The following is a 114,761-nucleotide window of genomic DNA, read 5'->3' as shown; positions in this document are numbered from 1 at the left end:
CGGTCTGGCGGTCCAGCTCACGGTCCACCTCACGGCCGCGCTCCCGCAGCTCGTCGGTGGGCAGCATCAGGCCGAGCGCGGCGCCCACGTACTCCAAGGCGGCGACGGCGGCCTGCGGGTACGCGGCCTCGGCGAGGTAGTGCGGCACATGCAGCGAGTAGCCGGTGGTCCCGTGGCCCTTCTCGTCCAGCCGCAGCTCGAGCAACTGGCTGACTCCGGAGACCATCCGGGCCTGGGGGCTCCAGGTGGACAGGCCGGCCACCAGCTCCTCCTGGTTGCCGTGGGCCGTCACGCCCAGCGGACGGGTGTGGGGCACGGGCATGGGCACGGCGTCCACCAGGGCCACGAGCTTGACGTCGAGCTTCTCCACGAGGAACAGCACGGAGGCCACGAAACGCTCCCACTGGTAGTCCGGTTCGGGTCCGGACAGCAACAGGAAGGGCCGGCCCAGGGAGTCGGAGACCAGATGGAGCTGGAGGCGTGGGGACTGGTAGTCGCGGAAGCGCTCGCCGTCGAAGGTGATCTGCGGACGGCGGGACCGGTAGTCGATCAGCTGGTCCGCGTCGAAGCTGGCCAGCAGTTTGTGCTCCAGCGAATCGACCAGCGTGTCCCGGACCTGTTCGGCCAGGTGGCCGGCGTTCAGGTGTCCTCCGAAGACCGCCAGCATGCCCAGCCCGCGCAACGCCGTGGCTCCGTCGAATCCCCCGGCCAACAGGTCACGGCCGGCCGGTTCGAGGGTGAACAGCGTGGTGGGGTCCTGCATGGTACGTCCTTCCGTGCCTGGCGGCCTTGATGGTCCTGATGCTTGCCTTGGTGAGTCCAACGTACTGGTGGCGTGGGCTATTCCACGCCAGGTGCGCCGCGGGGCGGCCGGAGGCCCCCCGTGGATAGGATCATGGCAGAGCCACCACGACCACTGTCCCCCACCCCGATCGAGGAGAACCACTCCCGTGCCCATGATCAATGACTTCAGCCCCGTCCTGACCGCCATCACCCCGGCCCAGTCCCAGCACCGCAGCCAGGACTCCTCGGCCCTGGTGATCGGCGTCAGCTCCACGGACGAGGGGCCCGTGCTGCTGCCCAACCCGCTGCCCGATGCCGGCGCCCGCGCCCTGGCCGACTCCCTCGAGGCCTTGGGGGTCACGGGTGCCGCCGACGAGGTGGTGCGGATCCCGGGGTTGGATCGACTGCCGTTCCCGCTCCTGGTGCTCACCGGGGTCGGGAGGATCACGGGCGAGCCCGGGGCCGGTGTCTCCCACGAGGCCCTGCGCCGTGCCGCCGGCGCGGCCGTACGGCAGCTCTCCGGCACCCGGAGCGTGACCCTCGGCCTGCCGGCCGAGACGCCCGAGCTGCTGGCCGCGGTCGCCGAGGGAGCCGCGCTGGCCGCCTACTCCTTCACGGCCTTCCGCTCGGCCGACGCCCGGCAGAAGGCGAAGAACCCGGTGGAGGGCGCCGCCGTCGTGACCTCCCTGAAGCCCAAGGTGACCGGACCGGTCCTGAAGCGGGCCGCGGCCGTGGCCCGTGCCGTGCGTGCCACCCGTGACCTCGTCAACACCCCGCCCTCCCACCTGTTCCCCGCGTCCTTCGCCGAGGAGGTGTCCCAGGCCATGCAGCCGCTGGCCGTGAAGGTCACCGTCTGGGACGAGAGGCGGCTGGAGAAGGAGGGCTTCGGGGGCCTGCTCAACGTCGGCATGGGCTCCTCCCGCCCGCCGCGGTTGGTCAAGCTCGAGTACACGCCCGCCAAGGGCGCCCGCCGCGCCCCGCACGTCGCGTTGGTCGGCAAGGGCATCACCTTCGACTCGGGCGGACTGTCCCTGAAGCCGCCCACGTCCATGACCACCATGAAGTCGGACATGGCGGGCGCGGCCACCGTGGCCTCCGTGGTCGCGGCCGCGGCCGAGCTCGAGCTCCCCGTCAAGGTCACCGGCTGGCTGTGCATGGCCGAGAACATGCCCTCCGCCACCGCCCAGCGCCCCTCGGACGTCATCACGATCTACGGCGGCAAGACGGTCGAGGTCATGAACACGGATGCCGAGGGCCGTCTCGTCCTGGCGGACGGATTGGTGGCCGCCACGGACGAGACCCCGGATGCCGTCATCGACGTGGCCACCCTGACGGGCGCCCAGATGATCGCCCTGGGCAGCCGGACCACCGGGGTCCTGGGCACCGAGGCCCTGCGGGACGAGATCGTGAGCGCCTCCGACGCCAGCGGGGAGGCCGCCTGGGCCATGCCGATCCCCGAGAACCAGCGCGCGTCCCTGGACTCGACCATCGCTGACATCTCCAACGTGGGCGACCGGTTCGGCGGCATGCTGACGGCCGCCGCCTTCCTGCGCGACTTCGTGGACGCCGGCCGCACGCCCGCCGAGGCCAAGGACGCCCCGACCCCGTGGGCCCACCTGGACATCGCCGGCCCGTCCTTCAACGACTCCGGTGCCTACGGGTACACGCCGAAGGACGCCACCGGGGTCATGGTCCGGACCCTGGTGACCTACCTGGAGGGCCGCGCGGGGCAGGAGGGCCCAAAGTAGAAGCCAGCGGCGCCGTACGGCTAAGGTAAAACCGAGGCATCACCACCAACCCGAAGGGTGACGGAGAACCCGGCACCCGATTGTGAGGAGCACCATCGTGGCCGACACGGCAACCGCCCAGGAATTCGACGTACTCATCCTCGGCGGTGGATCCGCCGGGTACGCAGCCGCCCTCCGCTCGGTCCAGTACGGGATGAGCGTCGGGCTGGTGGAGAAGGCCAAGCTCGGCGGCACCTGCCTGCACACGGGGTGCATCCCCACCAAGGCGTACCTGCACGCCGCCGAACTGGCGGACGAGGCCCGGACCTCCTCGAAGTACGGCATCCACACCACCCTCGACTCCATCGACATGGCCGGTGTACGGGACTTCAAGGACGGCGTCGTCGCCGGCAAGTTCAAGGGCCTGAGCGGCCTGCTCAAGATGAAGAAGGTCAACGTCATCGAGGGCGAGGGCAAGCTGGTCTCGCAGAACCAGATCGAGGTGGACGGGACCCGCTACACGGGCAAGAACATCATCCTGGCCTCCGGTTCCGAGTCCAAGACCTTCGGCCTGCCGATCGGCGGCAACATCATGACCTCGACGGAGGCCCTGCAGCTGGACCGCACCCCGAAGTCCGCCATCATCCTGGGCGGTGGCGTCATCGGCTCCGAGTTCGCCTCGGCCTGGCACTCCTTCGGTGTGGACGTCACCATCATCGAAGGCCTCGACCACCTCGTGCCGAACGAGGACCCGGAGGTCATCAAGGTCCTGGAGCGGGAGTTCAAGAAGAAGGGCATCAAGTCCAACCTCGGCACCTTCTTCGAGAAGGTCGAGGAGACCGGGGACGGCGTCAAGGTCACCCTGGCCGACGGCAAGGAGTTCACGGCGGAGGTCTGCCTCGTGGCCGTGGGCCGCGGGCCCGTCACCGCCGGGCTGGGCTATGAGGACCAGGGCATCACCCTGGACCGGGGCTTCGTGATCACCAACGAGCGCCTGCACACCGGGGTCGGCAACATCTACGCGATCGGTGACATCGTCCCAGGCGTGCAGCTGGCCCACCGCGGCTACCAGCAGGGTCATTTCGTGGCCGAGGAGATCGCCGGTAACAACCCCATCATCGTCGAGGACATCAACATCCCGAAGGTCACCTTCACCGATCCGGAGATCATGTCCGTGGGCTACTCGGAGCCGAAGGCCAAGGAGAAGTTCGGCGAGTCCAACGTGGAGACCACCACGTACAACCTGGCCGGCAACGGCAAGTCCTCCATCCTGGGCACGGGCGGCATCATCAAGATGGTGCGGCAGAAGAACGGCCCGATCGTCGGGGTGCACGGCATCGGCAAGCGCATCAGCGAGCAGATCGGCGAATCCCAGCTGATCGTCAACTGGGAGGCCTACCCGGAGGACGTGGCCGCCTTCGTCCACGCCCACCCCACCCAGAACGAGTCCCTTGGCGAAGCCGCGATGGCCCTCAACGGCCACCCGCTGCACGGCTGAGACCACCGAGACCACTACACAACCGTCAGGCCGGCGGGAAGCCGGCACGCACTTGAGGAGAAACGGGACGCCATGTCTGAAACCGTGAACCTGCCGGCCCTGGGTGAATCCGTCACCGAGGGCACCGTCACCCGCTGGCTGAAGGAGGTCGGCGACGAGGTCGCCGTCGACGAGCCGTTGGTGGAGGTCTCCACCGACAAGGTGGACACCGAGATCCCGTCCCCCGTGGCCGGCATTCTCGAGGAGATCCTCGTCCAGGAGGACGAGACCGTCGAGGTCGACGCCCCCCTGGCCAAGATCGGCTCCGGCTCCGGTGGCGGCTCGTCTGACGACGCTCCGGCTGCCGCCGAGGCCGAGGAGGAGACCCAGGAGGACGAGGCCAAGCAGGAGGCGCCGGCTGAGCAGGAGCCCGCCGAGGCCTCGGACAACGACGAGACCGGCGACAGCAGCACGGACGGACAGGAGCTGTCCTCCGAACAGGTGGCCGCCGAGGATGCCGAGGAGCAGGGCACCGGCGATTCCACCGAGGTCACCCTACCGGCGCTGGGCGAATCCGTGACCGAGGGCACCGTCACGCGCTGGCTCAAGGAGATCGGTGACGACGTGGAGGTCGATGAGCCGCTGCTCGAGGTCTCCACCGACAAGGTCGACACCGAGATCCCGTCCCCCGTGGCCGGCAAGCTCGTGGAGATCAAGGTCCAGGAGGACGAGACCGTGGAGGTCGGCGCCGTGCTGGCCCTGGTCGGGTCCGGATCGGCCGCCCCTGCGGGTGAGGACAAGCCGGCCGAGAAGCCTGCTGCCCAGGAGAAGGAGGCCGAGGAGAAGCCCGCCGAGAAGCCTGCTGCCCAGGAAAGGGAAGCTGAGGAGAAGCCGGCCGAGAAGCCCGCTGCCGAGGAGAAGCAGGCTGAGGAGAAGCCTGCTGCCGAGGAGAAGCCCGCCGAGCAGGCGTCCTCCGCACCGACCCCCGCTCCCGCCGGAGCAGCCCCGGGCGAGGGCTATGTCACCCCGCTCGTGCGCCGCCTGGCCCAGCAGAACGACGTGGACCTGTCCACGGTGGTGGGCACCGGTGTCGGTGGCCGCATCCGCAAGCAGGACGTCCTGGTGGCCGCCGAGGCCGCCAAGGCGCGCCAGTCCGGCTCGAACGCTCCCGCCGCCGCCCCGGCAGCGGGTGCGGCAGGCGCTGCCCCGGCCCCGGCCGCCGCCTCCACGGTGGACCCGGGCAAGCGTGGAACCACGGAGAAGGCGCCGCGCATCCGGCAGACCATCGCCCGGCGCATGCGCGAATCCCTGGACGTCTCGGCCCAGCTGACCCAGGTGCACGAGATCGACATGACCCGGGTGGTGGCGCTGCGCGGCAAGGCCAAGACCGGCTTCCAGCAGAAGAACGGCGTCAAGCTGACGTACCTGCCGTTCATCACCCTGGCCGTGACCGAGGCGTTGAAGCAGCATCCGAAGCTGAACGCCGAGTTCAACGCCGAGACCTCGGAGATCACCTATCACGACTCCGAGGACATCGCGATCGCGGTGGACACCGAGAAGGGCCTGTTCGTCCCGGTCATCAAGGACACCGGTTCGCTGAACCTCTCCGGGATCGCCGGCAAGATCGCCGACGTGGCGGACCGGACCCGCAACAACAAGATCTCCCCGGACGAGCTGTCCGGTGGGACCTTCTCGATCACCAACTTCGGCTCGGTCGGTGCCCTGTTCGACACCCCGATCATCAACCAGCCGAACGTGGCGATCCTCGGGGTCGGCACCATCGTCAAGCGGCCCATGGTCATCACCGACCAGGAGGGCAATGACACCATCGCCATCCGCCACATGATGTACCTGAGCCTGACCTACGACCACCGCCTGGTGGACGGGGCAGACGCCGGCCGCTTCCTGCAGACCGTCAAGGCGCGTCTGGAAGCCGGCGAGTTCGCCCACGAGTTGGGGGTCTGAATCCATGGCGGTCGTCACCGCGATCATCATCGCCATCCACATCATCTCCGCCGCCGCGATCGTCGGCGGGTGGCTGGCCCACTTCAAGAACCCGACCGTCACCAAGTCCCAGTGGTACGGCACGTGGGGCATGCTGGCCTCCGGCCTGCTGCTGGCCGGCCTCGCCGAGATGGGTGACGATCCGGTGAACCACATCAAGATCGGCGTCAAGCTGGTCATCGGCCTCTGCGTCTTCGTGACCGCGCTGCTGGCACGGCGCAAGGAGAACAAGGGCGAGCCGGTGTCCACCGGCCTGGCCCATGCCACGGGCGGGATGGCGCTGGTCAACATCCTCGTGGCCGTGCTGTGGCAGGACTACTCCTGATCCACCTCAGTACGCACCGCTGACGGCGGCCGACCGGATCCCGGTCGGCCGCCGTCTGGCGTCACGGCTCGATCCGGTGCACCCGCCATCCCTCCCCCGTCCGCCGGAGGTGGACGGTGAGGCGTTCGACCAACGGCCCCTCGGAGGCCGCCACGGCGTCCCCGGACGAGCTGACGGTCCGGTAGGGGCCGATCCGCGACTCCACCGGCGCGGAGGCGTGCCGCGGGTCCTGAAGGGTGACGTCGCCTGTCACCCGGGTCCGAAGGTCGAGCCCCTGGAAGCGGAGGTCCCGGTCCGCCAGCTGCTGCTGCAGGGCCGCGTCGGCGGCGAAGGCCGGTGAGTCGGGCAGGCTGTAGGCCGCCAGCTGTCCGTGGTCCAAGGAGGTGAGCGCCTCGGCACGGGCCGGGCCCAGGGCCGCGACCGCCGCTCGCACCTCCTCCGTCGCCTCCGCCGTCACCTCCGCCGGACCCCCAGTCACTGCCCCCGGGTCCGCGGCGGGCGCGGTCTCCGGCGTCGCCCTGGCGTCCGCGTGCGGGGGCGCCGCGCTCGGCGGGTCATCTGGGCCGAGGAACCCCACGGCACCCCAGGCCAGGGCTGCCGCCACCACGGCCGCCGCCCCGGTCAGCACTCGGCGGCGCCGCCCCCGCGCCTGCGCCCGCCGGGACACCGTAGGGGCACGACGGCGGGTGGGCAGCTCCCGGGCGACCTCCGCGGCGGCGCCGGGATACAGGTCCAGGGGTTGCGGGTCAGCCCAGCGGTAGGCGGCGACCGCGAAGTGCTCGGCCCCGGGCCGGCGCTGCGGATCCTCGCCCAACCCGGCCTCCAGCAGGTCGACCACGTCGCCGGGGACCTCCGGGAGGATCATCGGCAGGGGCGCCCGGGACGCCGTCCGGGACGGCGCCCTCCCGGTCAGGGCGTACCAGCCGACCGCCGCCAGCGAGTAGAGGTCGGCCGCCGGGTCCAGTCGCCCCGGCCCGCCGTCGTCGTACAGCTCCGGCGCGGAGAAGCCCGGGGTCCCGAGACGGTGCTCGGCGCCACCCAGGACGCGGGAGGAGCCCAGGTCGGCCAGCGCCGGGCGCCCCTGGACGGTGAAGAGGATGTTGCCCGGTGACACGTCGCCGTGGACCACACCGCGGGCGTGGAGCACCTGCAGAGCCTGCGCCATGGGGACCAGGACCGTGACCACCTGCCCCAGCGGCAGGGGTCCGGCGGCGCGGACCAGGGAGCCCAGTGAACCGCCGGCGTGGTACTCGCTGAGCAGGCCGGGCCCGGCATCCGTCTCCACCACGCCCAGGGGACGCACCACATGCTCATGACGCAGGTCCCCCACGGCCCGCATCTCCGTCTGCAGCACGGACACGGGCCCCGCGGCCCGCCGCTGCGGGATCTTCAGGGCGGCCTGGGTCCCCTCGGCGTCGGTCACGAGCCACACGGTGGAGTTGGCACCCCGGCCCAGTTCCCGCACCACCTCCCACCCCGGGACGTCAGGCGGCGGCGTCGTCGTCTGCATCTGTTCCCCCTCCGGCAACCGGTCGTGTCTCCTCCCCTCCATCCTGCCGCCCTTCAGGGAGGCCCGCTGCGATTATCCACAGGCCTCCCCGGCAGGGCATAGAGTGAGGCCATGCCCGAAACGACCATGCCGCCGTTCCGCGTCCTGGGCCTGTCCCCGGACACCGTCGACTACCGAGCGGCGTGGGAACTCCAGCAGGAGCTCCACGCCCGGGTCGTCGAGGGGGTCTCCCCCGGTGCCATCCTCTTCCTCGAGCACACCGCCGTGTACACCGCCGGAAAGCGCACGGAGCCTGCCGACCTTCCGGACGACGGCTCCCCGGTGGTGGACGTGGACCGCGGTGGCAAGCTCACGTGGCACGGGCCGGGGCAACTGGTCTGCTATCCCGTGGTCCGGCTGGCGGATCCGGCGGCCGTCAAGGAGTACGTCTGGTTCCTGGAGGAGGCCCTCATCCGGACGCTGGCCGGCCTCGGCCTGACCGGCGAACGCGTGGACGGACGCTCCGGCGTCTGGATCCTCGGCGGCACGGACGCGGCCGGCCGGACCGTCCCGGACCGCAAGATCGCCGCCATCGGGCTACGCGTCAACCACGGGGTCTCGATGCACGGCTTCGCCCTGAACTGCAGCAACTCCCTGGCGCCCTACGAGCACATCGTGGCCTGCGGCATCACCGACGCCGGCTCCACCACCATCTCGGCCGAGCTCGGCCGCACCGTCACCCCGGCTGAGGCGCTGGCCACGGTCCGGGAGCACCTGGCCGCGCTGGCCCCCGGCCATCTCGCGCCGGTCGCACCGACCCTGTTGGCGGACGCCGCCGGCGACTCCCCCACCCCGAACCCCCTGCGGAAGGAAACACTTCAGTGAGCGCATCCCCTGACGGCCGCCGACTCCTGCGCGTCGAGGCCCGCAACGCCGAGGTTCCGGTCGAACGCAAGCCGGACTGGATCAAGGCCAAGGTCGACATCGGGCCCGAGTACATCAACCTCAAGAACAAGGTGAAGTCCTCCGGTCTGCACACCGTGTGTGAGGAGGCCGGCTGCCCCAACATCTTCGAGTGCTGGGAGGACCGCGAGGCCACCTTCCTCATCGGCGGCGACACCTGCACCCGCCGGTGCGGCTTCTGCGACATCGCCACCGGCAAGCCGCAGCCCCTGGACCTCGACGAGCCCCGCCGCGTGGCCGAGAACATCCGGGAGATGAACCTGCGCTACACCACGGTCACGGGCGTGGCACGGGACGACCAGAAGGACGGGGCCGCCTGGCTCTTCGCCGAGACGATCCGCAAGGTCCACGAGCTCAACCCCAACACGGGCATCGAGATCCTGCCCCCTGACTTCGGGGCCGATCCCGAGCTGGTCCAGGTGGTCTTCGACGCCCGCCCGGAGGTCTTCGCGCACAACCTCGAGACCGTTCCGCGGATCTTCAAGGCGATCCGGCCGGCCTTCACCTATGACAAGTCCCTGCGGGTGCTGAACATGGCCAAGGCGGACGGGCTCGTCACGAAGTCCAACCTGATCCTGGGCATGGGCGAGGAGGACCACGAGATCGACCAGGCCCTCGTGGACCTGCACGAGGCCGGCTGCGACATCATCACGGTGACGCAGTATGTGCGCCCCTCCAAGCTGCACCACCCGATCGACCGGTGGGTGAAGCCGGAGGAGTTCGTGCACTGGTCCGAGCGCGCCGAGCAGATCGGCTTCGCCGGCGTCATGGCCGGGCCGCTGGTGCGGTCCTCCTACCGCGCCGGACGCCTCTACGCCACCGCCATGCGCAAGCTGGGCCGTCAGATGCCCGCGAACCTGTCCCACATCGAGGAGTCCGGCTCCACCCGGCAGGAGGCGGCCTCGCTGCTCGCTGGCCGGTAGACTGGAGTCACTATGGTCCAGAGCAAAGATTCCGCAGCATCCTCGTCCGCATCGACCCGCGCCAAGCTGAAGGCCGTCAAGGCCGAGCAGCGGGAACGGCGCCTCCAGGACAAGGTCCGGACGAAGGAGACCAAGGCCGAGACCAAGGCCCGGAAGAAGGCCACCAAGAAGCCCGGTGTCTTCAAGCAGCTCCGCGACGTCTTCTCCATGACCCGCGCCCACGACCCGAAGGTCGTGCTGTGGATGGCCCTGGCGTTCGTGGCCGTCCTGGTCATCGGACTCGTCGTGGGCCTGTTGCTGGACAACTGGATCACGTGGCTGCTCATCGCCATCCCCTTCGGCCTGCTGGCCGCGGTGGTCATCATGAATCGCAGGGCCGAGAAGGCGGCGTTCGCGCGCATCGACGGGCGCCCCGGTGCGGCCGGCGCCGCGCTGTCCACGCTCCGCCGTGGCTGGATCATCCCCGAGCAGCCGGTGGCGGTCAGCCCGAAGACGCAGGACGCGGTCTTCCGCGCCGTCGGGCGTCCCGGCGTCGTCCTCGTCACCGAGGGCCCCACCAGCCGGGTGCGGCCGCTCGTGGAGAAGGAGCGCAGGAACATGCAGCGGTTCCTGCCGAACGTGCCGATCCAGGTGTTGGCCACGGGGCACGGCGATGACCAGGTCGAGCTGCATGAGCTGTCCAAGACCCTGAAGCGGATGAAGAAGACCCTCACCAAGCAGGAGGTCCAGGCGGTCGACAAGCGGCTGAACTCCCTGGGGTCCACGAAGATGCCGATCCCCAAGGGCATCGACCCCTACCGCGCGCGACCGGACCGCAAGGCCATGCGCGGGCGCTGAGGACGGCGCTACATCCGGATCAGCACGGTGCCGGCCGCCCGGTCGTGCAGTCCCCGGCCATCAGCGTCGATCATGAAGGGCGTCACCACCAGGCACCACAGGCCCGTGCGGATCAGGGTCTTCACGGGCCCGGCCATGGCGCCGCCCACCCGGACCACCTGGATCCCGGCGATCCGCTTGCCCACGGTGGTGCCCAACAGGCTCACCAGGACCACCTGCAGCAGGACGTAGAACCCGAGGGTCACGAGGGGGTGTCCCTCGAACCACACGGTGCTGATGAACAGGGCGATGAACCAGTCGATCAGGACCGCGAGGATCCGGCGGCCCCATCCGGCCATGGAGGTCGGGCCGCTCTCGGCCAGCCCCAGCCGTTCGCCGGGCCAGCGCCCGACCGCGTTCGGCCGCGCGGAGCCACCGACCCAGCCGGCCATGTCCCGGCGGGTGACCAAGGGGTCCTCGGCCCCCCGCCTGCCGGAGGGGCGTCGGGAACCGGACGCGCCGTCGTCGCCGGCGCCGGGGGGATTCTGAGGGGTTCGTGCCACCGCTTCACTCTACCGAGTCCGGGGCCGGGCCCCGGCCGGGGATCGGACACGTTACACGCCGGAAACACATCTGTCACCGTCGGGATACGGCACCTCGATAGAGTAGGCGCATTACCGAACCCCGAGGAGCACATCCAGATGTTCACCACCGCCCAGGACGTCCTGCAGTTCATCCAGGACGAGGACGTCGTCTTCGTCGATGTCCGATTCACCGACCTGCCAGGCGTCCAGCAGCACTTCAACCTTCCGGCGAAGGCGGTGGACGAGGAGTTCTTCGTGGAGGGCCAGCTGTTCGACGGCTCCTCCATCCGCGGCTTCCAGGGGATCGCCGAATCGGACATGCAGCTGATCCCGGATGTGGCCACGGCCTACCTGGACCCGTTCCGCGTGGAGAAGACCCTCGTCATGAGCTTCTCGATCGTGAACCCGCGCACGGGTGAGCCCTACCACCGCGATCCGCGGGGCGTGGCCCAGAAGGCGGAGGAGTACCTCGCCTCGACCGGCATCGCCGACACCGCCAACTTCGCCTCCGAGGCCGAGTTCTTCATCTTCGAGGACGTCCGGTATCAGTCCACGCCGAACCACAGCTTCTACTCCGTCGACTCGGACGAGGCCTGGTGGAACACGGGCCGGAAGGAGGAGGGCGGCAACCTGGGCCACAAGACCCCCGTCAAGGGCGGCTACTTCCCCGTCTCCCCGGTGGACAAGCAGGCCGACCTGCGCGACGCGATCTGCGTGGCCCTGGACGAGGTCGGCCTCGAGGTCGAACGCTCCCACCACGAGGTCGGCGCCGCCGGCCAGGCCGAGATCAACTACAAGTTCAACACGCTGACCCACGCTGCGGACGACCTGATGAAGTTCAAGTACGTGGTCAAGAACACCGCGGAGGCCTTCGGCAAGACCGCGACGTTCATGCCGAAGCCGGTCTTCGGGGACAACGGCTCGGGCATGCACTGCCACCAGTCCCTGTGGAACGCCGGCGAGCCGCTGTTCTACGACGAGAAGGGCTACGCCAACCTCTCGGACACCGCCCGCTGGTACATCGGTGGCCTCCTCAAGCACGCCTCCGCCATCCTGGCCTTCACCAACCCCACGGTGAACTCCTACCGCCGGCTGGTGAAGGGCTTCGAGGCCCCCATCAACATGGTCTACTCCCAGGGCAACCGCTCCGCCGCCATCCGCATCCCGATCACCGGCTCCAACCCCAAGGCCAAGCGCCTGGAGTTCCGCGCGCCGGACCCCTCCGGCAACCCCTACCTGGCCTTCGCCGCCCAGCTCATGGCCGGCCTGGACGGCATCCGCAACCGGATCGAGCCGGCCGAGCCGATCGACAAGGACCTGTACGAACTGCCCGCCGAGGAGGCCGCGTCCATCCAGAAGGCACCGGCCTCCCTGGAGGAGGCCCTGCGCGCCCTGGAGGAGGACCACGAGTTCCTGCTCGCCGGCGACGTCTTCACGGAGGACCTCATCGAGGCCTGGATCGAGTACAAGCGGGAGAACGAGATCCTCCCGCTGTCCATCCGGCCGAACCCCTACGAGTTCGAGCTCTACTACGGCGTGTGACGCCCGACGACGGCCCCTGACGGTGACGCTCCGACGTCACCGTCAGGGGCTGTCGCCTTCCCCGGCGCGAACGGTGGATGGCGGGGGAATATCCGGGCTGTCCCGGAGGCTGTGCCTCAGGAGAACCCCGTCTGTACAAGCCCTGTGAAAGGTGCCCGCGTGAGCTATCCGCTGTCCATCCTCGACCTGTCCACCGTGTTGCCGGGACAACCTGTCGCCCAGGCGGTGGCCGCCAGCGTCGAACTGGCGCAGCAGGCGGAGGAACAGGGCTTCCGCCGGATCTGGTTCGCAGAGCACCACAACTTCCCCTCCATCGCCTCCTCAGCCACCTCCGTGCTGATCGGGCACGTGGCCGATCAGACCTCGTCGATCCGGCTGGGGGCCGGCGGCATCATGCTGCCGAACCACTCCCCCCTGGTGATCGCCGAGCAGTTCGGCACGCTGGCCGAGATCCACCCGGGCCGGATCGACCTCGGCTTGGGACGTGCCCCCGGGACGGACCAGCGCACCATGATGGCCCTGCGCCGGGACCCCTCCGCGGCGGACACGTTCCCCCGGGACGTCAAGGAGCTGGCGGGCTACCTGAAGGGCGAGAGCCTCATCCCGGGCGTGGACGCCTTCCCCGGCAGCGGGACGAACGTGCCGCTGTTCGTGCTCGGCTCCTCCCAGTACGGCGCCCAGCTCGCGGCGGCCCTGGGCCTGGGCTACTCCTTCGCCTCACACTTCGCGCCCCAGATGCTGGAGCACGCCGCGCGCCTCTACCGGGAGTCCTTCGAGCCGTCCGAGGACTACCCGGAGCCCCACTTCATCGCCGCACTCAACGTGATCGCGGCGGACACCGAGGCGGAGGCGCACGCCCAGCTGGAGATCGCCCACCGCCACCGCATCCGGCAGATGCTCGGACGGGGCCGCGACCTGTCCGAGGAGGACGTGACCATGCTGCTGCACTCCGCCGGCGGCGAGCAGGTGCTGTCCATGATGAAGTACACCGCCGTGGGCACCATCGACACGGTCAGGACCTACCTCGACGAGTTCCGTGAGCGCGTCAAGGCGGATGAGCTCATCATCACCAACGCCGCCCCGGACCTGGCGGCCCGGCACCGCACCCTGGAGCTACTGGGCGAGCACGTCATCCGGCGCTGAGTCCGCGGACCGGAAGGTGACGATTCCATTGCGATCCTGCCGCCCTCTGACCTGAGGGTTCTCCGGTCCGGCGTCGTCGGGAGAGGGTGGGTGCATGAGACGTGCCCCGTTGCTCGCTGTGAGCCTGATGTCCCTCACGGCCCTGTCCCTGGTCGGCTGCGCCGGAAACCAGCCCCCTGCCGACGACAGCCCCGTCCCGCAGCAGACCGGACCCACGGTGGAACCGGACTGGGAGACGGTGGACGAAGAGCGCTTCGCACGCTCGCCCGGCTCCGGGGTCTACGTGTTCGAATCCCCCACCGGCAACCTCGCCTGTGGCATCGATCCGGAGGGGTCCACCGGGTTCCTGGCCGGATGCCACGCCCGTGACGTGGTGGAGAACCTCCCCTCCTGCGACGACCCCGAGGCCGACGGCCCCTGGACCGCCATCACCCGCGAGGGGACGGCGGAGGCCGGGTGCCAGCGCGAGGGGGTCTTCTTCGCCCCGGAGGCCCGGACGCTCGACTACGGCCAGGCCCTGCAGGTCGGCGAGGTCCGCTGCGAGTCCTCGGAGGACGGCGTGGCCTGCTCCTGGGCGGACGGCCCGGGGTTCACCGCCTCCCGGGCGGCGTTCACCCCCACGGACTGAGTGCATCCGGTCGGGCCGGCCCGGCCGGGACGGCATGCGCCGCTCAGGACCCGTAGAAGTGCTTCTCGAAGACCTGCCGCGCGTGGCGGGTGGACCGTAGGTAGTCCTCCTCCAGCTGGGCGGCCTGACCGAGCTCGTAGCCGCACCAACGGGCCACGGCCTCCAGGTCCTGACGCTTGGTCGGCAGCGTGTCCGAGGGCTTGCCGGACCAGACGATGTTCCCGGCGCGGATCCGGGTGGCCAGATGCCAGGCCCGGTCCAGCACCTCGGCGTCCTCGGCCGGCAGGATCCCCTCCTGGGCGAGGGCCTTCAGCGCGTCCATGGTGGAGGTCGTCCGGAGGCTCGCATGCTCCGCCGCGTGCTGCAGCTGCAGGGTCTGGACCAGCCATTCGACGTCCGTCAGCCCGCCACGGCCCAGCTTCAGGTGCCGGGCCGGATCGGCGCCACGTGGCAGCCGTTCGGCCTCCACCCGGGCCTTGATGCGGCGGATCTCCCGGATGGACGCCGCCCCGGGGTCCGACGCGTAGCGCACCGAGTCCGCCCAGGAGGTGAACTCCTCGGCCAGGTCCGCGCTACCGGCCACCGGGCGGGCCTTCAACAGGGCCTGGACCTCCCAGATCTCGGCCCAGCGGCGGTAGTACTCCCGGTAGGAGTCCAGCGACCGCACGAGCGGTCCCTTCTTGCCCTCCGGCCGCAGGTCCGCGTCCATCACCAGCGGACGTTCGCCCAGCACCGGAGGACGGCAGGGCTTCGTCATCAGTGAGGTGACCAGCTTGGACAACTCCACCGCCTGGCGCTGGGCCGCGTCCTGGTCCGCCCCCGCCCGGGGCCGGTGCACGAACAGCACGTCCAGGTCGGACCCGTAGCCGATCTCCCGCCCGCCCTGGCGTCCCATGGCCACCACCAGGACGTCCGTCAGCTCCTCGGGGCTGCCCGAGGGGTCCGCCCGGTGGTCCGGATGACCGAACAGCGAGTTCTCCGCCACGTGCAGGGCCCCGAGCACGGCGGCGCGGTCCGCGTCCGAGAGCGCCCGACCCACGGCGTCCTGGTCCAGCAGCCCGGAGGCGTCCGCGATGGCGGTGCGCAGGATCTCCCGCTGCCGGATCAACCGGATCTGACGGATGGCCTCGTCCTGCTCGGGGTGCCGGGACATCTTCGCCCGGATCTCCTGCCACTGGGACTCGAAGGGCATCGGCACCAGGTCCCGGTCCCGGCCCAGCCACGCGGCCGCCTCGGGCCGGTGCTCCAGCATGTCCGAGATGTAGGAGGACAGGGAGAGGATCTGGCAGAGCCGCTCGGCCGCCGCCGAGGAGTCCCGGAGCATGCCCAGGAACCAGGGGGAGGAGCCCAGCGACTCCGAGAGCCGCCGGAAGCCGAGCAGGCCGCCGTCCGGGTTGGGACCGCTGGCGAGCCAGCCGAGCATCACCGGCAGGAGCTGGCGCTGGAGCGCTGATCGGCGCGAGACGCCGACGGTGAGGGCCTCGATGTGCTGGACCGCGCCGGCCGGATCGAGGTAGCCCAGGGCGGCGAGTCGCTGGCGGACCGCCTCCGGGGTCAGCTTCGCCTCGTCCGCGGAGAGCGCGGCGGTGGTGGACAGCAGCGGACGGTAGAAGATCCTCTCGTGCAGCGCGCGGACCGTCTTGCGGGTGCGCTTCCACAGGGAGGTCAGCCCGTCGGCGTCAGAGGGGCCGGGCTCACCGGGGCCCTTCGCCGCCCGGGCCAGCACCCAGAGCGCATGGGCCTTGTCCGGCATCAGGTGGGTGCGCCGCAGGTGCACGAGCTGGATGCGGTGCTCCAGCAGCCGCAGGTAGCGGTAGGCGGCGGCGAGGGACTCCGCGTCCTTGCGCCCGATGTAGGACCGCTCCTCCAGCGCGCGGATGGCCTCCAGCGTGTTCCGCACCCGCACGGACTCCTCGGTCTTGCCGTGCACCAGCTGCAGCAGCTGGACGGTGAACTCCACGTCCCGCAGCCCCCCGGCCCCGAGCTTGATCTCCCGGTCCCGGTTCTGGTGGGCGATGTTGTCCAGGACCCGCCCGCGCATCCCCTGCACCGAGGCGACGAACCCCTCGCGCTCGGAGCTGGTCCACACCAGGGGCCAGATGGTCTCGACGTACTCCGTGCCCAGGTCCGGATCGCCGGCGATGGGGCGGGCCTTGAGCAGCGCCTGGAACTCCCAGGTGTGCGCCCAGCGCCGGTAGTACTCGGCGTGGGACTCCACCGTCCGGGACAGGGCCCCGTCCTTGCCCTCCGGGCGCAGGTTCGCGTCGATCTCCCACAACCCCTGCTCGGGTGCCGCGGCCGTGGCGTACTTCGAGATCCCCGAGGCGAGGGCGGAGGCGATCGAGGCCGCCCGGTGGTCGTCTCCCAGGACGGAGTCGTGGACGAAGATGACGTCAACATCCGAGATGTAGTTCAACTCCCGCGCCCCGCACTTGCCCATCCCGATGACGGCCAGGCCCACCCGGGCGGTGTCAGGGCCGAACTGCTCGACGGCGTCCGCACGGGACGCGGCGAGGCCCGCCTCGATCGCGGCGCCGGCCAGATCGGCCAGCCAGGCGGACACCGCCGGTTCGGCCGCCCGCGGGTCCGCGGCGGTCACGTCCTGGATGGCCAGGGCCGTGAGCTGGCGGCGGTAGGCGATCCGCAGCGCGGCGGCTGCCTCCCTGCCGCGCAGGGTGGACACGGGACGCGCCTCGGCCGGGTCCGCCCCGACGGACTCCAGCAGCAGCGCACGCAGCCGCGACGGGTCCGCTGCCAGCCCCTCCGGGCCCAGTACGGGGGCGGAGGCGGCGGCCGCGGCCGGATCGGTGAGCAGGTCAACGTGGTCCGGGCGGCGGATGAGGAACTCCCCCAGCGCCTCGGAGGTGCCGAGCAGGCGGGCCAGGGCGAGGGAGCCCGGGGCGTCCCCGAGCACCTGCGCCACGGCGGGGGCCCGTTCCAGCAGCCGGACGAGCAGGATCAGCGCCTGGTCGGGGTCCGGTGCCCGGGCGAGGATCCTGACCAGCTCGTCCCGGTCGAGGCCCTCGAGCTCGTCAGAGGCCAGGAGCTCGCGGGCCCGGGACCAGTCCGCGAAGCCGGCGCTGACGAGCGTCCTGCGCCCGGGACCGGCCTGATCCGCTGTGGGTGCCATGCCGCCTCAGAGGATGCCGAGGTTGCGCTGCAGCTCGAATGGCGTGACCTCGACCCGGTACTCGTCCCACTCCTGGCGCTTGTTCCGCAGGAAGTTCTCGAAGACCGTCTCCCCCAGCACCTCGGCCACGAACTCGGACTCCTCCATGGCCCGCAGGGCGTCATGGAGGGTCCCGGGCAGGGAATGATGGCCCAGCGCCCGGCGCTCCATGGAGGTCAGCGCGCTGATGTCCTCGGCAGCGGCCTCCGGCAGCTCGTACTCCTCCTCGATGCCCTTCAGCCCCGCCGCCAGAAGCACCGCGTAGGTCAGGTACGGGTTGGCCGAGGCGTCGACCCCCCGGTACTCGACGCGGGCGGACCCGGCCTTGTCCGGCTTGTACAGGGGCACCCGGACCAGCGCCGAGCGGTTGTTGTGCCCCCAGGACACGTACGAGGGGGCCTCTCCCCCGCCCCAGAGCCGCTTGTAGGAGTTCACGAACTGGTTGGTGATGGCCGTGACCTCCACGCTGTGGTGCAGCAGCCCGGCGATGAACCGGCGCCCCGTGGTGGAGAGGTGGAACTCCGCGCTGGGTTCGAAGAAGGCGTTCGAGTCCCCCTCGAACAGGGAGAAGTGGGTGTGCATGCCGGAGCCGGCATGCTCGCCGAACGGCTTGGGCATGAAGGTGGCGTAGTTGCCCTGGAGCTGGGCCACCTCCTTGATGACCGTCCGGAAGGTCATGATGTTGTCCGCCGTCTGCAGGGCGTCCGCGTACCGCAGGTCGATCTCGTTCTGTCCCGGACCGGACTCGTGGTGGCTGAACTCCACCGAGATGCCGATCGCCTCCAGCATGTTGACCGCGTGCCGGCGGAAGTCCGTGGCCACGCCGCCGGGTTCGTGGTCGAAGTAGCCGGCCTGGTCCACGGGGACCGGCTGGCCGTCGGGCCCCAGGTCCTTGGACTTCAGCAGGTAGAACTCGATCTCCGGGTGGGTGTAGAACGTGAAGCCCATGTCCGCGGCCCGGGACAGCTGGCGGCGCAGCACCTGGCGGGGATCCGCCGCGGAGGGCTCGCCGTCCGGGGTGAGCACGTCGCAGAACATCCGTGAGGTCGGTTCCTCCTCGCCCCGCCAGGGCAGGATCTGGAACGTCGAGGGATCGGGCTGCAGCAGCATGTCGGATTCGAAGATGCGGGTGTAGCCGTCGATCGAGGACCCGTCGAACCCCAGCCCCTCGGCGAAGGCCCCCTCGACCTCCGCCGGGGCCAGCGCCACGGACTTCAAGGTCCCGGTGACGTCGGTGAACCACAGCCGGACGAAGCGCACGTCCCGGTCCTCGATGGTCCTGAGGACAAACTCCTGTTGGCGATCCATGGTCTCCACTGTAGTGCGAGCGGCACGGCAACCGGCGTCCGACGGGCCGCTAGACTGCCGCCATGGCTGAGAATGAAACCGCGCCGTACGCCGCCCCGGCCCCGGCCCGCTACCGCACCGCGCACCTGCAACAGGCCAAGGACGAGGGCCGGAGGTTCGCCATGCTGACGGCCTACGACTTCCAGATGGCCCAGATCTTCGATGCGGCGGGCCTCGAGACCGTCCTGGTGGGCGACTCGGCGGCCAACAACATGATGGGCCACGCCACCACGCTGCCGATCACCCTGGACGAGATGATCGTCTTCGCCGGCTCCGTGGTCCGCGGCACCCGGCGGGCCATGGTCCTGTGCGACCTGCCCTTCGGCTCCTACGAGCTCTCGGCCCAGCAGGCGACCGAGAGCGCCATCCGGCTGGTCAAGGAGGCCGGGGTCCACGCCGTGAAGATGGAGGGCGGGGAGCGCTACGCCGAGCACGTGAGGATGATGACGGATGCCGGGGTGCCCGTGATGGCGCACATCGGCTTCACCCCGCAGTCGGAGAACGTCCTGGGCGGCTACCGCGTCCAGGGCCGCGGTTCAGACGCGGCCGAGTCCATGATCCGTGAGGCCACCGTCCTGCAGGACGCCGGGGCCTTCGCGGTCCTGATGGAGATGGTCCCCTCGGACATCGCCCGCCGGGTGGATGAGGCCCTGCGCGTGCCCACGGTGGGGATCGGTGCCGGGGGCGCCACCACGGGGCAGGTGCTGGTGTGGCAGGACATGCTGGGGCTGCGGGAGGGGAGGATGCCGCGGTTCGTCAAGCAGTACGCCGACCTGCGCACCGAGGTCTCCCAGGCCGTCACCGCCTACCGCCGCGACGTCCTCGAGGGGTCCTTCCCCGCCCCGGAGCACGGCTTCGAGTCCTAGGCGACTCAGTCGTTGGCGTCCTCGTCCGCCTCGTCCCAGCGCTCGTTGTTGGCCTGCACCTGGGCGATTGCCTGTTCGGCCTCCGCCCGGGAGGCATAGGGGCCCAGCAGCCTCGACCAGTCCGACTGCGGGCCCTCCTCGACCTGGTGACTCACCACGTTGTACCAGTATTCACTCATGCGCCCACCCTAACCGGCGGGGTCCACGGCGGCGATAGGATCGGGGTATGTCCCAGAACGCCGCGCAGCAGACCACCGCCCGTCCCGCCAGCCACAACGGGCCGGCCCCCGAGGGCCCGTCCCGTGGCGAGCCCGGCTCGAAGGCACCGCTGGGCACCCTGGTGCCGGGCGTCGTCGCCCCCCAGCTGGCCGTTCCCGCACACATCGAGCGGCCGGAGTACGTCGGCCGGGCCACGGCCGATGAGGGCAACGGCTCTGACGTCTACGATGCCGAGGGCGTGGAGAAGATCCGGGCCGCCGGGCGCATCGCCGCCCAGGCCATGGAGGAGGCGGCCCGGCACATCGCGCCGGGTGTGACGACGGCGGCCCTGGACCGGATAGCGCACGAGTTCATCTGCGACCACGGGGCCTATCCCTCCTGCCTGGGATACAAGGGCTTCCCCAAGGCCATCTGCACCTCGCTGAACGAGGTGATCTGCCACGGCATCCCGGACGACACGGTCCTGGAGGACGGGGACATCGTCAACCTGGACATCACGGCGTACCTGGAGGGCCACCACGGCGACCACAACATGACCTACCTGGTCGGCACCGTGGACGAGGAGTCCCGCCTGCTGGTGGAACGCACCCACGAGGCCATGATGCGCGGGATCAAGGCGGTCAAGCCCGGGCGCGAGATCAACGTGATCGGCCGCGCGATCGAGTCCTACGCCAAGCGCTTCGGCTACGGCGTGGTGCGCGACTTCATCGGCCACGGGGTGGGGCGCGAGTTCCACTCCGGCCTGGTCATCCCGCACTACGACGCCGCGCCCGCGCACAACACGGTGATGGTCCCCGGCATGGTCTTCACGATCGAGCCGATGATCACCCTCGGCACCATCCGATGGGATATGTGGGAGGACGACTGGACCGTGGTGACGCGGGACCGGAAGCGCACCGCCCAGTTCGAGCACACCCTGGTGGTCACCGACGACGGAGCCGAGATCCTGACGCTGCCCTGACCGGCCCCGACCCGGCCGGCCGTACCCCACCCACCGACCACACCTCCCGGGAGCACACCATGGCGAAGAAGACCACCGACCCGGCCGCCGGCCTGTTCACCACCCTGGGGGTGGACATCGGCGGCACCGGGATGAAGGGCGGGATCGTCCAGCTGGGCGAGGGCCCGAAGACCGGACGGCTGGTGGGTGACCGCTTCCGCATCCCCACGCCGCAACCGGCCGTCCCCGAGGCCGTGGCCTCCGTGCTGACCGAGATCGTGGGGGAACTGGACACCCGTCCGGGCGCGCCGTCCCGGACCCTGCCCGTGGGCATCGACTTCCCGGCCGTCATCCACCAGGGGGTCTGCCTCACGGCCACCAACATGGACGCCTCCTGGATCGGCACCGACGTGGACGGCCTGTTCTCCGAGGCGTTGAAGCGACCCGCGTCCACCGTGAACGACGCGGACGCCGCCGGCCTGGCCGAGGTGCGCTACGGCGCCGGCAAGGGGGTGCAGGGCACGGTCCTGGTCATCACCCTGGGCACAGGGATCGGGGCGGGGCTGTTCCGTGACGGCGAGCTGGTCCCCAACCTCGAGCTCGGCACCATCGAACTCGACGGCGCCGTGGCCGAGACCCGCGCCTCCGCCGCGGCCCGCGAACGCGACGGACTGGACTGGCCGGCCTACGCCGAACGGCTCCAGCGGTACTTCTCGTACGTGGAGCGCATCTTCTACCCCGACCTGATCATCGTGGGCGGCGGCATCTCCAAGCGACCGGACGACTACCTGCCGCTGCTTGACCTGCGCTCCCCGATCGTCCCGGCCGCCCTGAAGAACAACGCCGGCATCGTCGGGGCCGCGCTCTGGGCCACCGATCCGGTGGCCGGCACCGCGACCCGGCAGGCCCTGCTCGGCACCGCCCGGAAGGCCGCCGATCAGGCGATGGCGCAGTGGTCGGTGGATGACGGAACGGATCCGGCGACGGTCGTCCGGCAGGCGGACCAGGCCATCCGTGCCTCCGGCCGGGCGGAGTAGCCCTGTACCGGACGCGGTGACCGATGGCGGCTCCGGCTTCCCCTCCGGAGCCGCCATCGGCAGTCTCGTTGCCCCGTGGGGCCTTCCGCCTCAGCGGGTGAAGAGCCTCGGCTGCAGGGCTCTGATCGCGGCCTCCGGCTGGTGACCGGCCGACCGCAGGTCCTCGACCGCGCGGGCGAAGTCGTCCAGCGAGTCGAACGCCTGGTAGACGGACGCGAACCGCAGGTAGGCCACCTGGTCCAGGCGGCGCAGCGGATCCAGGATCGCGAGCCCCACCTCGTGGGCGTCCACCTCGGCGTTGCCCGTGGCCCGGATGGTCTCCTCGACCTCCTGCGCCAGCATCGCGAGGTCGTCACTGGTGACCGGCCGTCCCTGGCACGCTTTCCGGACGCCGTTGATGACCTTCGACCGGTCGAAGGGCTCTGCCACCCCGGACCGCTTGACGACCGTCAGCGCCGTGGTCTCCATGGTGGTGAAGCGTTTCCCGCAGGACTGGCACTGGCGGCGCCGGCGGATGGCCGAGCCGTCGTCCAGCGAGCGGGAGTCCACCACCCGGGAGTCCTCGTGCCGGCAGAAGGGGCAATGCATCAGTCCCTGACGCTCCCTTCAGCCGATGTGCTCACGGTCCATCATAAACCCACATATGGCGTAATAACAATCGTGTGATTACCAGATGTAGTGGTTTCACTCGAGGCAGGCCGGGCCCAGCAGCACCTTGAGGTCGCCGAAGAGGGCCGGGTTGGGGCTCACCCGGAAGTCGGCCCCCAGCTGCATGACCTCCATGGTGCGGGTCCCCGTGAGCTTGAGCCGCACCTCGGTGGTGCCGGGGTGGGTCTTGAGCACGTCTCCCAGCGCGGAGACCACGGTCTCGTTGGCCTTGAAGGCCGGCAGGGTGAGGGAGACCGGGCCGGAGTGTCCGTCGGACAGGTCCGGGATGGTCAGTTCCTGGGCGCTCAGCGAGATCGAGCCGTCGTCGCGGCGCTGCACCCGGCCCTTGACGGCCACCACGAGGTCCTGCGCCAGCATCGTGGCGATCGGGGCATAGGCCTTGCCGAAGAACATCACGTCCATGGAGCCGCCCAGGTCCTCGATCTCCGTGCGCGCGTAGGCGTTGCCGGAACTCTTGGCGATGCGCCGCTCGAGGTTGGTGATGAGCCCCGCGATGGTGACCATGGCACCGTCGGAGGGGCCGTCGTCGGACAGGATATGGGTGATGGAGATGTCCGCGTGCTGGGCCAGCACGCCGTCGAGGCCCTGCAGGGGGTGGTCGGAGACGTAGAGGCCGAGCATCTCGCGCTCGAAGGTGAGCTTGTCGTTCTTGTCCCACTCCGGCATGTCCGGGACCTCGATGCCGAATCCGGCGTCTCCGGCGTCCCCGCCCTCCTCCTCGAGCAGGGAGAAGAAGTCGAACTGGTTGTTGGCCTCCTGGCGCTTCTGGGACACCGCGGCGTCCACGGCCTCCTCGTGCACCGCCAGCAGGGCCCGGCGGGCGTAGCCCAGGGAGTCGAAGCCGCCGGCCTTGATGAGCGACTCGATGGTGCGCTTGTTGCACACCACCGCGGGGACCTTCTTGAAGAAGTCCTGGAAGGAGGCGAAGGCCCCCTTCTCCTCACGGGACGAGACCATCCCGGCCACGGCGTTGGCGCCGACGTTGCGGACCGCGCCCATGCCGAAGCGGATGTCCTTGCCGACCGAGGTGAAGTACAGGGAGGACTCGTTGACGTCCGGCGGCAGCACCGAGATGCCCATCCGTCGGCACTCGTTGAGGTACATGGCCATCTTGTCCTTGTCATCCCCCACGGAGGTGAGCAGGGCGGCCATGTACTCGGCCGGGTAGTGCGCCTTGAGGTAGGCGGTCCAGTAGGACACCAGCCCGTAGGCGGCGGAGTGGGCCTTGTTGAAGGCGTAGTCGGAGAACGGCAGCAGGATGTCCCACAGGGCCTTCACGGCGGCCTCCGAGTACCCGTGGTCCACCATGCCCTGGTGGAACCCCGCGTACTGCTTGTCCAGCTCCGACTTCTTCTTCTTGCCCATGGCGCGGCGCAGGATGTCCGCCTGGCCGAGCGAGAAGCCGGCGACCTTCTGGGCGATGGCCATGACCTGCTCCTGGTACACGATCAGGCCGTAGGTGGTGCCCAGGATCTCGGCGAGCGGTTCCTCGAGCTCCGGGTGGATCGGGGTGATCTCCTGCTGGCCGTTCTTGCGCAGCGCGTAGTTCGTGTGCGAGTTCGCGCCCATGGGGCCCGGCCGGTAGAGGGCGATGGTGGCCGAGATGTCCTCGAAGTTGTCCGGCTTCATCATCTTCAACAGCGCCCGCATGGGGCCGCCGTCCAGCTGGAACACGCCCAGGGTGTCGCCCCGGGCCAGCAGCTCATAGGAGGGCTGGTCGTCGAACGTGAGGGACTCCAGGTCCAGGGTGAAGTCCTGGTTCATCTGGATGTTCTCGATCGCGTCCGAGATGATCGTCAGGTTCCTCAGTCCGAGGAAGTCCATCTTGATCAGCCCGAGCCCCTCCGCCGTGGGGTAGTCGAACTGGGTGATGACCTGCCCGTCCTGCAGGCGGCGCATGATCGGGATGACGTCGATGATCGGCTCGGAGGACATGATCACGCCGGCGGCGTGCACGCCCCACTGCCGCTTCAGGCCCTCCACGCCCTTGGCGGTCTCGAAGACCTTGCCGGCGTCCGGATCGGTCGAGACGAGCTCGCGGAACTCCCCGGCCTCGCCGTAGCGGGAGGACTTCTTGTCCTCGATCTCGTTGAGGGGGATGTCCTTGGCCATCACGGCCGGCGGCAGCGCCTTGGTGAGGGTCTCCCCCATGGAGAACGGGAAGCCCATCACGCGGGCGGAGTCCTTGAGGGCCTGCTTGGTCTTGATGGTGCCGTAGGTGACGATCATGGACACGCGCTCGTCACCGTACTTCTCGGTGACGTAGTCGATCACCTCGGAGCGGCGGCGGTCATCGAAGTCGACGTCGAAGTCGGGCATGGACACGCGGTCAGGGTTCAGGAACCGCTCGAAGATCAGCCCGTGCGCCAGGGGGTCCAGCTCGGTGATCTTCAGGGCGTAGGCCACCATGGAGCCGGCGCCGGAGCCGCGGCCGGGGCCCACCCGGATGCCGTGGTCCTTGGCCCAGTTGATGAAGTCGGCCACCACGAGGAAGTAGCCGGGGAAGCCCATCGAGATGATGACGTCCAGCTCGTAGTCGGCCTGCTTGCGCACGTGGGAGGGGACGCCGTCGGGATAGCGGTGTGCCAGCCCGGTGGCGACCTCCTTGGTCAGCCAGCTCGTCTCGTCCTCGCCCGGCGGGCAGGGGAACTTGGGCATGTAGTTGGCTTCGGTGTTGAAGGACACCTCGCACTGTTCGGCGATCAGCAGGGTGTTGTCACAGGCCTCCGGGAACTCGGAGAACAGGTCCCGCATCTGCCGCGGCGACTTCAGGTAGAACTCGGTCCCGGAGAAGGCGAAGCGCGAGCCGCCCTGGTCATAGGTCGGTTCGAGCAGCGTGGACCCGGACTGGATGGCCAGCAGCGCCTCGTGCGGCTTGGCGTCGTGCTCGTGGGTGTAGTGCAGGTCGTTGGTGGCCAGCAGCGGCAGGTTCAGGTCCTTGGACAGCTTGAGCAGGTCGTTCACGACCCGCTTCTCCAGGTCCAGGCCGTGGAACATCAGCTCGCAGTAGAAGTTCTCCTTGCCGAAGATGTCCTGGAACTCGGCGGCGGCCTCGCGGGCCTCGTGGTACTGGCCCAGCCGCAGGCGGGTCTGGATCTCCCCCGAGGGGCAGCCCGTGGTGCCGATCAGCCCTTCGGAGTACGTGGAGAGCAGCTCGCGGTCGATGCGCGGCCACTTGGCGTAGGCGGCGTCCAGGGAGGCGATCGACCCGGCGCGGAACAGGTTGTGCATGCCCGTGTTGTTCTTGGACAGCAGGGTCATGTGGGTGATGGCGCCGCCGCCGGAGACGTCGTCCCCGCGCTGGTGCTGCTCGCCCCACCGCACCTTGGTCTTGTCCGTGCGGTGCTGCTGGCCGGGGGTCAGGTAGGCCTCGAGGCCGATGATCGGCTTGATGCCGGCATCGGTGGCCTTCTTCCAGAAGTCGAAGGCCCCGAAGAGGTAGCCGTGGTCCGTGATGGCGATGGAGTCCATGCCGAGCCGCTCGGTCTCGGCGAACAGCTCGGTCAGCTTGGCCGCTCCGTCCAGCATGGAATACTCCGTGTGGGTGTGCAGGTGTGCGAACCCGCCGTCCTTGGCTGCGTCCCGGGTACTCTGCGCTGTGGCGGTCATGCTCTGCTTCTTCCCTACTGCTCGTTCTGCCGGTCAACCACCCTAGTCACTCGCCGCGCAACACGCCCAGCGCATAGTCCAGGTCCTGGGGGTAGGGGCTCTCGTAGTGCACCCACTGCCCCGTGACCGGGTGGGGGAAGCCCAGGCGGTGGGCGTGCAGCCACTGCCGCGTCAGGCCGAGTTCGGCCGCCAGCCTCGGGTCCGCGCCGTAGGTCAGGTCCCCGGCGCAGGGGTGGCGGAGGGCGGAGAAGTGCACGCGGATCTGGTGCGTCCGGCCGGTCTCCAGGGTGACCTCCACCAGGGTCGCCCGGCCGAAGGCCTCCAGCGTCTGGTAATGGGTCACGGAGTTGCGGCCGCCCTCCAGCACCGCGAACCTCCAGTCGTGACCCGGGTGGCGGCCGATGGGCGCGTCGATGGTCCCGTTCAGCGGGTCCGGCAGGCCCTGCACCACCGCGTGGTAGGTCTTCTGCGGGGTCCGGTCCCGGAAGGCGTCCTTGAGCACGGTGTAGGCCCGTTCGGACTTGGCGACCACCATGATGCCGGAGGTCCCCACGTCCAGCCGGTGCACGATCCCCTGCCGTTCGGGGGCACCCGAGGTCGAGATCCGGTAGCCGGCGCCGGCCAGCCCCCCGACCACGGTGGGCCCGAGCCATCCCGGTGACGGGTGCGCCGCCACCCCGACCGGCTTGTCCACGACCACATAGTCCGAGTCGTCGGCCAGGATTCTCAGGTCCTCCACGATCTCCACCTTCACGTCCAGCGGGTTGGGCTCCTCGGGGATCTCGACCACGAGTTCGGTGCCGGCCACCACCCGGGCGGACTTCGGCACCGGCTGTCCGGGCGTCCGGTCCCCCGCCGGCCGTTGCCTCACGTGCCCCGCCGCGCACCAGCCCGCGGCCTTGGTGCGGGAGACCCCGAGGGCGGTGGCCACCACGGCGTCCACCCGGCGGCCCAGGTCCGGGCCCTGGGGCACGACGACGGCCGGGCCGGGTTCAGGCGTCGAGGTCACGGCCCGGCCCGGTGGGCTTGTCGGCGGTCTTCTCCGGCACCTCGCGGGTGCCGTCGAGCTGGTATCCGGTGAACATGAGCAACACGATGCCGATCATGGAGCACACGATCAGCGAGTCGGCGATGTTGAAGATGGCGAAGTTCGGCAGCGCGATGAAGTCCACCACGTGCCCCACGCCGAAGCCCGGCGGGCGGAGGAGCCGGTCCGTGAGGTTTCCCAGGACACCGCCGAGCAGGCCGCCCAGCGCCACGGCCCAGACGGCGGAGCGGACCCGGAACAGCAGGACCACCACGAAGACCGCCACCGCCGCCTGGATGATGGTGAAGATCCAGGTGTGCTCCTCGCCGATGGAGAAGGCCGCCCCGGGGTTGCGGATGAAGTGCCACCGCAGCACCGGCGCCAGGACGTCCGTGACCTGGCCCTCCGTCATGGTGGTCTCCACCCAGCGCTTGGTCAGCTGGTCCGCGATGTATCCCACGGCGAACACCACCACGGCGATCCAGGCCCGGTGGCGCCTCGGGCCCGAGCGGGGTCCACCCTGCTGCGCGTCGTCTCGGCTGGGCTCGGTTTGGCTCACGCGGGCAGTCCTTCGGTGCGGTCCGGCGCCGGGCCGGGGTCGGTGGTGACAGCGGCGGGCCGGCCATGGTGTCTCACCATGGCCGGCCCGGTTCTGTGCTCGTGGGGTGTCGCGCGGCCCGCGGGCCGCCGGCGATCAATTCGAGGCGGCAGCCTCGTCCTGGATCGGACCCTGGTTCTGCAGGTCGCGCAGCTGGCCCTCGATATAGGCCTTCAGCCGGGCGCGGTAGTCGCGTTCGAAGCCCTTGAGCTGCTCGACCTTGCGCTCGAGCACCGACTTCTTCTCCTCGAGCTCGGCCAGGGTCTTGCGGGACTTCTCCTGCGCGTCGTTGACCAGGCCGGTGGCCTCGTTCTGGGCCTCCTCGATGATCTGCTCGCGCTTGGTCTGGCCCTCGGCCACGTAGTCGTCATGCAGCTTCTGTGCCATGGCCAGCACGCCGGCGGCGGAGGTGGCGGTGGCGCCATGGGCCGCGGGGGCCTCGGGCGTGGCGGCGGCCGGCTGGGCTGCCGTGGTCCCGGTGGTCGCCGCGGGCTCGGTCACGACCGGCTCGGACTTCGCGGCCGGGACGGAGGGTGCGGCGGCGGTGGCCTGCGGCGCCTGGTCCGCGTCCTCGGGGGACTCGGTGGCGGTCGCGGAGTCGGTGGCGGTCGCCGGCTCGGTGGCAGCCTCCTCCGTCACGCCTGCCTCGGAGTCCGCGGCGGGCTCCGAGGTGCCGTCGGCGGACACGGGTGCGGGGACGGCGGACGCGCCGGCCTCGCCGGACTGCAGCTCCGACACCTTGCGGCGCAGCTCGTCGTTCTCCTGGTTCAGGCGACGCAGTTCGACGACGATCTCGTCGAGGAAATCGTCCACCTCGTCCTGATCGTAGCCTTCACGGAACTTGGTCGGCTGGAACCGCTTGTTGACAACATCTTCCGGCGTCAGAGCCATGTGGTCACCCCAATACGTATTCGGTCTGCCCCTCGACGGGGCAACGGTCTTCTTTGCGGTGCCGAGCTGCCCACGGCAGGCCCGGGCCACACTGGTGATCAGGCTACCATCAGCCCAACGCGCCGACGGCAAGGGCCGCGACCACGGACTTGAGCAGCACGACGACGACGAACAGGATCAGGAACGCCACGTCGATGCCGATCCCCCCGAGGTTCACGGGCGGGATCTTGGACCGCAACCACCGCAGGGGCGGGTCGGTGACGGAGTAGACGGTGTGCGCCACGAGCAGCAGGATTCCCTGGGGGCGCCAGGAGCGGGCGAAGGACTGCACCACGTCGAAGACGATCCGGATCAGCAACAGGAACTGCACCAGGGCCAGCACGAGGTAGATGAGGGAGAAGATCAGGGTCACGGCGGCCTATTCCACACCGGGTTCCGGGCGGGTCCTGCCCGCCCGTCCGGTATCAGCTCTGGTTGAAGAAGTGCGCCTGGTCCTCGGCGCCCGAGGTGTCCTCGCCCAGGACCTGGACGGTGGCGGGGGTGAGCAGGAACACCTTGTTGGTGACGCGCTCGATGGCGCCGTGCAGGCCGAACACCAGGCCGGCGGAGAAGTCCACCAGTCGCTTGGCGTCGGATTCGCTCATGTCCGTCACGTTCATGATGACGGGGATGCCCCCGCGGAACGACTCGCCGATGAGCTTGGCATCGTTGTAGGAACGGGGGTGGACTGTGGTGATCTGACGCACGGCGGTGGCCTCTTCCCGGGACTGGGTGGCCCGCTTGATGGGGGTGACGGGCGCGCGGTACTCGCGTTCGGCAGGCTGGGGCTGGGCCGCGCGCACCGGCTGGGGGCGCTCGTCCCGAGCCTCGTCCTCCCACGCTCCGGACTCCTCGGCCGGCTCGGCTGCGGCGTGCCGATCGGCGCGCTCCTGCCGGCGGTCGTGCTCAGCGGCCCGCTGCTCTTCCTCGTACTGCTCGTCGCCATCGGCGAGCCCGAGATAGATCATGGTCTTCTTCAGTGCACCAGCCATCGAAAATCCTCACCGTGTGGAAAGCGCCCGGGGAACTCCCGGCCCTGCGTCATCCGCCTCGAAGCAGACACCTTCGAGGTTAACCCACGTCGGGGCGCGGCCCGAGGACATCGGTACCGATCCGAAGGTGTGTCGCCCCCGCCGCCACGGCCTCCTCCAGGTCCTGGCTCATCCCCGCCGAGATCCAGCCGGCCTCCGGGTGCCGGGCGACCAGGGTGGCGGAGATCTCCCGGAGTCGTTGGAAGGACAGCGTCGGGTCCAGCCCCAGCGGTGCCACGGCCATGAGGCCCCGCAGTGCCAGCCCCTCGGCGTCGGCGATCTGATCCGCCAGGGCCATCACCTCGTCCGACTGCGCCCCGCCCCGGGCCCCGATGCCCTCCGGCCGCTGCTGCGCCGGGCGGGGGTCCAGGTCCACCTGGATGAGGCAGTCGAGGTCCCGGCGGGGCGGGGTTCCCGCCTCCCGGCGGCGCGCCTGCTCACGGACCATGGCCGCGGACAGGGCGCTCACGAGTGCCTCCCGGTCCACCGAGTGCACCGCGGCGGCGTACCGCACCACGTACTTGGCCTTGTTGGACTGCAGCTGGCCGATGAAGTGCCAGTCCAGGCCCGACGGGGCGTCCACCTCAGCCGCCTTGGCGCGCGCCTCCTGGTCCCGGTTCTCCCCCACGTCCTGGACGCCGAGCGCGGCCAGCCGCCGGACGTCCTCGGCCGGGTGGAACTTGGTGACCACGATGAGCGTGGGAGGGTCCGTACGGTCCGCTGCCGCCACCGAGCGGTCGATCCGTACCCGGACCTCCTCGAGTCGTCGTGCCAGGTCGGCCGTGCGGTCGTCCATCCCCATCCCCTCAGTCATCAGAAGTCGTCGTCCTGCCCTGTGACCACCCTACGGAGTGCGCCACACCAGCCCCACGAAGCGTCCCCGCCCCGGGGCCCGGCGGTGGGAGAAGACGCGGTGGTCCTCCAGGGTGCAGACTGCGCTGCGGTGGACCGTGACACCGAGCCCCGTCAGGACGGCTTCGGCACCGGCCGGCAGGTCCAGCGCCGGGGTCCCCCACGAGGTGGTCGAGCCCGTGGCCGGGATCCGTGCGACCCCGTCCGCCCGCATCGAGGCGGGCACCTCGTAGCAACGGCCACAGATCCCCGGCCCGATCCAGGCGTGCAGGTCTCCGGGCCCGTCGCCCGCGCCGTCCTGCCGCAGGCGGGCCACCGTGCTCTGGAGCACCCCGTCCAGCAGCCCCTGCCGCCCGGCATGGGCCACGGCCGTGGGGCCGGCGTACTCCTGCTGCCCCGCGGGCCGTGAGACCAGGACCACGGGGAGGCAGTCGGCCACCATGATCGCCAGCGGGTCCCGTCCGGTGCCGCTGACGAGGGCGTCGGCCTCTCGCGGGGCCGTCTCGGTGCCCCACCCGCGGCCGAGCGACGGCACCACCCGCGCCGAGTGGACCTGCGTCAGATACTCGGTGCTGCCGCGCCGCACGCCCATGGCGTCCTCGAGACGGTGCCGCGCCGCCGCCGCGGCGGCAGGGCCCGACGGCGGTCCCGCTGCCGCCTCGCCCGACCCGCCGCCGCTGACATGGAAGGCGAGGTTGCCGGCGTCGATCCCGGTGAAGGCCACGTGCAGGCCGTCACCGGGCTCGGTCCGCCACAGGAACGGGGACTGACCCGGGGGGTGCAGCAACGCCGTGGTCCTGCCGCCTACTTCAGGAAGTCCGGCACGTCGAGATCATCCCGGCCGTCACGGCCGGATCCGGAGCCGTCCGGCTCGACCACGGTCGGCAGGTCCTGCTGGGCCGGCTCGGCCTGGTAGCCGGAGGTCTCGGCGGCCGGTGCGGTCTCCGGGCGCGCCGGGACCTGGCGGCCCGGCACGGGCTGGTTCGGCACCGGCTGGTTCGGGACCTGCGCGCCGCCCTGCTGCGAGCCCGGCAGGCTGGCCTGCTGGCCCTGCGGCTTCGTGCCGGTGTTGAAGCCGCCGGCCGGGGCCGAGGTGGCGTCCACCTGGTCGAAGCCGGCCGCGATGACGGTGATGCGGGCCTCGTCTCCGAGGGCGTCGTCGATGACCGCGCCGAAGATGATGTTCGCCTCCGGGTGCGCCACCTCCTGGACGAGCCGGGCGGCCTCGTTGATCTCGAACAGGCCGAGGTCGGAGCCGCCCTGGATGGACAGCAGCACGCCGTGGGCGCCGTCGATGGAGGCCTCGAGCAGGGGGGAGGCGATGGCGAGCTCCGCGGCCTTGACGGCCCGGTCCTCGCCCTGTGCCGAACCGATGCCCATCAGGGCCGAGCCCGCACCCTGCATCACGGACTTCACGTCCGCGAAGTCCAGGTTGATCAGGCCCGGGGTGGTGATCAGGTCGGTGATGCCCTGCACGCCGGACAGCAGCACCTGGTCCGCGGACTTGAACGCATCCAGCACGGACACGTTGCGGTCCGAGATGGACAGCAGGCGGTCGTTCGGGATCACGATCAGGGTGTCGACCTCGTCACGCAGGCCGTCGATGCCGGATTCGGCCGAGGTCGCGCGGCGGCGGCCCTCGAAGGTGAACGGGCGGGTGACCACGCCGATGGTCAGCGCACCCAGCGAGCGGGCGATGCGGGCGACGACGGGCGCGCCGCCCGTGCCGGTGCCGCCACCCTCGCCGGCGGTCACGAAGACCATGTCCGCTCCGCGCAGGACCTCCTCGATCTCCTCGGCGTGGTCCTCAGCGGCCTGCCGTCCGACCTCGGGGTTCGCGCCGGCACCCAGGCCGCGGGTGAGTTCCCGGCCGACGTCCAGCTTGACGTCGGCATCACTCATGAGCAGCGCCTGGGCGTCCGTGTTGATGGCGATGAACTCCACGCCGCGGAGTCCGACGTCGATCATGCGGTTGACGGCGTTCACGCCGGCGCCGCCGATGCCGACGACCTTGATGACGGCCAGGTAGTTCTGGGGTGCTGCCACAGTAGATGTCCCTTGCTCGGTTGGCTTAACGTTCAGGTTGAAGGTTAGTGTTATGTCAACCTGTCTTCTGGGTGAAACGTTATGGTGCCGGCGGCGATCGTGCAAAGACCGGCCCGGGGTGTGTCGTTTTTCAACGGGTCACGGGGCGGTCCGGGGTGGAGACGTCGAACTCGCGGATGGGGGCCTGCTCGTCCTCGGGCACCTTCAGCAGGGCCTGAAGGACCTGCGCCTTGCGGGGCCCCTGCTCCGGGTTGCCCCACAGCACCGTCCGGCCGTCCGTCAGGGTCAGGGTCACGGAGTCGACCGTCTCGGCGGAGGCGGACTCCATCCGCGTCCGGATCGATTCCGGCAGGGTGCCGAGCACCGAGGTGATGGCGTCGAACACCTCCGGGTCCCTGACATCCTCGGCGCTCGCGACGCTGGGCAGGTGGTAGTCGGCCGCGCGGTCCCGCGGCAGGGTCGCCAGTGGCGTGCCGGTCGCCGAGTACAGGATCCGGTCCGCACCGTCGTGGACCATGGCCACCGGCTCATGCTCCACCACCTCCACGGACAGGTCGTGGGGCGGCTCGGCGTGGACCCGGACCGTGTCCACCGCCGGCTCCTCCGCCAGGAGCTCCTCCACCGTCCGTTGGCCGACCTGCGGCAGGGGGCGGTCCCGGACGGGCTGCAGCAGCTCCACCGCCCGGTCACGGGACAGCAGGTCGGTGCCGGAGACCGTGACGGTGGTGATCGCCAGCACCGGGGAGAAGTACAGGACCGCGCTGAGCACGGCCAGCAGTGCCACCAGTCCGGCGCCGCTGATCCACCACACCCTGCGGTGACGCCGGCGGGCCTGGCCGTGGGTCTCGGGGAATTCGAGGACGTTGTCCGCGGGGGTGTCGCCCGGCTGTCCGGTCTCGCTCATGGACGCCCCGCGGGTGCCGCCAGGGCGTCCAGGATGGCCCCGCCCTGGACCGTGACGTCCCCGGCCCCCATGGTCAGGATCACGTCGCCGGGCCGCACCGGACCCAGCAGCGATTCCACGGCCGCCGCCGCGTCCTGCGGCACGAGCGTGGATCCGGGCAGCGGGGTGCGCACGCGGCGGGCGATGAGGGATGAGTCGACGCCCGGGATCGGTTCCTCACGGGCCGCGTACACGGGCAGGACCCGCACGCCGTCCGCCGCGGAGAGCGCGTCGGCGAAGCCCTCCGCGAAGTCCCGGGTCCGGGTGAACAGGTGGGGCTGGAACAGGACGTGCAGCCGGTGTCCCCCGGCCACCGACCGGCCGGCGGCGATCGCGGCGGCCACCTCGGTCGGGTGGTGGGCATAGTCGTCGAAGACGCGCACCCCCGCCGCCTGGCCGCGGTACTCGAAGCGGCGGGCGGTGCCGCGGAAACCCTCCAGCCCGCGGGCGGCGGCGGCGTCGTCCAGTCCGGCATGGTGGGCGGCCAGGAGCACGGCGGCGGCGTTGAGCGCATTGTGCAGTCCGGGCACGGCCAGGGTGAGGGCCGTGGTCGTGCCGTCCCGCCAGCGGTAGGTGACGCGTTGACCGGTGCCACCGTCCAGGCCGGCCGGGGTGCTGTCCACCAGCACCAGGTCGTCGGCCCGGGTGGGGTCCGAGCCGTAGGTGGCGACCCGGGGGGCCGAGGCGCCGGCTGCCCGCGCCGCCCGGGCCCAGTCCGCGGCGTCGCGCGCTCCGGCGTCGTCCGCGCAGGCCACCAGGACGCCGTCGGCCGGCAGCAGGTCGATGAAGTCCCGGAACACCTGGATGACGGCGTCCTCGGAACCGTAGAAGTCCAGGTGGTCGGCCTCCACATTGGTCAGGACCGCGATCTCGGGGCGGTAGTTCAGCAGGGTGCCGTCCGATTCGTCGGCCTCGGCGATGAACCACTCCCCCGCCCCGGCCGTGGCGTTCGTCCCGAGGCCGGCGACGGCGGCACCGACGGCGAAGGTGGGGTCTGCCCCGGCCCGGGTGAAGGTCATGGCGGCCATGGAGGAGGTGGTGGTCTTGCCGTGGGTGCCGGCCACGGCCAGGACCCGGAGCCCGGTCATGGCAGCGGCCAGTCCCTCGGAGCGGTGGAGGACGGGCAGGCCGCGGCCCACCGCGGCGTCGTACTCGGGGTTGCCCGGCCCGGCGATCGAGGAGGCGATCACCGTGTCCACGGCTCCCCCACCGTCCTCGGCGAGCCGGTCCAGGTGGGCGGCGTCATAGCCCACGAAGACCGTGGCCCCCGCGGCCTCGAGGTCTCGCATGACCGGCAGGTCCTTGGCATCGGTCCCGGAGATGCGGGTCCCCCGCTGCTGCATGATCCGGGCGATCCCGGAGACGCCCACGCCGCCCAGGCCGAGGAAGTGGACGCGGCCCAGGCCGGTCGGGTCCTGGTCTGGGGTGCGGGATGCCCCGTGGGTCGCTGGGTGGTTCACTGGTGGTCTCCCGAGGGGTCGCTGGTGGGCTGGGGGCGGCCGGCGGCCTGCAGCACCAGCCGGGCCATGGTGCGGTCGGCGTCGCGGACGCCGAGTCGTCCGGCCGCGGCGGACATGGACCGCAGGCGGTCCCCGTCGAGGGCCAGGGGGATCAGCTCGCGGCCGATCCACTCGGGCGTGAAGGCCTCGTCCCGGACCGTGAGGGCGCCGCCGGCCGCCACGAGTCCCCGCGCGTTGAGCGCCTGCTCGCCGTTGCCGACGGGCAGGGGCACCAGGACGGCCGGCAGCCCGACGGCGGCCAGTTCGTGGACCGTGCCGGACCCGGCCCGGGCCACGATGAGGTCCGCGGCCGCATAGGCCTGTTCCATCCCGTCCAGGTATTCCAGCTGGTGGTACCCGCCGGAGGTGGCCGCGGCCCCGTCCGGGCCGAGCACCTGCTTGTCCCGTCCGGTCAGGTGCAGCACCTGCAGCCCGGCCGTGGCGAGGGCCGGCAGGGCCCCGGCGATGGCGCGGTTGAGGTTCAGCGCGCCGGAGGAGCCGCCGGTCACCACCACGGTGGTGGCGGACTCGTCCAGCCCGAGGGCACGGCGGGCCCGGCCGCGGGCGGCGGGCCGGTCCAGGGTGGAGATCTCCCGGCGCATGGGCATGCCGACGCAGCGGGCGCCCGCCAACGCCGTCTCCGGGAAGGCGGTGGCCACCACGGCGGCACGGCGTGCCCCGAGCCGGTTGGCCAGTCCGGCTCGGACGTTGGCCTCGTGGATCACCAGCGGGATGCCGCGGCGCACCGCGGCCAGGTAGACCGGGGTGGAGACGTACCCCCCCACCCCCACCACGACGTCGGCCCCTCGCCTCTCGAGGATGGCCCCGGCCTGGGTGACGGCCCGGCGCAGTCGCACGGGCAGCCGCACCAGGTCCATGGTGGGCCGGCGCGGCATGGGCACCCGGTCGATGGTGTCGAGCTCGAATCCGGCGGCCGGCACGAGCCGGGTCTCCAGGCCGGTGGTGGTGCCGACCATGGTGCACCGCACCGACTCGGCCGGGTGCAGGTCCTGCAGCGCGCGGGCGATGGCCAGCATCGGGCTGACGTGGCCGGCCGTGCCGCCCCCGGCGAGGACCACGCGCAGTGGTTCTGTCTCGGTCATGCGGTGCCTCCTGCGGCCCGGGTGGGCCGGCTGGGTGTGGGATGGGGCTCCGTGCGCTCGGCTCGGGACTCCAGGCGCTGCCGGCGGGCGAAGGACAGCACGATCCCCACGCCGGACAGCACCAGGGTCAGGGCGGAGCCGCCGTAGGAGATGAACGGCAGCGGGACGCCGATGACGGGCAGCAGCCCGGTGACCATCGCGATGTTGATGAAGGCCTGGCCGATGATCCAGGCCAGGATGCCCCCGGTGGTGATCTTGACGAACAACGAGGTGGAGCGGCGGGCCACCCGGAACATGCCGACGGCGAGCCCGGCGAAGAGCCCGAGCACGAGCAGGGTGCCGACCAGGCCCAGTTCCTCGCCCAGGATGGTGAAGATGAAGTCGTTCTCCGCCTCCGGGATGTAGCTCCACTTCTGGCGGGACTGGCCCAGCCCTACCCCCCACCAGCCGCCGGAGGCGAGGGCGAACATGCCGTGCTGCGGCTGGTAGCAGGGGTCGGTCGGGAATCCGCATTCGCCGAGCCAGGCCTGGATGCGCACCGCCCGGTTGGCCGAGGTCAGGGCCAGGACCACCGCCGCCACGGCGCCGATGCCGCCGGCCACCAGGAAGTACCGCAGCCTGGTGCCGGCCAGGAAGAGCACCGCGGCCATGATCAGCATGATCACCATGGCGGTGCCCAGGTCCCGGCCCAGCATGATCAGGCCCAGCAGGACGGCCCCCACCGGGAACAGCACCGGCACGACGGCGTGCTTCAGCTGGCCGATCAACGCGGCCTTGCGCTCGAGCACGACCCCGGCCCACAGGGCCAGCGCCAGCTTGGCGGCCTCGGAGGGCTGGGCCGTGAAGCCCCCGATCTTCAGCCAGTTCCGGTTGCCGTTGACCTCGTGCCCGAGGGGTGTCAGCACGAGCGCCAGCAGGATCACGGCGATGACGATCGCCGGCCAGCCCAGCCTCCGCAGCCGCTCGGGCCCCAACCGGGACAGCACGAGCATCATTCCGAGGCCGAGGACACCGAAGATCCCCTGGCGGATGAACAGGTCGTAGGAGCCGGAGGTCTCCCCGATGTTCTCCACCGAGGAGGAGGACAGCACCATGACCAGGCCGATCACGGTCAGGGCCACGGCGCAGCCGAGGATCAGGTAGAAGGAGGTGCCGGCGGAGTCCCGGCCCTCCAGGAACGACCAGCACCGTTCCCACCAGCGGGCCACCCTCGAGGGGGTGCGCTTCCGCGCGGACCCGGCCCTGGCTGGACCCCGGGTGCGGCCCGACGGCCGGAGGGGGGTGGTCACCATGCACGGGCTCCTTAGCTGCCCAGCCCCTTGGTGTCCATGAGGCGGGCGACGGCGTTGATAAAGGCGTCTCCACGGTCGGCGTAGGAGACGAACTGGTCCATGGACGCCGCAGCCGGCGCCATCAACACGACGTCTCCGGGCCGGGCCACCGCATCGGCGTCACGGACGGCTGCGGCCATGGCCAGGTGGCCGTCCGAGGGGTCCTCACCAGTGTCCCGCACCGCCGTGGACAGAACCGGGACGTCCGGCGCGTGTCGTTGAAGCGCAGCTGTGAGTTCGCTGGGATCTGCCCCGATCAGCACGACCGCGCGCAGCCGGGCGGCGTGCCGGGCCACGAGCTCGTCATAGCTCACGCCCTTGGGCAGCCCGCCGGCGATCCACACCACGTGGCTGAAGGACCCCAGCGAGGCGTCGGCGGCGTGCGGGTTGGTGGCCTTGGAGTCGTTGATCCACATCACGTCCTCGGCCCGGGCCACGAGCTGGATCCGGTGGTCCCCGGGCCGGTAGGCGCGCAGCCCGTCCCGCACGGCCTCCGGCGGGACGCCGATCGCCCGGACCAGGCCGGCCGCGGCGAGGGCGTTGGCCACCTGGTGCTGCGGGGCGATCGGGCCGAGGTCCTCGAGGTGGCCCAGTTCCAGCGCCTGGTGGGCCCGGTTCGTCAGGAACGCCCGGTCCACGAGGATCCCGTCCACCACCCCGAGCATGGACAGCCCGGGGGTGTCCGTGGCGAACGAGACGGCCCGGCAGCCCTCCTGGACGTCCGCCTGCTCCACCATCCGCAGGGTCAGCGGCTGGTCCTCGTTGAACAGGCAGGCCACCCGGGTGTGCTCGTAGACCTTGGCCTTGTCCGCGCAGTACGCCTCGAAGGACCCGTGCCAGTCCACGTGGTCCTCGGCGATGTTGAGCACCGCAGAGGCCGCCGGTTCGATGTGGTGGGTCCAGTGCAGCTGGAAGCTGGAGAGCTCCACCGCGATGGTGTCCCAGCCCTCCGGGTCGCGGATCGCGTCCAGGATGGGGGTGCCGACGTTGCCGCAGGCGATGGCCCGCTGCCCGGCCGCCAGCAGCATGGACTCGACCATGCCGACGGTGGTGGTCTTGCCGTTGGTCCCCGTCACCACGAGCCAGTCGGCGGTCGGGCGGCCGGCCCGCTCGCGGACGCGCCAGGCCAGTTCCACGTCACCCCAGATGGGGATCCCGGCGGCTGCCGCGGCGGCCAGCAGGGGCTGGTCGGGCCGCCATCCCGGGGAGGTGACGATCAGTTCGGGGGCCGAGCCGCCGACGTCGGGCACCGTGGCCGTGTGCTGTCCGCCCAGGAGCACGTCCTGGACGCCGACGATCTTCAGGGTGTCCGCCTTGCCGCGGGTGTCCGGGGTGTCCTGTCCGTCCACCGCCACCACCGCGGCGCCGAGTTCGGCCAGGGTGTCCGCCGCGGAGAAGCCGGACAGACCGAGCCCGGTGACGACCACGCGCAGCCCGGTCCAGTCGGCGTCCCAGGAGGTGAGTCCCGCCAGGCGGTCGGTCCCGGTCACTGGGAGAGCACCCAGTCGGCGTAGAACAGGGCGATGCCGGTGCCGACGCAGAGCAGGCCGATCAGCCAGAACCGGACCACCACGGTCACCTCGGCCCAGCCCTTGAGTTCGAAGTGGTGCTGCAGCGGGGCCATCAGGAAGACCCGCTTGCCGCCGGAGACCTTGAAGTAGCCGACCTGGATGATGACGGAGAGGGTGATCAGGACCATGAGCCCGGCCAGGATGATGACCAGCAGCTCGGTGCGGGAGAGGATGGCGAAGCCGGCCAGGGCGCCGCCGAGGGCCAGGGAACCGGTGTCTCCCATGAAGATCTTGGCCGGGGACGTGTTCCACCACAGGAAGCCGATGAGGGCGCCCGTGAGGATGGCCGCCAACACGGCCAGGTCCATCGGGTCGCGGACCGCGTAGCAGCCGGCGCCGCCACTGGTGACGCCGCAGTGCTGGTTGGCCTGGAACACGGTGATCAGCATGTAGGCACCGGTGATCATGGCGGTAGCGCCCGTGGCCAGTCCGTCCAGCCCGTCGGTCAGGTTGACGGCGTTGGTGGTGGCCGTGGTGATCACGTTGGACCAGACGACGAACAGGATGATCCCGAGCACGGGGCCCGCGAACGCGAGGTCCAGGGGCAGGTCCCGGACGAAGGAGATGGCCGTGGAGGCGGGAGTCAGGCCGCGCTCGTTGGGGAAGTTCAGCGCCAGCACCGCGAAGGCCGTGCCGACCACGGCCTGCAGGATGATCTTGGCCCAGGGGGTCAGCCCCAGGGACCGCTGGTTGGAGATCTTGGTGAAGTCGTCCAGGAAACCCACGAACCCCATGCCGACCATGAGCAGCAGCAGCACCATGGCGGAGGAAGTGGGACCGGCGTTCGCCAGCTGCATCCCGCCCATGATCCAGTGGGTGAGGAAGTAGGCGATCACGGTGGCCACCACGAAGACAGTGCCGCCCATGGTGGGGGTGCCGCGCTTGGTCTTGTGGGTGGTGGGCCCGTCGTCCCGGATGAACTGTCCGTACCCCTGGCGCACCAGGAATTTGATGAACAGCGGGGTCCCGATGAGGGTCAGCACCAGCCCGAGGAGGGCACCGATCAACAGGCCTATCACTGGCTCTGCTCCTTCCGGTCCGCGGGGGCGGGGACCTCCGCCGGTCCCGGCTCGGCCGGTCCACATGCTATCTGATCGCCCAACTCGCCCAGTCCGGCGCCGTTGGAGGACTTGAACAGCACGATGTCGCCGGGGGCCATCTTGGCCTGGAGCAGCTGTGCCGCGGCGTCGAGGTCCTCGGCGAAGTCGACCTCCTCGCCCCAGGAGCCCTCGTTGACCGCCGAGGTGTAGAGGGGGCGGGCCCCGCGGCCGACGACGAGCAGCTGGCCGATGTTCAGGCGCACCACGGCGGTGCCGATCGCCGTGTGCTCGCGGATGCGGTCCTCGCCGAGTTCGAGCATCTCCCCCAGGACCGCCCACGTGCGCCGCCCGGTGGAGCGGCCCATCACGGCCAGGGTCTGCAGGGCGGCCCGCATGGACTCGGGGTTCGCGTTGTAGGCGTCGTTGATGACGGTGATGCCGTCCGCACGGTCGGTGCGCTCCATCCGGCGGCGGCTGGTGGCCCCGGCTCCGTTCAGGACCGCGGCGATGGCCTCGGGGTCCAGTCCGGCGGCGGCGGCGGCCGCTGCGGCCGCCGTGATGTTCGAGGCGTGGTGACGGCCGATCAGCCCCGATGTGACGTGGTGGGACGCGGCGCCGGTGCCGGCACCGACCTTCAGCTCGAACACGGGGTGTTCCTCGCCGTCCGTGGTCAGGGAGTCGGCGAGGGCGGAGCAGCTCGCGGTGCCCTCGGCCAGCCCGGCGTCCACGAGGGGGAAGGTGCCCTCCTCCACGGAGAACCACACGACCTTCCCGCGGGTCCGGTCCGCCATCGCGGCCACCCGGGGGTCGTCCCGGTTGAGCACGGCCACGCCGTCCGCCGGCAGCGCCTCCACGAGCTCGCCCTTGGTCCGGGCGATGTTCTCCACCCCGCCGAACTTGCCCGAGTGGGCCGAACCGACCATCAGGACCACGCCGATGTCCGGTTGGACCATGGCGGAGAGGTACTCGATGTTGCCGATCTCGTCCGCGCCCATCTCGATGACGAGGTACCGGGTCTCGAGGGCGGCACGGAAGACCGTCAGCGGCACGCCCACCTCCCCGTTGTAGGAGTTCTGGGGGGCCACGGTGGGTCCGACGGTGGAGAGGATGGCCGCCAGCAGGTCCTTGGTGGTGGTCTTGCCGGCCGAGCCGGTGATCCCGATGACCGTGGTGGGCGAGTGCTCGCGGATCCTCTCCACGATGTATGCGGCCAGCCGGCCCATGGCCGGCACCACGTCCGCCACGATGACCGCGGGGTCCGGCCGGCCCTGCGCGTCCAGCGTCTCGCGCTCGGCGAGGATGAGCGTGGCCCCGGACGCGCGGGCGGCGGCGATGAAGTCGTGCCCATCGGCGTGCTCGCCCGGTTTGGCGATGAACAGGGTCCCGGCGGAGACCTCACGGGAGTCGGTGGTGGCGGCGTCGACCGTGGAGGCGGGGCTGACGGTGGCGGTGAGGATGCCGCCCGTGGCCTCGGCGACGGCTGCTGCGGAGAGTTCGATCATGACCCGTCAACTTTACGTCCACGCCCATGAGAATCTGATGAGGGGGCGGCCCCGTGCCGCGCCACGGCCGCGCGCAGCTCGACCCGGTCATCCAGGGGCACGTCCACGCCGCCCATGTCCTGCACGGTCTCATGGCCGCGGCCGGCCAGCAGGATGGTGTCCGCCGGTGTGGCCAAGGACACGGCCAGCTCGATGGCGTCCTGGCGCGGCGCGGACTCGTGGACCCGGACCGTCCGGCCGGCGGCGGCGGCCTGCTCGGCGCCCTCGCGGACCCCCGCGAGGACCTCCGCGCGGATCCCGGAGGGCTCCTCCTGGTGGGCATCGTCATCCGTGACGATCACGACGTCGGCCCACCGGGCCGCGATGCGCCCCATCACCGGGCGCTTGGCCCGGTCCCGGTCCCCCGTGGCCCCGAACACGAGGATGGTCCGCCCCGCGGTGTTCCCGGCGGCCCGGCGGGCGTCCTGCACCGACTCCAGGGCGCGTTCCATCCCGTCCGGGTTGTGGGCGAAGTCCACGATGGCGTCCGGGGCGTGGGCCACCACCTCCATGCGCCCGGGCACGGCGGTGGCGAAGGGCCCCTGACCCACGGGGGCGTCCAGCAACGCGGACAGTGCAGCCCAGTCGGAGTAGGGCAGCGATTCGAGGACCATCACGGCGGCCAGGGCCGCATTGGCCACGTTGAAGCGCCCCGGCAGCCCGGTGGAGGTCCGGATGACACGGCCGCTGGGGGCATGGCGCAGGGTGAAGCGGTGCCCGAGCCCGTCGGCCTCCAGGTGGGTGACCGCCCAGTCCGTCCCGGTCACGGGGTCCCCGCCGTGGTCCGCGGCGGGTCCGAGCGACAGGGTGGATACGGGGCAGCCTGCCGCGGCGGCCATCCGCGTCCCCCAGGTGGCGCCGTCCGCGTCCGGTGCGTCCGGTCCCCCGTCCACCGTGATGACGGCCCGTCCGGACCGGCGGGCGCTGAACAGGCCGGCCTTGGCGGCGAAGTACTCCTCCATGGAGCCGTGCAGGTCCAGGTGGTCCTGCGTCAGGTTGGTGAATCCGGACACCGCGAAGTGCAGCCCGGCGATCCTCCGGTAGGTGATGGCGTGGGAGGAGACCTCCATGGCCGCCGCGCCCACCTTTTCCTGGCGCATGAGTGCCATCAGGGCGTGCAGCTGGGTGGATTCCGGGGTGGTCAGCGTGCTGGGGACCGTGCGGTGTCCGGCCCGGATCTCGATGGTGCCGATCAGGCCCGTCGTCTCCCCCCAGGCCTGGAGCAGGGAGGTGATGAAGTAGCTGGTGGTCGTCTTCCCGTTGGTCCCGGTGACCCCGTACATCCGCGGGCCGACCCCCGCGTTGCGGTGGATGGCGGCGGCGGCCGGCCCCACGGCGTCGCGCACCTGGTCGACCACCAGCACCGGGGTGCCGGGCGGCAGGCCGGTGGCCAGCTCGGCCCCCCGGGGGTCCGTCAGCAGGCCGGCGGCCCCGGCGGCGACGACGGCCCCCGCGAACTCCGCCCCGTGCCGGTTGGCCCCCGGCACGCCGACGTAGAGGTCCCCCGGGCGCACCGCCCGGGAGTCCATCGCGATCCCCACCGGTCCGGCCCCGGTGGGCCACCCTCCGGCGGTGCCGGTGAGGTCGACCGGCTGGCCGGCACGGTTCAAGGCCTCGACCAGGTCGTTCCAGTCCAGCGGTTGAGTGTGGTCCGGCCGGAAGGCAGCATCCTGCTCGGCGGGTGTCAGCGGTGTGGTCATGTCTGCCTCTTACCAGGGCCGCTTCTGCGGTTCGTCCGGGAAGACGTCGTAGTGCTGTGGTTCCTGATCCTGCGGCGGCACGTTGTACTTGGTCAGCAGGTAGGTCAGCATCTCGGCGGCGGTGTCCTCCACCTCCCAGTTCTTCCAGTTCCCCTGGGGGCGGTGCACGGAGATGGCGACCACGAACTGGGGGTCGTCCAACGGGGCGACGCCGGCGAACGAGGTGGTGTAGCCGTTGTAACCGCCCACGCCGGCGGCCTCGCCGGTGCCGGTCTTGCCGCCCACGCGGTAGCCGGGGACCTTGCCGGTCTGGGCGGTTCCCTGCTGGACGACGCCCTCGAGCAGCTTGAGCATCTGCTGCGAGGTCTCCTCCGAGTAGATCCGGGTGCCCTCGGCCTCGGGCACCACGTTCTCGGAGTCGTCGGCGTCGATGTAGGCGTCGATCAGCTGAGGGTCCTTCTGGACGCCTCCGTTGGCCACGGTCTGCAGGATCTGCGCCAGGTGCAGGGTGGTCTGGGTGTAGCCCTGACCGAACATGGTGGTGAATCGCTGGCGCCCGTCCCACTGGGAGGGTTCCACGAGGATGCCCTTGTTGGACCCGGGCAGGCCGATGTCCAGGTGCTCGCCGATCCCCAGGCGCTTCATGTCCTCGTAGCGGACCTGGTCGTCCACCGTCTGTGCGACCTGCACGGTGCCGGTGTTGTACGAGCGGGTGAAGATCCCCGCGGTGGTCATGTCATAGGTGTCATGGGGCGCGGAGTCACTGATGATCTGCCCGTCGAACTCCTGCTTGTTCGGCACGGTCCACGTGTCCGTGGGTGACACCCCGTGCTCGAGCGCCGTTGCGAAGGACGAGATCTTCCCCGTGGAGCCCGGCTCGTAGGACTGGGTCAGAGAGGTGGGCCGCCAGAACAGCGTGTCGGTGGCGGTCGGGTCGGCCGGGTCCACGGTGGTCGAGTCCGCCATCGCCAGGATCTCCCCGGTCTTGGCGTTCATCACCGTCATGTTGCCCCAGAGGGCGTCGTAGGACTCCGTCTTCTCGGCGATGGCCTCCTGCGCGAACCACTGGACGTCCTGGTCGATCGTCAGCCGGACGTCCTGGCCGTCCACGGCCGGGGTCTCGGAGAACTCCGCGTTCGGGATGCGTACGCCGTCCGCGGCGATCTCGTAGGACCGTTCGCCCGCCGTGCCGGAGAGGTGTTCGTCCTGGCTGAGCTCGAGGCCCTCCAGCGGGGTGCCGTCCCCGCCCAGGAAACCGAGGATGGACCCGGCCACCGATCCGTTCGGATAGGAGCGCTCGGACACGGGCTCGGCGAGCAGGCCGGGGATCCCGATCTCCAGCGCCTTCGCCTTCACCTCCGGGGTGACCCGCTTGACGATCACCTTGTAGGGCCGTTCGCCGACCATGCGGTCCTTCAGCTCGCCCGCGTCGATGCCGAGCACCGTGGAGAGCTCCCGCAACGACTCGTCCAGGGAGACGTCCTCCATCTCACCGGTCTCGTTGTTCCAGGCCCGGTAGTCCTTGACCAGCCGTTGGTCCGCCACGAGGTCGTAGCGGTCCACGGAGGCGGCCAGGACGCGGCCCTGGGAGTCGAGGATGGAACCACGTTCCGGGGTGATCGTGACGGAGCGCAGCCGCTCCTGCATGGCGACCGTGGCATGGCCCGAGGCGTCGACGCCCTGGATGACCACGAGTCGCAGGCCCAGCACGGCCAACAGGGCCAGGGCGATCAGCACGCCGAACCGCAACCGCCGCCCGCTGGCGTCCAAGGCTGCTCCGTCGCCGGGTGTCCTGGCCATCTACGGTGTCCTTCCTGCCCGGGTGTCGGTGCGCGGTGGGTCTTGCCTGGGAGTCGGGGCTCGGTGGACGGGTGGGGTGTTCAGTTCCCGCGGGCGGAGAACTGCGGGGCGGGAATGGTGCCGCCGTTCAGGTCCTGCTCGGGCACCCCTGTGGTCTCCTCGGGGCCGCCCTCGGTGCCGCCTTCGGGGGTTGCGGCCGGCGCCGCCGCGCCCTCGGGCTGCGCGGTGTCCGCCGCCTCCGGGTCGGCCGCCTGGGCGGCCGCCTGCTTCTCCTCCGGACTGACGGGTGAGGCCACGTGGCCACCCGGCTGGTCCTCGGCGTCGGCCGCGGTGGCCGTGCCGGTGACGGCGCCGGTGGCCAAGTCGATGGAGGCGATGTCCCCGGGGTTCACCATGCCCAGCCTGCGGGCCTCGGCCGAGAGGTTCTGTGGGGCCTCGAGGTGCTCGACCTGCTGGCGCAGCACCTCGTTGGACTGGCTCAGGTCCAGCTGTTCGTTCTTGAGGGACACCAGCTCGTACTGCCGGTTGGACACCGTGATGTTGGTGATCAGCACGGCCATCAGGGCGGCGACCAGGACGGCGATGCAGAGGGCTGCGAAGCCCCGGCCGGACTTCCGGATCGGCGTGGGGACGAGGGCCAGCGGGGTACGACGCCGGGTCCCGACGTCACCGACCGCACCTCCGGCGGGCCGTGCCGCGGGCCGGATGGAGGGTTGCCAAGGAGCAGCCTGTCCGATCTGCGGAGCGGCGCTCTCGCGGGTCTGGGCAGGCTGCATGGCGAATCGCTGTTGCGTGACGGTCATGCTGTGCTCCTTGATGTTCTGATCTTCTCAACTGCGCGCACTTTTGCTGAGGAGGCGCGAGGGTTTTCTTCAATTTCTTTTTCTGTGGGTTTGTCCACACCTCGGGTCAGGACCTTGACCACCGGGGCATACTCCTCGAGTTCGACGGGAAATCCCGGAGGTGTCAGGGAGGTCGCGTCCGCCATGACGGCCCGCTTGGTGATGCGGTCCTCCAAGGAGTGGTAGCTCATCACCACGAGGCGGCCGCCGATGCTCAGGGCCCGCAGGGCCGCCGGGATCGCCTCCTCGAGCACCTCGAGCTCCTCGTTGACCTCGATGCGCAGGGCCTGGAAGGTCCGCTTGGCCGGGTGTCCCCCCGTCTTGCCGGCCGCCACCGGCACCGCGCCGCGAATGACGTCGACCAGCTGTCCGGTGGTCTCGAACGGAGCCTCCGTGCGGGCCCGGACCAGGGCGGAGGCGATCCGTCCGGCGAACTTCTCCTCGCCCCAGGAGCGGATGATCCTGCGCAGGCGGTCCTCCTCGTACCCGTTGACCACGTCCGCCGCGGTCAGGCCGGAGGTGGTGTCCATGCGCATGTCGAGCGGGGCGTCGTAGGAGTAGGCGAAACCGCGTTCTCGCTCGTCCAGCTGATAGGAGGACACCCCGAGGTCGTACAGCATGGCATCGGCCTGCTGGAGGCCGGCCGCCGCCAGGGCCTGCCCCACGTGGTCATAGGTCCCATGCCAGGGCTGGAGCCGGTCCCCGGCCCAGGCGAGCCGCTCACCGGCCAGGCGCAGGGCCTCGGTGTCGCGGTCGATGCCGACCACCACGGCATCCGGGTGCCGCCTCAACACGGCCTCGGCGTGACCGCCCATCCCGAGGGTCCCGTCGAGGTAGACGGGGGTGCGGCCGGCGTGCCGCGCCGCGTCCAGCCCCGGGGACAGCAGGTCCAGGACGCGGTCCTGCATCACGGGCACATGCCGGTCCTGTGCGGGAGTCTCGTCCGTAGCCACGCCGCGCTGCCCCTCTCCGCCGTTGTGACGGTTCCGCCGTTGTGGTGATCCGGTGATCCGGACCCCTTAAGTGACAGGCGGACCCTTGGATCAGATCCCCATCCGCGCACCGGTTCCGTGCCTGGCCCGGGGGAAGTCGGGTCAGGTCCGGCCTAGGGCGGCTGGAGGTCTCATTCAAGAGTCCGCGCTGTGTGGTTGCGCTCCGTCGGTCTCCTAGAAGATCCCGGGGAGTACTTCCTCGTCCGTTTCCGAGAAGGCGTTCTCCTGCGCCTCCAGGTAGGAGGTCCAGGATCCGGCGTCCCAGATCTCGGCCCGGGTGCCGGCGCCGATCACCGCCAGGTCCCGGTCCAGTCCCGCATAGCTGCGCAACGGTGCCGGGATGGTGATCCGCCCCTGCTTGTCCGGAGTCTCATCCGACGCGCCGGACAGGAACACACGGATGTAGTCCCTGGCCTGCCGTGAGGACAGCGGCGCTGCCCTCATCTGCTCGTGAACCCGCTCGAACTCACGAGCACTGAAGACGTAGATGCACCGCTCCTGCCCTCGGGTGAGGACCAGACCGTCCGCCAGTTCCTCACGGAATTTGGCCGGCAGGATCAGCCGCGCCTTCTCATCCAACCGTGGCGAGTAGGTCCCTAGGAACACGACCCACCGCCTTTGCCGTCTGAGAGGTTTGCCCGATCCTCCTGATGCACCACCATCCTCTGATGTCCTCCACTTTACCCCACAACCCCCCACCGTCAAGCCACAACACGCTTCCGCAGCTGGCGCGGCGCGGCACTCCGCCGGGTCCAGCCGACACTGGCCCTGGGCCTACTCCCCCGCCATGACAGGGATCCGGGAGGGTGCGGTGCTTCCACGGCGCACCCGGGGGGAGCCGTGGAGAGAGGTGGAGGGAGATGCGCACCCCCGCGGCGCCGCATCCCGTCCCATGCCGCGTTCCGGGGCCCAGAACGCGCCTGGAGTGGCGCTCGGACCACCCGGGGAGGGGCGTGGGGAGGGAAGTGGGGAGTGCTGGGGAGCTCCGGGGCGTCAGGGCCCGGGCACGAAAAAACCCCGTCGCTCAGCGACGGGGTGATGCCGGTGACGGATCCCGGCGGGGTCCGGACACGGCCGAGTCAACGGCTCCGGATCAGGGGTTGCGGCGTTCTTCCCACCGCTGTTCCAGGTTGGCCATGAAGGGCGAGGTCTTCTTGGAGGCGGTTGCGGAGCCGGCGGGCCCACCCCGCGTCCCCTTCGACCGGCTCGTGGCCACGTAGACACCGGCGGCCATGATCACGAAGCCGATGATGCCCAACCAGATGAACTGCTGGGAGACCCCCCACAGCAGTGCACCGAGACCCACCGCGGCGGTCACCGCCCCCGCCACCAACCGCGTGGTCGAAAAACGAGAGGTCCCCGCCTCACTCATGCTCGTGGCAAAGTGCGGGTCCTCAGCATTCAGCTGTTGTTCCAGCTGCTCCAGGAGCTTCTGCTCCCGCTCAGACAACGGCATCGCTGCCTCCTCTTCCGGCCCGGTCTTCCCGTCCACCCAGCATACGGCTCCCGGCCACCGCCACGCCATATCGGTGACGCCTCTTGACCCCGGATTGTGGACAGTTCCGCGATCAGCGAAGATCGTGACCCCCTTCCGGGTCGTCAGCCGGTGGCCTCGGGTCCACCAGGGTCGCCGGCTTCAGGGCGGCCCAGGGGAATTTCTCGCGGATGTCGTCCGCCACCCGGTCCGCCTGTGACCAGTCCGCCTGCGGCCGTTCGTCCTCCCAGAGCAGTGACTCCTGCACCGCCTCTCCGGCCCCGGACAGCCGCTCCGCGCGGATGCCCAGCAGGCGCACGGGAACACGGTGGGCCTCCAGGAGTCCGTGCAGCAGGGACTCGGCCGCCGCGGCGATCGGGCCGGCGGAGTCCGTGGGGGTGGCCAGGGTCACGGTACGGGTGCGGACGGACAGGTCGGGGGCCTTGACCTTGACGCTGATCGCGCCGGCGCGGAACCCCGCGCGCCGCAGGCGGATGGCGCCCTCGTGGGACAGCCCCACCAGGTGACGGTGCAGCTGGGCCGGATCGTTGACGTCCCGGTCGAAGGTCCGCTCCACCCCCAGGCTCTTCGTGTCATGCTCCGGGGTCACGGGCCGCGGGTCGATCCCCTGGGCCAGTCTGACCAGGGCCGGGCCCTGAACCCCCAGCCACCGCTCCATGCGTCGCGGGGATTGGGCCGCCAGATCCCCCACGGTGGTCAGGCCGGCCGAGACGAGCCGTTGCCCCAAGACGGGACCGACGCCCCACAGGGCCTGCACCGGCAAGGGGTCCAGGTACTCCCGGGTACGGGCCGGCGGCACGACGGCCAGCCCGTCGGGCTTGGCGCGGGTGGAGGCGATCTTCGCCACGGACTTGGTCGCGGCCGCGCCCACGGTGCACGGCAACCCGGTCCGTTCCCGGACCTGCTCCCGGATCAAGGCGCCGATCCGCGCGGGCGATCCGAGCCGGCGTCGCGCCCCGGAGACGTCCAGGAAGGCCTCATCGACGCTGAGCTGCTCCAGGACGGGGGTGAACCCGCCGAGGATCCCCATGATCCGCCGCGAAGCCTCGGTATACCGGTCATGGCGGGGCTCGACGACGACCACGCCGGGGCACAGCGCCATCGCCTGGGCCAGCGGCATGGCTGAACGGATACCGAAGCCCCGGGCCTCATAGGAGGCGGACAGCACCACCGATCGACCACCACGCTGTGCCACCAGCGCGGGACGGCCGGCCAGGTGGGGATGGTCGAGCAACTCCACGGACAGGAAGAAGGCGTCCATGTCCACGTGGAGCACCACCGCGTCCCAGGAGTCGTCCATGCCGCCAGCCTAGGGTGCGGAAGCGGCCCGGGGAGCATCAGGGGCCGGTAGGCTGGAACGGCCGCCGATCCAGATCCTAGGAGCACCGTGTCCACTCCCCCGCCCGTTCCTGTGGTCCTCGCTGAGGAGGCGGAGTTCATCCGCGCCGTCGAGCGCCGCATGGAGGATCTGCTGACCGGCTACCGTGATCGCGCCGCCGCCATCTCAGAGTCGGCGGCCCCCCTGGTGGACGCGATCTCCGGCCTCGTCCGCGGCGGCAAGAGGATGCGCGCTGTACTCGCCTGGTGGGGATGGCGGGGAACCGGCGCCGCGGCGGACGACCCCTGCATCCTGGACGCGGCCGTGGCGCTGGAGCTGTTCCAGGCGGCGGCCCTGATCCACGACGACATCCTGGACCGGTCCGATACCCGCCGGGGTGCCCCGAGCATCCACCGGTCCTTCGAGACGCGGCACCGGCAGTCCGGCTGGCGGCAGGACCCGGCGCACTTCGGCGTCTCCGCGGCCGTGTTGACGGGCGACCTCTGCCTGTCCCTCAGCGAAGAGGTCTTCGCCGCCGCAGCCGATGCCTCCGCGAATCCGGCCGGGGCGCGGGCCATGTTCAACGAGATGCGCTTCGAGGTCATGGCGGGGCAGTATCTGGACGTCCTGGACGAAGTCGAGGTCCCCGGAAAGGACCCGGCGGCCGCCCTGGCGCGGGCCCGCACGGTGCTGCGCTTCAAGTCCGCCCGGTACTCCGTGGTCCACCCGCTGGGTCTGGGTGGCGTCCTGGCCGGGGCCGACGGGCACGTGCTGGAGCACTACCAGCGGCTGTCCGCGCCCCTGGGCGAGGCCTTCCAGCTCCAGGATGACCTGCTGGGCGTCTTCGGAGACCCGGCCGTGACTGGGAAGCCCGCCGGAGACGACCTGCGGGAGGGCAAGCGCACCGCGCTCGTGGCCCACGCGCTGGACCTGCTCACCGGCGAACAGGTGGACCGGCTCGAGGCCGCCCTCGGCGATCCGGATCTCGACCGCGATGCCGTGGCGCAGATCCAGCGCCTCCTGGAGTCCAGCGGCGCCCGGGCCCGGGTCGAGGCGGACGTCGCCGCGTTGGGGGACGCCTCCCTGGCCGCACTGGCCCAGGCGCCGATGCACCAGGATGCCCGGAGCGGGCTGGACCACCTCGCCCGAAGGATCCTGGGCCAGTTGCGCCGGCGCTAGGGCCGGCCCCGGGGCGGACTCACCACGCGAGGACCTGGGCCCGGCGCCGGATCTCCGTCTTGCGGCCCTCCCGCAGGGCATCCACCGGACGGCCCGGCAGGGTCTCATCCTCGGTGAAGAGCCACCGGATGGCCTGCTCGTCGGTGAACCCGGCATCCCTGAGGACGGAGAGGGTCCCCTTGAGGGACTCCAGCGGCCCGGCGTCTGTCAGGAACAGCGCCGGCACGGCACGGACCTGGCGCTCCCCGATCCTCGCGGCCAAAAGGCGGCCCTCGCCGACCATGTTGTGGACCCGGGTCACGGGGATGCCCCAGGTCTCGGCTAGGTCGGGAAGGAACTCCCACTCCCCCACCAGGTCCTCGAGTGTCGGTTCCTGCGGTGCGTCGTGGTTGCGTGCGGCGGTATTCACCCGTCCAGCCTAGCGACTGCCCGGCCGCGTGGCACCGCCGTCGCCGCCGACACCACGGGGTGGCGTGTCCATGCGCAACGCGGCGTCGTTGCTGAATCGTTACCGTTTGGATTCCCTTCTGTAACTACCTTCAGGTACGTTTACATCTGTCACATTTTCATTACAGGCACCATCCGACATGGTCCGTCATTCTGGTCACATGCGTAGCCAGTGACCGGGCCACGGGACCCGATGGTGCAGCACCTTGAGAGCCTCTAGAGGAAACCCACATGACTGAACGCCGCACAGCCGCGCCGCGCCTGCTGAAGTCCGCTCTGGCCACCACGACCCTGCCCCTCGTGGTGTTCGGGTCTGGCGCCCTGGCCGCTCCCGCCATGGCCGACGCCCCTGGTCAGGCGCTCACCCCACGCTCTGCCTCCCCCCTCAACATCGAGACGGCCCAGGTGCGGCTGGCCTCGGCGCAGCTGGCCAGCAGCGTCCCCACCTCCCTCACCGGATCCACCACCGTCACGGCCGCCAAGGCCTCGGCCACCTACACGGTCCGGTCCGGTGACACCCTGTCCCACATCGCCGTGCGCCATGATGTCTCGCTGTCCACCCTGCTGGCGGCCAATGGGCTCACGGCGTCCTCGGTCATCCACCCGGGCCAGAAGATCAAGCTCTCCGGCTCCACCGCCTCGGCACCGGCCTCATCCTCAGGGTCGTCCGCCGCCACGGCCTCGACGTACACCGTCAAGTCCGGTGACACCCTGTACGGCATCGCCTCCCGCAACGGGGTCAGCCTGTCCGCCGTGCTGGCCGCCAACGGACTGTCCTCCACCTCCACGATCTACCCGGGCCAGAAGATCAAGCTCTCCGGCTCCACCGCCTCGGCACCGTCCTCATCCTCAGGGTCGTCCGCCGCCACGGCCTCGACGTACACCGTCAAGTCCGGTGACACCCTGTACGGCATCGCCTCCCGCAACGGGGTCAGCCTGTCCGCCGTGCTGAACGCGAACGGACTGTCCTCCACCTCCACGATCTACCCGGGCCAGAAGATCAAGCTCTCCGGCTCCACCGCCTCGGCACCGTCCTCATCCTCAGGGTCGTCCGCCGCCACGGCCTCGACGTACACCGTCAAGCGCGGTGACACCCTCTCGGGGATCGCCGCCCGCAACGGCGTCAGTCTGTCCGCCGTGCTGGCCGCCAACGGACTGTCCTCCACCGCGATCATCCACCCGGGCCAGACGATCAAGCTCTCCGGTTCCGCGATCGCCCCGGCCGGCACGCCCGCCCAGGATGACCTGGTGCCGAACACGTTCCTGCACTACACGTACCCGGACCACATCGTCCGCGACGCCAACGTGAACAAGCGCGCCCTGCTCGACGCCGGGGTGCCCTCGCGGTCCCAGATGCAGGCCATCGTGGCGGACACGGCCCGGAAGATGGGGGTGGACCCCTCGTTGGCGCTGGCGCATGCCTTCACCGAGTCGAGCTTCAACCATGCCTCCGTGTCCCCGGCCAATGCCATCGGCACCATGCAGGTCATCCCGTCCTCGGGCGATTGGGCCTCGGACCTGGTCGGCCGTAAGCTCAACCTGCTGGACCCGCATGACAACGCGGTGGCCGGCGTGGCGATCATCCGTCAGCTGCAGCGCACGGCCGGGTCCTTCGACATCGGCGTGGCCGCCTACTACCAGGGCCTGGGTGGCGTGCAGCGCAACGGCATGAAGCCGGACACCAAGGCCTACGTGGCCAAGGTCAAGAGCTACATGAAGAGGTTCTGACCCCTCCCGGTCTACGCTGTCATGGTGAAGGAGTACCGAGCCGACCCCATGAACGGAACCGTCGTCGAAGGACGGTACGAGGTGCGCAGCAGGCTGGCCCGGGGCGGCATGTCCACCGTGTACCTCGCGGTGGACCTGCGCCTGGACCGGGAGGTCGCCCTCAAGGTCCTCTATCCCCATCTGGCCGAGGACCCCGAGTTGGTCGAGCGCTTCGAGCAGGAGGCCAAGACCGCGGCCCGGCTGTCCCATCCGCATGTCGTCAACGTCCTGGACCAGGGCGTGGACGAGCACCCGGACGGTGACCTCGCCTACCTCGTCATGGAGTATGTGCCCGGCTACACGCTGCGCACCGTCCTGCAACGTCGTCACGCCATGTCCCCGCGCGTGGCCCTGGCGTACCTGGAGGCCATGGTCGACGGTCTGGCGGCGGCGCACCGCGCGGGGCTGGTCCACCGGGACATGAAGCCGGAGAACGTGTTGGTCTCCCGGGACGGGCAGATCAAGGTGGCGGACTTCGGGCTCGCCCGGGCCACCACCAACTTCACCGGGACGGGGGCGGCCCTGGTGGGCACCGTGGCCTACATCTCCCCCGAGCTGGTGAGCGGATCCCCCGCGGACGAGCGCAGCGACGTCTACGCGGTGGGCATCATGGCCTACGAGATGCTCACCGGCAGCCAGCCGTTCACGGGCTCCTCGCCCATCCAGGTGGCGTACCAGCACCTCAACCGCGAGGTACCGGCGCCGTCCGCCGCGACCCCCGGCCTGGCCCCCGAACTCGACCACCTGGTGCTGTGGTCCACCGCGCAGAACCCCCGCGACCGGCCGGCGGACGCGAGTGTCCTGGTGGCCGAGATCCGTCAGCTGCGCTCCTCCCTCCCCGACGAGGACCTCGATCTCGACGTGTCGCCCGTCCACCGCGAGGACCCCGCCGCCGAGCAGGACCAGACCGAGGCCCTGAGGCCCGACGACGGCCCGGCCGACCCGCAGGCCGGCTCCGGTCCCAGCGGTGAGACCGAGGTGCTGGACCCCGGGGCCACCACGGTGCTGCCCCCGGCCGGCCGCCAGCACACGACCGTGATGCCGCGTCCGGCCGATTCGGAGACCCCGGCGGCTCAGCACGGGACGGGTCAGGACTGGACAGCGGGGGACGGCACCTCGGGGGTCGGGACGGCGGGGCCTGGCACGCAGAGCCCCCGGCTGATCCCGGAGGCCCCCGCCGTGGGACGGCGGACCGCCTCGCCGCGGCAGCTCCGCCGCCAGGCCGCCCGCCGGGCGAAGACCCCCACGGAGGATCTCGGCCGCCACAACGGCCGGAGGATGTGGTGGTGGGCCGCGGCCGTGGTGATCATCACCGCCTTGCTGGTGCTGGCCGGTTGGTTCTTCGGCACCGGTCCCGGCGGAATGGTCACGGTCCCCGAGATCGAAGGTCACGACAGGGCATCGGCCGTCAGCGCCCTGGAGGAGACGGGTGTCGGGTACGCCCTGGCCAGCGTGCACCATGACGTGGTGGCCCGGGACAGCGTGATCTCCACGGAACCGGTCGCCGGCACGGAACTCCGGCGCTTCAACACCGTCCTGGTCACCGTGTCCCTCGGCCCGGAGCTGTTCGAGGTCCCCGAGGTGACGGGTCTGGACGAGCGGGAGGCCCAGACCGCGCTCCGGGACCGCCAGCTGTCCCTGGGCGCCGTGACCCGCTCATTCTCGGACTCGGTGCCGGCGGGCACCGTGCTCAGCCAATCCCCCGCGGCCGGCGAGTCGTTGCGGCGCAACCATCCGGTCGCCGTCGTGCTCTCGGACGGACCTGAACCGGTGTCCGTGCCGGAGGTGACCGGGTCCTCGCTGGAGGAGGCCACCGCCGCGCTCGAGTCTGCCGGCCTGCAGGTGGAGGTCCGCGAGGCCCTGGGCGGCCTCTTCGGCGGCCGCGGCCGGGTCCTGGACCAGTCGCCCGAGCCCGGCACCGAGACAGTGCGGGGCGCCACGGTCACGATCGACGTGCTGTAGCGCCCCGCACCCTCCTAGTAGTGGCCCGTCAGGCCGTGCGGCCCCGATGCGACAGCGCCTCGGTGACGAGGAAGGCCATCTCGAGGGACTGCTGGTGGTTCAGCCGCGGGTCCACGAGCGTCTCATAGCGGTCCGCGAACGCCGATTCATCGATCGGATCCGAGCCGCCGAGGCACTCGGCCACGTCATCGCCGGTCATCTCCACGTGCAGGCCCCCCGGGTAGGTCCCGGCGGCGCGGTGCACCTCGAAGAAGCCCTGGACCTCGTCCATCACGTCATCGAAGCGGCGGGTCTTGTACCCGTTGGCGGCCGTCACGGTGTTGCCGTGCATCGGGTCCGTGACCCACAGCGGCTGGGCTCCGGAGTCCCGGACGGCCTCCACCACGGCGGGCAGGTGCTCCCGGATCTTCTCCGCGCCCATCCGGGTGATGAAGGTCAGCCGGCCGGGCTCGCGCTCGGGATCGAGCCTGTCGATCAGGGCCAGGGCGTCCTCGGGGCGGGTGGTGGGGCCGAGCTTGACGCCGATCGGGTTGCGCACCTTGGACAGGAAGTCCACGTGCGCGCCGTCCAGGTTCCGCGTGCGCTCGCCGATCCAGAGGAAGTGCCCCGAGGTGGAGTACGGCAGGCCGGACCGGGAATCGATGCGGGTCAGGGCGCGCTCGTAGTCGAGCAGCAGGGCCTCATGGGCGGTGAAGAAGTCCGTCCGGCGCAGGGCGCTGAAGTCCACGCCGGCGGCATCCATGAACCGCACGGCACGGTCGATCTGGCCGGCCATCTCCTCGTAGCGGGAGTAGGCCGGGTTCTTCATGAAGCCCTGGTTCCAGGCGTGCACGGACCGCAGGTCGGCGAAGCCGCCCTGGGTGAACGCCCGGACGAGGTTCAGCGTGGCGGCCGAGGTGTTGTAGGCCTGGACCATGCGGTGCGGGTCATGCCGGCGGGACTCCGGGGTGAAGTCGAAGCCGTTGACGATCTCGCCCCGGAAGGACGGCAGGGTGACACCGTCCCGGGTCTCGGTGTCCGAGGACCGTGGCTTGGCGTACTGCCCGGCCATGCGGCCCATCTTCACCACGGGCAGGGAGGCCCCGTAGGTCAGGACCACCGCCATCTGCAGGATGGTCTTGACCTTGGCGCTGATCTTGTTGGCGGTGGCGCCGGCGAAGGTCTCGGCGCAGTCGCCGCCCTGGAGCAGGAAGGCCTCACCCCGGGCCGCGGCCGCCAACTGGGCGCGCAGCTGGTCCACCTCGCCGGCGAACACGAGCGGCGGGGCCGAGGACAGCTCGGCCAGGGCGGCCTCGAACTCCGCCGGGTCCTCCCAGGTCGGCTGCTGGGAGATCGGCTTCGACCGCCAGTCGTCCAGGCCGGGATAGTCGGCGGCGCCATTGGACTGGGCGGAGCCGAAGGCCGGGAAATCTGTGGTGGGATCCGAAATCATGGTTACAGCGTACGGAACACCGCCGCCCCGCGCGTCCGTGTGACGGTTTCCGGGCTCACGTGCCGCCGCTACTGCGGATCCGGCGCCCGGGTCTTGACGGTGGCGGCGTAGACGTCCACGTACTCCTGGCCGGACAGCCGCCGGATGGCCTCCACCACCTGGTCCGTGACCAGCCGTTCCACGCGGTGGTCCCCAGCCCGGTCGTAGTACTCGGAGAAGTCCAGCGGCGCGCCGAAGATCATGCCGACGCGGCGGATGCTCGGGATCGTCCGGCCGATGGGCTGGACCTTGTCCGTGCCGATCATGGCGACCGGCACCACGGGCACGCGGGCGTTCAGGGCCAGCCTGGCCACCCCGAGCTTGCCGCGGTAGAGACGGCCGTCCGGGCTGCGGGTGCCTTCCGGGTAGATCCCCAGCAGCTTGCCGTCACGGAGCACGTCCAGACCGGAGTGCAGCGATTCCAGGGAGGCCTTCCCACCGGCGCGGTCCATGGGCAGCTGGTTCGTGCTCTCGAAGAACTTCCGGGTCAGCCATCCCTTGGGGCCGGTCCCGGTGAAGTACTCCTTCTTGGCCAGGAAGTGCACCTGGCGTTCGAGCTGGGCGGGCATGAAGATCGAGTCGGACACCGAGAGGTGGTTGCTGGCCAGGATGGCCGCCCCCTGCTGCGGCACGTTGCCCAGGCCCTTCACCCACGGGCGGAACAGCAGGTTGGTCACGGGGGCCACCACGAAGGTCTTGGCGAACCAATAGAACACGGAAGGGGTTCCTCTCGGGAGGCGGCGCAACGGTCCGGCACCATTCTAGGGAGTGCCGGCACGGACGCTGACGCTACTGTAGGAGGCATGGATCCCCAGCAGCGGCCGCTGTCCCTGAGCGGCGCCCCGGACGGCCCCCTGGCCCGCGGCCGCGGCCGCGGCCGCGCCGGCGTGGCCCTGTTCCACGGTTTCACCTCGGGGCCGGTCTCGGTGACCCCCTGGGCGCAGGCCCTGGCTGCGGCCGGTGCGGACGTCGAGGTCCCGCTGCTGCCGGGGCACGGCACGCGGTGGGAGGACCTGGAAGGCGTCAGCGCCGGCCAGTGGCGCGAGGCGGCCCGCGAGACGGTCGATGCCCTGCTGTCCACCCACGAGCACGTCGTCGTGGCCGGGCTGTCCATGGGCGGGGCCCTCGCGCTCGACGCCGCGGCACACCGCCCGGTGACGGGTGCCGTGGTGGTGAACCCCGGACTGCGGTTCGCCTCCCCGGCCGCCCCGCTGGCCGGATGGCTCAAGTACCTGGTCCGGACCGTGGCGCCCATTGCCAATGACACCGTCTCCCCCGAGGCGGACGAGCACGCCTATCCGCGGACGCCGGTGGCGGGCGTCCAGCAGGTCGGTCGCGTGCAGGCCGCCGTCCGCCGGGGACTCCCGCGCATCACGGCTCCCGTCCTGGCGTTCCGGTCCACCACCGACCACGTGGTGCCCGCCTCCTCGATCACCGCCCTCGCCCGCGGTCTGGCCCCGGACCTGTTGACCCTGCGGCCGTTGCACCACAGCTACCACGTGGCCACCCTGGACCGGGATGCGCCGATCATCCATGCGGAGTCGATCGGGTTCCTGACTGGTCTGCTCGGAGCCTCGCAACCGGTGGGCCAGCATGGCTGATCCCCGGAATGACCCCTCGGGAGACCGCCCGGAGGAGCAGCCGCCGGACCAGGCCGAGATCGACCGGCAGTGGGAGGGCATCGTGGCCGGCTTCGGCCCCCTCGAGATGCCCGGACCCCTGCGGGAGGACCGGTCCGAGGACCGGCCGGAGGAGGAGCCCGGCAGCGCCGAGGCCCCCGCTTCCGAGCTCTCGAGACACTTCACCGACCCACCGGGCTGGGGACCGCGTGACTACGCCGTGGACGATGAGGACGACGGCGCGTTCGTCCCGCCCGACCCACCGGCCCTGGGCTCTGGACGGCCGGCCGTCGTCCTGAGCGCCGCCGGACTGGCCGGCGCACCGCTGGCCCTGCTGCTGGCCGCCCTGTTCTGGCCGGGGATCCCCGGCATCCTGGTGACGATCCTCATCGCCGTGATGGTGGCCGGCGGGGTCGGCCTGTTCCTGGCCCTGCCACGGGACAAGGACCGCGGCGGGCCGTGGAACGGAGACGGGGCCCAGGTGTGAGCTCCGCGGCCGGGTACGCCTAGTCGGTCCTCGCGGTGGTGACGGACCACCCCGTGCGCTCCAGGGCGATCCCCGCGGCACCCACCCACCCCGACCGGTTGCCCCACGTGGCCACGGCCACGGAGGGCACCCTCCGGTGCCGGCCACCGGGCAGGTGGCGGGCCAGTTCCTCGCGGGCCGGTGCCAGCAGCAGCTCGCCCGCCACGGCCACCCCGCCCCCGATGACGAACCGGGACGGGTCCAGGACCGCGGCCAGCGTCGCCAGGCCACGACCCAGCCAGCGCCCCGTGGCCGCCACCGCACGCCGGCAGTCGGGATCCCCGGCCAGGGCATCGTCGAGGGTGGTCCTCGCGGAGGCCCGGCCCGCACGGGCGGCCAGGGCCTCCGCGGAGACCAGCAGTTCCCAGCAGCCCGTGTTGCCGCAGGGGCACGGCACCCCGGACGGGTCCACGGTCATGTGTCCGTACTCCCCCGCCATCCCGTGGGCACCGAGGTCCACCGCACCGTCGCGCACCAGGGCGCCCCCGATGCCGGTACCGATGGTCACCAGGACCATGCGGTCGGGACGGGACGGGCCGGCGTCGCCCCCCGGTCGCGGCACCAACCGGGCCTCCGCCCAGGCGGCCGCGTCCGCGTCATTGACGACGGAGGGCGGGGGCATCCCCTCCCGCGGGGACAGGGCCCGGGCCAGGTCCTGCGGCAGTGGGCGGTTCCGCCACCCCATCAGGTGGGGGCTGAACACGGAACGACCCGTACCGGGATCGATCCACGCCGCCGCGGAGACGCCCCACACTACGGGCAGATCGGGCCAGCGGGAACGCAACGGGGCGAGCAGGTCGGCCGCGGTGGCGGCGCACAGTGCGGACAGCGCGTCGCCGTCGGCCTCGGCGTGGTGCGGGACCCGCAGCTCCGCGGCGCCCGCCTCCGCGCCGACGGTGGTCGCGCGGTCCGGGGGGCAGGGCCCCGCGGCACGGGTCAGCAGGCCGTCGCCCGACAGCAGGACGGCACCGGCCTTCACGGCACCACCGCCCACGTCCAGCCCGATGGCGGCGGCCACCGGGGCGGCACTGCCGCCGGAGGCCCGCGTCAGCTGAGGATCGCCCACGTCTCCCCTCTCCACCGGCGCCCCCGCAAAGTTACCGATGAGTAGTATGATTGCGAGTGTGGTGTAAGCCACACTCGGCCCGGGCAGGTCCTGTAAGGTCAGAAGACCGGGCACCCCCGCCACGAAACCGGCCGACATGCAGGGCCCACGGGCGAAAGATCGGCACCGTCTACCACCAGGAGCGCACGTTGCAGGAATACATTACCCCTCCCGCGGTCGAGGTCCCCCCGGAAACGAACATCACCGACCTCCTCGAACAGCAGGTCCTCTCCGCTCCCCAGCGGCCGCTGTTCTCCCGGCAGACGGCTTCCGGCCAGTGGACCGATGTCACCTCCTCCGCCTTCCACGAGGATGTCCGGACCTTGGCCCGTGGACTGGCCGCCGCCGGAATCGAGGCGGGCGACCGGGTCGGGATTATGTCCCCCACCCGCTACGAGTGGACGCTCGTCGACTTCGCCATCTGGTACGCCGGCGCAGTGACGGTGCCGATCTACGAGACCTCATCCCCCAGCCAGGTGGCCTGGATCGCCTCCGACTCCACCCTCCGCGCGGTGGTGTGCGAGACCGCCCGCCACCGGACGGTGGTGGACACGGCCCTGCGCCAGGAGCAGCTCGAACCACTGCTGGGCAGCTGGCTCATCGAGGATGACGGGCTGGACCAGCTGCGGGCCCTCGCCCCGCAGGGCCCGGCGGCGGCCCAGATGGAGGCCCGCCGTTCCGCGGCAGACCTGTCCGACCTGGCCACCATCATCTACACCTCCGGGACCACGGGAAAGCCCAAGGGCTGCGAACTCACACACGGGAACTTCGCCGAGCTGAGCCTGCAGACCCTGGGCTCCGGTCTGGGCGAGATCGTGCACCCGAACAGCAGCACCGTGATGTTCATCCCGCTGGCCCACGTCTTCGCACGTTTCATCTCCGTGTTGGCCGTGGCCGCGGGCGCGAAGGTGGGGCACACGGCGGATGTGAAGCAGCTGGTGCCGGACCTGCAGTCCTTCCGTCCCACCTTCCTGCTGGCCGTGCCCCGCGTCTTCGAGAAGGTCTACAACTCGGCCAAGATGAAGGCCGATGCCGGCGGCAAGGGCAAGATCTTCGCGGCGGGCACCCAGACCGCCATCGACTACTCCCAGGCGCAGGCCGCCGGGAAGGTCCCGCTGGGCCTGCGCGCCAAGCACGCCCTGTTCGGCAAGCTGCTCTACGGCAAGATCCGGGATGCCATGGGTGGACGCGTGGAGCACGCGGTGTCCGGCGGCGGCCCGCTGGGCGCCCGGCTGGGCCACTACTTCACCGGCATCGGGCTGAACATCATGGAGGGCTACGGCCTGACGGAGACCACCGCGCCGGTGACGGTGGGCCGCCCCGGAGAGGTCAAGATCGGCACGGTGGGCAAGCCGATCCCCGGCAACGGCATCCGCATCGCGGACGACGGCGAGATCCTCGCCCGGGGGGTCTGCCTCATGCGCGGCTACCACAACCGTCCGGACGTCACCGAGAAGGAGATCGTCGACGGCTGGTTCCACACCGGGGACATCGGCTCCCTGGATGAGGACGGCTACCTGACGATCACGGGCCGGAAGAAGGAGATCATCGTCACCGCCAGTGGCAAGAACGTGATCCCGGCCCAGCTGGAGGACCAGATCCGCGCCGATGCGCTGGTGTCCCAGTGCGTGGTGGTCGGTGACGGCCGTCCCTTCATCGCCGCGCTGGTCACCCTGGACGCCGAGGTGCTCCCGGGCTGGCTGGAACAGCAGGGCCTGCCGGCAGACACCCCGGTGGAGGACCTGACCACGAACCAGACCGTGGTGGACCACATCCAGAAGGCCATCGACCGGGCCAACGCCTCGGTCTCCCAGGCCGAGTCCATCCGCTCGTTCCGGATCGCACCGGTGGACTTCACCGTCGAGTCGGGGCAGTTGACCCCGTCCCTCAAGCTCAAGCGGAACGTGGTCCTGGAGGAGTACGGGGACCTCGTCGAGGACCTCTACGCCACGCCGAAGCCCGTCTGACCGCAGCCTCCGGGCGGCCTACAGCCGCCCGGAGTCCGGCACGTCCAGGCCCAGCAGGGCGTTCTCCACGACCTCGCTCAGGGCCGGGTGGATCCAGTACTGGCCACGCGCCATGGCATGGGCGTCCACCCCGAAGCTCATGGCCTGGACCAGGGGCTGGATCAGGTTCGGCGCCTCGTGCCCCATCAGGTGCGCCCCGAGCAGCTGGCCGGTCTGACGGTCGGCGACCAGCTTGCAGAACCCAGTGGCGTCCTCCATGGCCCAGCCGTAGGCGACGTCACCGAAGTCCTGGACCTTGACGCTGATCCGGTCACGGCCGTATTCGGCGACGGCCTGCTCCTCCGTCAGCCCGGCGGTGGCGATCTGCGGCCGCGTGAACACCGCTGAGGGCACGGGTCCGAGCGTGTTGGCCCGCAGGTCCTGCGGGTGCTCGAGGTTGTGGGCCACGATCCGCTGATCATGGTTGGCCACGTGCTTGAGCTGGTGGGGGTTCGAGATGTCCCCCAGGGCCCACAGTCCCGGCAGCGGCCGGCCTCCGGAGAGCAGCCGCTGGTACCGGTCCACCGAGAGCCGGCCGTCCTGGTGGACGTCCAGTCCCGCAGCCGCGGCGTCCAGCCGGTCCGTGTTCGGGGTCCTGCCCTGGGCGATCAGCACGGCGTCGGCATCGAGCTCCAGGGTCGCTCCCTCCGGGCCGACCAGGTGGACCGTGACCCAGCCCTCGGGTCCGTCCTCGATCCGGGACAGGGTCCACCCCGTGCGCAGGTCCCATTGGCCGGAGGCCAGCTGCGTGAAGCGCTCGGAGATCGTCGCATCATGGGTGCGCAACAGCTGCGCGGACCGGTTGACCTGGACCACCGAGGTGCCGAGCCCGGAGAAGATCGCCGCGAACTCCGCGGCGATGAATCCGCCGCCGAGGATCACGAGCCGCTCCGGGAGCCGCTCCACCCTCATGATCGTGTCCGAGGTGTGCACCTGCGGACGGTCCACCCCGGGCGCGTCCGGCAGGGCCGGCCGGGATCCCGCGGCCACCACGATCGTCTCGGCCTCCAGCACCCGCCCACCGGAGGTGGTCAGTTGATGGGTTCCGGTGAACCGGCTCTCCTCCGGGATGACGGTGGTGTGCTCAAGCTCGGCTTCCCGGTAGTGGAGGCCACCGGCCGAGATCGCGTCCACGCGGGAGAAGATCCGGTCCCGGATCCCGGGCCAGTCAGCGCCCCCGAAGCCCAGGTCCACGCCGAGCCGGGCGGCCTCCTGCGGGGCGGATGCGAGCGTGGCCGGATAGGCGAACATCTTGGTCGGGATGCACCCCCGGTTGAGGCACGTCCCCCCGAAGATCCCGGAGTCCACGATGGCCACCCTCCGGCCGTCCCAGTAGGGGGTGACCAGCGAGTTGCCGGAGCCGGAGCCGAGGATGATCAGGTCGAAGTGTTCGGTGGTGTCGGTGCCCATGGGTTCAGACTACGGCCCACGGGCACCGGCCCCGCCTCGGGGTCACTCCACGACGATGAGCAGATCGCCCCCGTCCACGGGCGTGGTCCCGGCGAGCACCACGCGGGACACCGTCCCGCCGACCGGGGTGGTGATGGCCGCCTCCATCTTCATGGCCTCGATGGTGGCGATGGTACCGCCCGCCTCGACGGTGTCCCCCTCGGCGACCGTGACGGTGACCGCGCCGGCGAAGGGCGCCGCCACCTGGCCCTGGACCGCGGAGTCGGCCTTCTCGGCGGCGCGGACGGTGGATTCCACGGAGCGGTCCCGGACGGTGATCTGCCGCGCCTGGCCGTTCAGGGTGACCATGACCGGGCGCACGCCCTTGGCGTCGGGCTCGCCGATCGCCTGGAGTGTGGCCAGGAGGCGGACCCCCTTGCCCAGGGAGATCACATGCTCCTGCCCCGTGACCATGCCGTACAGCCAGTCGCGGGTGTGCAGCACCGAGGTGTCGCCGAACTCGGCCCGGTTCGCCTCGAACTCCTGGGTGGGGCCGGGGAACAGCAGCCGGTTGAGGGTGGACTGCCGCTCGGCTCCGGCGGCGTCCAACGACGCGCGGTCCTCGGCCGACAGCTCCGCCTCCGGGCGGCGCTGGCCCCGGTTCTGCAGGGCGCGCCCGCGGAACGGCTCCGGCCAGCCACCGGGCGGGTCGCCCAGTTCACCGGCGAGGAATCCGATGACGGAATCGGGGACGTCGAAGTCCTGCGGGTTCTGGGCGAAGACCACCGGGTCGACGTCCATGCCCACCAGCTGCAGGGCCAGGTCGCCCACCACCTTGGAACTCGGCGTGACCTTGACGATGTTGCCGAGCATGGCGTTGGCCGCCTCGTACATCTTCTCGATCTGCTCGAACCGGTCCCCCAGGCCCAGGGCGATCGCCTGCTGGCGCAGGTTGGAGAGCTGCCCGCCGGGGATCTCGTGCCGGTAGACGCGGCCGGTGGGAGCCGAGAGCCCGGACTCGAAGGGCCGGTAGATCTCCCGGACGGTCTCCCAGTACGGTTCGAGGCCGGCGGCCTGGTCCAGGCCCAGTCCGGTATCCCGCTCGCCGTGCTCCAGGGCTGCCACGAGGGCGGACAGGGGCACCTGACTCGTGGTGCCGGCCATGGAGGCCACCGCGGTGTCCACCGCGTCCACCCCGGCGTCGGCCGCGGCCAGGAGCGTCGCCAGCTGGCCGCCGGCCGTGTCATGGGTGTGCAGGTGGACCGGGAGCTCGAACTCGCTGCGCAGGGCACCGACCAGCTCACGGGCGGCTTGGGGCCGCAACAGGCCCGCCATGTCCTTGATGGCCAGGATGTGCGCACCGGCATCGACCATCTGCCGGGCCAGGCTCACGTAGTAGTCCAGCGTGTACAGCTTCTCGTCCGGGTCCAGCAGATTCCCCGTGTAGCACAGGGCCGCCTCGGCCACGGCCGTGCCCGTCGCCCGGACCGCCTCGATGGCGGGGGCGATCTGCCGGACGTCGTTGAGGGCGTCGAAGATGCGGAAGATGTCCACACCGGTCTCGGCGGCCTCCGCCACGAAGGCGTTGGTCACCTCCACGGGGTAGGGCGTGTAGCCGACGGTGTTGCGGCCGCGCAGGAGCATCTGCAGCGGGATGTTCGGCAGCTCCTCCCGCAGCAGGCGCAGCCGGGCCCAGGGGTCCTCGGCCAGGAAGCGCAGGGCCACGTCATACGTCGCCCCGCCCCAGGCCTCCACAGAGAACAGCCCCGGCAGGGTGTGTGCCACGGCGGGGGCCGCCGCCAGCAGATCCCGGGTGCGCACGCGGGTGGCCAGCAGGGACTGGTGGGCATCGCGGAAGGTCGTGTCCGTCACCGCCAGTTCGGTGCGGGAGCGCAGCTCGGCGGCGAAGCCCTCCGGCCCCTTCTGCAGCAACACCTGCCGCCAGCCGGCCGGCGGCTGGCTGGCGGAGGGGCCGTCGAAGGGGCTGCGGTCCGGTTCCTCGGACTTGTCCCCGGGGAACCGCGGCAGCTTGTCCCGCGGGTCGATCCCGTCCACGCGGGGGCCGTGCGGCTGGTTGACGGTGACGTCGGCCAGGTACTGCAGGGCCTTGGACCCGCGGTTCTGGCTGCGGTTGACCTGGGCCAGCTCGGGGTGGGCGTCGATGAAGTCGGTGGCCACGTCCCCGGCGATGAACGTCGGGTCGTCGAGCACGTTCATCAGGAACGGGATGTTGGTGGAGACACCCCGGATGCGGAACTCGGCCAGGGCGCGCCGGGTGCGCCGCACCGCCGTCGGGTAGTCCCGGCCGCGGCAGGTGAGCTTCACGAGCATCGAGTCGAAGTGGGGGCTGATCTCGGCGCCCGTGTAGATGGTGCCGCCGTCCAGGCGGACTCCGGAGCCGCCGGCCGATCGGTAGGCGGTGATGGCGCCGGTGTCCGGCCGGAAGCCGTTGGCCGGGTCCTCGGTGGTGATGCGGCACTGCATGGCGGCACCACGGATGTGCAGCTCCTCCTGGCGGATGCCGAGCTCCTGGAGGCTGTGCCCTGCGGCGATTCGCAGCTGGGAGGCCACCAGGTCCACGTCCGTGATCTCCTCCGTGACGGTGTGCTCCACCTGGATACGGGGGTTCATCTCGATGAAGACGTGTTGGCCGGCCCGCTCGCCGACGGTGTCCACGAGGAACTCCACCGTGCCCGCGTTGACGTAATTCATGGCCCGGGCGAACTTCACCGCGTCGGTGTAGAGGGCCTGGCGGATCGAGTCGTCCAGGTTGGGCGCGGGCGCGATCTCGATGACCTTCTGGTGCCGACGCTGCATGGAGCAGTCACGCTCGAACAGGTGCACGGTCTCCCCCGTGGAGTCCGCCAGCACCTGGACCTCGATGTGCCGGGGGCGCAGCACGGCCTGCTCCAGGAAGACGGTGGGATCCCCGAAGGCCGTCCCGGCCTCCCGCATCGCCGCGTTCAGGGCCTCCTCCAGGTCAGCAGCGGTCTCCACCCGCCGCATCCCGCGGCCGCCGCCACCGGCCACCGCCTTCACGAAGAGCGGGAAGCCGATGTCCTGGGCCTGGTCGAGGAGCCAGTCCACGTCCGAGCTCGGGTCGGAGGACGCGAGGGTCGGGACCCCGGCCTCCTTGGCCGCCCGGAGGGCCTGGACCTTGTTGCCCGTCAGGTCGAGCACGTCCGCCGGCGGACCGACGAAGGCGATGCCGGCCTCCTCGCACGCCCGGGCCAGGTCGGGGTTCTCCGAGAGGAACCCGTAGCCGGGGTAGACGGCGTCGCAGCCCGACTCGCGGGCCACCCTGATGATCTCCTCCACGTCCAGGTACGCCCGGATGGGGTGCCCCTCCTCACCGATGCGGTAGGCCTCGTCGGCCTTCTGCCGGTGGATCGAGTTCCTGTCCTCATAGGGGAAGACAGCGACGGTGCGGGCACCGAGTTCGTAACAGGCGCGGAAGGCGCGCACCGCGATCTCACCGCGGTTGGCCACCAGGACCTTCTTGAACATGCCATCGGTCGTCCGAGGGGACATGGGACCTCCTTGATGACCGGCGGATGCGCCGGTCCACGATCTGGCGCTGGTTGCGCTCGGGTAAGCCACATCGTTGTGGCTCACGTCACGCGCCAGTTTTGCACATCGACCGGCGACAGCCTATGACGCCAGTCACATGGGCGTGCGGCACTAGACTGGACACCGGTCTCGAGACCAGCCCCCGCGCCGGGGCCCGCTCCCAGCCCGCCCCACCACAGTCAGGACTCCCCCACCGTGCAGATCATCTCCATCTCCAGCCTCAAGGGCGGGGTCGGCAAGACCTCGGTCACCCTCGGCCTGGCCTCGGCGGCCCGCGCACAGGGCATCCCGACGCTGGTCGTGGACATGGATCCGCATGCCGACGCCACCACCGGCCTCGGCGTCAAACAGGGCCAGCACACGGACGACATCGGCACCCTGCTGGAACGGCCGCGGCGCATCAGCCTGGCCGATCACGTCACCCCCTCGGGCTGGCCCGACCTCGCGCCCGGAGCGGCCGAGGCGGGGATCCCCGGCAACGGCAAGGCCCTGGACGTGGTGCGCGGCTCCTCCCGCACCTCTCTCTATGAGCGTCCCACCACCCGTCCGCGGGAGCTGCGTCGGCTGGCCACCCTGCTCGAGTCCGTCACCAGGTACGCCCTCGTGCTGATCGACTGTCCACCCGCACTCAACGGCGTGACGCGCATGGCCTGGGCGGCCTCCACGGACGTGTTGCTGGTGGCCGAGCCCAGCCTGTTCTCCGTGGCGGGCACCGAGCGGACCCTCCGGGCCTTGGACCTGTTCCGCTCCGAGTACGCCCAGGGCGTGCGCACCACGGGCGTGGTGGCCAATCGGGTCCGCCCCGCCAGCACGGAGCACCAGTTCCGCCTCGGCGAGATGGAACGCATGTATGGGGACCGCCTCCTGCCGGTGGCCATCCCCGAACAGAGCAATTGGCAGCAGGTCCAGGGCGCCGCGTGGCCGATCCACGCCTGGCCCGGCGAGACCGCCGCCCAGTCCGCCCTGCTCTTCGAGGAATTGCTCGCGGCGCTGCACCGGCCCCAGGGCCGGCGCAGCCAGCGGCGGCACTGAGCGCCCGCCACCGGACGCCAGACGGCCGGGGCACCCGCGCTGGCAGGTGCCCCGGCCGTCGTCGCCGGTGTCCCTAGGAGGCCGACTTGCGGCGGGCCGCACGCCGTTCGGAGAGCTCGTCCCCGGGGAAGTCCTCGGGCGCCTCAGCCTGAAGCTGTTCGGAGGGCAGTTCCGCCAAGGAGCCCTCGACCTCGCGCCACACACGGCCCACGGCGATGCCGAAGACCCCCTGGCCCCCCTGGACCAGGTCGATGACCTCGTCCGCGGAGGTGCACTCGTAGACGGAGGCTCCGTCACTCATCAGGGTGATCTGTGCCAGGTCGTCCACGCCGCGCTCCCGCAGGTGCTCCACGGCGGACCGGATCTGCTGCAGCGAGACACCGGTGTCCAGCAGGCGCTTGACGACCTTCAGGACGAGGATGTCCCGGAAGGAATAGAGGCGCTGGGTGCCGGAGCCCTTGGCCCCGCGGACGGTGGGGACCACCAAGGCGGTACGGGCCCAGTAGTCGAGCTGACGGTAGGTGATGCCCGCGGCCTTGCAGGCGGTCGGGCCGCGGTAGCCCGCGCCCTCGTCCAGCACGGGCAGGTCTTCGGTGAACAGCATGCCCTGCGCAGGGGTGCGCGGGGATGACACGTGATGCACGTCCGGGGACTGCCCGGCCTCGCCCTTCGGACTCACTGGAACCCTCCTGGTCTTGGATCCACATTGGGGAAGGAAGGTGCCCGGCGGTCCGGATCGACGGACGAATCCGGGCATCGGCCCGGCACCGAACCGCCGATCGGTGCGATTGGACCGATAGGCAATGTGGAACCTCTGCTCCTGACGGTATGCCGGGAGGGGTCCGTGGTCAAAGACCCGGCGGCCTTTCGTCCCTCGCGTGTCGCCGGGTTCAGGACTGGTTGGGCCCGCCGTCCGCGAAGTCCTCTGGGTCCACGGTGTCCAGGAACTCCCGGAACCGGTTGAGTTCCGCGTCCCGCTCGGCCGCCCCGGTGACCCCGGTGACGGCCTCGTCGACGCCGTCCTCCTCGTCGTCGTCCGCGTCCTGCGCCTGGTCCGGATCGAGACCGGCCGCCTCCAGCACCTCGGCCGCGCACAGCACGGGGGCCTCGGCCCGCAGGGCACAGGCGATGGCGTCCGACGCGCGGGCGTCCACCCGCGCCCCATTGCCCAGGACCAGCTCGGCATGGAAGACGGCCTCCTCCACCGCACTGATCCGCGCCGCCTCCACCGTGGTGCCGGCGGCCGCGACGACCTCGACGAGCAGGTCGTGGGTCATGGGCCGCGGCGGGGTGATCCCCTGTTGCCACAGGGCGATGGCGCTGGCCTCCGGTGCGCCGATCCAGATGGGGACCAGCGTTCCCGTCCCCGGGTCCTGGAGCAGCACCAACGGCTGGTTCCCGGGCAACTCGACGCGCACGCCGAGCACCGTCATCTCGACATCCGGCAGGTTCATCGCCATCGCCGCATCCTCACGTGTCCAGGTCGGCCACGGCCGCCGCCACGAGGGCGCTGTGCAGTCCGAGGCAGGCCTCGCTGATCTCCCGCGCGGCCTCGGCGCGGCGCGCACTGGCCGCCGAGTCCCGCCGCGTGGCCAACGGGGCCGTGGCCTGCTCGATCAGGCCCATCTCGCGGTCCGCCGCCGCCCGGAAGGGGCGCAGGTGACGCGGCTCCAGGCCGTGGTCCGCCAGGATGACGGCCGAGCGGGCGGCCTTGAGGCAGTGTTCCGAATAGCGGCCGTTCTCGTCGGCGGAGACCATGCCGTACTGCTCCAGGGAGTCCAGCAGCGTGGATCCCGCGCCGGAGATCCCCTGCAGCTCGGCGCGCGTGAGCGGCCGCGTATGGCCGGCCAGCTCCTGGGCCAGCTGGTCCGAGACCGACCGCGGGGCCAGGGTGAGTCCGCCCGGCAGTGACTCCGGGTGCTCGCCCCGGTCCACCGCATCCAGATAGTCCTTGATGACCTTCAGGGGCAGGTACTGGTCCCGCTGCAGGGCCAGGATGAAGCGCAACCGGTCCACGTGGGCGTCGGTGTACTTCCGGTAACCGGCCGCCGTCCGGCGGGGGGTGATCAGCCCCTTCTCCTCCAGGAAACGGATCTTGGAGGCGCTGACCTGGGGGAAGTGCTCCTTCAGCTCGGCCAGCACCTCGCCGATGTTCATGACGGCACGGTGGCCGCCGGTGGCGGCGGCCGATGCGGCGGAAAGGGAGCGGCGGGAAGCTGCTGCGGTCACGAGGGTCCTCGGCCTTCTGTTCGGTGGCGGTCGTCGTCAGGACGGGGGCGGACCCCGCCGGACCGGATCAGACGGCGGGGCGCTGGGTGCCGGCGTAGAACGTCAACCGGAACTTACCGATCTGCACTTCCATCCCCGAGCGCAACGCCACCGAGTCGACGCGGTCATGATTGACGTAGGTGCCGTTCAGGGAACCCGAGTCCGCCACCACGAAGCCGCCGCCGGAACGGCGGAACTCCGCGTGCTTCCGGGAGACCGTCACATCATCGAGGAAGATGTCCGCATTGGGGTGGCGCCCGGCCGAGGTGGAGTCCTGGTCCAGCAGGAACCGGGCCCCCTGGTTCGGTCCGGCGTGGGCCACCAGCAGGGCAGAGCCCACGGGCAGGGCGTTGATGGCGGCCCGGTCCTCCGCATCCAGTGAGCGGTCAGACGACGCCCCCAGATCGGGCAGGCCGATGCTGGTGGTTTGCGCCTCCGGTTCGGCCCCCGCGTTCCGGCCGTCCGGTGCTGGAGTCCGGTCCTGTGACATAGCTCCTCCGAGGATGTGTACGGCCGCCGGCGTCAGTGCTGCCAGCCGTGGTGTTTTCGTGACCTGACTAGCCTACCTGCTGGCGGTAGCCGTCCGCATCGAGGAGACCGTCCACCTGGGCCGCGTCAGTGAGCGTCACCTCCATGAGCCAGCCCTCGCCGTACGGATCCGTGTTGACCTGCGCGGGGTCGGCCTCCAGGGCCTCGTTTCGGGCCTTCACGGTGCCGCTCACCGGGGCGTACAGGTCGCTGACGGACTTGGTGGACTCGACCTCGCCGACCGTGGACCCGGCGGCGATCTCCGCACCGAGCTCCGGGAGGTCGACGTAGACCACGTCTCCCAGGGCGTCCTGGGCGAAGTCGGTGATGCCGATCCGGACGACCCCGTCGGCGTCCGGCCCGGACACCCACTCGTGCTCGGCGCTGTAGCGAAGTCCTTCGGGGATGTTGCTCATGGTTCCTCCAGATCACAGATGAATGGTCCGGCCCCAGTCAGGCCTCGCGGTACACCGTTGACACTACTGGCGGCCGCGGCACAGTGCCAAGGCCCGCTCACACCCCCTGCGCGACGACGGCCAGCACCTCCACGAGACGGCGGCGGTCCCCGGGTGGCACCGGCTCCAGGATGCGCCGCTGGACGCGCTCGACCGGGCCGCTGACGGAGTCCACCAGAGTCCGGCCCGCGTCCGTCAACGAGACCAGCCGGGTGCGGCGGTCCTCCGGCTCCGGCCGCCGTCCGGTCCAGCCGCGTTCCTCGAGTCGGCGCAGCACCTCCGAGGTGCTGGACCGGTCCAGCGCGGCACGCTCGGCGACGATGGACTGGTGGGAGGGTCCCGCTGCGGCCAGCACGCGGAGCACCGCGTACTGCGGGCCGGTGAGGCGGGCGCCGAGCTCCTCCGCCCAGAGTGCCGTGTGACGCTGCTGGGCCAGCCGGATCAGGTGCCCCGGCCTCAGGTCCCGGGCGGTGGCCGCCTCGGGGGCGACGGCGGGGGCGACGGCGGGGGTGACGGCAGGGGTGAGCTGCACCAGCGCGTCACGGAGCCACCCGCGCGCCTCGGCGGGGAGGGGGGCCAGGATCCGTTCCTGGACGGCCAGCACGGCCGGCGCCAGCCCGAGCAGGGCCACCTCGGACGGCGCCGGCAGGCCGATGACCCGGCGGCGGGCATCCCGAGGATCGCGCTCCCGCCGCAGCCACCCCTGCTGCTCGAGCCGGCGGATCACCCCGGCCACCGTGGACCGGTCCAACCCGGCCGCGAGGCCCACGGAATGCTGGTCCAGCAGACCCCCTCCCGCCGACTGCGCGGCGGCCACGGAGTGCACCACGGAGTACTGCGGGGACGTCAGGATGCCGCCGACCTCCTCGGCCCACACGGCGTTGTGCACCTGCAGGCACCGCCGCAGCACGTGCCCGACCAGTTCGACCTCGCCCCGTGCCGCCATGACCGCCCCCTCCTCGAGATGCACCGTTTCCTCTAGCTGAACCCTTCGAGGTGCACAGTACACAGATCATCATACTGTGGCCCTGGTCACCGGCGTGATGTACGCTATCTGCAGATTAACTCAGTACACGGACGATCAGCGTTCCGTCGCATCCGAAGGAGCCCCATGCAATACCACCTCAACGGCTACCGCTATGGCGACCCCAGCATCCAGGAGGCCGCCGCCGGCCGCGAGGGTGCGCAGGGACCCCTGCCCGAATCCGTGGACGTCCTGATCGTGGGGACCGGCCCGGCGGGCACCGTCCTGGCCGCCCAACTGGCCGAGTTCCCGGAGATCGATACCCGGGTGGTGGAGCGCCGCCAAGGCCCCCTTCCGGTGGGCCAGGCCGACGGGGTGTCCTGCCGGACGGTCGAGATGTTCGACGCCTTCGGCCTGGCGCCGACCCTGTTGAACGAGGCCTACTGGGTCAACGAGACCACGTTCTGGTCCCCGGCCCCCGGGAACCGCGACGAGATCACCCGTTCCGGCCAGATCCAGGATGTGGCGGACGGGCTGAGCGAATACCCGCACGTGATCGTCAACCAGGCCCGCATGCAGGAGATGCTGCTGGAGAAGGCCGCCAAGTCCGCCTCGCGGCTTCAGGTCGACTACGGGTTCAAGGCCCTCGGCGTCGAGATCCCCGAGGACCCGGACGCCCCGGTCACCGTCACCCTCGAGGAGACGGACGAGGACGGCAGGGGCACCGGTGTCACCCGCACGGTCAGGGCCCGCTACGTGGTGGGCTGTGACGGCGCCCGCTCGGTGATCCGCACCTCGATCGGCCGGTCGCTGCACGGCGACGCCCAGAACCACGCCTGGGGCGTGATGGACATCCTGCCGGTGACGGATTTCCCGGATGTGCGCAAGAAGGCCGTCATGCAGTCCGCCTCCGGCTCCCTCCTCCAGATCCCCCGAGAGGGCGGCAACCTGGTCCGCTACTACGTGGACCTGGGAGACCTGCCCGAGGGGGACCGGAGCGTGCGCGACCGCACCACCTACGAGGACATCCTCACCGCGGCACAGAAGGCCCTGCACCCCTATTCCCTCGACGCCCGGGACGTGGCCTGGTGGAGCGTCTACGAGGTGGGACAGCGCGTCACCGACGGCTTCGACGACGTGTCCGCCGAGCTCGTCGGGACGCTGGACCCGAGGGTCTTCATCGCCGGGGACGCGTGCCACACCCACTCGGCGAAGGCCGGCCAGGGCATGAACGTGTCCATGCAGGACACCTACAACCTCGGCTGGAAGCTGGCCGCGGTGCTGCAGGGCCGTTCCCCGAACTCCCTGCTGGCCACCTACTCGGGCGAGCGGCAGCGGATCGCCGAGGAGCTCATCGCCTTCGACAAGCAGTGGTCCAGGATGATCGGTTCGAAGGCCTCGGACGTCACCGCCCAGGACGTGGAGTCCCACTTCGTGGCGGGTGGCCGGTTCACGGCAGGCCTGTCCACCGTGTACGAGCCGTCGCTGCTGACCGGGGGCACCGAGCACCAGGGGCTCGCCACGGGCTTCGAGGTCGGCGCCCGGTTCCACTCGGCCCCGGTGATCCGGGTGGCGGATGCCAAGCCGGAACAGCTGGGACACGTGCACGAGGCCGACGGCCGCTGGCGCCTCTACGCCTTCGGGGACGCCGCGGACGCCGGGGAGGAGGGCTCGGCCCTGCGGGCACTGCTCGCGTTCCTCGACGAGTCGCCGGAGTCCCCCGTGCGCCGCTTCACCCCGGCCGGGGCCGCGGACGACGCGGTGTTCGACGTCCGGGCCATCCTCCAGCAGGACCACCACGAGGTGGACCTCAACGCGATCCCCCAGTTCCTGTTCCCGGCCAAGGGCACGCTCGGACTCCGGGACTACGAGAAGGTGTTCTCCGCCGAGAAGACCAACGGCCGGCTCCTCGGCTCGGTGCCCGGACTCGAGGCCACCGCCGACATCTACGACCTGCGCGGCATCGACCGCTCCCAGGGTGCCCTCGTGGTGGTCCGTCCGGACCAGTACGTGGCCCAGGTGATGCCCCTGCAGGCCCATGCGGAACTGACGGAGTACTTCGCCTCCTTCATGCTCGAACAGCAGTAGGAACTCCCCTGACGACGGTGGGCCGGCCCGGTCACGGGCCGGCCCACCGTCGTCACCGCATCCCGAGCACGTACGCGGCCTGGCCCACATGTTGCAGCGCATCGGCGTACACGCTGACCAGGCGCACCCCACGGGTGACCGGCGGATCCCAGTTCCGGTCGATGACCTCGTCCAGGTCTGCCGCCTCCAGCCCCGCCAGGTAGTCGGCCGATTCCTCCGTCACCGCCGTCAGGTATCCGCGCAGCACCTCCCGGTCCCGGACCACGACGGCCCGGGCCTGCTCCTCCGAATGGCCGTAACCGTGGCCGGGATCGGACAGTTCGAGGGCGAACCTCTCCTCCCACCCCTGGGCGCTCCACACCTCCTGGCGGCCCGCGGCCTGGGCCACCTGGGCGTCCATCTCCCGGCCCGTGTGCCAGAGCAGCCAGGCGATCGAGTTGGGGTGGCCGCCGGGATGGTCATTGAGGTCCTCCGGACCCACACGGTCCCAGACCGACTCCAAGGCGTCCAACGGACGATGGGCCAGGTCCTTGAGCAATTCCACGGAATCCATGTCCGCCAGTGTGTCAGGACTGGTGGCAGGACGACAGGGCGTCCACGCCGGCAGGATTTCTGGCCGACAACTGGTGTGCTTTCCCAGGCCCGTGGGTAGCGTGTGCCCATGAGCATCGATCTACCCTCTGCTGACGATTTCACCGAGCTCACGCAACACCGCCATGCCTCGAGCGTGAGCGTGTACGTTGCGTCCTCCGGATCAGATGGAAACCTCTCCCCGATCGGCCGTCATCCTGAGTCCGCCCAGATCGCCCTCCGAACGGCCGTCACGGACGCGCTGTCCGGAGGGACAGCGGACGAGGTGCCGGCGTCCGACCGGGAACGACTCCTCGGACTGGTGGACGCCCTCGTGGAGGACCGTGACTTCTGGTCCACCCAGGCCCGCTCCCTGGCCGTGTTCGCCTCCCCGGACGGTCTGCGCAGCTTCCGCCTGATGAACCGGCTGCGCACCCATGGCAGCCTGGGAGACCGCTTCGACACGGGGCCGCTGATCCGGGCCACCACCTTCGCCCACAGCGGCTTCGTGCTGGCCCTGACCAAGGGATCGGTCCAGCTGCTCTCGCTCGAGTCCGATGCCTCCAACCACGAGATGGTGTTGACGGGGTTGCCGGAGGACCTGGGCCTGGAGTTGCAGACCGCGGATCACGACGGCCGGATGGACCGACAGCGGGCCGACGGGAACCAGCGCCCCAAGGCCCAGCGCCGGGACTACTGCTCGACCGTCCAGGAGGCGGTGCTGCAGCAGATCAACGGCTCCGACCATCCCCTCGTGCTGGCCGCGAGTTCCGATCTGGAACCGGCCTACCGGGAGGTCAACACCTACCGGCGGCTCGTGGAGGAGGGCATCCCGGTGAACCCGGCCTCCCTGGGACGGGACGAGCTCGCCCGGCGGGGGCGGGAGGTGCTGGACCGGAACTACGCCGCCCAGCTGGCCGAATGGCGGGAGCGTTTCGGGACCCTCCGGGCCCACGGCCGGGCCAGTGCCAAGCTCCGGGACATCGCCAGGGCGGCCACGGCCGGTCAGGTGGATGTGCTGCTGTTCGACCTGACCGCCGAACGCGAGGGGACCATCGACGAGTACGGCAACGTCACCCCGGCCGACGAACCCAGCGCGCACACCTACGGCCTCGCGGACGAGGTGGCGGCCAGGGTGTTGCGCTCCGGCGGGACCGTCAAGGCCGTCCGGGGAGCCGACCTGCCCGACGGGGCCAAGATCGCGGCGACCTTCCGCTCAGCGGTCTGAGCCCGCCCGCCTCACGTCAGCCCGGCGTCCCGGGCCACCAGGGCGGCCTGGGTCCTGGAGTGCACGCCGAGCTTGCCCAGGATCCGGGAGACATGCGTCTTGGCGGTGGCCTCCGAGATGGCCAGGGCCACCGCCACCTGTCCGTTCGAGGCGCCCCGGCCGAGGTGGGCGAGCACCTCGAGTTCTCGCCCCGTCAACCGCGCCAGCTGCACGACCGCCGACTCGGCCGCAGCGGCCGGGCCCCCCGGGGCGGCCGGGCGGGCCGCGGAGGCCAGTTCCCGGAACACGCGGCGGGTGACCTCGGGGGCCACCACCCCCTCACCGGCCGCCACGCGGCGGACCGCCGAGACCAGTTCCGGCGCCTCGGCGGTCTTCAGCAGGAACCCGGCGGCGCCGGCCCGGATCGCGGACAGCACCACCTCGTCCTCGTCGAAGGTGGTCAGCACCAGCACGGCGGCGGTGCGCTCGGCCACGATCTGGCCGGTGGCGTCCACGCCGTCCACCACCGGCATCCGCACATCCATCAGCACCACGTCCGGCCGGAGGGCCCGGGCGTTGAGCACGGCGGCCTGACCGTCCGCGGCCTCCCCCACCACCTCGATCCCCTCGGCGCGATCGAGCAGCGCGCGCAGTCCGGCACGCACCGCCCCGTGGTCGTCGGCCAGCAGCACCCGCACACTCATGCCGGCCCTCCCTCGGCGAGGAGGGTGGGGATGGTGGCGTGCAGCCGCCACCGTCCCCCGTCGTTGTTGTCGTCGTTGTCGTTGTTGTCGTCGTCGTCGTCGTGCCCGGCGTCCAGCGTGCCGCCCACGGCGCGCAACCTCTCGGCCATGGACGTCAGCCCCAGGCCCTGACCGCGCCGATGCCTGGGCGGCATCGGATTCTCGATCTCCAGGAGGACCTCGCCCGACACGGTGCCCAGGCGCACCGAGACCGGGCCGACGCCGTGCTTGCCGGCGTTCACCAGGCCCTCCTGCATCACCCGGTACAGTGCCTGCCCGGCGGCCGGGGTGACCTCCACCGGCTCCAGGACCGCCGTCAGGTCCTGGCCGGCCACGCGGTGACGCTCCACGAGCCCGGACAACGACTCGGCACCGCCGCGTGCCTGCAGATCCACGGGTTCTCCGGGTCTCTGGAGCAGGCCGATCATGGTGCGCATGTCCTCCAGCGCGGCCAACGAGGCGGCCCGGGTCTGCCGCAGGGCACCGCGGTCCCGGACCGGGTCCGAGGGGCCGGACAGGGCGGCCGCCGCCTGCAGGGCGATGCCGGTCAGGTGCGCCGAGACGGTGTCGTGCAGCTCCCGGGCCATCACGGTCCGTTCCCGCTGCACCGCCTCGGTCCGCTCCCGCTCCGCGGTGCGCCGGGCGGCCTCGAAGCGTTCGCGCTCCAGGTGGGCCGCGGAATCGGCGCGGGCCGCCCGCTCGTCGCCGTTGCGGACCTCGGCACCCCACCAGAAGGGGATCGCGACGCCGGCCGTCAGCGTCAGCGTGACCGGCACCGCATACTCCCGGCCGTCTGCCTGGCTGACCAGCACCACCCAGAGGGCCAGGACCGCGAGTCCGGACAGCCCGATGCCCAGCCGGCGCTGGGTCTGGCCGCCGCTGCGCGCCAGCACGTACGCGGTGTCCGCCCACGCCAGGAAGACGGCCAGGTGAAGACCCACACCGAGATCCGCGAGCGCGGCCGCCGAGGCCACGGCGAATCCGGCCATGACGTGACGACGCTGCAGCAGGATGCCCGCGCAGGCGCCGACCAGGGCCGCCAGGTGCCACCACACGGGGGCCGGGGCGCCGGGCATCGGCGGGGTCAGCTGCCAGGTGCCCGTCAGCAGCAGGGCCAGGCCGATTCCGAGGTACAGCAGGGGCGAGACGAACGCCCCGCGTCGGGTGCGGGCGGGCGCGGAGGATCGGGTCACCCCACCATCGTAGGGAGGCCCGAGGCCCCGCGGGTCATCCGAACGGTGTACGCCCGAGCTGCCCCGTTCGGCGGATGACACCGGCCGGCGCGGGGCGGAGGCTGATGGCATGGACCTTCTCAGCGCCTTCTCCGGCGCTCCCCTGCTGCTGATCCTGGCCGCGCTGGCCCTGGTGGACTCGACCAGTTTCGGCACCCTGGCCGTTCCCGTCTGGTTCCTGATGACCCCCGGGCGGCTGCGCACCGGCCGCATCCTGGTCTACCTCGGGACGCTGGCCGCGTTCTACGCCGCGGTGGGGTTCGCCGTGATGGCCGGGGCCGGCTGGGTCGTGGCGCATCACGCCTCCCTGCTGTCCTCCCGGCCCGTCATGGTGCTGGGGATGGTCATCGGCGTCGGGCTGTTCTGGTGGAGCTTCCGGCTGGACTCCCCCGCCGCGAAGGAGCGGTCCCGCTCCGGTGGCGGTCGGCTGTCACGGTGGCGTCAGCGGGCGGTGGGCACCGTCCCGGAGCACACCACGACGGCGGCCGGCCGGCAGGACTCCGGGCTCGGCGCCCTGATGGCCCTGGCCCTGGCGGCCGGCCTCGCCGAGATCGCCACCATGCTGCCCTACCTGGCCGCCATCGGACTGATCATGGCCCAGGGGCCGGGCGGGCCGGCGTCGGGCCTGTTGCTGGTGGGCTACTGCGCGGTGATGATGCTGCCCGCGCTGGTCCTGCTGGCCGGCAGGATCCTGGCGCGCCGTCTGATGGAGCGCCCCCTGGCCGGGCTGGACCGCTGGTTCACCCGGCACGGGGCCAGCACGGCGGCCTGGGTGGTGGGCGCCGTGGGCGTCGTCCTGGTGCTGAACACCGCGCCGGCCGTCTTCGCGGCCGACGCGGTGTCCATGACCGGCTGATCTGCGGCCGGGTCAGTCGATCCCGCGCATCGCCCGGTGCACGGGCTTGGCGATCACCAGCATGACCAGGCCGATGGCGATGGTCACCGCGCCGAGGATCCCGAAGTAGGCCCCCTCGGTCTCCGCCGAGTAGAACTCCGCCAGGGATCCGGACAGGGCGGTCCCGAGGGCCACGGAGAGGTTGTACAGGGCCACCATCAGGACCGGGTAGTTCACCGGGGCCACCTTGGTGGACAGGGACAGTCCCACCGGCGAGACGAGCAGCTCGCCCAGCGTGGCCACCAGCAGGATCATCGCGATCCACAGCACGGGCACGGCAGACGTGGAGACCATCGGCAGGAACAGCAGGAAGGCCGCACCCATCAGGGCGATGCCGATGCCGAACTTCACGGGGGTGTTCGGCTGGCGTCTGCCCAACTTGGTCCACAGCACCGCGAAGAGCGGGGCCAACAGGATGATGAACACGGGGTTGAAGGACTGCACCCACGGGATCGGCATCTCCCAGCCGAAGAGGTCACGGTCCAGCCGGTTGTCCGAGTACAGGGTGACCACCGTGAACTGCTGCTGGAACAGGGCGAAGAAGGCCGCCGAACCGATAAACAGCGGGATGAAGGCCAGGACGCGAGACCGCTCGTCCCCGGTCACCTTCGAGGAGGTCAGCAGGAACCCGAAGATGCCGATGGCCGCCACGCCGGCCAGGATGGCCACGAACCCGGCCAGGTTGCCGGGGTTGACCACACCGGTGGCCAGCAGGACCCCGACCACCACCAGCGCGGCGACGGCGATGAGGATCCACCGGGGGTAGGCGCTGCGCGGCAGGGGGTCCGGGACGGCGTGCACGTCCTCCGGCAGGTCCTTGCGGCGCACCCAGTACTGGACCAGGCCGATGGCCATGCCCACGGCCGCCAGGCCGAAGCCGAGGTGGAAGCCCCAGCTGGCCTGGACCCAGCCGGTCAGCAGCGGTCCGAAGAGCCCGCCGATGTTGACGCCCATGTAGAAGATGGAGAAGCCCGCGTCACGGCGGGTGTCCTCCTTGGTGTACAGGTGGCCCACGAGGTTCGCGACGTTCGCCTTCAGGCCGCCCGAGCCGATGGCCACGAGCAGCAGGCCCAGCACGAGCCCGGGGATGCCCGGCACCAGGGCCAGCGAGATGTGGCCGGCCATGATGAGGATCGCGCTGTAGAACATGGCGCGTTCGGAGCCGGTGATCCGGTCCGCCACCCAGCCGCCGAGGATGCAGAACACGTAGACCATGCCGCCGTAGGCGCCCACGATCCCGGCCGCGACACCCTCATCGATCCCCAGGCCGCCCTCGCCGGTCTGGAAGTACATGTAGATGAGCAGGATGCCCTGCATCCCGTAGAACGAGAACCGCTCCCACATCTCCACGCTGAAGAGGTTGGACAGGGGGCCGGGCTGCCCGAAGAAGGTGCGCCCCGAGGGGTTGCGCTCCTCGGCGGTCAGCTCGTGCGTTTCGGAGGACTCGGCCTCGGCCACGTGGGACAGCCCGGGATCGCCCGCGCCGCCCAGGCCGTGCGGCTCATTGGAAGGTGGTTTTTTCACCCCACTACTGTGCTCTTCATCCGCTGTCAAGGCAAATCCCGCGCGGGCGAGGCCGCCGCGACGGGTGCGGGGTCAGGACCGGCGGACGCGGACCACCACGTCCTGCAGGGTCAGGTCCCGGCCGTCGCGGTGCAGCGAGCGCTCGTTCTCATAGGCGGCCTCCACGGTCCAGGCGGGCCCGGCGAACAGCCCGGTGATGCCCTCCAGGCTGGCCGTGGATCCCTCGGGGTGGCCCGGTCCCCCTGCTTCGCCGTGGCCGCCCTGTGCGCCGTGTGCACCGTGACCGGAATGTCCGCCGTGAGCGCCGTGCCGGTGCCCCACGATCAGCAGGGTGCCCGCGGGGGCGACAAGCCCACCGAGGAGTGCGTAGAAGCTGAGCTGCCCCGAGTCGGGGTGCGCGTAGTGGGTGGTCACCAGGTCCCACGTCCGGCCGGGCTCCCAGCGGGTCAGGTCCGCCTCGACCCAGTCCACCCGGTCCTGGAGCCCGGCGGTGCGGGCCCGGCCGGCCGCCTGCGCCAGGGCCGTGGCCGAGAGGTCCGCCCCGGTGACCTGCCAGCCCTGTCCGGCCAGCCACAGCGCCTCGGTGCCCACGCCGCAGCCGGCGTCCAACGCCGTGCCCGGGGCCAGCGCCCCGGCCTCGGCTGGGAGGTAGGGGCTCACGGGAAGGTCCTGGCCGGCGTCGCGCTCGGCCGTGCGGCCCTCCGCCCAGTGTCCCTCCCAATACGCGTGGTCGAAGTCGTGGGTGCCGGTCGGCTCGTCGTGGGGGTTCACAGTGATGCCCTTCAATGCCCTTCGTGGAGTCTGGTTCCCTCCTACCGTCCCGCTCTTCTTCCCGTTGTGCAAGCCACTGTGCCGAATGGCAAACTGTCGGTATGAACGAGACACCGGACCAGACCCTGGACGCCGTGGGCCCGCGCCTGAAGCAGCTGAGGCTGCGGCGGGACGTCACCCTGACCGAGCTGGCCGCCGAGACCGGGATCTCCGCGAGCACCCTGTCCCGGCTGGAGGCCGGATTGCGCCGCCCCACCCTGGAGCAGCTCCTGCCGCTGGCCCGGTATCACGGGGTCACCCTCGACTCGCTGGTGGACGCACCCCGCACCGCCGATCCGCGCGTGGACCTCCGTCCCGTGCCCACGGGCGACGGCGCCGTGGCCATTCCCCTGACCCGCCGTCCCGGCGGGATCCAGGCCTACAAGTTCGTCCGGCCGACCGGCAACGACGACGTGGTCCCGGACCCGCGGACGCATGAGGGCCACGACTGGGTCTACGTCCTGAACGGGACGCTGCGCCTGGTCCTCGGGGACCAGGACCTCCGGCTGAGCGCCGGGGAGGCCGCCGAGTTCGACACCCGCACCCCGCACTGGTTCGGGGCCACCGGCGCCGGCCCCGTGGAATACCTCAGCCTCATCGGCCGGCAGGGCGAGCGGGCGCACATCCGGACCACCGACTCCCCGGGCCGCTGACGACGGCCCGGTGGGTGTAGCTTCGGGTCCATGATCCTGCCGTTCTTCACCGTCGGGCACTCCACCCGCTCCCTCGACGAGTTCCTCGCCCTGCTGCAGGCTGCCGAGATCGGCGTGGTGGTGGATGTGCGCCGCCTGCCCGGGTCCCGCCGGTACCCGCACTTCGACCAGGACCCCCTCTCCGCCTCCTTGGACGGGGCCGGGATCGGTTACGAACATCTGGCCGCCCTGACCGGACGCCGCCCCCGGGACCGGGAGGTGGACGCCGGGGTCAACGGATTCTGGGAGAACCGCAGCTTCCACAACTACGCCGATCACGCCCTCACCGGGGAGTTCGCCGAGGGCCTGGCACAATTGCGCGGCTGGGGCGCGGAGCGGCGGGCGGCGGTCATGTGCTCGGAGGCCGTGTGGTGGCGCTGTCACCGGCGGATCATCGCCGACCACCTGCTGGCCCGGGGCGAGCAGGTGCTGCACCTGATGGAGACGGACACCATGCCACCGGCCCAGCTCACCTCGGGCGCCGTGGTGGACCCCGACGACGGCCGGGTCACCTACCCGTCGGCGCCCACCGGATCCTGAGTCCGGGACGGGGCTACTCGGGCTGCTGCGCCCAGAGGTCGGGACCGAACACCTCGTAGTTGATGTTGTCTCCGGCCACGCCCTGCTCCATCAGGGCACGCCGTGCGATCTGCATGAACGGCAGCGGCCCGCACATGAACACCTGGGCCTCGCCGGGCAGCTCCACATCGGAGAGGTCCATGAATCCCGCTCGGGCCGGGTAGAGGGTGGGAGCGGTCTCGGCCCCCTCCTCGTACCAGTTCTGGGCGCGGGCGTCCGGCATCGCGAGCACCTGCCGCCGAAGCCCGTCATAGAGGGCGTGGTGCGCGTGCGAGCGGTCGGCATGGAACAGGCGCACCGTCCGTCCCGGCTGACGCCGCGAGAGGTCCTCCATGATCGCCGCGACCGGGGTGATGCCGATGCCGGCCGAGACCAGCACGAGGGGGGTCTCGGAATCGTCCAGCACCACGTCCCCGGCCGGTTGGGAGACGTCCAGGACGGTGCCTGGCTGGGCGTGCTCGTGCAGCCATCCGGACACCTGGCCGTCGGGCGCACCGTTGACGCCGTGGACCCGCTTGATCGTCACCCGCAGGGAATCGCCTCGGGGCCCGGAGGAGATGGTGTACTGGCGAGGCTGGCGCAGGCCGTCCGGCAGATCGACGGCGATGGCCACGTACTGCCCGGTGCGGTGCGAGGGCACCTGGCCCTCGACCGGGGACAGCAGCAGCGAGAAGACCTCGTCGGACTCCTCGAAGCGCTCGACCACGCGATAGGGTCGCCACGGCTGCTGCGGGTCGGTGCCCGCCTCGGCGTACAGCCGGCCCTCCTCGGCGATGAGGGCCGTGGCGAACAGCCAGTAGACCTCGTCCCACGCGGCCGCGACCTCCGGCGTGACGGCGTCCCCGAGGACCTTCTTCACCGCGCCGAGCAGATGGCGTCCGACGATGGTGTACTCGTGCGCCTTGATGCCCAGGGAGACGTGCTTGTGGGCCACCCGCTGCATCACCGGGGTGAAGTCGGGGGCCTCGGGGTCCACCAGGTGCACCGCGAACGCCACCACCGAGGCCGCCAGCGCCTTGGGTTGCTCGCCGATGTCCTGGTTGGCCCGGTTGAACACGTTCAGCAGCCCGGGGTGGGCCTCGAACATGTCCGGGTAGAAGACCTTCGTGATCTCCTCGGCGTGCTCGGCCACCACGCCGGCGGTCTGGGCCACGGTCTCTGCGTAATCGGGTGAGAGTTTCATGATGGACCTCGTTGTCGATCGGCACCTGATGTGAGTCCCCTGATGTTCCCCCATCCAGCCACCCCCGGCCAGCGTCCGCCCACCGCGGCATGAGAAAAGCCCGGGCCCCTGTTCGGGGCCCGGGCTCTCAGCGGCTCTCGCGCCGTGTGTCGGTCGGGCTAGCGGGATTTGAACCCACGACCTCTTCACCCCCAGTGAAGCGCGCTACCAAGCTGCGCCATAGCCCGTGGAACCGATCCTCACCGGATCAATCCACCAGTCAACTGTACACCAGGGTCGGCATCGTCCCGGACCATCGGGATTCAGCCGACCTTCACGACCATCTTGCCCGTGTTGGCGCCGCGCATCATGTCCAGGAACGCGTCCACGGTGTGTTCGAATCCCTCGGCGACGGTCTCCTCGTAGGTGATCCGGCCCGCGGACAGCCAGCCGCTCATCCGCTCCCTGAACTCCTCGTCCACCCCCGGGTGGTCGGCGACCACCTCATGCACGATGAAGCCCTGCATCCGCAGCCTGCGGGTGACCACGTGGCCCATGTTGTCCGGCCCGGCCGGCCGCTGGGTGGCGTTGTAACCGGAGATCGCCCCGCACAGGGCCAGCCGGCCGAAGTCGTTCATGACCTCCAGCGCGGCCTCCAGGTGGTCGCCGCCCACGTTGTCGTAGAACACGTCCAGACCGCCCTCACCCACGGCGCGCACCAACTGCTCGCGGATCGGCGCGTCGCGATAATTCAGCGCCACGTCGAAGCCGTACTTGTCCTTCAACAGCTCGACCTTCTCGGCGGATCCGGCGGCGCCGATCAGGCGGGCGGCCCCCAGCTGCCGGGCGATCTGCCCCACAGTGGTTCCCACCGCACCGGCGGCGCCGGAGACGAACACCGTGTCCCCCTCACGCAGCCTGGCGATCCGGGTCAGCCCCACATAGGCGGTCAGTCCCGGCATGCCGAGGATGCCCAGGTACAGCGAGAGCGGCAACCCGTCGAGGGCGGGAACCGCCCGGAAGGCCGAGGCGTCGTCCTGGGCCCCGTCCGTCCAGCCGTGCTGATGCAGGACCGCGGTGCCGACCGGCAGGGACTCGGCGGCGGACTCCACCACCCGGCCGATGGCGCCCCCGGTGATCGTCTCCCCCAGCGCATAGGGCTGCACGTAGCTGCGTCCCGCCCGCATCCGGCCGCGCATGTACGGGTCCACCGAGATGAACTCGTTGGTGACGCGCACCTGGCCGGGCTGCAGTCCGCCGTGGTCCACCCGCTCGACGGAGAAGTCCTCCGGCCTCGGCCAGCCCTCGGGCCGCGAGGCCAGTCGGATCTCGGTACTGCTGAACTCTGACATGGGCACTCCTTCCGGGTGGGTCATCCTCTGCCGCCGACCCTACGCCACGTGGCCCACCCGGCTCAGCCCCGCTCAGCCGCGCTCAGCGCTTGCGCGAGCGCTTCTCCCGCACGCGCATCCCGAGCTCGATGGGCGAGCCCTCGAAGCCGAAGGTCTCCCGCAGCCGGCGGATGATGAACCGCCGGTACCCGGGGTCGAGGAAACCGGTGGTGAACAGCACGAAGCGCGGCGGCTGGGTGGACGGCTGGGTCGCGAACAGGATGCGGGGCTGCTTGCCGCCCCGTACCGGGTGCGGGTGGGCCGCCACGAGCTCACCGAGGAAGGCGTTGAGCCGGCCCGTGGGGATCCGGGAGTCCCAGGAGTCCAGGGCCTGGTCCAGGGCGGGCACCAGGCGGTCCTTGTGCCACCCGGTCTTGGCCGAGAGGTTGACGCGCGGCGCCCACTGGACGTGGGCCAAGTCCCGCTCGATCTCCCGCTCCAGGTAGGTGCGGCGGTCCTCGTCCATCAGGTCCCACTTGTTGAACGCCAGCACGAGTGCGCGGCCGGAGTCCAGCACCAGCTGGAGGATCCGCACGTCCTGTTCGGAGACCACCTCGGAGGACTCCAACAGCACCACGGCCACCTCGGCCTTGTCCAGGGCGGACTGGGTCCGCAGGGAGGCGTAGTAGTCGGAACCGTGCGCCATGTGCTGGCGGCGGCGGATCCCGGCCGTGTCCACGAAACGCCACACGCGCCCGCCGAGCTCCACGAGCTCGTCCACCGGGTCACGGGTGGTGCCGGCCGTGTCATCCACGACCACCCGGTCGGAGCCGGCCAGCTGGTTCAGCAGGGAGGACTTGCCGACATTCGGCCGGCCCAGCAGCGCCACGCGGCGCGGGCCCCCGCGCGGGATGAGACCTCCGTACTCGGTGACCTCCGGCAGGGCCTCCATGGCCGCGTCGAGCAGGTCGCCGGTGCCCCGCCCGTGGACGGCGGAGACGGGGAAGGGCTGGCCCAGCCCCAGTCCCCACAGGGTGGAGGCGTCGGCCTCCTGCGAGATGTCGTCCACCTTGTTGGCCACGAGCAGCACGGGGCGGCCCTTGCGGCGCAGCAGCTTGACCACGGCCTCGTCCGTGGCGGTCGCGCCGACCGTGGCGTCCACCACGAACAGCACGGCGTCGGCCACGTCCACGGCGAGTTCGGCCTGCGCGGCCACCCGCTGGTGGAGGCCCTTGGCGTCATGCTCCCAGCCACCGGTGTCCACCACGGTGAAGGTCTTGCCGCCCCATTCGGCCTCGTAGCTGACGCGGTCCCGGGTCACGCCGGGGACGTCCTCCACCACGGCCTCACGGCGGCCGATGATGCGGTTGACCAGGGTGGACTTGCCCACGTTCGGCCGGCCGACCACGGCGAGGACCGGCGGGGCCGACTGCTCCCGCGCTTCGTCCCCGTCCTGGTCCCAGCCACCCAGCAGGGCGGCGTCCTCCTCGTCGAGCTCATAGTCCTCCAGTCCCGCGAGCAGGGCCTCGGCCCGCTGCTGGGCCTCCTCATCCGAGAGGGCGGCCAGCCTCTCATCGATCTGGTCATCGCCGGAGGGGACGTACTCGGCGCCCTCCGCTGCCTCGGATGCCGGTGATCCGCTCTGCCGTCCTGCACGGTCCTCGGTGCTCATGCGCGGTCCCCTTCCGGGTGGGTTGAATGGTTCGAGTGGTTCGGCGTCTGTTGGCGGGCCACCTCGGCCAGCATGGCCTCGACGGTCGCCGGGAAGTCGAGTTCGGTGGAGTCCACCAGGCCGACCCCGTCGGCCGGTGTCATGAAGTCCACCACGGTGGAGTCCTGGGCGTCCCGCCCCGAGACCTGTTCGGCCAGCTCCGCCGCCGCCACGGTGCCGCCCAGCTGGGCGGAGCGGCGGGAGGTGCGGGCCTCGGCGGAGGCGGTCAGCAGGATCCGGGCGTCGGCGTCCGGGGCCACCACCGTGGTGATGTCCCGGCCCTCGGCCACGATCCTCCGGTGCGCCTCGATCTCCGCACGCTGGCGGGCCACGAGCAGCTCGCGCACCGCCCGGTTGGTGGCCACCACGGAGACGACGGCGGAGATCCCGGGTTCGCGGATGGCCTCGGTGACGTCCTCGGTGCCGACCACCACGCGCTCCAGGTCGGGGTCCACGGAGAGGGCCAGGTCGATGTCCTGCACGGCGGCCACCACGGCCTCCGGGTCATCCAGGACCCCCTGGTCGCGGCAGTGCCAGGCCACGGCCCGGTACATGGCACCGGTGTCCAGGTAGACGGCACCGAGCCGGCGGGCCATCTCCCGGGAGACGGAGGACTTCCCCGAGCCGGACGGCCCGTCCACGGCGACCACCAGCCGCGCGTCGGAGACCGTCGGTGTTCCCTGCGGTGTCGTGCTGCCGGTCATTCAGACCACCTTCCATCCCTGCGCGCTCAGCGCATCCGTCAGTTCCTGCTTGCGTCCCGCCAGCACGGAGATCTCCAGCATGCCGACCTCATAGCCCGCGGAGTGGTCCATGCGCAGGTCCTCCACGTTGACCCCCGCCGTGCCCACGTCCTGCAGGACGGCGGAGATCTGGCCGGGGGTGTCGTCCACAATCACGGTCACCACGGCGAAGGCCTGCGGCGGGGCGCCGTGCTTGCCCGGGATCCGGGCGTGCCCGGCGTTGCCCTCGGCCATCAGCTGGGCGATGTCCAGCCGGGCGCCGGGGGCGGAGGGGTCCTCCATGGTGGCGATCAGCCGGTCCAGGTCCTGGCGCACCCCGTACAGGATCTGCAGGATGTCCGGGGCGTTGGCCGCCAGGATCTGCACCCACAGCTGGGGGTCGGAGGCCGCGATCCGGGTGGTGTCCCGCAGCCCGTTGCCGGACAGTGCCAGGGATGCGGCCGGGGTCTCCTGCAGCCGCGAGGAGACCAGCGAGGCGGCGATCTGCGGAAGGTGGGAGATCAGGGCCACGGAGGCGTCGTGGTCCGCGGCGTCCATCCGGTGCACGGTGGCACCCAGGGTGCGGGCCACCTCCTCGGCAGCCGCCACGGCTTCGGGAGCGGAGTCCTCCCCCGCGCACACCACCCAGGGGGCGGCGGTGAACAGCTGGCCCCGCGCGGCCACCGGTCCGGAGCGTTCCCGCCCGGCCATGGGGTGGGTGCCCACGTACAGGGCGCCTTGCGCCCCGGTCAGCGTCCCGTCCACGACGGCGGCCTGCACCTGGCGCTGGACCTGCCCCTTCACGGAGGCGATGTCCAGCACCACGGCACCGGGGAACCGCAGCAGCGAGTCGATGACCACCTGGCCGGTCACGTCCGGGGGCGAGGCCACCACGACAGTGCCGGGAGGCGTTCCGGCCCCGGCCGGCTCCTGGCCCGGGGTGCCGGTCAGGTCACCGGGGTAGGGGCGGCCGGCGCCGATGTCCTCGGCCACGGCCTGGGCCGAGGGTGAGGGATCGGCCAGGTAGACGTCCGCGCCCGCGGCGCGCAGACCCAACCCGATCGAGGTGCCGAGCAGACCCGTGCCGCGGATCAGGACGGGTTCCGGTAGACCACGGGGGGCCATCACCGGCGCATCAGAGCCCCACCGCTGTCATGATGTGGCCCATCTCCTGGTGGCTGAGCTGGCGGATGGTGCCCTGTTTCTGGTCGCCCAGCCCGATGGGGCCGAACTTCACCCGCACCAGCCGCTCCACCGGGTAGCCGACCTCCTTGAACAGGCGGCGCACGATCCGGTTCCGGCCGGAGTGCAGCACCACCTCGACGAGCACGTGGCCCGGGGTGGAGTCCACCAGCTTGAAGGAGTCGACCTTGGCGAAGCCGTCCTCCAGCTGGATGCCCTCCTTGAGCTGCGCGCCCACGCCCTTGGCCATGGGCCCGGGGACCTGGACGAGGTAGGTCTTGGGGATCTCGAAGCTCGGGTGGGTCAGCCGGTTGGCCAGCTCGCCGTCGTTGGTCAGCAGCAGCAGACCTTCGGTCTCACTGTCCAGGCGCCCCACGTGGAAGAGGCGGGAGGAGTCGAACTTGCCCTTCTTCAGGTAGTCCGAGATGCAGGTGCGGCCCTCCGGGTCGTCCATGGTGGAGACCACGCCGCGCGGCTTGTTGAACGCGTAGTAGCGCAGGGTGGTGTCCAGCTGCAGGCGGATGCCGTCCACGTGGATGACGACCCGTTCCGGGTCCACCCGGACGCCGGTCTCGGTGACCACCTTGCCGTCCACCTCCACGCGGCCCTCGGCGATGAGGTCCTCGCACACCCGGCGCGAGGCCACGCCGGCCGAGGCCATGACCTTCTGCAGGCGCACGCCCTCGGGGTCGTGGACCGAGGAGAAGTTCTGTTCGCGCTTGGCCCGGTTGGGACGCTGGGGCTTGCGGGCCGCACCGAGGTTGCGGTCGTAGCCCTCCTTCGCGTCGGAGCGGAAGGGGCCGCCCTTCTGGCCGGGGCGCGGCGTGCCGTGCTGGCGGGCCGGCTTCTGGCCGCCCTTGCCCTGTGGCTTGCTGCCTGAGGGCTTGCCGCCCTGCGGCTTGCGTCCTGCCGGCTTCCGGCCCTGCGGGTTGCGGTCGTTCATGGAACATCGTCCTTCCAGCGCCTCACGGCATGTGTAGGGGGTGAAGAGTGCTGGCCGGTGCCCTCCGTCTCTGGAGGAAGGGCCTGACCGGGTCGTCAGCAACAGTCCATCATATCCGAGGTGTCAAGGCGAGGATTCCCCTCAGCCCTGCTCCCTGCTCACCTCACAGCCCGCTGCCGCGGAAGGCCTCGTCCGTGGTGGCCAGCTCCCCCAGCTCGGACAACCCGGGCAGGTGGGCGGAGAGCTTGGGCAACTCCTGCAGGCTGCCGAGGCCCAGGGTCTGCAACAGAAAGCCGGTGGTCTCATACAGCACGGCCCCGGTCAGGGGGTCCGTGCCCGCCTCCGCCACGAGTCCCCGGCTGACGAGCGTGCGCATCACGGAGTCCGAGTTCACGCCGCGGATCCCCGCCACCCTGGACCGGGTCACGGGCTGCAGGTAGGCCACCACGGCCAGGGTCTCCAGCGCCGCCTGGGTCAGCCGAGACGTCTGCCCCTCCACCACGAACCGCTCCACCACATCGGCGTGCGCCGGCCGGGAGTAGATGCGCCACCCACCGGCCAACTCGCGCAGCTCGAAGCCGCGGCGCGGGCCTGCGGACAGCCCGTCATAGTCCTGGGCCAGGGCGGCGAGACCGGAGGCCACGGCACCCTGGTCACCTCCGGTCGCCTCGGCCAGCTGCGCCACCGTCACCGGCTCGTCCACCACCATCAGCACGGCCTCCAACTGCTCGCGCAGCGGCCCCCGGGGTTCTGGCACCCGCTCCTGATCCTGTTCCTCGCTCATCACTGGTCCTCGGGCTTCCGGTCCGCGGGCATCTGGTCCTCGGGCATCTGGTCCGGGGCCGAGGGATCCCAACGGACCACCAACTCCCCCAACGGGACCTGTTGGTCAAAGGTGACCGCCCGGTCCCGGAACATCTCCAACAGCGCCAGGAAACGCGCCACGACCACGCCGGTGGAGCCGGCGTCGGACACCAGTTCCCGGAAGGTGAGATGACCCGCCTGGCGCAGCCGCGCGGCCAGCAGGCCGCTCTGTTCCCGGACCGAGACGGGCGGGGCGTGCAGGTGGGCCAGGCCGACCTGCTCCGGCTGCCGCGGGGGCCGGGCCAGCACGTCCTCGGCCAGGGCGCCGAACTGCTCGGGGCTCAGCGTCCACACCAGTTCCGGCAGCACCGAGGCGAACCTAGGGTCCAGCGTGGTCTGGCGCGGGAAGCGGCGGGCCTCGGCCTCCATCCTCTGGCTCATGAGCGCGGAGATGTCCCGGAAGGCCTTGTACTGGAGCAGGCGGGCGAAGAGCAGGTCACGGGCCTCCAGCAGGGCCACGTCCTCCTCGGCGTCGGTGGTCCCGGCGGGCAGCAGGCGCGCCGTCTTGAGGTCGAGCAGGGTGGCCGCCACCACCAGGAAGGCGCTGGAGGCCTCCAAGGCGTCGAGGTCATGCCCGTCCCGCGGGTCCTGCGTGTCCTGCGGATCCTTCAGTCCGGTGACGTAGGCGATGAACTCGTCCGTGACCTCCGCCAGCGCCACCTCGGTGATGTCCATCTCGCGGCGGGCGATCAGGGACAGCAACAGGTCGAAGGGGCCGGCGAAGTTCTGCAGCGAGACCGTGAAGCCGGAGGGGACGTCCTCCTCCCCGTCCAGGACGGTGGCCGGGGCCGGGGCGGGTGCCCCGGCGCGTGGGGTCACGGCGCTCCGCCGCGCCAGATCAGCTCGCGGGCCAGCGTGCGGTAGGCCTTGGCGCCCTCGTGGTTCTGGGCGAACGTCGTCATGGGCTCGGCCGCCACGGTGGCGTCGGCGAACTTGATGGAACGCTTGATCACGGTCTCGAAGACGCGGTCCCCGAAGGCCTCCACCAGGCGTCCGACGACCTCCTTGGAGTGCAGGGTGCGGGCGTCGAACATGGTGGCCAGCACGCCGTCGATCTGCAGGTCGGGGTTGATCCGGTCCTGGATCTTCTCGATGGTCTCCACGAGCAGGGCCACCGCGCGCAGGGCGAAGAACTCCGCCGTCAACGGGATGATGACCCCGTGTGAGGCGGTCAGCGCGTTGACCGTCAGCAGGCCCAGGGAGGGCTGGCAGTCCACCAGGATGACGTCGTAGTCGTCCCGCACCTGCCGCAGCGAGCGTTCCAGGACCTGTTCGCGGGCCACCTCGTTGACGAGCTGGACCTCGGCGGCGGAGAGGTCGATGTTCGCGGGCAGCAGGTCGATGTTCTCGAACTCGGTGGCCACGATGGCGTCCCGGGCCATCACGGACCGCTCCATCATGACGTTGTAGACGGTCGTGTCCAGTTCGTGGGGACTCACCCCGAGCCCGGCGGACAGGGCCCCCTGGGGATCGAAGTCCACCATCAGCACCCGGCGGCCGTAACTGGCCAGGGCGGCCCCGAGGTTGATGGTAGAGGTGGTCTTGCCCACCCCGCCCTTCTGGTTGACCATCGAGATGACCCGGGCGGGACCGTGGGTCTCCAACTGCACCGGCTCCGGGAAATCATGCTTGGGCCGTCCCGTGGGTCCGATGACCGGGTCTCCGGTGATCATCAGGACTGGCGTGGGCTCTTCCTGGTTCACGATGCTGCCGTCTCCTGCCGTTGGTCCATGTGTCCGCCGTACCGTGAGCTCACCCACGCTGAACAACGCAAGCTGCTGCGGCATGGATACACCCTAGTCCGGATCGGTGGCTGCGCAGAAAAATCCCCGCGGCCCACGGCGAGCCTTGACGTTCAACCGCAGGCTGAAGGTGTAGGGCCGCGCCGCGGGCGCACGCGGGTGCCCGCAGGGCTCAGTGGCGCGGGGCGGACCCCGCCAGTTCCCACCGGGGCTCCCTCTCCTCCCCTGCGGCCGGTGCGGTCGCGGCGGCGGCCCGGTCCGCGTGTTCATCCGCACCGGCGCGGCCGCCGTTGCTGCTGCCGCTGGTGCTGTCGTCCTGGCCGGCGTTGCCGTCCTCCTCGAGGCCGTGGTTGACGACCATCTCCTCGTCGAAGGCGTCCTGACCGGAGAGCACCCGCTCGGCCTTCGCCGGGTCGAACTCGCCGACCCACTTGCCGATGAGGACCGTGGCCACGGCATTGCCGGTGAAGTTGGTCAGGGCGCGGGCCTCGGACATGAACTTGTCGATGCCCACGATCACCCCCATGCCACCCAGCAGCTGCGGCTGGTGGGCCTGCAGCCCGGCGGCCAGGGTGGCCAGGCCGGCACCGGTCACCCCGGCGGCCCCCTTGGAGGCGATGATCATGAACACCAGCAGGCCGATCTGCTCGCCCAGGTTCATCTCCAGTCCCATGGCGTTGGAGACGAACAGCGCGGCCATGGTCAGGTAGATGGCGGTCCCGTCCAGGTTGAAGGAGTAGCCGGTGGGGACGGTGACGCCGACCACGGACTTGTGCACACCGGCGTGCTCCATCTTCGCGATGAGGCGGGGCAGGGCCGACTCCGAGGAGGACGTGGCGAAGATCAGCAGGTACTCGCGGGCCAGGTACTTCATGAGCTTGAAGATGTTCACGCCCGTCACCAGCTTCAGCAGCCCGCCCAGCACCACCACGATGAACACGAGGCAGGTGGCGTAGAAGGCACCCATCAGCAGGGCCATGGCGCCGATCGCCGACCAGCCGGTGGAGCCGACCACGGCCGCGATGGCGCCGAAGGCACCGACGGGGGCGATCCACATGATCATCATCAGGACCCGGAAGACCACGCCCTGGACCAGGGCCAGCCCCTTGAGCAGCGGCTTGCCGGACTCCCCCATCCCCTGCAGGGCGAAGCCGACGAGCAGGGCCACGAAGAGCACCGGCAGCACCGGGACGGAGTCCGGGATGATCTCCAGCAGGAAGGCCACGGTGGGGTCCAGGTCCGCCTGCGCGGCCTCTGGATCGTAGGGCGTCAGCTGCAGCCCCTCCCCCGGGTGCACCAGGTTCCCGACCACCAGGCCGATCCCGAGGGCGAACGTGGACATGGTCATGAAGTAGAGCAGTGCCAGGCCGCCCACCTTGCCCACGGTGGCGGCCTTGGCGATGGAGCCGATCCCCAGCACGATGGTGCAGAAGATCACCGGGCCGATCATCATCTTGATCAGGGAGACGAAGCCGTCGCCCAAGGGTTTCAGGGACTGGCCGAACTCCGGGAACATCAGCCCGACGGCGGCCCCCAGGATCACCGAGGCGATCACCATGATGTAGAGCCAGTGGGTGCGGTCCTTCTTCTTCACCGGACCCTTCCGGTCGATACTCTGCTGTGCGTGCTGGGTCATGACTCGTCCTCTACAGTGGGGCCGTCGGCTCTCGGTTGATGTGGTTGCGACGATCATCACCACCGGCTGTGCCGCGCGTCACCTTGCGGTCATAAAGTTCACGGCGGACCACGGGACAGACACCACGGGACAGGCACGACGGGAGGAGACGGGTGGGTACGGCAGAACGCACGGCACGGCCCCCGAAGCAGCCGTGGAGCATCGCCCGGCGGCTGGCGGTGGCCCACCTCCTGGGTCTGCTGGTCATCACCGTGGTCCTCGCGGCGTTCAGCTACCTGCAGACCCACCAGACCATCTATGCCGTGGAACGCGGCAACGTCCTGGCCACTGCCCACCTGATCGCCGGTGAGGACCGCATCCGGGAGGCCTTCACGGCGCAGGACCCCACGGCGGTGCTCCAGCCGCTCACCACCGAGTTGGCCGCCCAGGCCGAGGTGGACTGGGTGACGTTCTTCGGCACCGACTACTCCCGGGTGGCCCATCGCGATCCGGCACAGAACGGGACCCGGTATCCGGGGGACCTCACGGACGTGCTGTCCGGCCGGGACCAGGTGGACACCGTGTCCACGGGTCCCGCCGGACTGTCCCTGCGGGCCCTGGTCCCCGTGTACGCGGCCGGGGCGGAGGGGGCCGAGGTGGTGGGGATCGTCGGCGTGGGGCACCGGGTCCCCGAGCTGGACATCGCGGTGGCGGCGCAGATCCCGCGCCTGCTCCTGGGCATGGCCCTGATCGCCGCACTGGGCCTGGCCGGATCCGTCCTGGTGGGCCGGTACCTCGACCGCACCACCCACGGACTCGGCCCCGAGGAGCTCGCCCACCGGTTCGCACTGCTGGACACCGCCCTGCACAATGCGAGCGAGGGCATGGTGCTGGTGGGGCGCGGCGGAGAGCTCAACCTGTACAACGACCGCGCGGCAGAGCTGTTGGCCCTGCCTCCCCTCGGGCGGCAGGACCCGCCGGGGACGGTCCGGCTGGCCGACCTGGAACTGCCGGAACCACTGGTCGGCCTGATGGCCTCGGGACGGGACGCCCGGGACGAGCTGTTCGCCGTGCCCGGCCGCATCCTGGTGGTCAACCAGCACCGCATCCGTCCCACCGGACCCCGCCCCACCGGGGAACAGGGCACCGTGGTCACCCTCTACGACCGCACCGAGGTGCAGGACATGAACCGGGAACTGGAGACCACCCAGTCCCTGACGGATGCGCTCCGTGCCCAGACCCATGAGCACGGCAACCGGCTGCACACCGTGTTGTCACTACTGGAGCTCGGGCGCCTCGACGAGGCCCGCGGCCTGCTGTCCACCGGCACGGCCTCGGCCGGTGCCGCCCAGCCCGGCCCGCTCGGCCCCACGGGCGAACCGGCCGTCCAGGCGCTGCTGGCCGCCAAGGCCGCGCAGGCCCGCGAGCGCGGCGTCCGGATGGACTACCGGCTCGAGGTGGACTCCCCCACCGGGATCTCCACCCAGGACCTCGTGACCGTCCTGGGCAACCTGGTGGACAACGCCATCGATGCCGCCGCGGACCCCTCCCGGCCACGGCAGGACCGCTGGGTGGAGGTGGAGGCCCGCACCGAGGCCGATTGGTTGATCATGCAGGTCGCCGACGGTGGCCCGGGGCCCGCGGGGGAGGACCACGAGCAGATGTTCGAGCTCGGCTACTCCACCAAACCGGCGGGGCCTGCCGGCCGCGGCATCGGACTGGCCCTGGTACGCCAGACGGTATCGGCGCTGGGCGGCACGGTGGAGCTGGCGCTGGACTCCGGCACCGTGCTGACCGCGGAGCTGCCCTTGGCGGCGGCGCCACCGGCACCCGCGGACCACCGAAGGAGATCGCCGTGACCGGTGAACGCGTGCTGATCGTCGAGGACGAGCCCCTGGCCGCCGACACCTACGGGGAGTACCTCTCCCGGGCCGGCGGATACCAGCAGGTCCACCTCTCCCCCACGCTGGCCGATGCGGTGCGCTTCCTGTCCACGCAACGGCGTGAGCACGGATCGTTCGGCGTGGACCTGGTGCTGCTGGACATGAACCTCCCGGACGGGCACGGCCTGGAGGTGCTGCGGCAGATGCGCTCGGCCGGCTTCACGGGGTCCGTGTTGGCCCTGACCGCGGCCACGGACATGGAGACCATCCGCCAGGCCATGGCCCTGGGCGTGGTGCAGTACCTCGTCAAGCCCTTCGGCTACCCCGAATTCGCCGAACGGCTCCAGGCGGTGCGGGAGCTGTCCACGGGGCTGTCCGGTGCCGGCTCGGCCCGCAGCCAGGAGGAGGTCGACCGGGCCTTCCGCCACCACGTCACCGGCGGGCCCTCGGACCTGCCCAAAGGACTGCTGGCGGACACGCTCTCGGCGGTCACCGTGGCCCTGCGTTCCGCCAGCCACCCCGGCACCGGACTCAGCGCCGGGGAGGTGGGCGCCGCCGTCGGGACGTCCCGGGTGACGGCGAGACGGTACCTGGAGCACCTCTACCGGCAGGGGCTGGTGGAGCGCACCCCGCGGTACGGCACGCCCGGGCGCCCGGAGAACGAGTACCGGTGGACCGGGACGGCGCCTTAGCGGCCCGCCCGCAGCACCGGTTCCAGGGCGTCCAGCACGGAGCGGTCCTCGATGGTGGAGGGTACCGTGTGCTCCTCACCGTCGGCCATCTGCCGCATGGTCTTGCGCAGGATCTTTCCAGAGCGGGTCTTCGGCAGCGCGTCCACCACGGCGACCTGCTTGAAGTCCGCCACGGCGCCCACGGTGGAGCGCACCGCGGCACGCAGCTCGTCCAGCAGCGCGGCCGCCCCGGCCTCGCCGTCCACCGTCACCCCGGACTTCAGCACCACGTAGCCGGAGGCCCGTTGCCCCTTGAGGGGATCGGCCAGGCCGATCACGGCGCACTCGGCCACCGCCGGGTGGGTCGCGAGCGCCTGCTCCAGGGCGCCGGTGGACAGGCGGTGCCCGGCCACGTTGATGACGTCGTCCGTGCGTCCCATGACGAACAGGTAGCCGTCCTCGTCGATCAGTCCGGAGTCGCCGGTGGCGTAGTAGCCCTCGAAGGCGCTGAGGTAGGAGTCGATGTAGCGCTGGTCGTCGCCCCACAGCGTGGTCAGGGTCCCCGGGGGCAGGGGCAGCCGCAGGGCGATGTTGCCCTCAGTCCCGGCCTCCACGGGCTGGCCGGAGCCGTCCAGGATCTGCACCGCGTAGCCCGGCGAGGGGGCGGTGCAGGAGCCGGTCTTGACCGGCAGGGCCGTCAGTCCCACGGGGTTGGCCCCGATCGGCCAGCCGGTCTCGGTCTGCCACCAGTTGTCCACCACGGGCACGCCCAACAGGTCCCCGATCCATCCCTGGGTCTCCGGGTCGAGCCGCTCCCCCGCCGCGAAGAGCGTCTTCAGCCCGGACAGGTCGTGCTCGTGCGCCAGCGCGCCCTCCGGGTCCGTCTTGCGGATGGCACGCAGCGCGGTGGGGGCGGTGAACAGCGAGCGCACCGAGTGCTGGGCGGCCACCCGCCAGAAGGCGCCGGCATCCGGCGTGCCCACGGGCTTGCCCTCGTACAGCACGGTGGTGGCCCCCACCAGCAGGGGCGCGTAGACGATGTAGGAGTGGCCCACCACCCAGCCGACGTCCGAGGCGGTGAACATCGTCTGGCCGGGGCCGACGTCGTAGATGTTCGCCATGGTCCAGGCCAGGGCGACCGCATGCCCGCCGTGGTCCCGCACCACGCCCTTGGGGGTGCCGGTGGTGCCGGAGGTGTACAGGATGTACAGCGGGTCGGTGGCCGCCACCGGCACCGGGTCCGCCGGCTCGGCCTGGGCCACGGCCTCGTCCCAGTCCAGCCATTGAGTCCCACTCCCGACGCCGGCGCGCACGTCCTGCAGGGAGGTCGCGAATCCCTCGCGCGCCTTCACCACCACGGTCCCGACGGTGTGCTCGGCCAGGGCGACGGCCTCCGCCACGGCGGGCAGGTATTCGACGCGGCGGCTCGGCTCGATCCCCCCGGAGGAGGTCACGATGGCCTTCGGCCGGGCGTCGTCGATCCGCACGGCCAGTTCGCGGGCGGCGAAGCCGCCGAACACCACGGAGTGCACGGCGCCGATCCGCGCGCACGCCAGCATGGCCACGTGCGCCTCCGGGGTCATCGGCAGGTAGATCACCACCCGGTCGCCGGGCCCCACGCCCCGGGCCCGCAGCATGCCGGCGAAGCGGGCCACCCGCTCGGTGAGCTCGGCGTAGCTGATGTGCTCCACGGAGCCCAGCACCGCCGAGTCGTAGATGATGGCCGTGCGCGCGCCGTGCCCGGCGGCCACGTGCCGGTCCAGGCAGTTGGCCGCCGTGTTCATCCGGGCGTCCGGGAACCACCGGTACAGCGGTGCGGCGGTGTCATCGAGGGCACGGGTGGGCGGCTCGATCCAGTCGATGGCAGCGGCCGCCTCCAGCCAGAACCCCTCCGGGTCCTCGAGGGAGCGCCGGTACACGGCGGCGTAGTCGGAGGGGGTGGCGTTGGCTGGGGCGGTGGACATCGCAGGGTGCTCAGGCATGGGCCCAACCTAATGAGCCACGCAGCGTCACGTCTACCCCCGAACCCCAATTATGTATACGCGCAGCGGGAAATTCGGCGTCCTAAGGCCGCATTCTCTCGAGAAATTGGCGTGGATCCACCCGAACCGTCCATTCCGTGTATACACTGGGGCCATGCGAGCCAGTGATCGTGCCTACCGGACACTGCGGCAGGACATCATCGAGGGACACCTGCCGCCGGGGTCCGTGCTGGGCGAGGTCGAGCAGTCCGAACGCCTCGGGCTGTCCCGGACCCCCCTGCGTGAGGCGATCGGCCGGCTGGTCGCCGAAGGCCTCGCCGCCCCGTCCACCGGGCGCGGCACCGTGGTCACCGAGGTGTCCCTCGCCGAGGCCGACGCCCTGTTCGACCTGCGCACGGTGCTGGAGGTGCTGGCCGCCCGCAGGGCCGCCGAACACGCCGACCCCGGGGTCTTCTCGGACCTGGCCGCCCGGTTCGACGCGGCGGTGGGGCCGCTGCGCGGCGGCGAGGACCCCGCCGGGTACTACCGGCTGACCACCGAACTGGATGCCGCCGTGGACGCCGCCTGCGCGAATGCCTATCTGGCCCAGCACCTGAAGTCGGTCCGGGTCCACCTGGACCGGCTCCGCCGCTTCTCCCGCAACGACCCGGCGCGGCTCTCCACCTCGGCCACGGAGCACAGCGCCATCGCCCGGGCCCTGGCCCAGCGCAACCCGGAACTGGCCGCGGCCACCACCACGCTGCACCTGCACCACGCCCTGGACCACCTGCAGTCACACCAGACGGCCGAGCCGATGACCCACCAGACCACCGACCAGAACACACCCCCGTTGGAGAGGACCCCATGATCAACCACGACGTCCGCGTCTACCGTTCCGAGGAAAACCTGCCCCGCCAGGACCAGCTGGCCTGGAAGATGGCGGAGGTGGCCACCGACCCCGTGGCCGTCGAGCCGGCCGTCGAGGAGATGGTCATCAACCGGATCATCGACAACGCCTCGGTGGCCCTGGCCTCCCTGAACCGGGGCCCCATCGTCTCCGCCCGCGCCCAGGCCCTCACCCACGGCCCCACCCCGGGCGGCCAGGGGGCCGGCGTGTTCGGCGTCGCCGAGAAGGTCTCCCCCGAGTGGGCGGCCTGGGCCAACGGCGTGGCCGTGCGCGAGCTGGACTACCACGACACGTTCCTGGCGGCGGAGTACTCGCACCCCGGTGACAACATCCCGGCGATCCTGGCCGTGGCCCAGCACCGCGGCTCCACCGGTGCGGACCTGATCCGCGGCATCGCCACCGGCTACGAGCTGCAGGTCGACCTGGTCAAGGCGATCTCGCTGCACGCCCACAAGATCGACCATGTGGCCCACCTGGGCCCCTCGGCGGCGGCCGGCATCGGCACCCTGCTGGGCCTGGACACCGAGACGATCTTCCAGGCCATCGGCCAGGGGCTGCACACGACGACGGCCACCCGCCAGTCCCGGAAGGGCGAGATCTCCACGTGGAAGGCCCACGCCCCCGCCTTCGCCGCCAAGATGGCGGTCGAGGCCGCTGACCGCGCGATGCGCGGCCAGACCTCCCCCGTGCCGATCTACGAGGGCGAGGACGGGGTCATCGCCTGGCTGCTGGACGGACCGGACGCCCGCTACTCGGTGCCGCTGCCGGAGAGGGGCGAGGCCAAGCGCGCCATCCTGGACACCTACACCAAGGAACACTCGGCGGAGTACCAGGCGCAGGCCCTGATCGATCTGGCCCGCAAGCTGCACCGCGAGCACCCCGAGCTGCGGGACGTGGACAGCATCGAGTCGATCGTCATCCACACCTCCCACCACACCCACTACGTGATCGGCTCCGGCGCCAACGACCCGCAGAAGTACGATCCGACGGCCTCCCGGGAGACCCTGGACCACTCGATCCCCTACATCTTCACGGTGGCCCTGCAGGACGGCGCGTGGCACCACGTGGACTCCTACACCCCGGAGCGCGCCGGCCGGCCGGACACGGTGAAGCTGTGGCAGAAGGTCACCACCCAGGAGGACGCGGAGTGGACGCGCCGCTACCACTCGCTCGACATCGCGGAGAAGGCCTTCGGCGGCCGCGTGGTGATCAACACCCGCAGTGGCGGACAGATCGTGGACGAGATCGCCGTGGCGGACGCCCACCCGCTGGGTGCCCGCCCGTTCGGCAGGGATCAGTACATCCACAAGTTCTGCACGCTGGCCGAGGGCGTGGTCTCCGGCGAGGAGATGGAGCGATTCCTGGATGCCGCCCGCCGCACCGCATCCCTGGGCCCCGGCGAACTGGATCAGCTGAACCTCATCGCCAAGCCCGGCGTCATCAACCTGACCGAGTCCCCGGCGGGACTGTTCTGATGCTGTACTCGACGCTGACCGCAGCTCAGAAGCGGGTCCGGCTGCGGGAGCTCCTGCAGCCGGGGGCCGCCGTCCAGTTCCCGGGGGCCTACACCCCGATCTCCGCGAGGCTCGTGGCGGAGCAGGGCTTCCCCGGCCTGTACATCTCCGGCGCGGTGCTGGCCAACGAGCTGGCCCTGCCGGACATCGGGCTCACCACGCTGACCGAGGTGGCGCAGCGCGCCGGGCAGATCGCGCGCGTCACGGACCTGCCGGCCATCGTGGACGCCGACACCGGCTTCGGTGAGCCCATGAACGTGGCCCGTTCCATCCAGGAGCTCGAGAACGCCGGATTGGCCGGCTGCCACCTCGAGGACCAGGTCAATCCCAAGCGGTGCGGCCACCTGGACAACAAGTCCGTGGTGGACCTGGCCACGGCCACCCAGCGGGTGGCGGCGGCCGCGAGCGCCCGCCGGGATGAGAACTTCCTGATCATGGCGCGCACCGATATCCGCGGGGTGGAGGGTGCCGGTGGCCTGCAGGCCGCCGTGGACCGGGCCAAGGCGCTGGTGGACGCCGGGGCGGACGCCATCTTCCCGGAGGCCATGAAGGACCTGTCCGAGTTCGAGGCGGTCTGCGGCGCCGTGGACGTGCCCGTGCTGGCGAACATGACCGAGTTCGGCAAGTCCGAGCTGTTCACCCGGGAGCAGCTGGCCTCAGCCGGTGTGGCCCTGGTGATCTACCCGGTCACCCTGTTGCGCTCGGCCCTGGGCGCCATGGAGCGCACCCTGTCCACGATCCGTGCCGAGGGTACCCAGCAGGGTGCCGTCAGTGAGATGCTGACCAGGGCACGCCTCTACGAGCTCGTGGACTACGAGGGCTACAACGGCTTCGACTCCTCCGTGTTCAACTTCTCGGTGCCCGGACTGGGCACGAACTGAAAGGACACCCCATGACTGACACTGAGATCAAGAAGGGACTCGCCGGAGTGGTGGCGGACTACACCGCCATCTCCAAGGTCAATCCCGAGTCCAACTCCCTGCTCTACCGCGGCTACCCCGTCCAGGAGCTGGCGGCGTCCCTGCCGTTCGAGGCGGTCGCCCACCTGCTGTGGCACGGTGAGCTGCCCACGGACGCCCAGCTGGCCGAGTTCACCGCCCACGAGCGCGCCCACCGCTCGCTGAGCCCGGATGTGAAGACCGCGCTGGACCTGCTGCCCGTCACCTGCCACCCGATGGACTCGGTGCGCACGGCCGTGTCCATCCTGGGAGCCCAGCACCCGAAATCGGAGGACTCCTCGCCCGAGGCGGAGATGGAGAAGGCGACGACCCTGTTCGCCCAGCTGCCCGCCGTCGTCGCCTATGAGCAACGCCGGCGCACCGCCGGGGGACCCACCGAGCCGGTGGCCCCGCGCGAGGATCTGGACTACTCCCAGAACTTCCTGTGGATGACCTTCGGCGAGGAGGCGGATCCGGCCGTGGTGGACGCGTTCCGCGTCTCGATGGTGCTCTACGCCGAGCACTCCTTCAACGCCTCCACCTTCACCGCCCGCGTGGTGACCTCCACCCTCTCCGACCTGCACTCGGCCGTGACCGCGGCGATCGGGGCGCTCAAGGGCTCCCTGCACGGCGGCGCCAATGAGGCCGTCATGCACACCTTCGACGAGATCGGCATCCGGCCGGAGGAGTCACAGGATCAGGCCAAGGACCGGTCCAAGGCCTGGATGGAGGACGCCCTGGCCCAGAAGAAGAAGGTCATGGGCTTCGGGCACCGCGTCTACAAGCACGGCGACTCCCGCGTGCCGACCATGAAGAAGGCGCTCGACGCGATGATCGAGCACTTCGGCCGCCACGAGATGCTGGGGCTCTACAACGGCCTGGAGCAGGCCATGGACGAGGCCAAGCAGATCAAGCCGAACCTCGACTACCCGGCCGGTCCGACCTATCACCTGATGGGCTTCGACACCGAGCTGTTCACCCCGCTGTTCATCGCCGCCCGGGTGACCGGCTGGACCGCGCACATCATGGAACAGCGCGCCTCCAACTCGCTGATCCGCCCCCTCTCCGCGTACAACGGACCGGACGAGCGGCACGTGCCCGGCGCCTGAGCACAGAACCGGGGCACAGAGCCGGAGCGCTTCCGCCGACCGCAGGAACACTTTGAGGGCGATCCCACCGGTGGGATCGCCCTCAAAGTCGGCTCAGGGGCCGGCTCAGGGTGGGCCGGCTCAGGGGGCGGTGACCTCCATCGAGGTCGCCACCAGCCGCAGCTCCTGGTACTGGCCCGTCTCCACGACGGCGCGCAGGGCGTCCTCACCCTCCTCACCGGTGAGCTCCTCGGCGTCCGCCTGGGTGATGTGGCCCTGCAGGGTGGCGGCGGTGCCCTGTTCCGTGCCCTCGGCCGGCGGCAGGACATAGGTCCAGGCATCCCAGAACTCCTCGGTGGACTCGGGGTCGGTCCCTTCGGGCACGGTCGTCACCTGGACGGCCAGCCGGTAGTCCTCGCCCTCGAAGAAGCCCTGCTCCCCGCCTTGGCCGTTGTCCTCGAGGATCGCGGCGCGGTAGTGCACGTCGCCGTCGTTGGAGGGATCCACCGGGATGTCCTCGAGTTCCTCGGTCTCCAGGACCTCCACGACGTCCGGCTTCACGCCGTCACCGTCCATGGGGCCCTGGCCCGTGTCCGCGGTGAACAACGCCTTCTCGTCATGGTTCTGGAAGACCCAGCGCTCGTTCTCCACCCCGTACTCATCGGAGGTGTCCGGCCCGGCCAGTTCCTCGGTGACGGTCCAGCTGGCCGGCAGGGTCCACTGGAAGTGGTCCCCCTCGGTGCTGTGGGTCTGGGTGGGGCCGTCCATGTCCGTGCCACCGGCCTGCCCGGATTCCTCGGATTCATTCGATTCCTCCGTTTCCGGCTCGGAGGTCGCCGTGGGGGTGGCGGTCTCGGACGGCGCCGACGCCTCCGACGCGGTGGCCGATTCCGTCACGGTGGCGGATCCGTCCACGGTGGCCGAGTCAGTGGCCGAGGCCTCCGGAGACCCCGCGCAGGCCGAGAGGGCCAGGGCCCCGGCCAGTCCCAGTCCGAGGGCCGCCGGCAACTTCTGCCGGCGGCGGCGGTGACCGGCCTGGCCACGGGGTGAGGTGCTCGCCTCGTGATGGTCCGGGTGCATCGTGCTATCGCGCATGACTGGTTCCTCCTCTGTGGGGGCATTCGATGGCCACTGCCCAGTGGACCAAGTCAGGCAACCTTTCGACACCCGTGCACCGCGCCCGCGCTCGAATCGTGATGGCTTCGTGGCCCCCCTCCCAGCCGCCGTTCAGGCCTGAACGCCAGCTCGGCGGCTCACCGGCTCATCCGGCTCAAGGGGTCTCGACCTGCATGGACGTGGCCAGGTCCCGCAACTGGGCATACTCCTCGGTATCCAGGAAGGCCCGCAACGCCTCCTCGCCCTCGAGGCCCGTGACCTCCTCGGCTGAGGCCTGGGTGACACTGCCGTACAGAAAGGCGGCCGCCCCCTCGGTGTGGCCCTCGGCCGGTGGCTGGTCATAGAACCATGAGGACCAGAAGGAGTCGTCCGTCGCCTCGGGGTCGAGGTCCTCGTCGATGTTGACCACCTGCACGGTCAGCAGGAACTCCCCACCCTTGAAGGACTCGGGATCCGGGTTGTCCTCCGCGGCCCGGTACAGGGCCGCCCGGTACCAGACGGGCCCGGATCCCACGGCCTGCTCCGATGCGTTGACGGGGATGTCCGGCAGCTCCTCCGCCTGAAGTACCTCCACCACCTCCGGCTTGGGACCGTCGTTGTCCGTGGGGCCGACTCCCGTGGTGGCCCGGTATTCCATCCCGAGTTCGGGGTGCTGGAAGAGCACCACCTCGTAGGGCTCCCCCACATAGTCCAGGGAGTCCTCGCTGTACTCCTCCTGGCTGGCCGTCCAGGTCTCCGGGAGCGTCCAGCTGAACGTCCCTGACTCGGTGGTGTAGGTCTCCGTGCCCCCGGCCGGCGTCTCCTCGTCCGAGCCGCCGCTGCCGGACGGCGCCGCGGAGGCGGTCTCCGTGACGGTGGCACTGGCCGTGGGGCTCGGCGTCTGGGTGACGGTCTCCACCGGCGCCGAGGTCCCCGCCGTCTCCGAGGGGTCGGCCCCGGTGCCCGAGCCGCAGCCGGTCAGCACCAGTCCGACGCCCAGTCCCAGGGTCGCGACCGCCTGCCGTCGTCGGCGGGCCGGGAGGTCGGCACGAGGTGTGATGTTGGCATCGGTGCTGCTCCTGGTCATGGTCAAGGCGCTCCCCTCGCCGCGGCCCCGCAGCCCCTCAGGGCCCGGGCGTCACGGCCTTCGTCCGCTGGTCTGCCGTTCGGGTAGCCTCCATCAGACCACCCGGGGTGCGCCATGTCACGACCGTCCGCCCCGATGTTGTGGGATCGTCATGGCCCGCGGGTGGGCGGCGGCGTACACCTCACGCAGGGTGTCCGCCGTGACGAGGGTGTAGACCTGCGTGGTGGTGACGGAGGCGTGGCCCAGCAGCTCCTGCACCACCCGGACGTCCGCCCCGCCCTCCAGCAGGTGGGTGGCGAAGGAGTGGCGCAGCGTGTGCGGAGAGACCTCCACGTCCAGCTTCGCCCGGTCGGCGGCGCCCTTCAGGATGGTCCAGGCGGACTGGCGGGACAGCCGCCCGCCGCGCTGGTTGAGGAACAGCGCCGCCCCACCGGACCCCGAGCGCCCGGACAGCGCCGGCCGGCCGCGGACCAGCCAGGCCTCGAGGGCGGCGGCCGCGTAGGAGCCCAGCGGCACCACCCGCTCCTTGGACCCCTTGCCGAACAGGCGCACGACGGCGGGGCCCGCCTCCCCCGGTCCGGTCTCCCCCGCGCCGCCCGGCTCACCGGTGGGCCCACCGGCGGGCGACCGCACCGCCCCGATGACATCGTCCACGTCCAGGCCGACCGCCTCCGAGATCCTGGCCCCGGTGGCATAGAGGAACTCGAGCAGGGCCCGGTCCCGCAGTCCGGCGGGCGTGTCCGTGGGGGCGGCCTCCAACAGGGCGGTGACCTGGTCCACGCGGATGGCCTTGGGCAGCTCCTGCGCGGGCCGCGGCGGGGTGACGTCCTGGGCCGGGTCCGTCGGCGTGAGCTGTTCCAGCGTCCAGAACCGGTGCATCCCGCGCACGGCCACGATGGTCCGGGCCGCGGAGCGCGGTGCCAGCGGGTGGCCCCCGTCCGCCCCGGTGCCCAGGGCCTGCAGGAAGCCGGTCACATGGTGGCGGGTGACCTGCCGCGGCTCACCCACCCCCTGGGAGTGCAGCCAGCCCAGGTAGCGGTGCACGTCCCGGCGGTACGCCGCCAGCGTGTTCACGGACATGCCTCGCTCCACGGCGAGGTGGTCCAGGTAGGCCTCGGCCGGACGCTCCAGGGCCCGGGCGGCTCCTGGCCCGGTCTCCGGCCCCGAGCCTGCCTCGGCGCCCGGCACGGCACTCACGCCGGGCCCGGGCTGCCGTGCCAGGGCGCGTCCGCCGGTCGCAGGGCCGTGTTCGGCCGGGCCCGGTGCGCGCTCAGGGCCAGCAGCCCCACCACCAGGGAGGGGTTGTGCAGCCGGCCGTCCAGCACGGCCTGCACGGCCTGCCCCAGGGGGACCCAGGCCAGGGGCATGCCGGCCTCCTCACCGGTGCGTTCGTGGCGTTCGGCCGCCGGGACCTCGGAGAGCCCGGTGGCCAGGTACACGCGGATCCCCTCGGAGGAGGAGCCGGGGGTGGTGTAGAAGTCCGCCAGCACCTCCCACCGCTCGGCCCGCAGGTCCGCCTCCTCGGCCAGTTCCCGCCGCGCGGCGTCCACCCACGGTTCGCCGGGGACGTCCAGCAGGCCGGCGGGGATCTCCCAGAGCTCCTCCCCCACCGGGTGGCGGTACTGCCGGATCATCCGGACCCGGTCCTCGCCGTCCAGGGCCACCACGGCCACGGCGCCCGGGTGCCGGATGAACTCCCGCACCAGCACCTCGGGATCGTCCGGCGCCATCCGGAAGGACTCGCGCGTGACGTCCCAGACGGCCCCGGAGAACGCCGTCTCGCTGCGCACCGCGGGACGGGCGCCGGGCACGTCGGCGACCGGGCCGCCGTCGTGCCCGGTGTAGGGGGCCGGCCCCGTGGCGGGCGGCTCAGGAGGGTGCGTCACGGGGTGGCTACGCCGGTTCTCCGGCGGGCCAGGGCGGCGGCCACCAGTGCGGTGAACAGGGGGTGCGGGGCCGTGGGGCGGGACGAGAACTCCGGGTGGGCCTGGGTGGAGACGTAGTACGGGTGCGCCTGCCGCGGAAGCTCCACGAACTCCACCAGGGCGCCGTCCGGGGAGGTGCCGGAGATGACCAGGCCCGCGTCCTGAAGCCGGGAGCGGTACTCGTTGTTGACCTCATAGCGGTGGCGGTGGCGCTCGGCGACCTCGGTGCTGCCGTAGGCCTCGGCCACCACGGATCCCGGCACCAGGGTGGCCGGGTAGGAACCCAGGCGCATGGTGCCGCCGAGGTCCCCGCCCCCGCTGACGATCTGCTCCTGCTCCGCCATGGTCGCGATCACCGGGTGAGCCGTGTCCGGCTCGAACTCCGTGGAGGAGGCGTCCGTCAGACCCAGCACGTTGCGCGCGTATTCCATGACCATCGTCTGCAACCCCAGGCACAGGCCCAGGGTGGGGATGCCGTGCTCGCGGGCATGGCGCAGGGCGCCGATCTTGCCGTCCAGGCCCCGGATCCCGAAGCCGCCCGGCACGCAGACCGCGTCCACCCCGTCCAGGGCACGGCGGGCCCCCGCCACGGTCTCGCACTCGTCCGAGGCCACCCAGCGCAGGGACACCCGGGCGTCGTTGCCGAAGCCGCCCGCCCGCAGGGCCTCCGTCACGGAGAGGTAGGAGTCCGGCAGGTCGATGTACTTGCCCACCAGGGCGACCTCGACCTCGTGGGCCGGGTGGTGGACCACCTGGATCAGGCGGTCCCAGGTGGAGAAGTCCACGTCCTTGAACTTCAGGTCCAGCGCCTGCACCACGTAGGCGTCGAGGCCCTGGGCGTGGATCACCTTCGGGATGTCGTAGATCGAGGGGGCGTCGGCGCAGTTGATGACGGCGTCCGTGTCCACGTCACACATCCGGGCGATCTTGTCCCGGACGTCCTGGGGCACCTCGCGGTCCGAGCGGAGGACGATCCCGTCCGGCTGGATGCCGATGGACCGCAGTGCGGCCACCGAGTGCTGGGTGGGCTTGGTCTTCAGCTCGTGGGAGGGGCCGATGTAGGGCACGAGGGAGACGTGGACGAAGAAGACGTTGTCCCGGCCGATGTCCTGGCGCACCTGGCGGGCGGCCTCCAGGAACGGCTGCGACTCGATGTCGCCGACCGTGCCGCCGATCTCGGTGATGATGACGTCCGGCGCCGTGCGGCCGGTGGCGCGCCCCTGAGCCTGGTCCTGGCTGCCGCCCCACGTGGCGGGCAGGCGCATGCGCCGCTTGATCTCGTCCGTGATGTGCGGGATGACCTGGACCGTGTCCCCCAGGTAGTCGCCGCGGCGTTCCTTCTCGATGACGGTCGAGTAGACCTGACCGGTGGTGACGTTGTTCAGGCCGTCGAGGTTCTCGTCCAGGAAACGCTCGTAGTGGCCCAGGTCCAGGTCGGTCTCGGCACCGTCCTCGGTGACGAAGACCTCGCCGTGCTGGAAGGGGTTCATGGTGCCGGGGTCCACGTTGAGATACGGGTCCAGCTTCTGCATGGTCACGGAGAGTCCGCGGGCCCGGAGCAGGTGGCCCAGGGACGATGCCGTCAGGCCCTTCCCCAGGGATGAGGCCACTCCACCGGTCACGAAGATCTGGCGGGTCGCGTTGGGAGATTTCTGGAATCGAGAGGTTCTTTGCACCACGGAGTTCGATCGTAGCACCCGGTTCAGGCGTGCGAAGCCTCGAGCAGCTCCCGGGCATGGTCCCGGGCGGCGTCCGAGCCCGAGCGGCCGGCGAGCATCCTGGCCAGCTCTCCGACCCGGTCCTCGCCGTCCAGGGCCGCCACATCCGAGGTGGTGAACCCGGCCTCGCGGTCCGAGTCCTTGGTGACCTTCACGTGCCGGTCGGCGAAGGCCGCCACCTGGGGCAGGTGGGTCACCACGATGACCTGCACGTGCTGGGCCAACCGGGCGAGCCGGCGTCCGATCTGGACGGCGGCCTCGCCGCCCACCCCGGCGTCGACCTCGTCGAACACGAAGGTGGGGACCGGATCGGTGGCGGCCAGCACCACCTCCAGCGCCAGCATCACGCGGGAGAGCTCGCCGCCGGAGGCGCCCTTGCCCAGCGGGCGGGGTTCCGCGCCGGCGTGGGGCTGCAGCAGCAGCTGGATCTCGTCCGCACCGTGGGGCCCGGGCTCCCCGCCGGTGGTGACGGTGGCGTGGAAGGTGGCGTCCGGCATGGACAGGGCATGCAGCTCATCGCTGACCAGGCCGGAGAGCTCCCGCGCCGCCGCGGTGCGCAGCCCGGTCAGCTCGGTGGCTCCGGCCGTCACCTGCTGTTCGAGCCGGGCGACCTCACCGGTCAGCTCCTCGATCCGCCCGGAGTCGCCCTGCAGCTCCTCCAGCCGGGGCCGGTGCTCCTCGGCCCAGCCGATCACGTCCGACAGCTCGGGCCCGTAGAGCCGCATCAGTCGGGTGAGCTCGGCCAGCCGGGACTGGGCGGTGTCCAGGTCTGAGGCCGCGTCGTCGTCCAGCCGCGCCGCGTATCCGGCCAGGTCCCCGGCGATGTCCGCCAGCAGGATCCCCGCCTCGGCCAGCCTCCGGGCCATCCCGGTCAGGTCCTCGTCCTGGCCCGGTGCTCCCAGCAGCGACTGCCGGGCGGCCTCGATGAGCGCCTCGGCGGACGGGATCTCGACCGCGTCGGCGGCGTCTGCCCCGGCCAGGTGCGCGTGGGCGCCCAGTGAGGCGGCCCGGAGCTCCTCGACGTTCTCGAGCCGTTCGATCATCGCCCGGACGGCCAGGTCCTCTCCCTCCTCGACGGCGGCGAGGTCGATCTCCTCGAGCGATCGCTGCAGGTTCTCCGCCTCACGGGCCCGGTCCTGCTCATGCGTGGTGATCTCGGCCAGCTCGGCGGCCGTCTGCCTCCATGCCTCGTAGTCGCGGCGGTAGGCCGCCAGGGCCTCGGTCACGGCGGAGCCGGCGAAGGCGTCCAGGGCGTGGCGCTGGGCGGCCGGGGACTTCAGGCGCAGCTGGTCGGTCTGGCCGTGGACGGCCACGAGGTGTTCACCCAACTCACTGAGCAGGGCCACCGGGACGCCCCGGCCCCCGGCGGAGGCCCGCGAGCGGCCGGAGGACCCGGCGGCCCCCACGGAGCGGGTGACGACGAGCGCCAGCTCGGCCGGATCGCCTGGCGCCGCGGCGTCGTCCGGATCCGTGTCGGCGTCCAGGACGGCCCCGGCCTCGGTGGCCAGGCCGACGGCGGCGTGGCCGGGTGCGAGACGGAACCCGGCTTCCACGGTGGCCCGGGAGGCCCCGTGGCGGACCGCCCCGGCATCCGCGCGGGCCCCCAGCAGCAGGTTCAGCGCCGTCACGACCATGGTCTTGCCCGCGCCGGTCTCACCGGTCACCACCGTGAAGCCCGGATCCAGTTCGACGGTGGCGTCGCCGATGACGCCCAGCCCGTTGATGGACAGGTACTCGATCATTCCTGCGGCTCATTCCCTCGGGGGATCACGGGCATCGCCGCGGTGGCGGGCGGGACCACGCCGGGTCTCGGCGCCAGGTGGTGCGGTTCCACCACGGAGACACCCCGGGAGGAGGAGGGGTCCGCCGCAGGACGTCGAGAGACCGCCCGGGACTCCCGCGCCTCGGTCTCGGCCCGGTCCTGGGCGGTGATGGGGCCGCGCCAGCCCTTGGTGGGCAGGTTGAACTTGCGCACCAGCCGATCGGAGAACGGCGTGCGGGACAACCGCGCGATGCGCACCGGCTGCGACGACCGGGTGACCTCGATCCGGGAGCCGAGGGGCAGGTCCACGGTCCGCCGGCCGTCGCACCACAGCACCCCCGGCTCGTTGGTCCGTGGCAGCACCTCCACCGTGAGCACGGAGTCCGGGGAGACCACCAGCGGCTTCGCGAAGAGCGCGTGGGCGCTGATGGGCACCATCAGCATCGCCTGGACCTCCGGCCACACCACGGGGCCGCCGGCGGAGAAGGCGTAGGCCGTGGACCCGGTGGGGGTCGCCATGACCACCCCGTCACAGCCGTAGGTGGAGATCGGGCTGCCGTCCACGGCGGTGACCACCTCGAGCATCCGCTCCCGGTTGGACTTCTCCACGCTGGCCTCGTTCAGGGCCCAGGTGCGGGCCACGAGGTCCTCCCCCTGGAACACCCGGACGTCGATCGCCATCCGTTCCTCGACGCTGTAGTCCTGCGCCACCACGGCCTCGACGGTGCGGCTCAGGTCGGTCCGCTCGGATTCGGCCAGGAAGCCGACGTGCCCCAGGTTGACGGCCAGCAACGGCAGTTCGGAGTCCCGCACCAGTTCCGCGGCGCGCAGCACGGATCCGTCACCGCCGAGCACCACCCCGAGGCTGATCTCGGCCAGCTGGCAGTCCACGCCCAGGGTGGCCGGGGCTGATTGCAGCGGGGGTACCAGGCCCAGCCGGACGGCCTCCCGGATGGACTCCACGTCACTGTCCAGCAGCACCGGTACCAAGCCGGACTCCTGCAACGCGGTGCAGGTGTGGACGGCTGCCCGGATGGCGTCCTCGCGTCCGGTGTGGGCGAGGACCAGGATTTTACGGGGCATGGCCTCAAGGATACCCACCGTGGGCGCTGCCGCGTCGGCGGCCTGCCCCGGCGGTGGACAGCGCTCCGGTTCAGGCCCAGTCGACGGGGTGCTCGTCCAGCCACGCGGTGCCGGACTGGGTGGCGGGGGCGGGGTCCGTCCTGCGCTGGAGCCAGAGGAAGAACTCCACGTTGCCGTCCTGGCCCGGCAACGGGGAGCGGGCGATCCCGCGGGGACGCAACCCCGCGGCCACGGCCGCCTCCAGCACCCCGGCGACCGCCCGGCGTCGCGCTGCGGGGTCCACCACGACACCGGTCTTGGGCAGGGCCTGGCGGCCGACCTCGAACTGCGGCTTGACCATCAGCACCAGGTCGGCGCCGGGGCGGCAGACTCCGGCCAGCGGGCCGAGCACCAGACGCAGGGAGATGAAGGAGAGGTCGGAGACCACGAGATCCACCACGCCACCGATGTGTCCGGGGGTCAGGTCCCGGACGTTGCAGCCCTCGTGGACGTCCACCCGGTCCTGTGTGCGGAGTCCGTCCACGAGTTGGTCATGTCCCACGTCCACCGCCACCACCCGCTGGGCGCCGGCTCGGAGCAGGACATCCGTGAACCCTCCGGTGGAGGCGCCGGCGTCCAGGCAGCGCCTCCCCCGGGGAACGACGTCGGCGAACACCTCGAGCGCGCCGGCCAGCTTGTGTCCGGCGCGGGACACGTACCGGGGGCCGACGACCCGCAGGGCCAGCCGGTCCGAGGGGGCGCACCGGAAGGAGGCCCTGGTCACGGTGGAGCCGTTGACGGTCACCTCGCCGGCCGCGATGAGTCCCGCGGCCTCGCTGCGGGACCGTGCCAGCCCTCGCTGGGCCAGCGCCACATCGAGGCGGCTGCCGGTTCCGGGCCCGGGGCCGCTGCTCACGACAGCCCCGGCAGTCGTGGCTGGTCCTCCAGCAGTTGGGCCAGCGAGTCCAAGGCGGCCCGGTACGCCTCGAACTCCTCGTCGGGACTTCCGTCCTCGGCGTCCCGCAGGTCGCTGAGGATCGCGTCGGCGGCCGGGTCACCGGTGTCCATCGGCTCCGGCACCCCGGTCATCGCGGTTCTCCCAACAGCTCCGGCAGGCCACTGATGATCCAGGTGGGCCGCTCGGCCGCGGTGGCGGCGCCGGCGGTGGCCTCCGTGTCCACGCCGGTCAGCACGAGCGCCGTGTCATAACCGGCCCGGTTGCCCCCGAGGATGTCCGTGTCCAGCCGGTCCCCCACCACGAGCGGATGCCGGGCGCCGACCGCCTCGGCCGCACGCTGGAACAGCAGGGGTTCCGGCTTGCCGGCCGCGCGGGGACGGATCCCGGTGGCGTGCGAGACCGCCTCGATGAGGGCCCCGTTTCCAGGGGCGATCCCCTCGGCCCGGGGAATCGTCAGGTCGGCGTTGGTGGCGATCCAGTGGGCCCCCTTCCGGACGGCATAGGAGGCCTGGGCCAGATCCGCCCAGGAGACGGCCGGATCGAAGCCCTGGATCACGGCGTCCGGTCCATCTGCTGCGCTCGAGACCACCCGGTGGCCGGCTCGCTCCACCTCGCCGCGCAGGAAGTCCGATCCGACCACCAGCACGGTGGCCGGCGCTCCGGGATCTGTTCCGGGCCCCGTTGAGTCCGCCAAGACCTCGCCCAGCAGGGAGACGCCCGCGGCTGCCGAGCCGAAGACCTGCTCGGCCGAGGCGTCGAGTCCGAACTCCCGGAGGTGCGCGGCCACCGCCTGCGGGGAGCGGGAGGCGTTGTTGGTCACATAGGCCACCGCGATGCCGCGCTCGGCCAGCTCGCGCAGCGTGCGCACGGCACCGTCGATGGCCGCGTCACCGGCATAGACCACGCCGTCCAGATCGCACAGGACGGCGTCATGGCCGCCGAAGAAGACCGGGCTCGCCATGGTTCAGTGGTCCCGGGCGTCCCGCTCGTCGGCCAGGGGCGATTCTGTTGCGGGGGCGTCCACCTGCTCCAGAGAGTCCGCCGTGTCCATGGACTCCAGGTCCTGCTGGTCCAGGGTGGCCCCAGGAACCCGGTCCTGACCCGGCGTGGACTGCGGCGGCACGAGGTCTCGGGCCCGAGGGCGCCGTTCCTCCGGCTCGTCGTCGAGGCCGAAGTCCACGATCTCGGGTTCCTCGAAGTCCCCGGTGCCCAGGGCACGTTCGGCCACCGACGCCTGCCGCTGCCAGGCCTTCGCCTCCCGTTCGCGACCAGCCTCTGAGAGCGCATCCGCGTAGGCGCGGAACAGTCGTGGACTGAAGGAGAAGCCACGGTTCCGGTCCAATTCCGGGATCTGCAGCACAGACAGGGCGGCGTCCAGATCACCGAGGTCACGGTGGATGCCGGAGAGGACCATCACGAGCTCCACGCGGGTGGCCTTGTCCAGACCGGATTGATCCACCTCTGCGGCCAGTTCCAAGGCCTTGTCATGACGGCCCAGGGCCCGCTCGCTGTCCACCATCTCCGGCAGGTGGGTGTTGTCCCCCGTGATGCGCCGGTAGGTCCGGAACTCGCGCAAGGCCTCGGCGTACTCCCCGGCGCCGTAGGCGGTCAGTCCCACCGCCTCCCGGACACAGCCCAGCCGCCCTCCCCGGCGGCTCGCGGCCAGGGCGTGTTCGAAGGCCAGTTGAGGATCGAGGTCCAGCAGGCGGCCGGCCATCACCAGGTGGCGGGCGACCCAGGGACGATTGCGTTCGTCCAGGGTATCCAGCTCCCGGCTCGTGGCCCGGTCCAGCTCCTTGCCGGTGACATCGTCATCGATCTCCGGGGACTTGCCCCGATCCGGGCGGTTGGCGCTGCGCAGATCACTGGGGTTGTGCACCGCCGGGCGATCATCCCGCCGGGGGCCACCGTTGTGGCGGACGCCGCGGCGGTCCTGCCCCTGGTAGCCCGAGCCCGACCCGGAGGAACGGGACCCTGAACGGCCCGATCCCTGGCGTTCGTCACGCCGCTGCCGGCCGCCCGACGGGGGACGGCCACCGCCCTGGCGACGCGGCCGATCCGATGGGCCGGACTGCTCCTGGTTCTCGGGCATCCAGAAATCCTCTCTCACGTTGAGACAACAACGCCTGGGGCCACTCGGCCCCGTGCGTGAGCCACACCAGCGTAGCCGACGTGGTTGGAACGACCTGGTTGAAACGACCTGGCTGGACAGGGCGTGGCAACAAGGTGTTATGTTAAACGAGAAGGGCCCCGCACTTCAGTGCGGGGCCCTTCCCTCAATGGTTGTCCGGCGGCGTCCTACTCTCCCACATCCTCCCGGATGCAGTACCATCGGCGCAGTGGGCCTTAGCTTCCGGGTTCGGAATGGGACCG

99 protein-coding genes, 1 tRNA gene, 1 rRNA gene and 1 pseudogene (1 of these 102 running past the window's edge) are annotated in these 114,761 nt (G+C 71.1%); 31 read left to right on the top strand and 71 right to left on the bottom strand.

The genetic code is table 11. The features are described 5' to 3' along the window. On the bottom strand, positions 1–763 hold the 5' portion of the coding sequence (locus AB0K08_RS09565; RefSeq protein ID WP_363353758.1) for a PAC2 family protein. The gene continues 251 nt to the left of window position 1, outside the view; the window shows 763 of its 1,014 coding nt (coding positions 1–763); the start codon lies at positions 761–763; its stop codon lies off the left edge, out of view. A 193-nt stretch (positions 764–956) separates the two neighbouring features. On the opposite strand from AB0K08_RS09565, the gene AB0K08_RS09560 reads away from it, so the two are divergent. The 4 genes from AB0K08_RS09560 to AB0K08_RS09545 all read left to right on the top strand — a co-directional run bounded on the left by AB0K08_RS09560 (position 957) and on the right by AB0K08_RS09545 (position 6,316). Beyond that, complete coding sequence (locus tag AB0K08_RS09560) at positions 957–2,531, top strand: leucyl aminopeptidase (protein WP_363353983.1); 1,575 nt, start codon at positions 957–959, stop codon at positions 2,529–2,531. 97 nt (positions 2,532–2,628) lie between these two features. Next, positions 2,629–4,008 (top strand): dihydrolipoyl dehydrogenase, encoded by a 1,380-nt coding sequence (gene lpdA / locus AB0K08_RS09555; RefSeq protein WP_363353756.1) that lies wholly within the window; start codon positions 2,629–2,631, stop codon positions 4,006–4,008. A 72-nt stretch (positions 4,009–4,080) separates the two neighbouring features. Next, positions 4,081–5,952 carry a 2-oxoglutarate dehydrogenase, E2 component, dihydrolipoamide succinyltransferase gene (sucB, locus tag AB0K08_RS09550; protein ID WP_363353755.1) on the top strand — a complete coding sequence of 624 codons (1,872 nt, stop codon included), beginning with the start codon at positions 4,081–4,083 and terminating at the stop codon, positions 5,950–5,952. A 4-nt stretch (positions 5,953–5,956) separates the two neighbouring features. Next, on the top strand, positions 5,957–6,316 hold the full coding sequence (locus tag AB0K08_RS09545; RefSeq protein WP_363353754.1) for a hypothetical protein: 360 nt from the start codon (positions 5,957–5,959) through the stop codon (positions 6,314–6,316). A 61-nt stretch (positions 6,317–6,377) separates the two neighbouring features. Here AB0K08_RS09545 and AB0K08_RS09540 read toward each other — a convergent pair whose 3' ends face one another. Continuing rightward, positions 6,378–7,826, bottom strand: a complete 1,449-nt coding sequence (locus tag AB0K08_RS09540; protein ID WP_363353753.1) for a serine/threonine-protein kinase — start codon at positions 7,824–7,826, stop codon at positions 6,378–6,380. A gap of 111 nt (positions 7,827–7,937) precedes the next feature. On the opposite strand from AB0K08_RS09540, the gene lipB reads away from it, so the two are divergent. The 3 genes from lipB to AB0K08_RS09525 are packed head-to-tail and all read left to right on the top strand — an operon-like array spanning position 7,938 to position 10,528. Beyond that, positions 7,938–8,690 carry a lipoyl(octanoyl) transferase LipB gene (gene lipB, locus AB0K08_RS09535; RefSeq protein ID WP_363353751.1) on the top strand — a complete coding sequence of 251 codons (753 nt, stop codon included), beginning with the start codon at positions 7,938–7,940 and terminating at the stop codon, positions 8,688–8,690. Then, the gene (gene lipA / locus AB0K08_RS09530; RefSeq protein WP_363353749.1) at positions 8,687–9,691 is read left to right on the top strand and encodes a lipoyl synthase; all 1,005 of its coding nucleotides are present in this window, start codon (positions 8,687–8,689) and stop codon (positions 9,689–9,691) included. The genes lipB and lipA overlap by 4 nt, the downstream gene beginning before the upstream one ends. A gap of 12 nt (positions 9,692–9,703) precedes the next feature. Beyond that, a complete protein-coding gene (locus tag AB0K08_RS09525; RefSeq protein ID WP_363353747.1) occupies positions 9,704–10,528 on the top strand; it encodes a DUF4191 domain-containing protein in 825 nt (274 codons plus the stop codon). A gap of 8 nt (positions 10,529–10,536) precedes the next feature. Here the strand turns inward: AB0K08_RS09525 and AB0K08_RS09520 are convergent, their stop codons facing one another. Further along, positions 10,537–11,070 carry an RDD family protein gene (locus tag AB0K08_RS09520; RefSeq protein ID WP_363353745.1) on the bottom strand — a complete coding sequence of 178 codons (534 nt, stop codon included), beginning with the start codon at positions 11,068–11,070 and terminating at the stop codon, positions 10,537–10,539. 138 nt (positions 11,071–11,208) lie between these two features. Here AB0K08_RS09520 and glnA (AB0K08_RS09515) point away from each other — a divergent pair, with 138 nt between their 5' ends. The 3 genes from glnA (AB0K08_RS09515) (at position 11,209) to AB0K08_RS09505 (ending at position 14,404) form a co-directional block, all read left to right on the top strand. Continuing rightward, on the top strand, positions 11,209–12,633 hold the full coding sequence (gene glnA / locus AB0K08_RS09515) for a type I glutamate--ammonia ligase (RefSeq protein WP_363353743.1): 1,425 nt from the start codon (positions 11,209–11,211) through the stop codon (positions 12,631–12,633). Between the two features lie 159 nt (positions 12,634–12,792). Further along, positions 12,793–13,776 carry an LLM class flavin-dependent oxidoreductase gene (locus AB0K08_RS09510; protein ID WP_363353741.1) on the top strand — a complete coding sequence of 328 codons (984 nt, stop codon included), beginning with the start codon at positions 12,793–12,795 and terminating at the stop codon, positions 13,774–13,776. A gap of 94 nt (positions 13,777–13,870) precedes the next feature. After that, positions 13,871–14,404, top strand: coding sequence for a hypothetical protein (locus tag AB0K08_RS09505; protein ID WP_363353739.1), 534 nt, complete (start codon positions 13,871–13,873; stop codon positions 14,402–14,404). A 43-nt stretch (positions 14,405–14,447) separates the two neighbouring features. On the opposite strand, the gene AB0K08_RS09500 is transcribed toward AB0K08_RS09505, so the two are convergent. Further along, the gene (locus tag AB0K08_RS09500; RefSeq protein WP_363353737.1) at positions 14,448–17,534 is read right to left on the bottom strand and encodes a bifunctional [glutamine synthetase] adenylyltransferase/[glutamine synthetase]-adenylyl-L-tyrosine phosphorylase; all 3,087 of its coding nucleotides are present in this window, start codon (positions 17,532–17,534) and stop codon (positions 14,448–14,450) included. 6 nt (positions 17,535–17,540) lie between these two features. Then, positions 17,541–18,881, bottom strand: a complete 1,341-nt coding sequence (gene glnA, locus AB0K08_RS09495) for a type I glutamate--ammonia ligase (RefSeq protein WP_363353735.1) — start codon at positions 18,879–18,881, stop codon at positions 17,541–17,543. Between the two features lie 62 nt (positions 18,882–18,943). Between glnA (AB0K08_RS09495) and panB the strand changes: the two genes are divergently transcribed. Beyond that, positions 18,944–19,786, top strand: a complete 843-nt coding sequence (gene panB / locus AB0K08_RS09490; RefSeq protein WP_363353733.1) for a 3-methyl-2-oxobutanoate hydroxymethyltransferase — start codon at positions 18,944–18,946, stop codon at positions 19,784–19,786. 5 nt (positions 19,787–19,791) lie between these two features. Here panB and AB0K08_RS09485 read toward each other — a convergent pair whose 3' ends face one another. Next, positions 19,792–19,965, bottom strand: coding sequence for an SPOR domain-containing protein (locus AB0K08_RS09485; protein WP_363353731.1), 174 nt, complete (start codon positions 19,963–19,965; stop codon positions 19,792–19,794). 47 nt (positions 19,966–20,012) lie between these two features. Between AB0K08_RS09485 and map the strand changes: the two genes are divergently transcribed. Then, complete coding sequence (map, locus tag AB0K08_RS09480) at positions 20,013–20,966, top strand: type I methionyl aminopeptidase (protein ID WP_363353729.1); 954 nt, start codon at positions 20,013–20,015, stop codon at positions 20,964–20,966. 59 nt (positions 20,967–21,025) lie between these two features. Then, positions 21,026–21,811: pseudogene (ppgK, locus tag AB0K08_RS09475) on the top strand (polyphosphate--glucose phosphotransferase); the annotation flags it as partial. 261 nt (positions 21,812–22,072) lie between these two features. Here the strand turns inward: ppgK and nrdR are convergent. The 24 genes from nrdR to dinB all read right to left on the bottom strand — a co-directional run bounded on the left by nrdR (position 22,073) and on the right by dinB (position 49,901). Further along, entirely contained in the window at positions 22,073–22,570 is a 498-nt protein-coding gene (gene nrdR / locus AB0K08_RS09470; RefSeq protein WP_363353727.1) for a transcriptional regulator NrdR, read from the bottom strand. A 96-nt stretch (positions 22,571–22,666) separates the two neighbouring features. After that, on the bottom strand, positions 22,667–26,260 hold the full coding sequence (dnaE, locus tag AB0K08_RS09465) for a DNA polymerase III subunit alpha (RefSeq protein WP_363353725.1): 3,594 nt from the start codon (positions 26,258–26,260) through the stop codon (positions 22,667–22,669). 46 nt (positions 26,261–26,306) lie between these two features. Further along, entirely contained in the window at positions 26,307–27,269 is a 963-nt protein-coding gene (locus AB0K08_RS09460) for an RluA family pseudouridine synthase (protein ID WP_363353723.1), read from the bottom strand. Continuing rightward, the gene (gene lspA / locus AB0K08_RS09455) at positions 27,253–27,768 is read right to left on the bottom strand and encodes a signal peptidase II (protein ID WP_363353981.1); all 516 of its coding nucleotides are present in this window, start codon (positions 27,766–27,768) and stop codon (positions 27,253–27,255) included. Before lspA ends, AB0K08_RS09460 begins: the two co-directional genes overlap by 17 nt. 213 nt (positions 27,769–27,981) lie before the next feature. Further along, positions 27,982–28,776: a DivIVA domain-containing protein gene (locus AB0K08_RS09450; protein ID WP_363353722.1), complete on the bottom strand. Its 795-nt coding sequence runs from the start codon at positions 28,774–28,776 to the stop codon at positions 27,982–27,984. 109 nt (positions 28,777–28,885) lie between these two features. Next, the gene (locus tag AB0K08_RS09445) at positions 28,886–29,188 is read right to left on the bottom strand and encodes a YggT family protein (protein WP_363353719.1); all 303 of its coding nucleotides are present in this window, start codon (positions 29,186–29,188) and stop codon (positions 28,886–28,888) included. Between the two features lie 52 nt (positions 29,189–29,240). Continuing rightward, on the bottom strand, positions 29,241–29,807 hold the full coding sequence (gene sepF / locus AB0K08_RS09440; protein ID WP_363353717.1) for a cell division protein SepF: 567 nt from the start codon (positions 29,805–29,807) through the stop codon (positions 29,241–29,243). Positions 29,808–29,886: 79 nt separating this feature from the next. Next, the gene (locus tag AB0K08_RS09435; protein ID WP_363353716.1) at positions 29,887–30,660 is read right to left on the bottom strand and encodes a YggS family pyridoxal phosphate-dependent enzyme; all 774 of its coding nucleotides are present in this window, start codon (positions 30,658–30,660) and stop codon (positions 29,887–29,889) included. Between the two features lie 30 nt (positions 30,661–30,690). Further along, entirely contained in the window at positions 30,691–31,485 is a 795-nt protein-coding gene (locus AB0K08_RS09430; protein ID WP_363353714.1) for a polyphenol oxidase family protein, read from the bottom strand. A 17-nt stretch (positions 31,486–31,502) separates the two neighbouring features. Continuing rightward, positions 31,503–32,744, bottom strand: a complete 1,242-nt coding sequence (gene ftsZ / locus AB0K08_RS09425) for a cell division protein FtsZ (RefSeq protein ID WP_363353712.1) — start codon at positions 32,742–32,744, stop codon at positions 31,503–31,505. A gap of 130 nt (positions 32,745–32,874) precedes the next feature. Continuing rightward, positions 32,875–33,648: an FtsQ-type POTRA domain-containing protein gene (locus tag AB0K08_RS09420; RefSeq protein WP_363353710.1), complete on the bottom strand. Its 774-nt coding sequence runs from the start codon at positions 33,646–33,648 to the stop codon at positions 32,875–32,877. Then, positions 33,645–35,147, bottom strand: a complete 1,503-nt coding sequence (gene murC, locus AB0K08_RS09415; protein WP_363353708.1) for a UDP-N-acetylmuramate--L-alanine ligase — start codon at positions 35,145–35,147, stop codon at positions 33,645–33,647. Before murC ends, AB0K08_RS09420 begins: the two co-directional genes overlap by 4 nt. Continuing rightward, a complete protein-coding gene (murG, locus tag AB0K08_RS09410; protein ID WP_363353706.1) occupies positions 35,144–36,289 on the bottom strand; it encodes an undecaprenyldiphospho-muramoylpentapeptide beta-N-acetylglucosaminyltransferase in 1,146 nt (381 codons plus the stop codon). The genes murC and murG overlap by 4 nt, the downstream gene beginning before the upstream one ends. Further along, positions 36,286–37,581, bottom strand: a complete 1,296-nt coding sequence (gene ftsW / locus AB0K08_RS09405; RefSeq protein ID WP_363353704.1) for a putative lipid II flippase FtsW — start codon at positions 37,579–37,581, stop codon at positions 36,286–36,288. Before ftsW ends, murG begins: the two co-directional genes overlap by 4 nt. Before the next feature lie 11 nt (positions 37,582–37,592). Continuing rightward, the gene (gene murD / locus AB0K08_RS09400) at positions 37,593–39,110 is read right to left on the bottom strand and encodes a UDP-N-acetylmuramoyl-L-alanine--D-glutamate ligase (protein ID WP_363353702.1); all 1,518 of its coding nucleotides are present in this window, start codon (positions 39,108–39,110) and stop codon (positions 37,593–37,595) included. After that, positions 39,107–40,210, bottom strand: a complete 1,104-nt coding sequence (gene mraY, locus AB0K08_RS09395) for a phospho-N-acetylmuramoyl-pentapeptide-transferase (protein WP_363353701.1) — start codon at positions 40,208–40,210, stop codon at positions 39,107–39,109. The genes murD and mraY overlap by 4 nt, the downstream gene beginning before the upstream one ends. Next, positions 40,207–41,733 carry a UDP-N-acetylmuramoyl-tripeptide--D-alanyl-D-alanine ligase gene (murF, locus tag AB0K08_RS09390; RefSeq protein WP_363353699.1) on the bottom strand — a complete coding sequence of 509 codons (1,527 nt, stop codon included), beginning with the start codon at positions 41,731–41,733 and terminating at the stop codon, positions 40,207–40,209. Before murF ends, mraY begins: the two co-directional genes overlap by 4 nt. Then, on the bottom strand, positions 41,730–43,472 hold the full coding sequence (locus AB0K08_RS09385) for a UDP-N-acetylmuramoyl-L-alanyl-D-glutamate--2,6-diaminopimelate ligase (RefSeq protein ID WP_363353697.1): 1,743 nt from the start codon (positions 43,470–43,472) through the stop codon (positions 41,730–41,732). The genes murF and AB0K08_RS09385 overlap by 4 nt, the downstream gene beginning before the upstream one ends. A gap of 9 nt (positions 43,473–43,481) precedes the next feature. Beyond that, the gene (locus tag AB0K08_RS09380) at positions 43,482–45,272 is read right to left on the bottom strand and encodes a penicillin-binding protein 2 (RefSeq protein ID WP_363353695.1); all 1,791 of its coding nucleotides are present in this window, start codon (positions 45,270–45,272) and stop codon (positions 43,482–43,484) included. 80 nt (positions 45,273–45,352) lie between these two features. Next, positions 45,353–46,075 (bottom strand): hypothetical protein, encoded by a 723-nt coding sequence (locus tag AB0K08_RS09375; protein WP_363353693.1) that lies wholly within the window; start codon positions 46,073–46,075, stop codon positions 45,353–45,355. Beyond that, positions 46,072–47,067, bottom strand: a complete 996-nt coding sequence (gene rsmH, locus AB0K08_RS09370) for a 16S rRNA (cytosine(1402)-N(4))-methyltransferase RsmH (RefSeq protein ID WP_363353691.1) — start codon at positions 47,065–47,067, stop codon at positions 46,072–46,074. The genes AB0K08_RS09375 and rsmH overlap by 4 nt, the downstream gene beginning before the upstream one ends. A 213-nt stretch (positions 47,068–47,280) precedes the next feature. Beyond that, a complete protein-coding gene (mraZ, locus tag AB0K08_RS09365) occupies positions 47,281–47,712 on the bottom strand; it encodes a division/cell wall cluster transcriptional repressor MraZ (RefSeq protein WP_363353689.1) in 432 nt (143 codons plus the stop codon). Between the two features lie 487 nt (positions 47,713–48,199). Beyond that, entirely contained in the window at positions 48,200–48,562 is a 363-nt protein-coding gene (locus tag AB0K08_RS09360; protein WP_363353687.1) for a DUF3040 domain-containing protein, read from the bottom strand. A 112-nt stretch (positions 48,563–48,674) separates the two neighbouring features. Beyond that, the gene (dinB, locus tag AB0K08_RS09355) at positions 48,675–49,901 is read right to left on the bottom strand and encodes a DNA polymerase IV (protein ID WP_363353685.1); all 1,227 of its coding nucleotides are present in this window, start codon (positions 49,899–49,901) and stop codon (positions 48,675–48,677) included. Positions 49,902–49,988: 87 nt separating this feature from the next. On the opposite strand from dinB, the gene AB0K08_RS09350 reads away from it, so the two are divergent. After that, complete coding sequence (locus tag AB0K08_RS09350; RefSeq protein WP_363353683.1) at positions 49,989–51,098, top strand: polyprenyl synthetase family protein; 1,110 nt, start codon at positions 49,989–49,991, stop codon at positions 51,096–51,098. A gap of 19 nt (positions 51,099–51,117) precedes the next feature. Here the strand turns inward: AB0K08_RS09350 and AB0K08_RS09345 are convergent, their stop codons facing one another. Continuing rightward, complete coding sequence (locus tag AB0K08_RS09345) at positions 51,118–51,507, bottom strand: Rv2175c family DNA-binding protein (RefSeq protein ID WP_363353681.1); 390 nt, start codon at positions 51,505–51,507, stop codon at positions 51,118–51,120. A gap of 269 nt (positions 51,508–51,776) precedes the next feature. On the opposite strand from AB0K08_RS09345, the gene AB0K08_RS09340 reads away from it, so the two are divergent. Beyond that, positions 51,777–53,273 carry a LysM peptidoglycan-binding domain-containing protein gene (locus tag AB0K08_RS09340; protein ID WP_363353679.1) on the top strand — a complete coding sequence of 499 codons (1,497 nt, stop codon included), beginning with the start codon at positions 51,777–51,779 and terminating at the stop codon, positions 53,271–53,273. A 24-nt stretch (positions 53,274–53,297) separates the two neighbouring features. Next, complete coding sequence (pknB, locus tag AB0K08_RS09335; protein WP_363353677.1) at positions 53,298–55,274, top strand: Stk1 family PASTA domain-containing Ser/Thr kinase; 1,977 nt, start codon at positions 53,298–53,300, stop codon at positions 55,272–55,274. 28 nt (positions 55,275–55,302) lie between these two features. On the opposite strand, the gene AB0K08_RS09330 is transcribed toward pknB, so the two are convergent. Further along, complete coding sequence (locus AB0K08_RS09330; RefSeq protein WP_363353675.1) at positions 55,303–56,706, bottom strand: class II 3-deoxy-7-phosphoheptulonate synthase; 1,404 nt, start codon at positions 56,704–56,706, stop codon at positions 55,303–55,305. A gap of 68 nt (positions 56,707–56,774) precedes the next feature. Continuing rightward, a complete protein-coding gene (locus AB0K08_RS09325) occupies positions 56,775–57,461 on the bottom strand; it encodes a lysophospholipid acyltransferase family protein (protein ID WP_363353673.1) in 687 nt (228 codons plus the stop codon). 87 nt (positions 57,462–57,548) lie between these two features. Between AB0K08_RS09325 and AB0K08_RS09320 the strand changes: the two genes are divergently transcribed. Both AB0K08_RS09320 and AB0K08_RS09315 read left to right on the top strand, forming a co-directional pair. Further along, positions 57,549–58,346 (top strand): alpha/beta fold hydrolase, encoded by a 798-nt coding sequence (locus AB0K08_RS09320; protein ID WP_363353671.1) that lies wholly within the window; start codon positions 57,549–57,551, stop codon positions 58,344–58,346. Next, positions 58,339–58,851, top strand: coding sequence for a hypothetical protein (locus tag AB0K08_RS09315; protein WP_363353669.1), 513 nt, complete (start codon positions 58,339–58,341; stop codon positions 58,849–58,851). The genes AB0K08_RS09320 and AB0K08_RS09315 overlap by 8 nt, the downstream gene beginning before the upstream one ends. A gap of 19 nt (positions 58,852–58,870) precedes the next feature. On the opposite strand, the gene AB0K08_RS09310 is transcribed toward AB0K08_RS09315, so the two are convergent. Next, positions 58,871–59,956: an ROK family protein gene (locus AB0K08_RS09310; RefSeq protein WP_363353667.1), complete on the bottom strand. Its 1,086-nt coding sequence runs from the start codon at positions 59,954–59,956 to the stop codon at positions 58,871–58,873. Positions 59,957–60,144: 188 nt separating this feature from the next. Between AB0K08_RS09310 and AB0K08_RS09305 the strand changes: the two genes are divergently transcribed. Further along, the gene (locus tag AB0K08_RS09305; RefSeq protein WP_363353665.1) at positions 60,145–61,962 is read left to right on the top strand and encodes an AMP-dependent synthetase/ligase; all 1,818 of its coding nucleotides are present in this window, start codon (positions 60,145–60,147) and stop codon (positions 61,960–61,962) included. Between the two features lie 18 nt (positions 61,963–61,980). On the opposite strand, the gene AB0K08_RS09300 is transcribed toward AB0K08_RS09305, so the two are convergent. Both AB0K08_RS09300 and AB0K08_RS09295 read right to left on the bottom strand, forming a co-directional pair. After that, a complete protein-coding gene (locus tag AB0K08_RS09300) occupies positions 61,981–63,411 on the bottom strand; it encodes a mycothione reductase (protein ID WP_363353663.1) in 1,431 nt (476 codons plus the stop codon). A gap of 42 nt (positions 63,412–63,453) precedes the next feature. Then, on the bottom strand, positions 63,454–66,897 hold the full coding sequence (locus AB0K08_RS09295) for a pyruvate carboxylase (protein WP_363353979.1): 3,444 nt from the start codon (positions 66,895–66,897) through the stop codon (positions 63,454–63,456). A gap of 258 nt (positions 66,898–67,155) precedes the next feature. On the opposite strand from AB0K08_RS09295, the gene AB0K08_RS09290 reads away from it, so the two are divergent. Next, on the top strand, positions 67,156–67,992 hold the full coding sequence (locus AB0K08_RS09290) for a ParA family protein (RefSeq protein ID WP_363353661.1): 837 nt from the start codon (positions 67,156–67,158) through the stop codon (positions 67,990–67,992). A 73-nt stretch (positions 67,993–68,065) separates the two neighbouring features. On the opposite strand, the gene AB0K08_RS09285 is transcribed toward AB0K08_RS09290, so the two are convergent. The 6 genes from AB0K08_RS09285 to AB0K08_RS09260 all read right to left on the bottom strand — a co-directional run bounded on the left by AB0K08_RS09285 (position 68,066) and on the right by AB0K08_RS09260 (position 72,213). Then, positions 68,066–68,671 carry a MerR family transcriptional regulator gene (locus tag AB0K08_RS09285; protein WP_363353659.1) on the bottom strand — a complete coding sequence of 202 codons (606 nt, stop codon included), beginning with the start codon at positions 68,669–68,671 and terminating at the stop codon, positions 68,066–68,068. Positions 68,672–68,882: 211 nt separating this feature from the next. Then, the gene (locus AB0K08_RS09280) at positions 68,883–69,446 is read right to left on the bottom strand and encodes a bifunctional nuclease family protein (RefSeq protein WP_363353977.1); all 564 of its coding nucleotides are present in this window, start codon (positions 69,444–69,446) and stop codon (positions 68,883–68,885) included. A gap of 16 nt (positions 69,447–69,462) precedes the next feature. Beyond that, a complete protein-coding gene (locus AB0K08_RS09275; RefSeq protein WP_363353975.1) occupies positions 69,463–70,149 on the bottom strand; it encodes a MerR family transcriptional regulator in 687 nt (228 codons plus the stop codon). Positions 70,150–70,288: 139 nt separating this feature from the next. Then, entirely contained in the window at positions 70,289–70,750 is a 462-nt protein-coding gene (locus AB0K08_RS09270; protein WP_363353657.1) for an FHA domain-containing protein, read from the bottom strand. A gap of 67 nt (positions 70,751–70,817) precedes the next feature. Then, the gene (gene gcvH, locus AB0K08_RS09265; protein WP_363353655.1) at positions 70,818–71,204 is read right to left on the bottom strand and encodes a glycine cleavage system protein GcvH; all 387 of its coding nucleotides are present in this window, start codon (positions 71,202–71,204) and stop codon (positions 70,818–70,820) included. A gap of 97 nt (positions 71,205–71,301) precedes the next feature. Next, on the bottom strand, positions 71,302–72,213 hold the full coding sequence (locus tag AB0K08_RS09260; RefSeq protein WP_363353653.1) for a MarR family transcriptional regulator: 912 nt from the start codon (positions 72,211–72,213) through the stop codon (positions 71,302–71,304). A gap of 141 nt (positions 72,214–72,354) precedes the next feature. On the opposite strand from AB0K08_RS09260, the gene AB0K08_RS09255 reads away from it, so the two are divergent. Next, the gene (locus AB0K08_RS09255; RefSeq protein WP_363353651.1) at positions 72,355–74,295 is read left to right on the top strand and encodes an FAD-dependent monooxygenase; all 1,941 of its coding nucleotides are present in this window, start codon (positions 72,355–72,357) and stop codon (positions 74,293–74,295) included. Between the two features lie 52 nt (positions 74,296–74,347). Here the strand turns inward: AB0K08_RS09255 and AB0K08_RS09250 are convergent, their stop codons facing one another. Next, the gene (locus tag AB0K08_RS09250) at positions 74,348–74,848 is read right to left on the bottom strand and encodes a DinB family protein (RefSeq protein WP_363353649.1); all 501 of its coding nucleotides are present in this window, start codon (positions 74,846–74,848) and stop codon (positions 74,348–74,350) included. A gap of 108 nt (positions 74,849–74,956) precedes the next feature. On the opposite strand from AB0K08_RS09250, the gene AB0K08_RS09245 reads away from it, so the two are divergent. Continuing rightward, positions 74,957–76,093 carry a hypothetical protein gene (locus AB0K08_RS09245; RefSeq protein WP_363353647.1) on the top strand — a complete coding sequence of 379 codons (1,137 nt, stop codon included), beginning with the start codon at positions 74,957–74,959 and terminating at the stop codon, positions 76,091–76,093. 11 nt (positions 76,094–76,104) lie between these two features. On the opposite strand, the gene AB0K08_RS09240 is transcribed toward AB0K08_RS09245, so the two are convergent. Together AB0K08_RS09240 and AB0K08_RS09235 are read right to left on the bottom strand one after the other, a co-directional pair. Next, the gene (locus AB0K08_RS09240; protein ID WP_363353643.1) at positions 76,105–76,776 is read right to left on the bottom strand and encodes a response regulator transcription factor; all 672 of its coding nucleotides are present in this window, start codon (positions 76,774–76,776) and stop codon (positions 76,105–76,107) included. Continuing rightward, positions 76,773–78,008 (bottom strand): histidine kinase, encoded by a 1,236-nt coding sequence (locus AB0K08_RS09235; RefSeq protein WP_363353641.1) that lies wholly within the window; start codon positions 78,006–78,008, stop codon positions 76,773–76,775. The genes AB0K08_RS09240 and AB0K08_RS09235 overlap by 4 nt, the downstream gene beginning before the upstream one ends. A 109-nt stretch (positions 78,009–78,117) precedes the next feature. Between AB0K08_RS09235 and AB0K08_RS09230 the strand changes: the two genes are divergently transcribed. Continuing rightward, a complete protein-coding gene (locus AB0K08_RS09230; protein ID WP_363353638.1) occupies positions 78,118–78,903 on the top strand; it encodes a GAP family protein in 786 nt (261 codons plus the stop codon). 12 nt (positions 78,904–78,915) lie between these two features. On the opposite strand, the gene AB0K08_RS09225 is transcribed toward AB0K08_RS09230, so the two are convergent. Together AB0K08_RS09225 and AB0K08_RS09220 are read right to left on the bottom strand one after the other, a co-directional pair. Beyond that, on the bottom strand, positions 78,916–80,400 hold the full coding sequence (locus AB0K08_RS09225; RefSeq protein WP_363353973.1) for a peptide MFS transporter: 1,485 nt from the start codon (positions 80,398–80,400) through the stop codon (positions 78,916–78,918). A 138-nt stretch (positions 80,401–80,538) separates the two neighbouring features. After that, positions 80,539–81,252, bottom strand: coding sequence for a class I SAM-dependent methyltransferase (locus tag AB0K08_RS09220; RefSeq protein ID WP_363353636.1), 714 nt, complete (start codon positions 81,250–81,252; stop codon positions 80,539–80,541). Between the two features lie 86 nt (positions 81,253–81,338). On the opposite strand from AB0K08_RS09220, the gene AB0K08_RS09215 reads away from it, so the two are divergent. Both AB0K08_RS09215 and AB0K08_RS09210 read left to right on the top strand, forming a co-directional pair. Then, entirely contained in the window at positions 81,339–81,929 is a 591-nt protein-coding gene (locus AB0K08_RS09215) for an XRE family transcriptional regulator (RefSeq protein WP_363353634.1), read from the top strand. 30 nt (positions 81,930–81,959) lie between these two features. Beyond that, positions 81,960–82,508, top strand: coding sequence for a DUF488 domain-containing protein (locus AB0K08_RS09210; RefSeq protein ID WP_363353632.1), 549 nt, complete (start codon positions 81,960–81,962; stop codon positions 82,506–82,508). A gap of 13 nt (positions 82,509–82,521) precedes the next feature. Here AB0K08_RS09210 and AB0K08_RS09205 read toward each other — a convergent pair whose 3' ends face one another. The 11 genes from AB0K08_RS09205 to AB0K08_RS09155 form a co-directional block, all read right to left on the bottom strand. Continuing rightward, positions 82,522–83,730 (bottom strand): globin domain-containing protein, encoded by a 1,209-nt coding sequence (locus AB0K08_RS09205; RefSeq protein ID WP_363353630.1) that lies wholly within the window; start codon positions 83,728–83,730, stop codon positions 82,522–82,524. 153 nt (positions 83,731–83,883) lie between these two features. Next, positions 83,884–83,957, bottom strand: a tRNA-Pro gene (locus tag AB0K08_RS09200). Between the two features lie 75 nt (positions 83,958–84,032). After that, complete coding sequence (locus AB0K08_RS09195) at positions 84,033–85,061, bottom strand: NADP-dependent oxidoreductase (protein WP_363353628.1); 1,029 nt, start codon at positions 85,059–85,061, stop codon at positions 84,033–84,035. Positions 85,062–85,143: 82 nt separating this feature from the next. Then, a complete protein-coding gene (gene der, locus AB0K08_RS09190) occupies positions 85,144–86,712 on the bottom strand; it encodes a ribosome biogenesis GTPase Der (RefSeq protein WP_363353626.1) in 1,569 nt (522 codons plus the stop codon). Continuing rightward, a complete protein-coding gene (gene cmk, locus AB0K08_RS09185) occupies positions 86,709–87,455 on the bottom strand; it encodes a (d)CMP kinase (protein ID WP_363353624.1) in 747 nt (248 codons plus the stop codon). The genes der and cmk overlap by 4 nt, the downstream gene beginning before the upstream one ends. After that, positions 87,456–88,598 (bottom strand): prephenate dehydrogenase, encoded by a 1,143-nt coding sequence (locus tag AB0K08_RS09180; RefSeq protein ID WP_363353971.1) that lies wholly within the window; start codon positions 88,596–88,598, stop codon positions 87,456–87,458. Between the two features lie 10 nt (positions 88,599–88,608). Further along, positions 88,609–89,598 carry a pseudouridine synthase gene (locus AB0K08_RS09175; protein WP_363353622.1) on the bottom strand — a complete coding sequence of 330 codons (990 nt, stop codon included), beginning with the start codon at positions 89,596–89,598 and terminating at the stop codon, positions 88,609–88,611. A gap of 163 nt (positions 89,599–89,761) precedes the next feature. Next, a complete protein-coding gene (gene scpB, locus AB0K08_RS09170) occupies positions 89,762–90,382 on the bottom strand; it encodes an SMC-Scp complex subunit ScpB (RefSeq protein ID WP_363353620.1) in 621 nt (206 codons plus the stop codon). Continuing rightward, positions 90,382–91,236: a ScpA family protein gene (locus tag AB0K08_RS09165; protein WP_363353969.1), complete on the bottom strand. Its 855-nt coding sequence runs from the start codon at positions 91,234–91,236 to the stop codon at positions 90,382–90,384. Before AB0K08_RS09165 ends, scpB begins: the two co-directional genes overlap by 1 nt. 41 nt (positions 91,237–91,277) lie before the next feature. Next, the gene (locus AB0K08_RS09160; protein WP_363353967.1) at positions 91,278–92,135 is read right to left on the bottom strand and encodes an AAA family ATPase; all 858 of its coding nucleotides are present in this window, start codon (positions 92,133–92,135) and stop codon (positions 91,278–91,280) included. Positions 92,136–92,376: 241 nt separating this feature from the next. Further along, positions 92,377–93,840 carry a cation:dicarboxylase symporter family transporter gene (locus AB0K08_RS09155; protein WP_363353618.1) on the bottom strand — a complete coding sequence of 488 codons (1,464 nt, stop codon included), beginning with the start codon at positions 93,838–93,840 and terminating at the stop codon, positions 92,377–92,379. A 152-nt stretch (positions 93,841–93,992) separates the two neighbouring features. On the opposite strand from AB0K08_RS09155, the gene AB0K08_RS09150 reads away from it, so the two are divergent. Continuing rightward, the gene (locus AB0K08_RS09150) at positions 93,993–95,678 is read left to right on the top strand and encodes an ATP-binding protein (RefSeq protein ID WP_363353616.1); all 1,686 of its coding nucleotides are present in this window, start codon (positions 93,993–93,995) and stop codon (positions 95,676–95,678) included. Beyond that, positions 95,675–96,394 carry a response regulator gene (locus tag AB0K08_RS09145; protein ID WP_363353614.1) on the top strand — a complete coding sequence of 240 codons (720 nt, stop codon included), beginning with the start codon at positions 95,675–95,677 and terminating at the stop codon, positions 96,392–96,394. The genes AB0K08_RS09150 and AB0K08_RS09145 overlap by 4 nt, the downstream gene beginning before the upstream one ends. On the opposite strand, the gene AB0K08_RS09140 is transcribed toward AB0K08_RS09145, so the two are convergent. Further along, positions 96,391–98,355 carry an AMP-binding protein gene (locus tag AB0K08_RS09140; RefSeq protein WP_363353612.1) on the bottom strand — a complete coding sequence of 655 codons (1,965 nt, stop codon included), beginning with the start codon at positions 98,353–98,355 and terminating at the stop codon, positions 96,391–96,393. The genes AB0K08_RS09145 and AB0K08_RS09140 overlap by 4 nt on opposite strands. Before the next feature lie 154 nt (positions 98,356–98,509). On the opposite strand from AB0K08_RS09140, the gene AB0K08_RS09135 reads away from it, so the two are divergent. Genes AB0K08_RS09135 through AB0K08_RS09120 form a run of 4 tightly spaced genes read left to right on the top strand, consistent with a single transcriptional unit; the run spans position 98,510 to position 102,802 of the window. Beyond that, positions 98,510–99,202 (top strand): GntR family transcriptional regulator, encoded by a 693-nt coding sequence (locus tag AB0K08_RS09135; RefSeq protein ID WP_363353610.1) that lies wholly within the window; start codon positions 98,510–98,512, stop codon positions 99,200–99,202. Further along, positions 99,199–100,716, top strand: coding sequence for an MmgE/PrpD family protein (locus AB0K08_RS09130; protein WP_363353608.1), 1,518 nt, complete (start codon positions 99,199–99,201; stop codon positions 100,714–100,716). Before AB0K08_RS09135 ends, AB0K08_RS09130 begins: the two co-directional genes overlap by 4 nt. After that, on the top strand, positions 100,716–101,636 hold the full coding sequence (prpB, locus tag AB0K08_RS09125) for a methylisocitrate lyase (RefSeq protein ID WP_363353606.1): 921 nt from the start codon (positions 100,716–100,718) through the stop codon (positions 101,634–101,636). Before AB0K08_RS09130 ends, prpB begins: the two co-directional genes overlap by 1 nt. Before the next feature lie 11 nt (positions 101,637–101,647). Continuing rightward, positions 101,648–102,802 carry a bifunctional 2-methylcitrate synthase/citrate synthase gene (locus tag AB0K08_RS09120; RefSeq protein ID WP_363353604.1) on the top strand — a complete coding sequence of 385 codons (1,155 nt, stop codon included), beginning with the start codon at positions 101,648–101,650 and terminating at the stop codon, positions 102,800–102,802. A 120-nt stretch (positions 102,803–102,922) separates the two neighbouring features. Here AB0K08_RS09120 and AB0K08_RS09115 read toward each other — a convergent pair whose 3' ends face one another. From AB0K08_RS09115 to rrf, 12 genes are all read right to left on the bottom strand, one after another. Continuing rightward, positions 102,923–103,876: a hypothetical protein gene (locus AB0K08_RS09115; protein WP_363353602.1), complete on the bottom strand. Its 954-nt coding sequence runs from the start codon at positions 103,874–103,876 to the stop codon at positions 102,923–102,925. 175 nt (positions 103,877–104,051) lie between these two features. Further along, on the bottom strand, positions 104,052–104,963 hold the full coding sequence (locus tag AB0K08_RS09110; RefSeq protein ID WP_363353600.1) for a hypothetical protein: 912 nt from the start codon (positions 104,961–104,963) through the stop codon (positions 104,052–104,054). A 117-nt stretch (positions 104,964–105,080) separates the two neighbouring features. Next, positions 105,081–106,094, bottom strand: a complete 1,014-nt coding sequence (xerD, locus tag AB0K08_RS09105) for a site-specific tyrosine recombinase XerD (protein ID WP_363353965.1) — start codon at positions 106,092–106,094, stop codon at positions 105,081–105,083. A gap of 62 nt (positions 106,095–106,156) precedes the next feature. Further along, positions 106,157–106,849 (bottom strand): NUDIX hydrolase, encoded by a 693-nt coding sequence (locus tag AB0K08_RS09100; RefSeq protein ID WP_363353598.1) that lies wholly within the window; start codon positions 106,847–106,849, stop codon positions 106,157–106,159. Next, the gene (locus AB0K08_RS09095) at positions 106,846–108,585 is read right to left on the bottom strand and encodes a CTP synthase (RefSeq protein ID WP_363353596.1); all 1,740 of its coding nucleotides are present in this window, start codon (positions 108,583–108,585) and stop codon (positions 106,846–106,848) included. The genes AB0K08_RS09100 and AB0K08_RS09095 overlap by 4 nt, the downstream gene beginning before the upstream one ends. 5 nt (positions 108,586–108,590) lie before the next feature. Continuing rightward, complete coding sequence (gene recN / locus AB0K08_RS09090) at positions 108,591–110,348, bottom strand: DNA repair protein RecN (RefSeq protein ID WP_363353594.1); 1,758 nt, start codon at positions 110,346–110,348, stop codon at positions 108,591–108,593. Continuing rightward, positions 110,345–111,451: an NAD kinase gene (locus tag AB0K08_RS09085; protein WP_363353592.1), complete on the bottom strand. Its 1,107-nt coding sequence runs from the start codon at positions 111,449–111,451 to the stop codon at positions 110,345–110,347. Before AB0K08_RS09085 ends, recN begins: the two co-directional genes overlap by 4 nt. 70 nt (positions 111,452–111,521) lie before the next feature. Further along, positions 111,522–112,346 carry a TlyA family RNA methyltransferase gene (locus tag AB0K08_RS09080; RefSeq protein ID WP_363353590.1) on the bottom strand — a complete coding sequence of 275 codons (825 nt, stop codon included), beginning with the start codon at positions 112,344–112,346 and terminating at the stop codon, positions 111,522–111,524. Then, complete coding sequence (locus tag AB0K08_RS09075) at positions 112,343–112,519, bottom strand: hypothetical protein (RefSeq protein ID WP_363353588.1); 177 nt, start codon at positions 112,517–112,519, stop codon at positions 112,343–112,345. The genes AB0K08_RS09080 and AB0K08_RS09075 overlap by 4 nt, the downstream gene beginning before the upstream one ends. Further along, complete coding sequence (locus AB0K08_RS09070) at positions 112,516–113,349, bottom strand: HAD-IIA family hydrolase (protein WP_363353586.1); 834 nt, start codon at positions 113,347–113,349, stop codon at positions 112,516–112,518. The genes AB0K08_RS09075 and AB0K08_RS09070 overlap by 4 nt, the downstream gene beginning before the upstream one ends. 3 nt (positions 113,350–113,352) lie before the next feature. Further along, positions 113,353–114,480, bottom strand: coding sequence for a hypothetical protein (locus tag AB0K08_RS09065; protein ID WP_363353583.1), 1,128 nt, complete (start codon positions 114,478–114,480; stop codon positions 113,353–113,355). Positions 114,481–114,673: 193 nt separating this feature from the next. Further along, positions 114,674–114,761, bottom strand: a 5S ribosomal RNA gene (gene rrf / locus AB0K08_RS09060); the annotation flags it as partial.

This window comes from Citricoccus sp. NPDC055426 (assembly GCF_040677445.1).
Taxonomy (GTDB): Bacteria; Actinomycetota; Actinomycetes; order Actinomycetales; family Micrococcaceae; genus Citricoccus.
This window is presented reverse-complemented; position numbering and strand designations above follow the sequence as displayed.

Excerpts from the sequence above, each read along its gene's own strand:
- murG (WP_363353706.1), bottom strand. The coding sequence starts at position 36,289 with ATGACCGAGACAGAACCACTGCGCGTGGTCCTCGCCGGGGGCGGCACG.
- AB0K08_RS09130 (WP_363353608.1), top strand. The coding sequence starts at position 99,199 with ATGATCAACCACGACGTCCGCGTCTACCGTTCCGAGGAAAACCTGCCC.
- AB0K08_RS09085 (WP_363353592.1), bottom strand. The coding sequence starts at position 111,451 with ATGCCCCGTAAAATCCTGGTCCTCGCCCACACCGGACGCGAGGACGCC.
- der (WP_363353626.1), bottom strand. The coding sequence starts at position 86,712 with ATGAGCACCGAGGACCGTGCAGGACGGCAGAGCGGATCACCGGCATCC.
- AB0K08_RS09500 (WP_363353737.1), bottom strand. The coding sequence starts at position 17,534 with ATGGCACCCACAGCGGATCAGGCCGGTCCCGGGCGCAGGACGCTCGTC.
- dnaE (WP_363353725.1), bottom strand. The coding sequence starts at position 26,260 with ATGACCGCCACAGCGCAGAGTACCCGGGACGCAGCCAAGGACGGCGGG.
- AB0K08_RS09120 (WP_363353604.1), top strand. The coding sequence starts at position 101,648 with ATGACTGACACTGAGATCAAGAAGGGACTCGCCGGAGTGGTGGCGGAC.
- AB0K08_RS09545 (WP_363353754.1), top strand. The coding sequence starts at position 5,957 with ATGGCGGTCGTCACCGCGATCATCATCGCCATCCACATCATCTCCGCC.
- prpB (WP_363353606.1), top strand. The coding sequence starts at position 100,716 with ATGCTGTACTCGACGCTGACCGCAGCTCAGAAGCGGGTCCGGCTGCGG.
- AB0K08_RS09300 (WP_363353663.1), bottom strand. The coding sequence starts at position 63,411 with ATGGGCACCGACACCACCGAACACTTCGACCTGATCATCCTCGGCTCC.
- AB0K08_RS09420 (WP_363353710.1), bottom strand. The coding sequence starts at position 33,648 with ATGAGCGAGACCGGACAGCCGGGCGACACCCCCGCGGACAACGTCCTC.
- AB0K08_RS09380 (WP_363353695.1), bottom strand. The coding sequence starts at position 45,272 with ATGGCCAGGACACCCGGCGACGGAGCAGCCTTGGACGCCAGCGGGCGG.
- AB0K08_RS09215 (WP_363353634.1), top strand. The coding sequence starts at position 81,339 with ATGAACGAGACACCGGACCAGACCCTGGACGCCGTGGGCCCGCGCCTG.
- AB0K08_RS09110 (WP_363353600.1), bottom strand. The coding sequence starts at position 104,963 with ATGACCAGGAGCAGCACCGATGCCAACATCACACCTCGTGCCGACCTC.
- scpB (WP_363353620.1), bottom strand. The coding sequence starts at position 90,382 with ATGAGCGAGGAACAGGATCAGGAGCGGGTGCCAGAACCCCGGGGGCCG.
- gcvH (WP_363353655.1), bottom strand. The coding sequence starts at position 71,204 with ATGAGCAACATCCCCGAAGGACTTCGCTACAGCGCCGAGCACGAGTGG.
- AB0K08_RS09230 (WP_363353638.1), top strand. The coding sequence starts at position 78,118 with ATGGACCTTCTCAGCGCCTTCTCCGGCGCTCCCCTGCTGCTGATCCTG.
- AB0K08_RS09115 (WP_363353602.1), bottom strand. The coding sequence starts at position 103,876 with ATGCGCGATAGCACGATGCACCCGGACCATCACGAGGCGAGCACCTCA.
- map (WP_363353729.1), top strand. The coding sequence starts at position 20,013 with ATGTCCCAGAACGCCGCGCAGCAGACCACCGCCCGTCCCGCCAGCCAC.
- AB0K08_RS09155 (WP_363353618.1), bottom strand. The coding sequence starts at position 93,840 with ATGACCCAGCACGCACAGCAGAGTATCGACCGGAAGGGTCCGGTGAAG.
- AB0K08_RS09295 (WP_363353979.1), bottom strand. The coding sequence starts at position 66,897 with ATGTTCAAGAAGGTCCTGGTGGCCAACCGCGGTGAGATCGCGGTGCGC.
- AB0K08_RS09270 (WP_363353657.1), bottom strand. The coding sequence starts at position 70,750 with ATGTCACAGGACCGGACTCCAGCACCGGACGGCCGGAACGCGGGGGCC.
- murF (WP_363353699.1), bottom strand. The coding sequence starts at position 41,733 with ATGATCGAACTCTCCGCAGCAGCCGTCGCCGAGGCCACGGGCGGCATC.
- AB0K08_RS09065 (WP_363353583.1), bottom strand. The coding sequence starts at position 114,480 with ATGCCCGAGAACCAGGAGCAGTCCGGCCCATCGGATCGGCCGCGTCGC.
- cmk (WP_363353624.1), bottom strand. The coding sequence starts at position 87,455 with ATGACCGGCAGCACGACACCGCAGGGAACACCGACGGTCTCCGACGCG.
- glnA (WP_363353743.1), top strand. The coding sequence starts at position 11,209 with ATGTTCACCACCGCCCAGGACGTCCTGCAGTTCATCCAGGACGAGGAC.
- sepF (WP_363353717.1), bottom strand. The coding sequence starts at position 29,807 with ATGGCTGGTGCACTGAAGAAGACCATGATCTATCTCGGGCTCGCCGAT.
- AB0K08_RS09280 (WP_363353977.1), bottom strand. The coding sequence starts at position 69,446 with ATGAACCTGCCGGATGTCGAGATGACGGTGCTCGGCGTGCGCGTCGAG.
- AB0K08_RS09205 (WP_363353630.1), bottom strand. The coding sequence starts at position 83,730 with ATGAAACTCTCACCCGATTACGCAGAGACCGTGGCCCAGACCGCCGGC.
- panB (WP_363353733.1), top strand. The coding sequence starts at position 18,944 with ATGGCTGAGAATGAAACCGCGCCGTACGCCGCCCCGGCCCCGGCCCGC.
- AB0K08_RS09240 (WP_363353643.1), bottom strand. The coding sequence starts at position 76,776 with ATGAGTGTGCGGGTGCTGCTGGCCGACGACCACGGGGCGGTGCGTGCC.
- AB0K08_RS09560 (WP_363353983.1), top strand. The coding sequence starts at position 957 with ATGATCAATGACTTCAGCCCCGTCCTGACCGCCATCACCCCGGCCCAG.
- AB0K08_RS09140 (WP_363353612.1), bottom strand. The coding sequence starts at position 98,355 with ATGCCTGAGCACCCTGCGATGTCCACCGCCCCAGCCAACGCCACCCCC.
- dinB (WP_363353685.1), bottom strand. The coding sequence starts at position 49,901 with ATGGACGACTCCTGGGACGCGGTGGTGCTCCACGTGGACATGGACGCC.
- AB0K08_RS09505 (WP_363353739.1), top strand. The coding sequence starts at position 13,871 with ATGAGACGTGCCCCGTTGCTCGCTGTGAGCCTGATGTCCCTCACGGCC.
- AB0K08_RS09435 (WP_363353716.1), bottom strand. The coding sequence starts at position 30,660 with ATGACTGAGGGGATGGGGATGGACGACCGCACGGCCGACCTGGCACGA.
- AB0K08_RS09070 (WP_363353586.1), bottom strand. The coding sequence starts at position 113,349 with ATGGCGAGCCCGGTCTTCTTCGGCGGCCATGACGCCGTCCTGTGCGAT.
- AB0K08_RS09160 (WP_363353967.1), bottom strand. The coding sequence starts at position 92,135 with ATGATCACCGGAGACCCGGTCATCGGACCCACGGGACGGCCCAAGCAT.
- AB0K08_RS09485 (WP_363353731.1), bottom strand. The coding sequence starts at position 19,965 with ATGAGTGAATACTGGTACAACGTGGTGAGTCACCAGGTCGAGGAGGGC.
- lipB (WP_363353751.1), top strand. The coding sequence starts at position 7,938 with ATGCCCGAAACGACCATGCCGCCGTTCCGCGTCCTGGGCCTGTCCCCG.
- AB0K08_RS09525 (WP_363353747.1), top strand. The coding sequence starts at position 9,704 with ATGGTCCAGAGCAAAGATTCCGCAGCATCCTCGTCCGCATCGACCCGC.
- AB0K08_RS09315 (WP_363353669.1), top strand. The coding sequence starts at position 58,339 with ATGGCTGATCCCCGGAATGACCCCTCGGGAGACCGCCCGGAGGAGCAG.
- nrdR (WP_363353727.1), bottom strand. The coding sequence starts at position 22,570 with ATGCATTGCCCCTTCTGCCGGCACGAGGACTCCCGGGTGGTGGACTCC.
- AB0K08_RS09250 (WP_363353649.1), bottom strand. The coding sequence starts at position 74,848 with ATGGATTCCGTGGAATTGCTCAAGGACCTGGCCCATCGTCCGTTGGAC.
- AB0K08_RS09245 (WP_363353647.1), top strand. The coding sequence starts at position 74,957 with ATGAGCATCGATCTACCCTCTGCTGACGATTTCACCGAGCTCACGCAA.
- glnA (WP_363353735.1), bottom strand. The coding sequence starts at position 18,881 with ATGGATCGCCAACAGGAGTTTGTCCTCAGGACCATCGAGGACCGGGAC.
- recN (WP_363353594.1), bottom strand. The coding sequence starts at position 110,348 with ATGATCGAGTACCTGTCCATCAACGGGCTGGGCGTCATCGGCGACGCC.
- AB0K08_RS09330 (WP_363353675.1), bottom strand. The coding sequence starts at position 56,706 with ATGATTTCGGATCCCACCACAGATTTCCCGGCCTTCGGCTCCGCCCAG.
- AB0K08_RS09275 (WP_363353975.1), bottom strand. The coding sequence starts at position 70,149 with ATGAACATCGGCGAGGTGCTGGCCGAGCTGAAGGAGCACTTCCCCCAG.
- AB0K08_RS09320 (WP_363353671.1), top strand. The coding sequence starts at position 57,549 with ATGGATCCCCAGCAGCGGCCGCTGTCCCTGAGCGGCGCCCCGGACGGC.
- AB0K08_RS09450 (WP_363353722.1), bottom strand. The coding sequence starts at position 28,776 with ATGGCTCTGACGCCGGAAGATGTTGTCAACAAGCGGTTCCAGCCGACC.
- AB0K08_RS09175 (WP_363353622.1), bottom strand. The coding sequence starts at position 89,598 with ATGAACGACCGCAACCCGCAGGGCCGGAAGCCGGCAGGACGCAAGCCG.
- AB0K08_RS09360 (WP_363353687.1), bottom strand. The coding sequence starts at position 48,562 with ATGCCGTTGTCTGAGCGGGAGCAGAAGCTCCTGGAGCAGCTGGAACAA.
- AB0K08_RS09540 (WP_363353753.1), bottom strand. The coding sequence starts at position 7,826 with ATGCAGACGACGACGCCGCCGCCTGACGTCCCGGGGTGGGAGGTGGTG.
- AB0K08_RS09180 (WP_363353971.1), bottom strand. The coding sequence starts at position 88,598 with ATGGCCCCCCGTGGTCTACCGGAACCCGTCCTGATCCGCGGCACGGGT.
- AB0K08_RS09375 (WP_363353693.1), bottom strand. The coding sequence starts at position 46,075 with ATGACCGTCACGCAACAGCGATTCGCCATGCAGCCTGCCCAGACCCGC.
- AB0K08_RS09340 (WP_363353679.1), top strand. The coding sequence starts at position 51,777 with ATGACTGAACGCCGCACAGCCGCGCCGCGCCTGCTGAAGTCCGCTCTG.
- AB0K08_RS09210 (WP_363353632.1), top strand. The coding sequence starts at position 81,960 with ATGATCCTGCCGTTCTTCACCGTCGGGCACTCCACCCGCTCCCTCGAC.
- AB0K08_RS09255 (WP_363353651.1), top strand. The coding sequence starts at position 72,355 with ATGCAATACCACCTCAACGGCTACCGCTATGGCGACCCCAGCATCCAG.
- AB0K08_RS09135 (WP_363353610.1), top strand. The coding sequence starts at position 98,510 with ATGCGAGCCAGTGATCGTGCCTACCGGACACTGCGGCAGGACATCATC.
- sucB (WP_363353755.1), top strand. The coding sequence starts at position 4,081 with ATGTCTGAAACCGTGAACCTGCCGGCCCTGGGTGAATCCGTCACCGAG.
- AB0K08_RS09195 (WP_363353628.1), bottom strand. The coding sequence starts at position 85,061 with ATGTCAGAGTTCAGCAGTACCGAGATCCGACTGGCCTCGCGGCCCGAG.
- AB0K08_RS09075 (WP_363353588.1), bottom strand. The coding sequence starts at position 112,519 with ATGACCGGGGTGCCGGAGCCGATGGACACCGGTGACCCGGCCGCCGAC.
- ftsW (WP_363353704.1), bottom strand. The coding sequence starts at position 37,581 with ATGGTGACCACCCCCCTCCGGCCGTCGGGCCGCACCCGGGGTCCAGCC.
- AB0K08_RS09385 (WP_363353697.1), bottom strand. The coding sequence starts at position 43,472 with ATGACCACACCGCTGACACCCGCCGAGCAGGATGCTGCCTTCCGGCCG.